Annotated in this window: 100 protein-coding genes and 1 pseudogene (1 of these 101 cut by a window edge); 59 read left to right on the plus strand and 42 right to left on the minus strand. The window is 65.1% G+C overall.

The genetic code is table 11. The annotated features are described in order from the left end of the window. Both htpG and LB569_RS18780 read right to left on the minus strand, forming a co-directional pair. Positions 1-1,398, minus strand: the 5' portion of a protein-coding gene (gene htpG, locus LB569_RS18775; RefSeq protein ID WP_224693617.1) for a molecular chaperone HtpG. It extends 495 nt beyond the left edge of the window; only the first 1,398 of its 1,893 coding nucleotides appear in the window; its start codon is at positions 1,396-1,398; its stop codon lies off the left edge, out of view. A gap of 204 nt (positions 1,399-1,602) precedes the next feature. Then, the gene (locus tag LB569_RS18780) at positions 1,603-2,481 is read right to left on the minus strand and encodes a hypothetical protein (protein WP_224693618.1); all 879 of its coding nucleotides are present in this window, start codon (positions 2,479-2,481) and stop codon (positions 1,603-1,605) included. Between the two features lie 126 nt (positions 2,482-2,607). Between LB569_RS18780 and LB569_RS18785 the strand changes: the two genes are divergently transcribed. After that, positions 2,608-4,656, plus strand: coding sequence for an ABC transporter ATP-binding protein/permease (locus LB569_RS18785; protein WP_263494768.1), 2,049 nt, complete (start codon positions 2,608-2,610; stop codon positions 4,654-4,656). Between the two features lie 22 nt (positions 4,657-4,678). On the opposite strand, the gene LB569_RS18790 is transcribed toward LB569_RS18785, so the two are convergent. Together LB569_RS18790 and LB569_RS18795 are read right to left on the minus strand one after the other, a co-directional pair. Next, positions 4,679-5,401 carry a haloacid dehalogenase type II gene (locus tag LB569_RS18790; protein ID WP_140708781.1) on the minus strand — a complete coding sequence of 241 codons (723 nt, stop codon included), beginning with the start codon at positions 5,399-5,401 and terminating at the stop codon, positions 4,679-4,681. A 41-nt stretch (positions 5,402-5,442) separates the two neighbouring features. Then, entirely contained in the window at positions 5,443-6,372 is a 930-nt protein-coding gene (locus LB569_RS18795) for a DMT family transporter (protein ID WP_224693619.1), read from the minus strand. A 205-nt stretch (positions 6,373-6,577) separates the two neighbouring features. Between LB569_RS18795 and LB569_RS18800 the strand changes: the two genes are divergently transcribed. Continuing rightward, complete coding sequence (locus LB569_RS18800; protein WP_224693620.1) at positions 6,578-7,468, plus strand: LysR family transcriptional regulator; 891 nt, start codon at positions 6,578-6,580, stop codon at positions 7,466-7,468. Between the two features lie 98 nt (positions 7,469-7,566). After that, complete coding sequence (locus tag LB569_RS18805) at positions 7,567-7,746, plus strand: hypothetical protein (RefSeq protein ID WP_224693621.1); 180 nt, start codon at positions 7,567-7,569, stop codon at positions 7,744-7,746. Here the strand turns inward: LB569_RS18805 and LB569_RS18810 are convergent. The 6 genes from LB569_RS18810 to LB569_RS18840 all read right to left on the minus strand — a co-directional run bounded on the left by LB569_RS18810 (position 7,743) and on the right by LB569_RS18840 (position 19,537). Beyond that, the gene (locus LB569_RS18810) at positions 7,743-9,491 is read right to left on the minus strand and encodes a hypothetical protein (protein WP_224693622.1); all 1,749 of its coding nucleotides are present in this window, start codon (positions 9,489-9,491) and stop codon (positions 7,743-7,745) included. The two genes, LB569_RS18805 and LB569_RS18810, sit on opposite strands and share 4 nt — an antisense overlap. A 185-nt stretch (positions 9,492-9,676) precedes the next feature. After that, the gene (locus tag LB569_RS18815) at positions 9,677-10,393 is read right to left on the minus strand and encodes an abortive infection family protein (RefSeq protein WP_224693623.1); all 717 of its coding nucleotides are present in this window, start codon (positions 10,391-10,393) and stop codon (positions 9,677-9,679) included. A 580-nt stretch (positions 10,394-10,973) separates the two neighbouring features. Further along, complete coding sequence (locus LB569_RS18820) at positions 10,974-11,279, minus strand: hypothetical protein (RefSeq protein WP_224693624.1); 306 nt, start codon at positions 11,277-11,279, stop codon at positions 10,974-10,976. Positions 11,280-11,511: 232 nt separating this feature from the next. After that, the gene (locus tag LB569_RS18825) at positions 11,512-16,458 is read right to left on the minus strand and encodes an autotransporter domain-containing protein (protein WP_263494771.1); all 4,947 of its coding nucleotides are present in this window, start codon (positions 16,456-16,458) and stop codon (positions 11,512-11,514) included. Between the two features lie 426 nt (positions 16,459-16,884). Then, entirely contained in the window at positions 16,885-18,543 is a 1,659-nt protein-coding gene (locus tag LB569_RS18835) for an acyl-CoA synthetase (RefSeq protein WP_224693625.1), read from the minus strand. A 100-nt stretch (positions 18,544-18,643) separates the two neighbouring features. Then, on the minus strand, positions 18,644-19,537 hold the full coding sequence (locus LB569_RS18840; RefSeq protein ID WP_224693626.1) for a LysR family transcriptional regulator: 894 nt from the start codon (positions 19,535-19,537) through the stop codon (positions 18,644-18,646). 103 nt (positions 19,538-19,640) lie between these two features. Between LB569_RS18840 and LB569_RS18845 the strand changes: the two genes are divergently transcribed. Together LB569_RS18845 and LB569_RS18850 are read left to right on the plus strand one after the other, a co-directional pair. Next, positions 19,641-20,396: an SDR family oxidoreductase gene (locus LB569_RS18845; RefSeq protein WP_224693627.1), complete on the plus strand. Its 756-nt coding sequence runs from the start codon at positions 19,641-19,643 to the stop codon at positions 20,394-20,396. A 92-nt stretch (positions 20,397-20,488) separates the two neighbouring features. After that, a complete protein-coding gene (locus tag LB569_RS18850) occupies positions 20,489-20,701 on the plus strand; it encodes a tautomerase family protein (RefSeq protein WP_224693628.1) in 213 nt (70 codons plus the stop codon). 226 nt (positions 20,702-20,927) lie between these two features. Here LB569_RS18850 and LB569_RS18855 read toward each other — a convergent pair whose 3' ends face one another. Then, on the minus strand, positions 20,928-21,854 hold the full coding sequence (locus LB569_RS18855; RefSeq protein ID WP_224693629.1) for a transcriptional regulator GcvA: 927 nt from the start codon (positions 21,852-21,854) through the stop codon (positions 20,928-20,930). Between the two features lie 212 nt (positions 21,855-22,066). Between LB569_RS18855 and LB569_RS18860 the strand changes: the two genes are divergently transcribed. The 3 genes from LB569_RS18860 (at position 22,067) to LB569_RS18870 (ending at position 24,404) form a co-directional block, all read left to right on the plus strand. Beyond that, positions 22,067-22,264 (plus strand): DUF1127 domain-containing protein, encoded by a 198-nt coding sequence (locus LB569_RS18860; RefSeq protein ID WP_224693630.1) that lies wholly within the window; start codon positions 22,067-22,069, stop codon positions 22,262-22,264. Beyond that, positions 22,261-23,157 (plus strand): NmrA family NAD(P)-binding protein, encoded by an 897-nt coding sequence (locus LB569_RS18865; RefSeq protein WP_224693631.1) that lies wholly within the window; start codon positions 22,261-22,263, stop codon positions 23,155-23,157. The genes LB569_RS18860 and LB569_RS18865 overlap by 4 nt, the downstream gene beginning before the upstream one ends. Positions 23,158-23,258: 101 nt before the next feature. Continuing rightward, complete coding sequence (locus tag LB569_RS18870) at positions 23,259-24,404, plus strand: KamA family radical SAM protein (protein WP_224693632.1); 1,146 nt, start codon at positions 23,259-23,261, stop codon at positions 24,402-24,404. 284 nt (positions 24,405-24,688) lie between these two features. Here the strand turns inward: LB569_RS18870 and LB569_RS18875 are convergent, their stop codons facing one another. The 4 genes from LB569_RS18875 to LB569_RS18890 form a co-directional block, all read right to left on the minus strand. Further along, positions 24,689-25,306, minus strand: a complete 618-nt coding sequence (locus tag LB569_RS18875) for a 4'-phosphopantetheinyl transferase (protein WP_224693633.1) — start codon at positions 25,304-25,306, stop codon at positions 24,689-24,691. 47 nt (positions 25,307-25,353) lie between these two features. Next, positions 25,354-25,830: a GNAT family N-acetyltransferase gene (locus tag LB569_RS18880; RefSeq protein WP_224693634.1), complete on the minus strand. Its 477-nt coding sequence runs from the start codon at positions 25,828-25,830 to the stop codon at positions 25,354-25,356. Next, the gene (locus LB569_RS18885) at positions 25,827-29,951 is read right to left on the minus strand and encodes a Pls/PosA family non-ribosomal peptide synthetase (RefSeq protein ID WP_224693635.1); all 4,125 of its coding nucleotides are present in this window, start codon (positions 29,949-29,951) and stop codon (positions 25,827-25,829) included. Before LB569_RS18885 ends, LB569_RS18880 begins: the two co-directional genes overlap by 4 nt. A gap of 539 nt (positions 29,952-30,490) precedes the next feature. After that, positions 30,491-32,644, minus strand: coding sequence for a hypothetical protein (locus LB569_RS18890; protein ID WP_224693707.1), 2,154 nt, complete (start codon positions 32,642-32,644; stop codon positions 30,491-30,493). Between LB569_RS18890 and LB569_RS18895 the strand changes: the two genes are divergently transcribed. The 13 genes from LB569_RS18895 to minE all read left to right on the plus strand — a co-directional run bounded on the left by LB569_RS18895 (position 32,552) and on the right by minE (position 47,285). Beyond that, complete coding sequence (locus tag LB569_RS18895; RefSeq protein ID WP_224693702.1) at positions 32,552-32,743, plus strand: DUF680 domain-containing protein; 192 nt, start codon at positions 32,552-32,554, stop codon at positions 32,741-32,743. The genes LB569_RS18890 and LB569_RS18895 overlap by 93 nt on opposite strands. A 115-nt stretch (positions 32,744-32,858) precedes the next feature. Continuing rightward, positions 32,859-33,830: an MBL fold metallo-hydrolase gene (locus LB569_RS18900; RefSeq protein ID WP_224693636.1), complete on the plus strand. Its 972-nt coding sequence runs from the start codon at positions 32,859-32,861 to the stop codon at positions 33,828-33,830. A gap of 35 nt (positions 33,831-33,865) precedes the next feature. Further along, positions 33,866-34,345 (plus strand): tetratricopeptide repeat protein, encoded by a 480-nt coding sequence (locus LB569_RS18905; RefSeq protein ID WP_224693637.1) that lies wholly within the window; start codon positions 33,866-33,868, stop codon positions 34,343-34,345. 341 nt (positions 34,346-34,686) lie between these two features. Further along, positions 34,687-35,202 carry a DoxX family protein gene (locus LB569_RS18910; protein WP_224693638.1) on the plus strand — a complete coding sequence of 172 codons (516 nt, stop codon included), beginning with the start codon at positions 34,687-34,689 and terminating at the stop codon, positions 35,200-35,202. 93 nt (positions 35,203-35,295) lie between these two features. Further along, positions 35,296-35,922: a BA14K family protein gene (locus tag LB569_RS18915; protein ID WP_224693639.1), complete on the plus strand. Its 627-nt coding sequence runs from the start codon at positions 35,296-35,298 to the stop codon at positions 35,920-35,922. Positions 35,923-36,029: 107 nt separating this feature from the next. Beyond that, positions 36,030-36,368: a DUF2934 domain-containing protein gene (locus LB569_RS18920; RefSeq protein WP_140708737.1), complete on the plus strand. Its 339-nt coding sequence runs from the start codon at positions 36,030-36,032 to the stop codon at positions 36,366-36,368. A gap of 198 nt (positions 36,369-36,566) precedes the next feature. Continuing rightward, positions 36,567-36,851 carry a PRC-barrel domain containing protein gene (locus LB569_RS18925; RefSeq protein WP_140708735.1) on the plus strand — a complete coding sequence of 95 codons (285 nt, stop codon included), beginning with the start codon at positions 36,567-36,569 and terminating at the stop codon, positions 36,849-36,851. Between the two features lie 49 nt (positions 36,852-36,900). Next, on the plus strand, positions 36,901-37,050 hold the full coding sequence (locus LB569_RS18930) for a hypothetical protein (protein ID WP_140708733.1): 150 nt from the start codon (positions 36,901-36,903) through the stop codon (positions 37,048-37,050). A gap of 190 nt (positions 37,051-37,240) precedes the next feature. Further along, positions 37,241-42,979, plus strand: a complete 5,739-nt coding sequence (locus tag LB569_RS18935; RefSeq protein WP_224542706.1) for a HAMP domain-containing protein — start codon at positions 37,241-37,243, stop codon at positions 42,977-42,979. A gap of 3 nt (positions 42,980-42,982) precedes the next feature. Further along, a complete protein-coding gene (locus LB569_RS18940; protein WP_140708729.1) occupies positions 42,983-45,040 on the plus strand; it encodes a response regulator in 2,058 nt (685 codons plus the stop codon). 149 nt (positions 45,041-45,189) lie between these two features. After that, a complete protein-coding gene (gene minC / locus LB569_RS18945; RefSeq protein ID WP_224693640.1) occupies positions 45,190-46,035 on the plus strand; it encodes a septum site-determining protein MinC in 846 nt (281 codons plus the stop codon). A gap of 165 nt (positions 46,036-46,200) precedes the next feature. After that, positions 46,201-47,016: a septum site-determining protein MinD gene (minD, locus tag LB569_RS18950; RefSeq protein ID WP_140708725.1), complete on the plus strand. Its 816-nt coding sequence runs from the start codon at positions 46,201-46,203 to the stop codon at positions 47,014-47,016. Then, positions 47,013-47,285 (plus strand): cell division topological specificity factor MinE, encoded by a 273-nt coding sequence (gene minE, locus LB569_RS18955; protein ID WP_140708723.1) that lies wholly within the window; start codon positions 47,013-47,015, stop codon positions 47,283-47,285. The genes minD and minE overlap by 4 nt, the downstream gene beginning before the upstream one ends. A 355-nt stretch (positions 47,286-47,640) precedes the next feature. On the opposite strand, the gene LB569_RS18960 is transcribed toward minE, so the two are convergent. Both LB569_RS18960 and LB569_RS18965 read right to left on the minus strand, forming a co-directional pair. Beyond that, a complete protein-coding gene (locus tag LB569_RS18960) occupies positions 47,641-48,882 on the minus strand; it encodes an ATP-binding protein (RefSeq protein WP_224693641.1) in 1,242 nt (413 codons plus the stop codon). Further along, positions 48,879-49,607, minus strand: coding sequence for a response regulator (locus LB569_RS18965; protein ID WP_224693642.1), 729 nt, complete (start codon positions 49,605-49,607; stop codon positions 48,879-48,881). The genes LB569_RS18960 and LB569_RS18965 overlap by 4 nt, the downstream gene beginning before the upstream one ends. 210 nt (positions 49,608-49,817) lie before the next feature. On the opposite strand from LB569_RS18965, the gene LB569_RS18970 reads away from it, so the two are divergent. From LB569_RS18970 to LB569_RS19015, 10 genes are all read left to right on the plus strand, one after another. Further along, positions 49,818-50,531: a hypothetical protein gene (locus LB569_RS18970; protein ID WP_224693643.1), complete on the plus strand. Its 714-nt coding sequence runs from the start codon at positions 49,818-49,820 to the stop codon at positions 50,529-50,531. Between the two features lie 128 nt (positions 50,532-50,659). Then, a complete protein-coding gene (locus LB569_RS18975; protein ID WP_224693644.1) occupies positions 50,660-50,878 on the plus strand; it encodes a hypothetical protein in 219 nt (72 codons plus the stop codon). Further along, entirely contained in the window at positions 50,859-52,013 is a 1,155-nt protein-coding gene (locus LB569_RS18980) for an efflux RND transporter periplasmic adaptor subunit (RefSeq protein WP_224693645.1), read from the plus strand. The genes LB569_RS18975 and LB569_RS18980 overlap by 20 nt, the downstream gene beginning before the upstream one ends. Further along, entirely contained in the window at positions 52,010-55,156 is a 3,147-nt protein-coding gene (locus tag LB569_RS18985) for an efflux RND transporter permease subunit (RefSeq protein WP_224693646.1), read from the plus strand. The genes LB569_RS18980 and LB569_RS18985 overlap by 4 nt, the downstream gene beginning before the upstream one ends. Beyond that, complete coding sequence (locus LB569_RS18990; protein WP_224693647.1) at positions 55,140-56,420, plus strand: efflux RND transporter periplasmic adaptor subunit; 1,281 nt, start codon at positions 55,140-55,142, stop codon at positions 56,418-56,420. Before LB569_RS18985 ends, LB569_RS18990 begins: the two co-directional genes overlap by 17 nt. A 4-nt stretch (positions 56,421-56,424) precedes the next feature. Then, positions 56,425-59,580 (plus strand): efflux RND transporter permease subunit, encoded by a 3,156-nt coding sequence (locus tag LB569_RS18995; protein ID WP_224693648.1) that lies wholly within the window; start codon positions 56,425-56,427, stop codon positions 59,578-59,580. 11 nt (positions 59,581-59,591) lie between these two features. Next, positions 59,592-61,085 carry an efflux transporter outer membrane subunit gene (locus tag LB569_RS19000; RefSeq protein WP_224693649.1) on the plus strand — a complete coding sequence of 498 codons (1,494 nt, stop codon included), beginning with the start codon at positions 59,592-59,594 and terminating at the stop codon, positions 61,083-61,085. 85 nt (positions 61,086-61,170) lie between these two features. Continuing rightward, positions 61,171-62,661, plus strand: coding sequence for an ATPase domain-containing protein (locus tag LB569_RS19005; RefSeq protein ID WP_224693650.1), 1,491 nt, complete (start codon positions 61,171-61,173; stop codon positions 62,659-62,661). Next, positions 62,658-63,701 carry a sensor histidine kinase gene (locus tag LB569_RS19010; RefSeq protein WP_224542719.1) on the plus strand — a complete coding sequence of 348 codons (1,044 nt, stop codon included), beginning with the start codon at positions 62,658-62,660 and terminating at the stop codon, positions 63,699-63,701. Before LB569_RS19005 ends, LB569_RS19010 begins: the two co-directional genes overlap by 4 nt. Positions 63,702-63,786: 85 nt before the next feature. Further along, on the plus strand, positions 63,787-64,869 hold the full coding sequence (locus LB569_RS19015; RefSeq protein WP_224693651.1) for a sensor histidine kinase: 1,083 nt from the start codon (positions 63,787-63,789) through the stop codon (positions 64,867-64,869). A gap of 141 nt (positions 64,870-65,010) precedes the next feature. Here LB569_RS19015 and LB569_RS19020 read toward each other — a convergent pair whose 3' ends face one another. Continuing rightward, complete coding sequence (locus LB569_RS19020; protein ID WP_224693652.1) at positions 65,011-65,547, minus strand: DUF6428 family protein; 537 nt, start codon at positions 65,545-65,547, stop codon at positions 65,011-65,013. A gap of 42 nt (positions 65,548-65,589) precedes the next feature. On the opposite strand from LB569_RS19020, the gene LB569_RS19025 reads away from it, so the two are divergent. From LB569_RS19025 to LB569_RS19045, 5 genes are all read left to right on the plus strand, one after another. Next, entirely contained in the window at positions 65,590-65,943 is a 354-nt protein-coding gene (locus LB569_RS19025) for an ArsR/SmtB family transcription factor (RefSeq protein WP_140708696.1), read from the plus strand. Continuing rightward, entirely contained in the window at positions 65,940-66,647 is a 708-nt protein-coding gene (locus tag LB569_RS19030) for an aquaporin (RefSeq protein ID WP_224693653.1), read from the plus strand. The genes LB569_RS19025 and LB569_RS19030 overlap by 4 nt, the downstream gene beginning before the upstream one ends. Then, positions 66,644-67,057, plus strand: coding sequence for an arsenate reductase (glutaredoxin) (gene arsC, locus LB569_RS19035; RefSeq protein ID WP_224693654.1), 414 nt, complete (start codon positions 66,644-66,646; stop codon positions 67,055-67,057). The genes LB569_RS19030 and arsC overlap by 4 nt, the downstream gene beginning before the upstream one ends. Further along, on the plus strand, positions 67,038-68,276 hold the full coding sequence (gene arsK / locus LB569_RS19040; protein WP_224693655.1) for an arsenite efflux MFS transporter ArsK: 1,239 nt from the start codon (positions 67,038-67,040) through the stop codon (positions 68,274-68,276). Before arsC ends, arsK begins: the two co-directional genes overlap by 20 nt. Before the next feature lie 138 nt (positions 68,277-68,414). Beyond that, entirely contained in the window at positions 68,415-69,296 is an 882-nt protein-coding gene (locus LB569_RS19045) for an EamA family transporter (protein WP_224693656.1), read from the plus strand. Between the two features lie 45 nt (positions 69,297-69,341). On the opposite strand, the gene LB569_RS19050 is transcribed toward LB569_RS19045, so the two are convergent. Further along, positions 69,342-70,271, minus strand: a complete 930-nt coding sequence (locus LB569_RS19050) for a LysR family transcriptional regulator (RefSeq protein WP_224693703.1) — start codon at positions 70,269-70,271, stop codon at positions 69,342-69,344. Between the two features lie 96 nt (positions 70,272-70,367). Here LB569_RS19050 and LB569_RS19055 point away from each other — a divergent pair, with 96 nt between their 5' ends. Next, a complete protein-coding gene (locus LB569_RS19055; RefSeq protein ID WP_224693657.1) occupies positions 70,368-71,378 on the plus strand; it encodes a zinc-dependent alcohol dehydrogenase family protein in 1,011 nt (336 codons plus the stop codon). A 189-nt stretch (positions 71,379-71,567) separates the two neighbouring features. On the opposite strand, the gene LB569_RS19060 is transcribed toward LB569_RS19055, so the two are convergent. From LB569_RS19060 to LB569_RS19085, 6 genes are all read right to left on the minus strand, one after another. Then, complete coding sequence (locus LB569_RS19060) at positions 71,568-73,880, minus strand: xanthine dehydrogenase family protein molybdopterin-binding subunit (protein ID WP_224693658.1); 2,313 nt, start codon at positions 73,878-73,880, stop codon at positions 71,568-71,570. Next, positions 73,877-74,860, minus strand: coding sequence for an FAD binding domain-containing protein (locus LB569_RS19065; RefSeq protein ID WP_224693659.1), 984 nt, complete (start codon positions 74,858-74,860; stop codon positions 73,877-73,879). The genes LB569_RS19060 and LB569_RS19065 overlap by 4 nt, the downstream gene beginning before the upstream one ends. Continuing rightward, entirely contained in the window at positions 74,857-75,330 is a 474-nt protein-coding gene (locus LB569_RS19070) for a (2Fe-2S)-binding protein (RefSeq protein ID WP_224693704.1), read from the minus strand. The genes LB569_RS19065 and LB569_RS19070 overlap by 4 nt, the downstream gene beginning before the upstream one ends. A gap of 167 nt (positions 75,331-75,497) precedes the next feature. Further along, complete coding sequence (locus LB569_RS19075; protein ID WP_140708682.1) at positions 75,498-77,756, minus strand: xanthine dehydrogenase family protein molybdopterin-binding subunit; 2,259 nt, start codon at positions 77,754-77,756, stop codon at positions 75,498-75,500. Continuing rightward, positions 77,746-78,804, minus strand: a complete 1,059-nt coding sequence (locus tag LB569_RS19080) for an FAD binding domain-containing protein (RefSeq protein WP_224693660.1) — start codon at positions 78,802-78,804, stop codon at positions 77,746-77,748. The genes LB569_RS19075 and LB569_RS19080 overlap by 11 nt, the downstream gene beginning before the upstream one ends. Continuing rightward, positions 78,801-79,298 (minus strand): (2Fe-2S)-binding protein, encoded by a 498-nt coding sequence (locus LB569_RS19085; RefSeq protein ID WP_140708678.1) that lies wholly within the window; start codon positions 79,296-79,298, stop codon positions 78,801-78,803. The genes LB569_RS19080 and LB569_RS19085 overlap by 4 nt, the downstream gene beginning before the upstream one ends. A 252-nt stretch (positions 79,299-79,550) precedes the next feature. Here LB569_RS19085 and LB569_RS19090 point away from each other — a divergent pair, with 252 nt between their 5' ends. The 5 genes from LB569_RS19090 (at position 79,551) to LB569_RS19110 (ending at position 84,979) form a co-directional block, all read left to right on the plus strand. After that, complete coding sequence (locus LB569_RS19090; RefSeq protein ID WP_224693661.1) at positions 79,551-80,174, plus strand: TetR/AcrR family transcriptional regulator; 624 nt, start codon at positions 79,551-79,553, stop codon at positions 80,172-80,174. Between the two features lie 147 nt (positions 80,175-80,321). Then, positions 80,322-81,053, plus strand: a complete 732-nt coding sequence (locus tag LB569_RS19095) for a DeoR/GlpR family DNA-binding transcription regulator (protein ID WP_224693662.1) — start codon at positions 80,322-80,324, stop codon at positions 81,051-81,053. Positions 81,054-81,181: 128 nt separating this feature from the next. Beyond that, the gene (locus tag LB569_RS19100) at positions 81,182-82,747 is read left to right on the plus strand and encodes a sugar ABC transporter ATP-binding protein (protein ID WP_224693663.1); all 1,566 of its coding nucleotides are present in this window, start codon (positions 81,182-81,184) and stop codon (positions 82,745-82,747) included. Continuing rightward, on the plus strand, positions 82,744-83,748 hold the full coding sequence (locus tag LB569_RS19105) for an ABC transporter permease (protein WP_224693664.1): 1,005 nt from the start codon (positions 82,744-82,746) through the stop codon (positions 83,746-83,748). Before LB569_RS19100 ends, LB569_RS19105 begins: the two co-directional genes overlap by 4 nt. A gap of 79 nt (positions 83,749-83,827) precedes the next feature. Continuing rightward, complete coding sequence (locus LB569_RS19110) at positions 83,828-84,979, plus strand: substrate-binding domain-containing protein (protein ID WP_224693665.1); 1,152 nt, start codon at positions 83,828-83,830, stop codon at positions 84,977-84,979. A gap of 201 nt (positions 84,980-85,180) precedes the next feature. Here LB569_RS19110 and LB569_RS19115 read toward each other — a convergent pair whose 3' ends face one another. Together LB569_RS19115 and LB569_RS19120 are read right to left on the minus strand one after the other, a co-directional pair. After that, entirely contained in the window at positions 85,181-85,453 is a 273-nt protein-coding gene (locus tag LB569_RS19115) for a hypothetical protein (RefSeq protein ID WP_224693666.1), read from the minus strand. Between the two features lie 83 nt (positions 85,454-85,536). Next, on the minus strand, positions 85,537-86,283 hold the full coding sequence (locus LB569_RS19120) for a DUF899 domain-containing protein (protein WP_224693667.1): 747 nt from the start codon (positions 86,281-86,283) through the stop codon (positions 85,537-85,539). Positions 86,284-86,575: 292 nt separating this feature from the next. Here LB569_RS19120 and LB569_RS19125 point away from each other — a divergent pair, with 292 nt between their 5' ends. Both LB569_RS19125 and LB569_RS19130 read left to right on the plus strand, forming a co-directional pair. Continuing rightward, on the plus strand, positions 86,576-87,796 hold the full coding sequence (locus LB569_RS19125) for a helix-turn-helix domain-containing protein (protein WP_224693668.1): 1,221 nt from the start codon (positions 86,576-86,578) through the stop codon (positions 87,794-87,796). Between the two features lie 31 nt (positions 87,797-87,827). Next, entirely contained in the window at positions 87,828-88,460 is a 633-nt protein-coding gene (locus tag LB569_RS19130) for a DUF5074 domain-containing protein (RefSeq protein ID WP_224693669.1), read from the plus strand. Between the two features lie 104 nt (positions 88,461-88,564). Here LB569_RS19130 and LB569_RS19135 read toward each other — a convergent pair whose 3' ends face one another. Continuing rightward, positions 88,565-88,963 (minus strand): GNAT family N-acetyltransferase, encoded by a 399-nt coding sequence (locus tag LB569_RS19135; protein ID WP_224693670.1) that lies wholly within the window; start codon positions 88,961-88,963, stop codon positions 88,565-88,567. Positions 88,964-89,054: 91 nt separating this feature from the next. Here LB569_RS19135 and LB569_RS19140 point away from each other — a divergent pair, with 91 nt between their 5' ends. Both LB569_RS19140 and LB569_RS19145 read left to right on the plus strand, forming a co-directional pair. After that, positions 89,055-89,465, plus strand: a complete 411-nt coding sequence (locus LB569_RS19140; protein ID WP_224693671.1) for a gamma-glutamylcyclotransferase family protein — start codon at positions 89,055-89,057, stop codon at positions 89,463-89,465. A gap of 131 nt (positions 89,466-89,596) precedes the next feature. Next, positions 89,597-90,427, plus strand: coding sequence for an aldo/keto reductase (locus LB569_RS19145; RefSeq protein ID WP_224693705.1), 831 nt, complete (start codon positions 89,597-89,599; stop codon positions 90,425-90,427). A gap of 82 nt (positions 90,428-90,509) precedes the next feature. Here LB569_RS19145 and LB569_RS19150 read toward each other — a convergent pair whose 3' ends face one another. After that, complete coding sequence (locus LB569_RS19150; RefSeq protein WP_224693672.1) at positions 90,510-90,884, minus strand: endonuclease domain-containing protein; 375 nt, start codon at positions 90,882-90,884, stop codon at positions 90,510-90,512. 104 nt (positions 90,885-90,988) lie between these two features. Beyond that, entirely contained in the window at positions 90,989-91,297 is a 309-nt protein-coding gene (locus LB569_RS19155; protein WP_224542742.1) for a hypothetical protein, read from the minus strand. Between the two features lie 196 nt (positions 91,298-91,493). Between LB569_RS19155 and LB569_RS19160 the strand changes: the two genes are divergently transcribed. The 3 genes from LB569_RS19160 (at position 91,494) to LB569_RS19170 (ending at position 94,854) form a co-directional block, all read left to right on the plus strand. Further along, positions 91,494-92,192, plus strand: a complete 699-nt coding sequence (locus tag LB569_RS19160; protein ID WP_224693673.1) for a glutathione S-transferase family protein — start codon at positions 91,494-91,496, stop codon at positions 92,190-92,192. 340 nt (positions 92,193-92,532) lie between these two features. After that, positions 92,533-94,035 (plus strand): ATP-binding protein, encoded by a 1,503-nt coding sequence (locus LB569_RS19165; RefSeq protein ID WP_224693674.1) that lies wholly within the window; start codon positions 92,533-92,535, stop codon positions 94,033-94,035. 6 nt (positions 94,036-94,041) lie between these two features. Continuing rightward, on the plus strand, positions 94,042-94,854 hold the full coding sequence (locus LB569_RS19170; protein ID WP_224693675.1) for a sulfotransferase domain-containing protein: 813 nt from the start codon (positions 94,042-94,044) through the stop codon (positions 94,852-94,854). A gap of 25 nt (positions 94,855-94,879) precedes the next feature. Here the strand turns inward: LB569_RS19170 and LB569_RS19175 are convergent, their stop codons facing one another. Next, positions 94,880-95,158: an usg protein gene (locus LB569_RS19175; protein WP_140708644.1), complete on the minus strand. Its 279-nt coding sequence runs from the start codon at positions 95,156-95,158 to the stop codon at positions 94,880-94,882. Between the two features lie 341 nt (positions 95,159-95,499). On the opposite strand from LB569_RS19175, the gene groES reads away from it, so the two are divergent. The 7 genes and pseudogenes from groES to LB569_RS19210 all read left to right on the plus strand — a co-directional run bounded on the left by groES (position 95,500) and on the right by LB569_RS19210 (position 100,216). Beyond that, complete coding sequence (gene groES / locus LB569_RS19180) at positions 95,500-95,814, plus strand: co-chaperone GroES (protein ID WP_140709084.1); 315 nt, start codon at positions 95,500-95,502, stop codon at positions 95,812-95,814. Positions 95,815-95,871: 57 nt separating this feature from the next. Further along, positions 95,872-97,503 carry a chaperonin GroEL gene (gene groL / locus LB569_RS19185; RefSeq protein WP_224542747.1) on the plus strand — a complete coding sequence of 544 codons (1,632 nt, stop codon included), beginning with the start codon at positions 95,872-95,874 and terminating at the stop codon, positions 97,501-97,503. A 70-nt stretch (positions 97,504-97,573) separates the two neighbouring features. Beyond that, complete coding sequence (locus LB569_RS19190) at positions 97,574-97,798, plus strand: hypothetical protein (RefSeq protein ID WP_224693676.1); 225 nt, start codon at positions 97,574-97,576, stop codon at positions 97,796-97,798. A 50-nt stretch (positions 97,799-97,848) separates the two neighbouring features. After that, positions 97,849-98,187: a DUF982 domain-containing protein gene (locus LB569_RS19195; RefSeq protein ID WP_318013127.1), complete on the plus strand. Its 339-nt coding sequence runs from the start codon at positions 97,849-97,851 to the stop codon at positions 98,185-98,187. 123 nt (positions 98,188-98,310) lie between these two features. Further along, complete coding sequence (locus LB569_RS19200) at positions 98,311-98,913, plus strand: cupin domain-containing protein (RefSeq protein ID WP_224693677.1); 603 nt, start codon at positions 98,311-98,313, stop codon at positions 98,911-98,913. A 706-nt stretch (positions 98,914-99,619) separates the two neighbouring features. Next, positions 99,620-99,841 carry a hypothetical protein gene (locus tag LB569_RS19205; protein WP_224542751.1) on the plus strand — a complete coding sequence of 74 codons (222 nt, stop codon included), beginning with the start codon at positions 99,620-99,622 and terminating at the stop codon, positions 99,839-99,841. A 66-nt stretch (positions 99,842-99,907) separates the two neighbouring features. Continuing rightward, positions 99,908-100,216 (plus strand): annotated as a pseudogene (locus LB569_RS19210) (DUF1236 domain-containing protein). Positions 100,217-100,390: 174 nt separating this feature from the next. Here LB569_RS19210 and LB569_RS19215 read toward each other — a convergent pair. From LB569_RS19215 to LB569_RS19255, 9 genes are all read right to left on the minus strand, one after another. Continuing rightward, positions 100,391-101,365, minus strand: coding sequence for a nucleoside hydrolase (locus LB569_RS19215; protein WP_224693678.1), 975 nt, complete (start codon positions 101,363-101,365; stop codon positions 100,391-100,393). A gap of 41 nt (positions 101,366-101,406) precedes the next feature. Further along, positions 101,407-102,405 carry an ABC transporter permease gene (locus tag LB569_RS19220; RefSeq protein WP_224693679.1) on the minus strand — a complete coding sequence of 333 codons (999 nt, stop codon included), beginning with the start codon at positions 102,403-102,405 and terminating at the stop codon, positions 101,407-101,409. 220 nt (positions 102,406-102,625) lie between these two features. Continuing rightward, positions 102,626-103,597, minus strand: coding sequence for an ABC transporter permease (locus tag LB569_RS19225; RefSeq protein WP_224693680.1), 972 nt, complete (start codon positions 103,595-103,597; stop codon positions 102,626-102,628). Then, a complete protein-coding gene (locus tag LB569_RS19230; RefSeq protein WP_224693681.1) occupies positions 103,594-105,132 on the minus strand; it encodes a sugar ABC transporter ATP-binding protein in 1,539 nt (512 codons plus the stop codon). Before LB569_RS19230 ends, LB569_RS19225 begins: the two co-directional genes overlap by 4 nt. Before the next feature lie 214 nt (positions 105,133-105,346). Then, complete coding sequence (locus LB569_RS19235) at positions 105,347-106,381, minus strand: ABC transporter substrate-binding protein (RefSeq protein WP_224693682.1); 1,035 nt, start codon at positions 106,379-106,381, stop codon at positions 105,347-105,349. A gap of 89 nt (positions 106,382-106,470) precedes the next feature. After that, complete coding sequence (locus tag LB569_RS19240; RefSeq protein ID WP_224693683.1) at positions 106,471-107,388, minus strand: sugar phosphate isomerase/epimerase family protein; 918 nt, start codon at positions 107,386-107,388, stop codon at positions 106,471-106,473. A gap of 20 nt (positions 107,389-107,408) precedes the next feature. Further along, complete coding sequence (locus LB569_RS19245) at positions 107,409-108,941, minus strand: mannitol dehydrogenase family protein (RefSeq protein ID WP_224693684.1); 1,533 nt, start codon at positions 108,939-108,941, stop codon at positions 107,409-107,411. Beyond that, positions 108,938-109,720, minus strand: a complete 783-nt coding sequence (locus LB569_RS19250) for an SDR family oxidoreductase (RefSeq protein ID WP_224693685.1) — start codon at positions 109,718-109,720, stop codon at positions 108,938-108,940. The genes LB569_RS19245 and LB569_RS19250 overlap by 4 nt, the downstream gene beginning before the upstream one ends. 304 nt (positions 109,721-110,024) lie before the next feature. After that, the gene (locus LB569_RS19255; RefSeq protein WP_224542759.1) at positions 110,025-110,918 is read right to left on the minus strand and encodes a MurR/RpiR family transcriptional regulator; all 894 of its coding nucleotides are present in this window, start codon (positions 110,916-110,918) and stop codon (positions 110,025-110,027) included. A gap of 170 nt (positions 110,919-111,088) precedes the next feature. Between LB569_RS19255 and LB569_RS19260 the strand changes: the two genes are divergently transcribed. Further along, positions 111,089-112,273, plus strand: a complete 1,185-nt coding sequence (locus LB569_RS19260; RefSeq protein ID WP_224693686.1) for a Gfo/Idh/MocA family protein — start codon at positions 111,089-111,091, stop codon at positions 112,271-112,273. Positions 112,274-112,344: 71 nt separating this feature from the next. Continuing rightward, positions 112,345-112,680, plus strand: a complete 336-nt coding sequence (locus LB569_RS19265) for an excalibur calcium-binding domain-containing protein (protein WP_140708615.1) — start codon at positions 112,345-112,347, stop codon at positions 112,678-112,680. 13 nt (positions 112,681-112,693) lie between these two features. Here LB569_RS19265 and LB569_RS19270 read toward each other — a convergent pair whose 3' ends face one another. Further along, positions 112,694-113,170: an NUDIX domain-containing protein gene (locus tag LB569_RS19270; RefSeq protein ID WP_224693687.1), complete on the minus strand. Its 477-nt coding sequence runs from the start codon at positions 113,168-113,170 to the stop codon at positions 112,694-112,696. A 173-nt stretch (positions 113,171-113,343) separates the two neighbouring features. Here LB569_RS19270 and LB569_RS19275 point away from each other — a divergent pair, with 173 nt between their 5' ends. Next, positions 113,344-113,877, plus strand: a complete 534-nt coding sequence (locus LB569_RS19275; RefSeq protein WP_224693688.1) for a sterol desaturase family protein — start codon at positions 113,344-113,346, stop codon at positions 113,875-113,877. 76 nt (positions 113,878-113,953) lie between these two features. Here LB569_RS19275 and LB569_RS19280 read toward each other — a convergent pair whose 3' ends face one another. Then, positions 113,954-114,337, minus strand: a complete 384-nt coding sequence (locus LB569_RS19280) for a YkvA family protein (protein ID WP_224693706.1) — start codon at positions 114,335-114,337, stop codon at positions 113,954-113,956. Between the last annotated feature and the right edge of the window lie 281 nt (positions 114,338-114,618).

Raw genomic sequence — 114,618 nt, forward strand, 5'->3', positions numbered from 1 at the left:
CGTCCAAAAACTGTCGACCGGGTCGGTGAGCAGCAGCACTTCGATGCCTCGCGCCTTGAACCCTTCGAGCTGCGGCGAGGCTTCGAGCCGGGCGCGGTCGTCGCCGGCCATGAAGAAGATCGCCTTCTGCCCTTCCTTCATCGCGGCGACATAGTCGGCAAGGCCGCGCCAGCCTTCGCCCGAGGCCGTCGAGCGGAAGCGGGCTAGCTTCAAGAGCTGCTCGCGGCGCTCATGGTCCTCGTAGAGGCCTTCCTTCAGGACGACGCCGAAATTGTCCCAGATTTTCGCATAGGTCTCGGCCTCGTTCTCCGCCAGCTTGGCGAGATCGCCGAGCACGCGGTTGGTCAGGCCCTTGCGGATCGCGGCCAGCAGCGGGCTTTCCTGGATCATCTCGCGCGAGACGTTGAGCGGCAGGTCGGCGGAATCGACCAGCCCGCGCATGAAGCGCAGGTAGCGCGGCAGAAGCTCGGCCTCGTCGGTGATGAAGACGCGGCGCACATAGAGCTTGATGCGGCCGTTGCGGTCCTGGTCGAAGAGATCGAACGGACGCGAGCCGGGCACGAAGGCCAGCACCGAGTATTCCTGCCTGCCTTCGGCGCGGAAATGGATGGTGGCGACCGGCTCGTCATACTGGCCGGCGAGGCCGCGATAGAAATCGGTGTATTCCTCGGGCTTGATCTCGCTCTTCGGCCTGACCCAGAGGGCCGTGCCATCGGCGATGTCGCGCGCCTCGGCGCCGGGTTTCTCGATGAGCGTGATCGGCACCGGCACGTGGCCCGACTGCGACTTGGCCAGCTGCTCGAGCCGGTAGGAGCCGGTGTAGGACACGGCGTCGTCCATCAGATGCAGCACGACGCGGGAGCCGCGCTTCGGAGCGGCTTCGAGCGGCGCCGGCGCGATCTCGTAGGAACCCTTGCCGTCGGACGACCAGCGCCAGGCCTCGTCGCTTCCCGCCAGGCGGCTGATGACGTCGACGCGGTCCGCGACCATGAAGGCCGAGTAGAAGCCGACGCCGAACTGGCCGATAAGCTGCGTGTCTTCCCCGGCATTGCCGGCGCCGACGCGCTCGATGAAGGCGCGCGTGCCCGAGCGCGCGATCGTGCCCAGCGCCTCGGTCATGTCGTCGCGGCTCATGCCGATGCCGTTGTCCTCGACGGTGATCTGCTTGTTGTCCGCGTCGGCGGAAATCGAAATGCGCGGCTTCGGATCGTCGGCCAGCAATTCGGGGCGGCTGACGGCTTCGAAGCGCAGCTTTTCGCAGGCGTCGGCGGCGTTGGAAATCAGTTCGCGCAGGAAGACGTCCTTGTCGGAATAGACCGAGTGCACCATCATGTGCAGCAGCCGCGAAACATCCGCCTCGAATGCCTTGGTTTCCGTCGCTTTTGTGTCTGTCGTCATTCCAGGTTTCCCACGCTTTTCACCCGCCCGCCGCGCCGTGGCGCGTCCAGGACTTCCTTCAACCATTTTCAATTGCGTCGGCAACTCGGCGGGTGCCGGCGCGACGACAATATCGTGATGGAGTGCGGAGGCCGCAAGGGCGGAATCGGCGAAACAGCCAATCTCCCCCACGAGGGGGGAGATCGGCAGCGTCTGCGTCGCGCCCTACTTTCCCGCCATCTTGTCGGCGAGCGCCTGCGCCTGGGCGAGCAGGGTGGGGAAGACCGGGGTATCGGGCAGGGTCTTGGCCATGCAGGCGCGGAAGTCGCTGTCGCCTTTTGCCCAGGCGGCGTCGGCGGCATCGGATGTGTTGTCTTCGCTGTCCTCGGTGGCCTGCTTGACCAGTTTCTGGGCGGCGGCGTCGGCGGCGGTCCAGACCGCGTCGCAGGCGGTGATCTTGGGGACGGTCGCGGGCGCCTCGGCGATCATGACGCTGTCGCCCTTGACCAGGGTGACGACGATTTCCTGGTCGTAATTCGGGCCGACATCCTGTGCCCAGCCGCCGAGGCGGGCGATCCTCATGTCGGCGCCGTCGGGCGTCTTCAGCTTGAAGTCTAGCGTGCCGGTGAACGCGGCGTCGCTGCCGATGGCCTGGGTGTAGAAGGCGTCGAGCTTCAGCGCTGCGTCAAAGCTGGTCGGCAGTTTGAGATCGGCGTCGGTCTCGGCGGCGCGCGATTGCAGCCAGCGTTCGACCAGCCCGCGTGTCGAGGCCACGATGCTGGGGCCGTCCTCGGTGCCGTGACGCAGCCCGTCCAGCATGCCGAAGCCGACATCGGAGGAACTGAGGCTTTCGATGTTGATCGTGCCGGCCGCCGGAAAACCCTTGACCGTGAAAGGCCCCAGAAGCGCCGAAAGGCGCTGTTCGAGATCGGCGCGGGCCTTTTCATTGGCCGCATCGAGCGTTTCGACGGGAGCGTTGGCGCTTTCCATCGCGGCTATGGCTGATATCGCCTTGTCGCGCGCGGCGATGTAGTCGTCCTCCGGTGAAGCGGCACAGGCCGCACCGCTCGCCAGCGCGAACGCCAAAGTCCAGACCAGACGCATCGTCGAACCTCCGTTTTTACAAGCTCTTCGCGTGGCTTGGTGGCGATTGTGCGGCGGTGAAGGCGGGCCGAGGCGGTCGGATATCGAGGCACCAGGACAGCTTTGGCACGGTGGCGAGCCGTCACAATGAAACCTTCCGATATCCAGGCCGTTATGGCGGTTGTGGCAGACATCAAATCCAAACCGAAGCCGGTCGGCGGCGCCAAACCAAACGGTGCCAGGAAGCCCCGCCGGGAGAAGGCACCTGATGTCGAGGCCGCGTCAGAGGTCGTCGGCGAGGACGCGCCCCCGCCGGAGGCCGTCGAACCCGATCCGCAGCTGAGCCCCGAACAGGCCGAGCAGGCGCGCAAGAAATACCTCTTGAAGCGGTTCTGGATCAGCGCGCGCGGCTATTGGAGCCGGCGCGGCGACAAGCTCGCCTGGCCGTGCACGATCGCGCTCCTGATCCTGATCTGTGTCAATGTCGGCTTCCAGTACGGGATCAATGTCTGGAACCGCTCGATCTTCGACGCCATCGAGCAACGCAATGCGCCGAACGTCTATTTCCTGAGCGCCGTGTTCGTGCCGCTGGTGCTCGGCAGCGCCAGTCTGGTCGTTGCGCAGGTCTATCTGCGCATGACGATCCAACGCCGCTGGCGCTCCTGGCTCACCACGTCCGTCATCGGCCGCTGGCTCACCAACGGCCGCTATTACCAGCTCAATCTCGTCGGCGGCGATCACCAGAATCCCGAAGCCCGCATCGCCGAAGATCTGCGGATCGCCACCGAATCGCCGGTCGATTTTGTCTCCGGCGTCCTCAACGCCTTCCTGGCGGCCTCGACCTTCATCGTCGTGCTGTGGACGATCGGCGGCGCGCTGACGCTGACGATCGGCGGCTCGACCATCACCATTCCAGGTTTCCTCGTCATCACCGCGGTCATCTATGCCGCCATCACCTCCACCTCGATGGTGGTCATCGGCCGGCATTTCGTCGAACTCTCCGAGCAGAAGAACCAGGCGGAAGCGGAATTCCGCTACACGCTGACACGCGTGCGCGAAAACGGCGAGAGCATCGCCTTGCTCGGCGGCGAGGAGGAAGAGCGCAGCGGCATCGACAGGACCTTCGCCGGCGTGCTGGGGCGGTGGGCGAAGCTCGCCGGCCAGCACATGCGCACGGCGCTGGTGTCGCAGGGGTCGAGCCTGTTCGCGCCCGTCGTGCCGGTGCTGTTGTGTGCGCCGAAATTCCTCGACGGCTCGATGTCGCTGGGCCAGGTCATGCAGGCGGCGTCCGCCTTTGCCATAGTGCAGGGGGCGTTCGGATGGCTGGTCGACAATTATCCGCGGCTCGCCGACTGGAACGCCTCGGCACGGCGCATCGCCTCGCTGATGATGTCGCTCGACGGACTCGAACGCGCCGAAGAGAGCGACGCGCTCGGCCGCATCAATCGCGGCGAGACCAGGGACAATACGATGTTGAGCCTCAACAACCTCTCGGTGTCGCTCGATGACGGCACCGCCGTGGTCAAGGAGACAGAGGTCGTGATCCAGCCGGGCGAGCGGCTGCTGGTGGCGGGCGAATCCGGCTCGGGCAAGAGCACGCTGGTGCGGGCGATAGCGGGCCTGTGGCCGTGGGGCGGCGGCAGCGTCGATTTCCACCCGGGAAAGCGCATGTTCATGCTGCCGCAGCGTCCCTACATCCCCGCGGGCACGCTGCGCCGGGCGGCGGCCTATCCGGGTGCCGCCGACGACTGGACGGTTGCGCAGATCAGGGCCGCCCTCGACAAGGTCGGGCTCGGTCATCTCGGCGACAGGATCGACGAAGACGCGCCATGGGACCAGACCCTGTCGGGCGGCGAGAAGCAGCGGCTGGCCTTCGCGCGGCTCCTCCTGCACGCGCCCGACATCATCGTGCTGGATGAGGCGACGGCGGCGCTCGACGAGAAGAGCCAGGAAAAGATGATGGAGACCATCATCCATGAATTGCCCGATGTCACCATCGTCAGCGTGGCGCACCGGGCCGAGCTGGAGGCTTTTCACAGCCGCAAGATCACGCTCGAGCGGCGCAAGGGCGGCGCCAAGCTGGTCAGCGATATCGATCTCGCCCCGCGCAAACGCAGGGGCTTGCTCGGCCGCGCCTTGTGGGGTTCCGGCACCTCGGCCGGAAAGCCGCTCGATCGCGCCCACAAAAAGAACTGACGTCCCCGCTGCGGATGGTCAATCAGGCGCGCACCTCTGCCCTGTGCGCCTCCACCAGGTCGGCCATGCTGTCGAAGCGGAAGTCCACCTTCGGCATGTCGCCGGGATGCATGGTGGCGCCAAAACCCTGATCGGCGTGCCGGCGCTGGATCCAGCATGATTTAAGGCCGAGGCCATTGGTGACGGCATGATCGTGGAACAGGCTTTCGGCCGTGTGCAGGACCTCCTTGCCGCTGATTCCGAGCGTCGCCAGCTTTTCCAGCATATAGTCGAAATTCCGGGGCGACGGCTTGTAGGAGCCGATATCCTCGGCCGTGTAGACCGCGTCGAAATCGACGCCGAGCTTCCTGTTGCTGAAGGAGAAGCTCGTATTGTCGACATTGGAGAGGATGGCGAGCTTGTAGTGCTGCTTCAGATATTGCAGGGCGGCGGCGGTATCGGCAAAGGCCGGCCAGTCCTTCACGCTCTGGCCATAGGCGATGCACTCTTCCGGCGTGGCCACGACGCCCCATTCCTCGGCCAGCCGCTTGTAGACGACAGCCAGAAGGTCGCTGTAGCGTTTTTGCGGCGTCCAGTTCTGCTGGCTCGATTCATGCCTTGCATGCGCCTGCAGGACCTCGTCGCGGCTCAAGGCGCCGCCAACCCGCTGGGTCAGCGGCTTCAGGGCTTCGATCATGCCGGATTCCCAATCGATCAGCGTGCCGTAGCAGTCGAAGGTCAGGGCCTTGAAATCAGTCAGCTTCATCGGGGGTCACTCCCTTGGGTTGGCGTTTGCGTGGATCTCGATCAATCGGCCGGTTGCCCGACCGGCCGCAAACCTGCCTCGCCCCTGGATGCAGTGCTGCGCGAGGACGTCAGCCAGACGCCGAACAGCGTCACCGCGAGGCCGAGGACCATGGCCCATGAAAGCGGCTCGCCAAACAGCAGCCAGGCCCACAGCATCGTCACCGGCGGGCTGAGATAGATGACGCTGCTGACCTGCGCTGCGCTATGGAGGCGCAGGCTGACATAGTAGACGCCGTAGCAGAAGAAGGTCGAAAACAGCACCAGCCAGGCGATGCCGAACTCAAAACGGCCATCGAGCGGCGGCATCAGCCCGCCATTCCACCCGGCGCAGGCGGCAAAGAAGATCGACGCCGTCAGGCACTGGATGCACAGGCTCTGGTGGATGGGCATGTCGATCGTCCCCATCCGCTTCTGCAGCACGGTCGCCAGCGCGAAAACCATCATCGAAGCGATGGTCACCACGTAGGCCCAGGCGGGCGCGCTGCCGAGGCTGAGGCTGTTCAGCGAGACGATCAGCACGCCGGCCACCCCGAGCGCCGTTCCGGTCCATTGCCTCGATGTCAGTCGGTGGCCGAGAACGGGCTGCGACAGTGCCGCAATGGCGAGCGGGACGAGGTCGGAGATCAGTGCGACGAGGCCGGTCGGCACGCGCTGGCCGATGGCAAGCGCGAAGCCGCCGAGATAGAGGAACATCATCGCCACGCCGAAGGCCATTTGTTGCACCAGGGCGCGTGCGCCGATGCGCGGCCCGACCATGAGCGCGAAGGGCAGCAGGACCAGTCCCGACATCAAGGTCCGCCAGAACAGCACCAGCATGACGTCGGCGTTCTCGCTGGCGTAGCGGATGCCGACGAAGCCGGAACTCCAGCTGATGACCAGGGCGGCCGCCAGCAGCGGCCAGACCAGGCGATGGGGCAGAGGGAACGTCATGCGGTCTCTTCGTTGCAGCGGCGCCGATGCGCCAGGCGGATCACGGCCGATCGGATGGCGACTTATGGCGGCGTGCCTGCGCCATTGCACATGACAAATTTCGATGCATCCATGAAATAGCCACGAAATCTGGCATATCCATTTGCCTGAGAACCGGTTCCGCGCCAGGACGCGGAGTATTACTTCGTTTCGAACGAGGATTGTCATGGCTGGAGTGATGAACCGCCGCCTGGATGTCGATGCCTTGCGGGCGATGGTGGCGATCGACAAGCATGGCGGCGTCACCCGCGCGGCCGAGATGCTGGGCCTGTCGCAGTCGGCCGTCAGCCACAAGATCAGGCGGCTGGAAGCGAGCCTCGACTGCGAAATCCTCAGCCGCAAGGCCAATGCGCCGATGTTCACCAGCTCAGGGCAGGATCTGCTGGGCTATGCAAGGCGCATCCTGGGCATCCATGACGAGGCGATCCTGAGCCTGTCGAAAAGCACGCTGCAGGGCAAGATCGCGCTGGGGATGACCGAGGACACGACCTGCACCGACCTGTCGCGCATTCTTGGCCGGTTTCGCCGGCTCTACCCCGAGGTCAGCGTGCGCACGCAGGTGCGCATGAGCCTCGCCCTGCAGAAGTTGCTGGGCGAAGGCGCCCTCGACGCGGCCATCATCCAGGTCTTCCAGCACGAGGTCCGCCCGACCGACGTCCTGCTCTTTCGCGAGAGCCTGCATTGGGTGAAGTCGCCCGAGCTGACTTTGGTGAAAGGCGAGCCGGTGCCGTTCCTGTCCTTCGACGAGAACTGCTTCTATCGCCGCTGGGGCCTCGATCTCGGCCAGGACGAGGGAACGGTGTTCGAGATCGTGTTCGAATGTTCGAGTGCCGCCGGCATCATCGCCGGCGTGACCTCCGGCCTCGGCGTCGCGCTGCTCAGCCAGCGCCATCTGCAGCCCGGCATGGAGATCGCCGACAAGAATTTCCCCAAGCCGCCTGACCTAGCCTACGTCATCCGCCGCGCCCGCAACGCCCGCAACCCCGCGCTGGAGACGCTGGTGCGGGAGATCGAGGCCGAGGTGCGGCGGCATGGGACGCTGCAGATGGTGGGGTGAGGGGGGAACCATAACCGGGAAGCTTAGGGAATGTCAGCGCCCGCATCCCTGTTGAAGCGGCGGCAGTTACCGACTATGTTCCTCACGACGGAGTGACTATGGCTGACTTAAAGGAACGTTACGTTAAAGTTACGCGCGATGCGAAGGACGCAATCAAAGAGCGCAATTTACCCGCTCGTACGGCAGAAGAGCAGCGGGTTTTTAAAGCGTTCCGCACTCAGGCTAAAGCTGCTTACGGCACGCTGCGCCCTCGTTCGACCGCCAAGAACAAGTCTTAGCGTGCTTCGCCTGTGGGAATCCATTTTGGGCGTTTGTTGGGTACAGCCGTAATTCCAAAATAGTTTTCAAACACCCACCGGTGCGCGTATTCGCCATCAGAGCGTCCATCCAGAGTGTGCTCGGTCTTTGAGGCTGCTTTGAGCTGCAGGCAGATGGCGTCCGCGCTGCGTGGAAGCTCCAAGCGCTGTACACCATTTGCCTCGTCCTTCCACAGCCCTACAGAGCTTGAAAGCGGAAAGCGCTGCTGCGTGTTCGGCTTTTCGAGCTGCTGCGCGTTTTGTCTTTCGATAAGCCCAAGAGACGTGAAGGTCAGCACGGATGATCCCGGATCCTCTGCCAAAACCGTTGCATATCGACCAGGCCAGCGTCCCTCAAGTTGCGGGCCGTCCATGAGCAAAGCAATCACCAGATTTGGTCCAATGGATCGCAACACGACCTGACAAGGGTCTACACGGGCCAAATCTTCGCAAATGAGTGTTGTGAGAGAGGTGCCGCCTCGATAGACGAAAAGGTCGAGGTCGCGTTCTAGTAGGTCCAGATGTTCCCACCAGTTGCGGTCAGTCGATAGTGCATCTCCGATCCCGTATGCCTCAATCTGGTCTTTGGTGAGTTTCCAGCGGTGATGCTTTTCTCGAATTCGGAAGCTGAGGCCTGAGTCATCTGTTGCGCCCTCGAATTGGAAGAACGGAGCTATCGCCACAAAGTTGCCCTTGCGGCTTTCGCGATCGCTGATCCCTGCAATGAGAAAATCCACTTTACCCTCCTCACTCATGGCCTTCGCCAATTGAGCAAAAAGGGCGTAGTCGAGAGAAAGTTCGGGCAGCACGACGCCATCGACACGCTTCCCGGCGCGCCGAGCTGCTCGCGTGAGCTCGAGAACAAAATCGACAAATGCTTTGCGTCCGCTCTTGTCCGATTCTGCGGGTAACCACCTCTGCTCTACATCGAACCATCCCCAACGGCTTTTCACGTTACCGCCGGCCACGAACGCCTCTGGTTGTATCCGATATGGGAAGGGGATCAGCAGAAGACCGAGGGCCCCTGCATCTGCCGCAGGTTCTCCGAACACCGGGGTTTGCCAACGTGCACTTACTTCTCCCGATCTCGGAAGCAACGCAAGGTGATGGCTCATGGACCGCATGGTGCAGCCGACCGAGGGCGTGCGAGATTTTGGTTGGACGCACAGAACACTGGTATCAGCAGTAGAAAGCGTGATGGTGCCGCTTTGCACACGTCTGAATTCTCGGCCGCTGACAACATCTTCCTGCGTGAAAGCCTCCAGCACAGGGGCGTAAAAGACGTTATTTAAGACAAACCCGACGTCCTGGCTCGCCTCGTCGGCGATCATGAAAAGTTCGAGCAGCACAATCCACCATCTCGGCAACTCTTTACCTATTAAAGGACCTGAATGAACGTCCTGATGGGCATGGTCAGCTAGCTGACGCCACAATTCGGTCACGTGTTGTGGGACACTGGGAAGCTTACCCGGTTCCGTCGCATTCTCACGCCATTGCTTCCCGACCTTGATAGCACGGTCTCTCAACGTATCATCGACGGTAAGCTGATGCGATCCGATGGGCGGACCGTTATCGGGCGCAACATGATGGTATGCACTACTGCCATCAAGGATGTAGCCCGCGAATGCGAATATGTCAGCTGGCAGTGCCGGCGGCTCTGAAAAAGAGGACAGCGACCGCGGTGCGTCTGGAAACAACAGTTGAAAAGCACCTTCAAGCGTCTGCATATTATCTCCCTGCCCGCGTACGGTGGCGATGCTGCGGCTACAGAACTTGATGAGCTATCAGCAACGATCCAAGGATTAAAACCCTAGAGCAAAGCTTGAGAGGAAGTAGTTTGGCACGCTCGTCTAGATTGAACGTCGCCGCCGTATTTTTGCGTCACAACCAGACGGTCCGCTTCTGGCCCTCGTCAGTCTTCGAAAGACCGACCGTCCACAGCCTTGATGTACCGCAGAAGTGCAGCCACGCTATCGAAGATGAAGCGCGCTTCACCGGGTTGAATCAGATCAGAATTGTCATGCGCCAACGACTTGTTGTTCCGAATCGTATTGAATGACTCGAACACGCTGATTGAGCTTTTGATTATACGCTCCGACATCTCAGTCAGATTGCGCTGCGCGGTAAGCAGTTTAACATACCGACCGACTCTGGCGTGCAGCGCATCGTTCTCTCCGCACTCGCCGCCGCCATGCGTGCGCACGAGCGAAGCGAACCGCTTCATGCAGTACGTGTGCAGACGGTCAAGCCCTGCTTGGGGCTTCTTCGCATCGAGATCACGACGGATCGCCGCAATCAGCTCGTCCAGGGTTTGACTGGGTTCGAACGCTTCAAATGCTGATGTGTCGATGTGATCGCTTGCACCTTCAAATATCGCGACAACTGCAAAGTAGTTGTCTCTGACGCCGACGCTCGGCCACGACAAGGACTCGCGATACTCCCATAACTCGCGCAGCGCCTTCGCAACTACGTTCGCGGGCGCTCTTTCGATGAACGAGCGGAGCCGCTTCGCCTTAGACGTTCCTCTGCCGTCGAAAAGGTTCGAAACAGAGATGTCGATACTCAGCCCTTCGAAGAAGAAATCTGCAAAGGTTCGGTCGCTGAAATCGAGGACGTAACCAGTGTCCATAGCGAGCGCCTTTTCGAATGGATCGCGTAGGCGTCTAGGGATAAGCTGCTCATAGGTGCGTGACATCATTGGCAATGCTTAGGCGGGGTTGGGAACACTCGCAAGCCGGCATCGTCTGCTTCTGACGCCTTTCGTGGTCTAACTTAGGACTTTCCGTTGCGTCGGCGTTAGGATCAGCTATCCCCAGCCCTCTTTTCCGCCCCACTTAAGTCCTTCACATATCGTTGCCAAGCGTCTGCAATCGGCGCGCCACCGGCTCCGCCCCTTCTCCACCTCCGCCTTCCTAGCAGGAATCGCCGGTCTTCCTGCTCGGCGTCTTCGGCAGTTCGCTCGCGAACTCCGCCTCGCGCGGCCAAACGTGGGCCGAGAGGCGTTTTCTGACGTACTGGGCAGGCTCCGGATTGCCTTTGCAGGCGGGCGCCAGGATGGCAGGCCTTAACGATCCCGATCCGCTGTGGGGCGTCGTCAACGCGGCCGAGGAGGGCGCCGGCGTGAGCATTCGATGCGAAGTCGACCCCTAGCGATCCGCGTTGGTCGGCGTTCGCCCCATCCCGCCAGCCTCAAGGCCTGGTTCTGCCAACTACTGGGCGCCCGACGTCCATTCGGGCAGGGGCGCCAGGCTGCGGTTGAACTGCTTCCACCACATCGCCTCGTCTATCTCGCAGCAGGCGCGAAGCATGGCGTGCGCCTTTTCGAAAGCCTGGGTGGCGAGATCGTCGAACGTCATGCGTGCATCGTAGGGCACCGACACCACCAGTTCCTGCCCGGTCTGCGTGCCGCCTTCGTCGACCTGAAGGTAAAGCCAAACGACGAAATGCGCGCCCTGGCCGCTCGCGTCCGCATTGCCGATCTTGATGCGGTCGATGCCTGCTGCGGTGACTTTCATGCGGGACCTCATTCGAAGTGACGGTGCCCCCAGAAGTCCGCAGCGATCAGGAACGTTCCATGACCGTTGTCGCTATGGTGAAGTATCGATGAAGAGATGGTCAGGTCACTCTCGACCTTTCGCTTAGACTAGGCGCGGAGGGCCAAGAGACGGATCCGGTACGCCCCCCATCACCGCTGCCTCGCTGATCGCGAGACGTTCGATCCCGCGCTTTCCTCGCCGGTCGGCCCCCTCAGAATTTCAGATGGAAGCTCGCATCGAAGCCGTTTTGAGAGGCGCTCGATGCGAGTTGGCCCCGGTAGGCTAGGCCGAGCGTGGCGTTGGGCGAGAGCGCGAGGTCTAGCCCGGCTTCGATCAGGGCGGCGTCCCTGGCGATCGGGGCGGTGATGGTGAAGGGGTCGGAGCCGGCGAAGGCGAAAACCGACCGGGTTTCGTCCTCGAAGGCATGGCGCCAGCCGAGCGTGCCGCGTGCGGTTGCCGTCATCGACCCCAGGCCGATCTCGGTGGAGGCGCGCAGGCCGAGCGTGGTGAAGGTGGCGTCGGTGTTCGAGGATGGGGAGGTGAGGGCCGCCGCGCCGCCCTTCTCGGCGAAACCATCGGTGTGGAGATTGATATAGGCAAGGTTGGCAAAGGGCTCGAGCCCGACCGTTCCCGCCTTCATGCCGTAGGCGAGCTCGCCGAAAGCCTGTGCGGTGCCGGCATCGTAGTCGGCCGACAGATGGTCGCTGAAGCCCGGAAAGTCGACGCTGCGCGCGGTCGATATGTCGTGCCACGTATAGGCCGCGCCCGCCCGCAACCCCAGCGCTCCCCACTGGCCACCGCCATAAAGGCCCAGATGCCAGTTCTGGCTGTCGCCCGAGGCCATGTCGGTGTCGAAGCTGGTGTGGCTGTAGCCGGCGGTTATGCCGGCCCGCCAGCCGCTGCCGAACGCCGCGTCGATGCCGGTGAGGAAGCCGCCGGTGGTCGACGAAATCCCGCCGTCGAGATGTCCCCAGTCGCCGAAGGCCGTGCCCCAGGCGGCCGGCGCTAGCGTATCGGCCGGTGCCAGCGCGCCGTCGATCGCCGCCGTCGCGCGGCTGTCCTTGCCTTGTTCGCCATAGGCCATCACCGGCGCGGACTCCGCGGCGACCGCGCCGAAGGCGGCGCGCAGGCGGGCGTCGATGATATCACCGATGAGCTGGCTGTTGGTGATCAGCACGCTCCTGGCCGAGGCATGAAGGCCGCCCGACAATTGGTCGAAGGCGGCGCGCGCCACCTCCGCGCTCGGCACGCCGGCAACGGCGTCGAACAGCACATTGCCATCGCCGAGGCTTTCCACGGCATCGGCGACGGCGCATTCGTTGCCGGTCGTGGCCACGGCGCAAAAGTTCACATTGTTGCGCACGGCCCTGATATGGACCGATGTCGGATCGTAGGTGAGCTTGAGATCGACGAAGGGCGTGTTCTGGTCGAGCGCGTCATACTGCCCGCTCACCCCGTCGGTCGCCGTCAGGATCGTGTAGATGGTGCCGGGCGTGTAGCTGCCCGAGGTTTTCGAGGCATAGACGGTGCCGCCTTCGATGGTGGCCGTGCCCGTCACCGAAACCAGGTCCGAAGTGCCGTCCGGCGCAATCTCCGCCAGATAGGTCGAACCGGCCTGCTGCACGTATTCGCCGTCGATGGTCAGCGTGCCGATTGAGCTTCCCGGCGAGATTGTTGCGCCCGAGGCGATGGTGACCACGCTGCCGGCGCCGGAGCCGATCCTGCCATGGCCGGCAAGCGTTGCCGTGCCGTCGGCCTCCAGCGAACCGCCCAGCTTCGCGCTGCTGCCTGCGGTCGAGCCGACGACCAGCGTGCCGCCGGCGACCGTCGTCATGCCGGCGAAGGCCGAACCGTCGCCGTCATAGGTGAGCTTGCCGGCGCCGCTCTTGGTCAGTCCGCCGACGCCCGACAGCGTGCCGGCAAACGAACCGTCCACGCTCTGGTCGACGGTCAGCGTGCCGGCGCCGAGCTTCAGCGCGCCGCCGGCGCCGGAAAGGTTGTTGACGCTGGTGTCGCCGGCAAGGCCGGTGAGATCGAAGGCGCCGCCATCGATCGTCAGGCTGGAGCTCGTCGCGATCGATCCGGTGCCCGCCAGCGCAAGCGTGCCGTCGGTGAGCGTGCTGGCGCCGGTATAAGTGTTGGCTTTGCCAAGCACGAGCGTGCCGGCGCCCTGCTTGGTCAATCCGCCCGCGCCGTCGATGACCTGATCCAGCGCAAACCGGTTGCCAGCATCGTCGACGTCGATCACGCCATCGCCGGTCAGCGTCGTCGCACGGGTCGTCCCGGTATAGGCCGTGCCCGTGACCCTGAGCGTGCCGCCGTTGAAGATCAGCCCGCCGGCGGCATCGCCCAAATTGGCCTCCGAGGAGACCGACAGCACGCCGGCCTCCAGGGTCGTGCCGCCGGAATAGAGGTTGGCGCCGTTCAGCACCAGCGTGCCGGCGCCGGTCTTTTTCAGCCCGGCGCCGCCGTCGATCGCATTGTCGATGACCGCCGTCCAGGCCGAAGAGCCGGCACTGCCGTCGCCGACCCTGATCTCCACCGGAGCGGGATGATCGGCATCGGCCACCAGCGTCAGGGCATCGCCGGTCAGGCGATATCCGTCGGACGCGAATTGCATGCCGGTCGCGGCGACGTCGCCGTTCGAATCATCCACCGTCACGGTTCCGGCCGCGCCGCCGAAGATGGCGAAGCCCGGTTGTGGCTGCATCGCCCCCGTCACTGTGCCACCCTCGTTCGTCCAAACTGGCGAGGTGTTTGACCAGGTTCCATCGCCGCCGCCCATCTGCGAAGCACTCGCCAGGCCATTGGCGTTCCAGAAATTGAGAACCAGGCCAGTCGAGTTGACCAGGTTGATCTGCTTGTTGGCCGCCAGGATCTGGATAGTGTAGCCGACTGGCGGAACGATGCCGCCATTGCTCATGGTGAGCGAGCCGCCGTAATCGGCGAGCATGTAAAGCCCAGGGCCAAATCCGCCGGAGTCGGTGACAGCAAGCGTAGTGCCGTTCATGGTCAGGTCGCCCGTCACATGAAGACTGTCCGAAATGCCCGGCGTGGAAAAATTCGCCCCCGGCGCGCCAAATTCATAGGCAAGGATGCTGCCCTGGGCGAGCGTCAGGTCGCCATTGACCGTGAGCGTGCCGATCGAAGCGCCAGGCGCCAGCTTGCCGCCCGAATTGATCACCGTGGAGCCAACGGTTCCGTGGCCGCCGAGCGTCGCGCCGTTCCCGACCGAAACATTGCCGGCGATGGCGGCGCTCGAATGGCCGTCGCCGCCGACGATCAGCGTTCCGCCCGAGACCGTCGTTAGCCCGGTGTAGGTGTTCACGCCATTGAGCGTCAGCGTGCCGGCGCCGGCCTTGGTCAGCGTCAGCGGGCCGGTTCCGTCCTGGATGATGCCGCTGAAATCGCCGGAACCGTCGACCGTCAGCCTCCCAGTGCCAGCCGCCGAGTTGGTGATGAAGCTGCCCGCCAGCCCATTGAGCGCCGACAGGGTCCGGGAAAGACCGCCAAGATCGAATGTGCCGGCATTGGTCGTGTCGAGGCCGCCGGTGCCGATGCCTCCGCCGCCGGCAAGCTTGATCGTGCCCGCCTCGATCCTGGTGCCGCCTCCGTAAGTGTTGGCCCCCGACAGGGTCAGGATGCCGGTGCCGGATTTCACCAGCTTGCCGGAACCGCCGATCGTCCCGCCGTAGCCGGTGTTGAGATTGAGACCGCCCACGGTAAGCGTCTTGCTTCCGAGACTTAACGTGGTTCCCGCGACACCGGTGAGCGAGCCGATGGTCTGATCGGCCGCGGACATATCGAAACCGGCTCCCGGATTGGCGAGCTTGACAGCAATAGACTGCGAAAGGCTGCCGGCCGCACCCATGGCCACCGTTCCAGCCTCGATGTCGAGCGCGCCGGCGAAGGAACTGGCGCCGCTGAGGGCCAGCGTCGAAGCGCCGGTCTTGATCAGATCGCCGGCGCCGGTGACGCTCGACTGGATGTCGAGCGATGCCGATGACAGATTGAGCGTCAGTTGCGCGCCGCCACCATCAAGCTTGGCGCCGTCGATGGTGCTGGTGGCGGTGGGAGTGATGGTTGCCGATGCGCCGGCAGCCAGCTCGACGGCACCAGTGAGCGACGATCCGGATTGCAAGGTAAGCGTACTGCCCAAGCCGTTGAACAGCACCGACGATGCGCGGCCGTTCGTGTCCAGGCCGCCGGCGAGCACGCCGTTGTTGACGATGGAAGCGCCGCCCTGGGTGATGATGCCGACGCCGCCCGCGCCGCTGCCCCTGCCTTCGCCACCCTGAATCGTGCCATTGTTGGTCACGGAGAGGCCGGTGCCCATGGCCCGGATGCCCGAACCCGAGTTGCCATCGATGCCGTTGCCAGAACTGCCCGCGCCGCCCACGCCACCCGTGCCGCCTGTAATCGAGGTGGCGGCATCGATACCGATCACGGCATTGGTGCCAAGCGCCAGCACACCGTCGCCGCCACCACCGCCGCCACCGCCCCACGTCGCGTCCGGGATTACGGCTTCGCCGCCATTGCCGCCTTCACCGCCAGTCGAAGCGCCGTTCGCTATAGCCGCTTGGACGCCGTCGGACGGGCCTAGAAGAATACCGGCGCCGCCGCCACCGCCGCCACTACCCCCGCCGCCCATGTCAGGTGCGCCACCGTTGCCACCCGCTCCTCCGACGAACGTTACTCCGCCGGACGCCATGCCAGCGGCGACATAGACAGCCACGCCACCACCGCCACCGCCGCCAGGTGCAGTCCCGGAACCACCGTCGCCGCCGCGACCGCCGACCGTGGTCACGGTCACCAACGTCGGCGGGCTGCCGCCCGCGCCGCCTGCGCCGCCGGGGGAGCCGTCGGCGTTGACCCCCGAGGCGCCGTCGCCACCCGTGCCGTTCGAAGCAGGCATGCCTGGCAGGAGCGCGCCGCCATTTTGGAGGTCGATCGCGGCTCCGCCTTGCCCGTTGCCCTGGCCGCCAGGAGCTGCATGGCCCGTGGATGCCGCGCCGCCCGAGGCGCCGCAGGCGGTGCCCGCCACGGGAGAGCAGACCATCTGGGCCATGGCCGGCGACGCGAAGCCGAACAGGCCGGCCATCAGCATGGCGTGCCAAAGCCGGTGCAGGCGCAGGGCTGATGTGTCCGCCTGCGGCAATTGCCGGTTCAAAGAAGATGCGAGGTCGGACCTGGGCCGATCGGACCTGGGCCGATCCGGACAAATCGGACCGACGGGCATTTTTGCCACCCCTAAAATATCACTTACGGCGGTCGAGCGCCGCAACAGGCAGGTTCCAGGCTTGCTGATTGAATGACGAACGGTGGACACCGGCAGTTGCCTCCATCATCGGAGCCGCCACTCCGAACCGCGCTTCGCAAATTCAGCAATGCGCGATGAGGATCGATTACCACCACCCCGCCCACCAAGTAAAAGATGGAGTAAATCCATCCATCGGCGATTGCAAGCTACCCCATCCCGAGGCTTGGCGGGACTGACCACAACGACTGTTTTCGACAGGCCAGACTTCAAAGTTGCTGTTCCGCGCGCGGTCCGCGCAACGGTTTTACATGTGGCCGCGAGATGTCACCCCTTCCGCTTCTCCACCTCCGCCTTGCGCAGCAGAAACCTCTGGATCTTGCCGCTCGGCGTCTTCGGCAGCTCGCTCACGAAGTCGATCTCGCGGGGATAGGCGTGGGCCGAGAGGCGCTTTCTGACATGCTGGGCGAGTTCCTCGGCGAGCTCCGGGCTGCCCTTGAAGGCCGGCGCCAGGATGACGAAGGCCTTGACGATTTCGGTGCGTTGCGGGTCGGGCACGCCGACCACGGCTGCCTCGGTGACGGCGGGGTGTTCGATCAGCGCGCTTTCGACGTCGAAGGGGCCGATGCGGTAGCCTGACGAGGTGATGACGTCGTCGGCGCGGCCGATGAAGGAGACCGAGCCGTCGGGCTCGTATTCCACCGTGTCGCCGGTGCGGTAGTAGCCGCCTGAAATGGCCGAGGTTTCGGCCTGGTGGTAGCCGCCGAACCAGCGCAGCGGCGAGTTGGCGATGTCGACGGCAAGGATGCCGGGCTGGTTGGGGCCGAGCTCGTTGCCGGCTTCATCCAGCACCACCATCCGGTAGCCCGGCATGGCAAATCCGGCCGAGCCCGCGCGGACAGGATGCGAAAGCCCGTGATGGTTGTTGACCATCATGCCGTTCTCGGTCTGACCGTAATGGTCGTGGATCGGCGCATCGAGATGGGCGTCGAACCAGCGGATCACTTCGGGGTTGAGTGGCTCGCCGGCGCTGCTCACCACGCGCAGCCGGCCTTTTGCGCGCGCGGCGGCGTCCGGCCCCTCGGCGAGCAGCAGGCGGAAGGCGGTGGGCGAGCCGGCAAGGCTGGTGACGCCGAGCCGCTCGATGACGTCATAGGTGCTCTTGGCGGTGAAGGCGCCCTCGTTGAAGGTGGTGGCGATGCCGAGCAGCAGGGGGCCCGTGATGGCGTAGTAGAGACCGTAGGCCCAACCGGGATCGGCGATGTTCCAGAAGACATCGTCGGGGCGCAGCCCGATCGCATCGCGCATGTAGGCTCCGAAGGCGAGCAGAGCGCTGAGCGGCACCGGCACGCCCTTGGGCAGGCCTGTGGTGCCCGAGGTCGACATCATCATGAACAGGTCCTCGCCCCGGCGCATCACCGGTTCGCAGGCCGGCGAAGCAGCGGCAAGGGCGGCGCGGAAATCGATGTCGCCCGCAGGCAGCGTCTCGCCCGCGCCGAGGATGGTGGCGATTCGCGCAGGGTTGGCGACCTCGTCGAGCTTGGCGCGATTGGCCGGATTGGTCACCACCAGTTTTGCACCGCTATAGCCGAGGCGATGCTCGATGGCCTTCGGGCCGAAGGCGGTGAACAGCGGCTGGTAGACGGCGCCGATGCGCCAGGCGCCGAGGATCAGCGCCACCAACTCTGGGATGCGCGGCAGCATGGCGGCCACGACATCGCCCGGACCGACGCCCAACTCCTTCAGCAGATTGCCGACGCGGCCGGACATGGCGTCGAGATCCTCGAAGCTGAATTCGTTGAGCTCGCCACTCGCGGAGATCGCCCGTAGCGCCAACCGGTTCTGGCCGGCGTGGCGGCCGCAGCATTCGACATAGGCGTTGATGCCGGTCGCCGGGTCGCCGTCGAGCCTGGCGATCTCATCCTCGATGCGGAAGCCCGAAACAGCGTCCTCATAGCGCGGCAAGCCGCCTTGTGTCGTGGTCATGAAAATCCTCCCTGGCGGCGCCCCATCTCCCCATGGCGCGCTGTCGCGGCGACAATGCCATCAGATCGCGCCGATGGGCAACGATCGACGCCTCCGGTTTTTACAGGTTCGCCTCGGCGAAGATGCGCGCCGCCCAGTCGAGGAAGACGCGCAGGCGCGGCGAAAGCTGCCGGTTCTGCGGATAGAGCGCCGACAGCGGTGTCGGCGATGGCGGGTAGTCGGCCAGCACCTCGACCAGCGTGCCCTCGGCCAAATCCTTCTCGAAGCGATAGCGCGGCGCCTGGATGAGGCCGAGGCCAAGCCGCGCCAGGTCGGCGGCGGTGTCGGAATTGTTGGCGGCGACGCGGCCGGGCAGCCTCACCTCGCGGGTCCTGCCGGCGACGGTGAATTCGAAGGGCAGCACCTCGCCGGTGCGCGAGGAGACGAAGCCGATCGCCTGATGGCCGTCCAGCGCGTCGGGGGAGGCTGGCGTGCTGTGGCGCGCCAGATAGGCGGGGCTGGCGCAAGTCATCTCGCGGATCATGCCAAGGCGGCGCATGATCATGCCGCTGTCGGGCGGTTCGCCGACGCGGATGACGCAGTCGACGCCCTCGCGCACGAGATCGACCAGCCGGTCGCCCTGGCCGATCTGCAGGTCGATGCGGGGATAATTTTCGAGAAATTCCGGCAGGCGCGGCAGCAGGAAGGTGCGGGTGAGCAGCGTGCTGGCATCGATGCGCAGCAGGCCGAACGGTTCGGCGTCTCGGAAGGCGGCCTCGGCATCCTCGATCTCGGCCAGGATCGACAGGCAGCGCTGATAATAGGCCTCGCCGTCCTGGGTGGCGTTGACCTGCCGCGTCGTGCGCTCCAGCAGCCTTGCCCCGAGATGCACCTCCAGCCGCCGGATCGCTTCCGTCGCGGTCGAGCGCGGCAGGCCGAGATCGGCGGCGGCGGCGGTGAAGCTGCGCCGCTCCAGCACGCGGACGAAGAGCCGCATCGTGTCGAGCCGATCCATGCGGTTTGTTCGCATTTTCCGAATGGTGATGTCAATTGAGGGCCGATTATCCGGAAAGTGCACTGGCCTATATCCGTCTCGCCAACGATAAGGAGAGACTTCCATGACTTCAGGCCAAAGAAATACGGATCAAGCCAGAACGGCGATCGTGACCGGCGCCTCCAAGGGCATCGGCGCGGCGATCGCGCGGCGGCTTGCGCGTGACGGCATCGCCGTCGTCGTCAACTATGCGCGGGGACAGGCGGAGGCCGAGGACGTGGCGCGCGCCATCGAAGCCGATGGCGGCAAGGCGATCCCCGTGCGGGCCGACATCGCCGATCCGGCCGGGATCGCCAGCCTTTTCGACGCCGGCGAAAAGGCCTTCGGCGGCATCGATATCCTCGTCAACAATGCCGGCATCATGAAGCTTTCGCCGATCGCGCAGGCCGACGACGCCTTCTTCGACACCCAAATCGCGATCAATCTCGGCGGGGTCTTCCGTGGCATGCGCGAAGGCGCAAAGCGGCTGCGCGACGGCGGCCGCATCGTCAATTTTTCGAGCAGCGTCGTCGGCCTCTACCAGCCGGGTTACGGCGTCTATGCCGCCACCAAGGCGGCGGTCGAGGCGATGACGCACATCCTGGCCAAGGAGCTTGGCGCGCGCGGGATCACCGTCAACGCCGTGGCGCCCGGGCCGGTCGAGACGGCGCTGTTCACGGATGGCAAGAGCGCGGCGCAGATCGAGGCCATCGGAAAAATGGTCCCGCTCGGCAGGCTCGGCCAGCCCGACGACATTGCCGGCGTGGTCTCGTTCCTGGCCGGGCCGGACAGTGGCTGGGTCAACGGGCAAATCATCCGCGCCAATGGCGGCGTGATCTGAGGAGGCGGGCCGCCGCCGTCCGCCGATCCGTTTCATCCCCAAAACCTGAAACCAACCTCCAGAAATCCAACCTCCAGAAACAGGAAAAGACCATGCCATTCGCCAATTTCAAGATGCCGCGGGCCGCTCTCTCCAAGGCGCAGAAGGAAGACCTCATCCACCGCACGACAGCCATGTTCGTCGACTTTTTCGGCGAAGGCGTGCGGCCCACCACAATGGTGCTGGTGGAGGAAATCGCCGACGGCGGCTATGGCCGCGCCGACGAGGTCTTCATCGTGCCGGAGGCTTTCCGCGCCAGGGAGTAGGCCGAAGCCGGCCTCGTGAAGCGCGACACCGTCATATGACGACTGGTCGCCGCGAGCGCCAGCGTTCACTCTGGGCCGTCAATGCATGGCGGCTCCCGAAAATACCGATGCCCCCTTTTGGGGCGACATGCATGAGCGGCGGGGGCCGGGTGGGCAGCTTTGGGCTGTCCACCTGTCTCGTTTGGTCCGTCGCCGACGCCTGTTCAATCGATGGAACCGGATGCGCTCAGGTGGCTTCGGGCGCCTGGCTCTTGGGCACGCCAACCCAATCGGTAGCGATCTCGGCGAACAACCAGTCGCGGAATGCCTTGATTTTTTTCTGGCGCAACGCGCCTTCCGGATAGACGACATAGTAGCTGGCGGCTGATTTCAGCGCGAGGTCGAAGGGCCGCACCAGCCGCCCGGAAGCGAGGTCGGCCGAGACCAGCGCGCTGCGGCCGAGCAGCACGCCTTCGCCATGCACGGCCGCCTCGACGGCGAAGGTGGCGGAATCGAAACGCACGCCACGTTTGGGGTCGATGCCTTCGACGCCGGCCCGTTCGAGCCATGTCGCCCAGTCGATGCGGAAGGCATCGTGGATCAGCTTGTGATGCCGCAAATCCTCCGGCAGCCGCAGCGGGTGCTCGCCTTGCAGCAGTTCCGGGCTGCAGACGGGGAAGACCTCCTCGTCGGCGAGGAATTCCGCCGTCACCCCGGTATAGCCGCCGCGGCCGTAGCGGATGGATATGTCGATGCCGTCGCTGACGAAATCGGCCAGCACGCCCGAAGTCGCCAGCCGCACGTCGATGTCGGGATTGGCGCGATGGAAGCGATGCAGTCTCGGCACCAGCCAGCGGCCGGCGAAACCGTCCGACGTGCTGACGTTCAGGATGCGGGTCGAGCGGTCGGGTGTGGCGGCGATGGTGGCGGCGGCGATCTGGTCGAGCGCCTTGCCGACCTCGACCGCATAGGCCGCGCCGACAGCGGTCAGGCGCACGGAGCGTGTGCCGCGATCGAAGAGCTGGATACCCAGCCTGTCCTCGATGTTGCGGATGGCGCGGCTGACCGCGCCATGGGTGAGGTTGAGTTCTTCGGCGGCCTTGGAGAAGCTCAAATGCCTGGCGGCCGCGTCGAAGGCGGGCAGAGCGGTGAGGGGCGGCAATCTGCGCGGCATGGGTTCGACCTGTGAGCGTTGCTCACAAATTCTGCACAAAGAGTCGTTTGTCGTCCAGCCCGAAATCACCCAATATCCAGGCGTACCAGGCATCCATACCGGACTTCCGGTTTGTCGATGCGCTGAACTGACCAGAGAAGTGTGAGCAATCGTCATGCTCGCCCGGTGGGCGATGTCGGCAGGCTTGCGCCCAATGAAATAGGAGACGGACAATGACCTTGACCCTTCGACCCATCGGCAGCGCGATGAGCGGCCTTGCCATGAGGAGCGCGGCAGCCTTCGTGCGCCGCCGCACACTGCGCCAGGTTTCCAGGCTCTCCGACCGCCGTTTGCATGACATCGGCCTCGAACGCGACTGGGACGGTTCCATTCTTGCCAACGGAATTTTGGGCAATGGGAGGGCGATATGACCAGCACCCTGATCATCGGCGCGACGGGACTTCTGGGCAGCGAGATGGCGAAGGCCAGCGCTCGCAATGGCGACAGCCTGCATGTGCTAATGCGGCCGGCAACGGCGGCCAATGAGGAGCGGGTGCGCCCGCTCAAGGAATTGGACGCCACCATCCATCTTGGCGATCTCGACGACTATGCCAGCCTTGTGCGCGCGCTCGGCTCGGTCGACCGCGTCATCAGTTCGGTGCATGTCGGTTCGGCCAGCGAGATGACGCTGGTGCGCGCGGTCAGGGATGCCGGCGTCTCGCGCTATGTGCCGTCCGCCGGTTTCGGCCTCGACTTTGCCGCCGCCGCACCCGGCTCGATCGAACCGCTCGACATCAAGCGGGCCGTCTTCGACGCCGTCAGGCAGGCCGATCTGTCCTATACGGTGATCTACACCAACGGCTTCTTCTCGACCTGGGTGGCGACGCTTGGCGACCTGACGCGTTTCGGCTCGTCGCCACTGCCGCCCGACGAGGTGACGCTCTATGGCGAAGGCAATGTGCCGGCGACGTTTGTCAGCGAGAAGGATATCGCGGCTGTCACGATGCGCGCGCTAGAGGACCCCAATGCGGTGCGCAGCGAAATCCGTATTGCGCGAAACAGGATCACGCAAAGCGCGATGATCGAACTTTGGCGCCGGGTGAGCGGCCGCTCGCCGCGCGTCAAGCAGATGAGCGCCGAGGAGTTGGAGGCGCTGATCGCGGCGGTTCCGGGGCTCGGACTGCTGCGGGCATTCTGGATCCGTGGCGAGACCGCGCTGGAAACGGCCACCCCGGAGGCGGGGGCGCTTTATCCGGAGCTGAGGTTTGAGACGATCGAAAGCGCTTTTGTGGCGATGTCGGGGAAGGGTGGGCGGAGGGTGTGAAGGCAAAGGGCGGCGAGTGCGGCGGGCGTGATTGGCTTGCCCAGTGGTTGACCCGACAGCCCATCCGGCCGATAGGTCCGCGGCAAAAACCCGAGACCCCGATGACCGATCTCAAAGACGCCACCCGCGCGACCGCCCCCGACACCGCCTGGCAGGACGATGTCCGCGCCGGCGTGCGCCATGTGCGCGACCTCGCTTGCCTGCCGCTGTCGCCGGCCGAACGCGAAGCCGCGCAAGCCGCCGCCACGCTGCACAAGGTGCGCGCGCCAAAAACCTATCTCGACCTGATCGACTGGAACGATCCCGCCGATCCGATCCGGGCGCAGGTGATCCCGTCGCCGCAAGAACTGGAAGAGGCCGATGGCGAGCTTGGCGATCCGATCGCCGACCATGAATTCAGCCCGGTGCCGCGATTGACGCATCGCCATGGGGACCGAGTGCTGTTGTTCCCGACCTATCAATGCGCGGTCTATTGCCGGTTCTGTTTCCGCAAGGAATCGCTGACCTCGATCGGCCGTGGCTATACGCGCAAGGCGCTGGAGCCGGCGCTGGCCTATATAGCGGGCCACCCCGAAATCCGCGAGGTGATCCTGACCGGCGGCGATCCGCTGTCGCTGCCTGATAACGCACTCGCCGAAATCCGCGCCCGCATAGAGACTATTGCCCATGTCCGGCTGTTGCGCATCCACACCCGCGTGCCGGTGGCGCTGCCTTCGCGCATCACGCCAGGGCTGGTGGAAGCCCTGCAGGGCCGGCTGATGGTGACGGTGGTCACCCACTTCAACCACGCCCGCGAGATCACCGATGCCACGGAAGCGGCGTGCCGCACCTTGCGACAAGCCGGCTTCGTACTGCTCAACCAGAGCGTTCTGCTGAAGGGCGTCAACGATACGGTCGAGGTGCTGGAGGAGCTCTGCCGCGAGCTGATGTACCGGCTCGGGATAAAACCCTATTACCTGCACCATGGCGATCTCGCGCGCGGCATGGCCCACCGGCGCACCACGATCGCCGAAGGCCAGGCGCTGGTGGAAGCGTTGCGCGCGCGCCTGTCGGGGATCTGCAATCCGGTCTACGTCATCGACCTGCCGGAGGGGGGAGGGAAGGTGCCGCTCGGACCATGTCCTATCGAGGCGCGGGACGGGGAGAGGTGGCTGATACGCGGGCTGGATGGGGAGGTGCGGGACTACCGGGAGATCGTGGACGTTCGGGAAGAACAGCCCTCGAAGAATCCAGCTGCCGGCTCGTGAGGCTGGGATATTACCTCTGCTAGCGTCATGGCAACTGTTCATAATGGCGCAGCGTCCGCGCCGCCCCTCACCTGCCTGCCGGCATCCTCCTCCCGTATAGTGACGGGGAGAGGGCGCTGCCGTCGGCGATTTCGCCAATTTCCAGCGTTGCAAGAAGACGCCGGCGTTGCGGCCAGCCCTCTCGCCCCGTTTACGGGGAGAGATGTCCGGCAGGACAGTGAGGGGCGGCGCCAACGCCGGAGATTGCTGGCTTCAGGCGTGGAGCAGGGATAGTCGAGCCGACCCTAAACCCCGTCATCGTCGACAAACGCCAACACGACCACACGCGGGGCGACGCAGTAGATGAGGCTGACTTCGCGGCCCGTGCTCGTCGTCGCGTGGCCGGTCTCGAGGTTTACCGCGATGTCTTCATAGCCCAGCACCTGGCGGTCCAGCGGATAGGCGGCCTTGTAGACCGCTTCCTTGGCGGCGAAGAGGATGCGGCCGGCAAGCTGCCGGTCGGCGGTACCCGTCCGGTCGGCGGGCATGGCAACAAGGGCGGAAATCTCGTCGGGCAGGGGCAGCGCCGGCTCGACATCGATGCCGAGGGAGACGATCTGGCCGACAGGCGCGACCGCCGCCACGGCCATGTCGTCGTCATGCGCGAGCGAGCCGGTTATCCCGTCCGGCCAGGCAGGTGCGCCAGAGGCCGTGCGCAGCAGGGCGAAACCGTCGAAGCCGGCATCCGCCAGCAGCCGGTGCGCGAGCAACCGCGCCGCGCCGCTGGCCCGGCGCATGGCCGGCTGGCGGGCGGGGATGGAGCCCGCCTCCGCCGGCAACAGATAGGCCTCGTCCCCTTCGCGGATGAGCCGGCATCCCGTGCGCACTCCGGCTGGAGCCATGGCAGCGATGGCGCGCGCCAAGGCGATTTCCTCCGGCAGATCCGGGAAAGATGGACCGGCTGATGGCGTCATCGAGCGGCGGCCGCAAGGATGAGATCGGCGATCATTTCGCCGTCCTCGTCGAGCCCTTCCTCGACGAAACCGGCGCCGCGATAGAGCTGCCGTGCCGCCTCGTTCCGCGGCTCGTAGCAGATCGACACGTGCCTGACGTGGCCGAGCCCCTGGATTTCCTCCAGCACCGCCCGCAGCGCGGCCTTGCCATAGCCCCGGCCTTGCCAGGCGCGGTCGATCATGAAGCGGTAGATGCGCGCCTCGTCATCATCCTTCGGCGCGTCGTACATGAGGAACCCGACGATCTGGTCTCCGGCCATCATGGCGCGGGGCCGCGCGTCCCGGTCGGATCGGGCTTCGCGCAGCGAGTCCGCATTGCCGGCGACGAAATCCACCTGCTCCGGAGCCAGTCGCAGGGCCGTGACCAAAGCGCGATTGGCCTTGGTCACCGGGACGATACGGATGTCCACGCTGCCGGGCGCGCGGTCCGTCAAGACGCCGTTGCCCCGGCGGCCTCGCTGACCGGCTCGACAAAACGATGCAACTTGGCCGGGTTGCCGCGCCAGATGGAGTTGGGCTCCAGCTCCTCGCCCTTCATCACGAAGGAATCGGCATCGACCATCGATCCCTTGCCCATCACGACGCCGTAATGGACGAAGGCTGAAGGCCCGAGCGTGCAGCCATCGCCGATGCGGATGAAGTCGGACTTGAACGCGCCTTCCTCCAGCGAATGGGCCTGGATGACGCAGCCCTCGTTGAGCGTGACGTCGTCGCCGATCTCGACCAGCGAACGCTCGGTCAGATTGGCGCCGCCGTCATAGACCCTGCTGCCCACCTTGACGCCCAGCATGCGCAGGATCATCGGCCGGAACGGCGTGCCGGCGAACAGGCGCACGATGGGCGAGTCCGCGAGCTTCCAGTGGCGTTCGTGGCGCCAGAAGGTGACGTCGTAGATTGTCGTCATCCGCGGCTTCAGCTTGCGGAAGCCGAGGCTTGCCCGCTCGACGAAGATGTAGAACGGAATGGTGATCGCCGAAGTCAAAAGGACCGCCACGAAGAGCGCGATCTCGGCCCATTCGGTGTAGTAGTTCAGCGCCCGGTCCCAGATCGCCAGCGTGGCGAACAGCATGACCCATTGCGTCGCCACGAACAGCAGGATCGTCACCAGATTGTGCCGGTTCTTGGCCGAGATGCGCTTTTGCCGGTCGTCCTCGTTGATGCCGGCGATGAGTTCCTTGTCGCGGGCCACCATGCGCGGGATCTCGAAGGACGGCGAGCCGAGAAGGCCGACATTCTCGCGCAAGGGCCCGTCGATCGGGACCATCACCTTGGTGCCGAGCAGGACGTTGTCGCCCGTGCGCCCATCCGGCGGATAGTAGATGTTGTTGCCGAGATAGTTGCGCTCGCCGATCCGGGTCGGTTCCAGTCGGAATGCGGAAGCGGATTTGTGCATGTTGATCATGAACAGCCCGTCCGACACCATGGTCTCGGTGCCGATTTCGCACAGAAGCGGGTTTTCATGCTGCTGGTTGGAGCCGAAATTGGAGCCGGTCTGCACCACCTTGTTGAGGTTCCAGCCGATCGCGCTCATATAATGGACGATGGCCGAGCTGTCGCCGAACAGCAGCCCCAGCACGCGCGAATTGCTCGAGAACTCGGCAACCGTCTGTAGCCAGTAGCGGAAGCCGTAAAGCGTGTAGGTGCGGCCGGGCTTCAGGATCAGGTTGAACAGGCGCGGCACCACCGTGGCGGCGAGGAAGGCCAGGGCGATATAGCCGAGAAGCGTCACCGTCGTGCCGATCGCCACAATGCCGATCGTCTCCTGATAGTCGTCGCCGACATTCTCCCAATAGCTGTGGAACAGAAGCGGCAGCGGGGTGACGATGGCAAACAGCCCGATCAGCTGCACGGCCTCGTAGAGGAAGCGCCTGATACGGGGAGGGTTGACATTGCGCACCTTGCAATAGTCCGCCGTGGTCGGCACCGCCGGCGATCCATGCCAGTGTTCGCCGTCCGGGATGCTTTGTCCGCGCTGCAGCGAGGAGGAATGGCCGAGCTGGCCGCCATCGCCGATCGCGGTGTCGATGTCGAGCGTGGAGCCGACGCCGACGAAGGCATCGCTGCCGATGGTCAACGGCCCGGTGTGGATATAGCCGGCCTGGGCGCGATAGCCGAGGATCAGCGATTCCTTGCGCAGTATGGTTCGGTCGCCGATCGAAATCAGATCCGTGCACACGGGCACGGCGCGGGATTCGATGACCACGTTCTTGCCGATCCTGGTGCCAAGCAGCTGCAGGTACAGGCTGTAGAGCGGGCTGCCCCGGAACAGGACGACCGGCGCGGAGCGGATCAAGGTCTTGACCACCCAGAAGCGATAGTAGCGCAGCCCCCAGATCGGGAACGCTTCCGCCTTCCAGCGGCCGACAAGCACCCATTTGGCGACGACGGCAAAGCCCGACATGCCGAAGAACACGCCGCCCGAGAGCACCACGCACCTGATATAGAGCTGCAGCGGCTCGTCGAGCGCGTCATAGACCCAGTTGAGGCCGCCATTGATCGCCCACAGCGCCACATAACTGTAGAGCGCGTAGAACAAGAGCTGCGCCGCGCCGCAGGTCCAGTAGACGAGGTTGGAGGCCCGGCGGGTGAGAACGGGCTCATTGATCGCCGTCGTCATCTCTTCCGATACGCTGAGGTGCTTGGCCAGGCGCGCCACGGTGGGATAGAGATAGATGTCGCGCATGGACGTCGTCGCCCATTCCTTGCGGGTGCGCACGCGGGCGCAGAAATGCGCCATCAGCAGCGAGTTGGCGCCGAGATCGTCGAAGAAATTGTCCTCGACCGACACGTCGTCGAACTTCAGCACGGCGCATAGCGCCTCGGCCAGGAAACGCTCGTCGTCGTTGGCGGGCGCAACCATGGCGCGGTCGGCCGAGAGCCGGACGCTGGTCGGCTTGGGCAGCTGGCGAAGGTCGACCTTGTTGGAGACCGTCATCGGGATGACAGGCAGTTCCTCCAGATAGGAGGGCACCATGTAGTCCGGCAGCCGCCGCTTCATCGTCTGGGCAAGGTCGGCGCGCGAGAGCGCCGGCTGGCCGGCCTTGGGCGCGTAATAGGCAACGAGCTCGACGCGGCCGGGCTCGATCTCCCAGGTGGTGACGGCGGCCTGCGCGATCTCCGGCTGGTCGAGCAGCACGGCCTCGATCTCGCCCAGTTCAATGCGATAGCCGCGGATCTTCACCTGTGTGTCGATGCGACCGGCATATTCGATCTCGCCGGCATCGTTGATCCGGCCAAGGTCGCCGGTGCGATAGATGCGCTTGGACGGGTTGTTCGGCAGGCCGAGGAAATCGGCGATGAATTTCTGTTCGGTGAGGTCCGGCCGGTTGAGATAGCCGACGGCGAGGCCGATGCCGGCGATGCCGATCTCGCCCAGTTCACCGGGGTCGGCCAGTTGTGGCAACACGGGATCGAGAATGGCGATCGAATAGGTGGGCAGCGGCGCGCCGATCGTCACCGGCCGGTCGGGCGTCAGCGCACCCATGGTTGCCGTGACGGTCGCCTCGGTCGGGCCATAGGTGTTGAGGATCTGCCGGCCGGGCTTCGACCAGCGTACCACCAGATTGTGCGGACAGGCTTCGCCGCCGACCAGCAGCGTGCGCAGGCTGGGCACATCTGAAGTGATGGACGACAGAAGCGTCGGGCTGCAGGCCATGCAGTTGATGTCGTGATGGCGCAGGAAATCGGCGAGCTCCTCGCCGACCAGCGGCATCTGGCCAGGTGCCGGCACGACGGTGGCGCCGGCGATGAACGGCACCCAGATCTCCTCGGAGGAAAAGTCGAAGGCGATGGTCATGCCCTGGTAGACGCGGTCGCCCGGCTTGTAGCCGTAGGACGCGGCGGCGACGCGAATGAAGTTGACGAAGCTCTGGTGGCGGATAGCCACGCCCTTGGGCCTGCCTGTCGTGCCCGATGTATAGAGGATGTAGCAGATGTCGTCGCTCGCAGCGGCGGCCGGCGCCTTGTGCGGCCTCAGCGGCGCCCCGGACTGGGCCGATATTTCGCCCGCCGCGCTGTCGATCAACAGATGCGGAACCGGCAGCTCCCCGGCCCGCGATGCATAGGTGGCGATGGTGACGACCAGGCTGACGCCGGCGTCCTCGATGATGAGCGCCATGCGCTCCTGCGGGAAGGCGGTGGCCAGCGGCACGAAGGCGGCGCCCGCCTTCGCCACGGCGAGCAGGGCGACATAGGTTTCCGCCGAGCGGTCGAGGATGAGCCCGACGCGGTCGCCCGGCCGCACGCCGCGCTTCACCAGCAGGCGGGCGAACTGGTTGGCGCGGCTGTCCAGCTCCCGATAGCTCCAGACGCGGCCCTCGGAGATCACCGCCGGCAAGGTGGCGAATGTTTCGGCGAGCTGCTCGAACACTTTGTCGAGCCGCTCGTCGGGCTGGCCCGCCCGCGCGAAGTCGGCGCCGGTCAGGACTTGGCTGCGCGCCGTCGTCGTGGAGGCAATTCTTGCAAGCGAACCGACGATGTCGGCGCGCGCCTCGGGCTCGCCGCCCGATCGTGCCGTTTCCCTGTCCAGTTCGGCAATATCGATACCGTGATCCATTTTCAAAACTTTCTCGTCCTAATGAAATCGCCGATCATGCCGCCGCGGGCAGGCATCGTCGGCTGTGGCGCCGCTGCAATTTGATCCGTGTTGATGGAGGTGGAATGACCGAAGCTTCCAAAACGGAAGCTTCCGCGATCCGGACCGGCGATAACCGACCGCTCTTTGGCCGCGCGGTTATCACGGAACAGGCCGCTCCGTCTTCACATGTTCGGGAGCATGGCGCGGGGCGGGCGCATCGCCTCGGCACGACCGGCGGCGAGCGCCGTGCCGGGCACCCGTCCATCTGTTCGAACCTCGTTGCATTGCCCATACCCGTGCGCCTGTGCGACGGCCGATTCCCGGCCGTTGAGGGAGGGTTATGCCATCCGATCTTTTCAGCAGTTTTTCCGAACTGTTGAATTATGTTTCTGGATTGTGTCTGGGCATGGCCGTAACTGGCCTTTTTCGCCGAAGCGGGGCGGCAAGTTTGCGGCTATCTCATGTAACAGTGGCGGGCATCGCGGCCCGCGATGAAGGGCTGTTCGAAGCCAGCCTGGTCAGTGACAGACATTATACTGGATGCCCGGGTCGCATTTGCGACCAGCGTCGTAGTATTCGAAATTATCCGGGCGAGGCCTGAACCAAAGCAGTTCCAGCGGTTTGCTTTGCCGCTCGCTTCCATCCGCGAATGTGGCCTTAACTCGGAACTTGTGGATGGACGAGCGATCGGCGTGAAACTTGAACCGGGCGACAAGGCGCGAAATGTCACGATTGCCCCGCATCGGCACGCTGATGCTGTAATTCTTTCTGTTGAGCGGCAGATGGATATCCTGATACTGCGCCGCCTCGGGTGAGCCACTCATGCCGGAGCCGCATTCAGCGACGGATTCCGGCACTTCCAGCGCGGCGAGGGATACCGGAACGGTGAAGGGCTGTTCTTCGGTATGAATTTTGTTTGCCGGGTCTTTCCACTTGTATTTCATCTTGCCGACCAGATTGGTCAGCATCACGCCTTCGTTCCTGTATATCGACTTTCCGATCACGCCGAGGTCGGTTGCGGCCAGGAACTGCTGCGAACACGCTTCCAGCCCTTCGATCGATGCGCATTTGAAATGCCGCGTCGCCAGGGCATTCACGTCGGCCCCGGCCTGCCGGATCGAGTTCAGCACGTCGATATTTCCCGATGAATCGAAATCATCGATGCCTTCTATGTCCAACGGCGTGGAGGTGTTGCCCTTATCGTCGGAAAATACGAAATGAAATTCCGGTTCCAGGACCTTGCCCCAGCCCTGGTTTATGATGGCGAATTGCGGACTGAACCCAAGGCAGCCGACGTCGGGGTAGAGGGAGAGCATCGGCTTGTTGAAGGCCTGGCTCTCGGAAAAATCCAGCGACATGCTGGCAATCTTGCCTTTCCGGCTGTTTTCCGAAGACAGGTCCACTTTGACGAAGGCAAAGACCTGGTCCCAGGACGTCATGCTGAGGACATGGTCTTGAACGTCTATATTGGTTCCACTCTTCCAGAATTTCATCAGGTAGTTTGATCTGGGGTAGAACTGTGTGTTGTCGCCTGACGCGGCTGTTTCGTACTGAAGCGCCTCCTCTGACTCCAAATTGATGCGTTCGTCGATCGCCGCCGAGATGGAGAACCCGGCCGCCTGGCCCGCTTTGGTTCCGGCTTTCAGCAGGCCGCCCATCCTTGCATCGGCGAAGAGATCCGGGCGTTTGCCGCCGACCTCGCGGCCGCCTTGCCAGACCGATTGGTAGGTCGTGCCGCCGGGCAGTTGTGTCGTTGCCGTGCCGTCGCGGACACCATCGCGAAACGTGCCGGTGAAGATTTCGCCATTGGTCGAGACATAGCGGGCCGGGCCGTCGGCAACGCCATGCCGCATCAGGCCCTCATAGCGGTTGCCGGCTTCGTCCACCCACAGGACGGTGCCGTCGGGGGCGCCATCCAGCCAGTCGCCGTCGAGATATTCGCCCGTGCGCAGTTCCAGCCGGCCATGTCCCGACGGTTTGCCCCGAGAGAGCGAGCCGACATAGGTGGCGAAGACAGCGGACGGATCGTAGGAAGGCGAGCCGCCGATGCGCCATTGCAGCCGTCCGGATCCGGAGGGCAGTCCTTCGGCGGAGAGGCCGCCATCGGCCAGTTTCGGGTCCGGTTCCCAGACGAAGTCGAGGCCTTTTTCCGGGCTCGGGTCCCAGACGCTTACCGTCTTTCGCGAAACCGACCGGGTCGCGGCGTCATAAATCGTCTGGACGCGGCTGTCCCATTCGGGATGCGGTGAGGGGTGCAGATAGTCGCCGCCGGCGGCATCGATCGTGGCCGCCACAAGCGCGAGCGCGGCCAATGAAGCTGCTCTTGCAATCATTCGAGAAATCCCAACCCGGTGCCGATTGCTAGGCAATCGCCCTGGCGAGTCAAGAGCGCGGGCAGTTCTGGTGGCGAGTAACGCCGCCGCCGCCCTGGTTTTCTTTTTCAAAAATTCTTCGAGTGCCCGGGAATAAAGCACGCCCCTGCCGGGTCTTGTCATCAGCGGGGCCAATCCGGCCCGCGACGCGAAGAAACAAAACAAGGATTTACTGAAATGACCAAGCTCGCTCTCAGCGTGGCCGCGATGGTGCTTGCCTCGAGTTCCGCCTTTGCCGGTAGCGACCATTTTGGCGACCGCACCGTCAACCCGGCGGCCGCCCCCATCGACAACACCCATACCGCCTCGACCGCCAAGCCGGACATGGTCCGGCACGGTGTGCGGGCAACGACGAAATCTGATGCGGATGAACCCGGCCAGGGCATCTGGGGCCGCTGAGTTCAGGGTCCGGACCACCCTCGAGATCTGGACCCCACCCGCAATCAGGACGGGGAGCCATGTGGCGTGGCTCTCCGTCACCTCTCCGCCACGCAACCTCACAGGGAGAATACCCATGTTCAGCATGACACGCCGCACACTGCTCGGAACCGCCACTGCCGCCGCCGCCTTCGGCCTGGCCGGCAAGCTCGAATTCACCCGTCCCGCTTTCGCGCAGACGCCGGTGGAACCCGCCGTCGGCTTCTACAAATACACGGTCGGCGACATCGAGGTAACCGCCATCTATGACGGCATCTGGAAGAAGCCGCACGACCCGGCCTTCATCAAGGACGTTTCCGTCGACGACACCAAGGCCGCGCTCGCCAAGGCGGGCCTGACCACCGACTTCATGCCCATTCCGCTCACCGTCGTGGTGCTCAGGATGGGCGGCAGGCTGATCATGATGGATGCGGGCTCGGGCGTCGGCCAGTGGCAGGCCAACGCCACGCATCTGCCGGCCAACATGGCCGCCGCCGGAATCGACTACAAGGCGATCGACACCATCCTGATCTCGCATTTCCACCCCGACCATGTCTGGGGCCTGATGGAAAAGGGCACCAACACGCCGGTGTTCCCCAATGCCGAGCTGATCGTCAACGCCACGGAATACAATTGGTGGACCGATCCGAGCCGGCTGGCGAAGCTGCCCGAAGGCCGCAAGCCGGCGGGCAAGCGCATCGCCGAGAATTTTCCGAAATGGAAGAACTGGAAGCTGGTCGAGGACGGCGCCGAGGTCGCGCCCGGCATCCAGATCATCGCCGCACCCGGCCACACGCCGGGCCATTCGGTGTATCTCGCCAACTCCGGCAAGGAGCAACTGATGATCTCGGCCGACACCATGTATGTGCCGGCTTTGCTGGCGCCGCATCCGGAGTGGCAGGGCAGCTACGACCAGGATGGGCCGACGGCCATCGCCACGCGCCACAGGATCATCGACCGGGTGATCGCCGACAACATCCGCATTTCCGGTTCGCACTTCCCGTTCCCGGGCACTGGCGTCTTCGTCAAGGACGGCAATGCCTATGGCTTCACCCCAGTCGAAATCTGAGCGTCGGCTCCCAATCGAGACAAGCGAGACAGACAATGAAACAATTTTTCTTGGGCAGAAATGCCCTGTTCGGCCTGCTCGGCGCCGTCGCCGTGCTGACCGTGGTTCCCGTCGCCACGGTCATGCCGGCCTATGCGGTCGACGACATAGAGGGTGCCGACGCGCCCGACCTCAGCGCCGTCAAGGCCAAGATCGACGCCAAGGATTATCAGGGCGCGCTGGCGGATTTGCGTGATCTCGCGCAGGACAACCAGCAGGCCGACGTCTACAATCTGCTCGGCTTCACGCTGCGCAAGACCGGCGATTTCGCTACCGCGCTGACCTACTACAACAAGGCGCTGGAGCTGAAACCCGACCACAAGGCCGCCCGCGAATATCTGGGCGAGCTCTATGTCGAGACCGGCGACATGGCCAAGGCGCGGGAGCAACTGGCATCGCTGCAAAAAATGTGCCCCGCAGGCTGCGACGAGCTTGCCGATTTGCAGAAGGCCATCGATACCAAGGTGACGCAGTAGGGCGGGGCGCGAGTTCCCCCTCACCCGGATTGCCAAGGCCGAATTGCAAAGAGCAATTCGGGGCAATCCGACCTCTCCCCGAGGGGAGAGGAGGGCACCGAGTCTGCCTCTGCCTCTTCTCCCCGGCGGGGAGAAGGTGGCCGCGAAGCGGTCGGATGAGGGGGCCTTGGCGCCAACCTCAACCCCGTCACCCAAAGTTCGGGCGCTCGTGGCTGGCGCCCATTGCCGGAGCCGGCGCTCTCCCTCGAGCCAGCTCCGGCCTTTTCAGACATCACAGCCGGGAAGCGCCGCGCGTCCCACGGTGAGTGCGGCTTGATTGCGACCAAAATTGGAGCCCGACCATGATACCGACCGAAATCATCGAGAAGCTGCACGCCCTCGCCACCAAGCCCTATGTCAGGGACGCGGCCCTGCTCGCCGGACGGCTGCTGCTTGCCCTCATCTTCCTGCATGAAGGCGTCACGCTCGCCGCCCATTTCGCCGCCGCGGCCAAGGCGATGGCGGCTCTTGGCGTCGGCATGCCGCTGTTCATCGCCACCGTGGCACTGCAATTGGGGGCAGGGCTTTCCATCGCGACAGGCCTGCTGACGCGACCCGGCGCCGTCGGGCTCGGCCTGTTCTGCCTGGCGACGGCCATGCTGTTTCACACCAACTTCGCCAGCCAGAACGAATTGCTGCATTTCGAAAAGGATTTCGCCATTGCCGGCGGCATGTTCGTGCTGGCTGCCGCGGGTGCGGGCAGGTTCTCGCTGGACTGGCTGTTGGCCGGCTATTTGCTGCAGCGCCGGCGCGACAAGGAGATGGTGGCGGCGCTGCTGGCGGTCGAGAACCAGTTTGCCGTGAGGCTGCCGGTTTGAAGCGGCCGCGACCTTGCCTCCGGTTAGCGCTCGCTCGCCTGGAACCAGCCTTGATGCTCCGCATTCTATTAGTGGGGACTCAAGGAGCGTGACATGAAAGCGGTATTGGGACTGGTCGGCGGTTTCGTGCTGACCCTTGCGGTCTTCGCCAGCGGGCTGGTCTTCGCGGCCTGGCTGATAGCCGCCAAGCCCGCGCATGAAATCAGGCCCACGGCCAGCGTCGCGGAATTGTGGACCAGGAGCGCCCGGCCGGTGGACAAGGCGGCGCAGACGCTGGAACGCGTACCGGCATTGCAGACTGCGGCACCCGATGCCGCCGCCAGGGCGCAAGGAGCCCCGGACCCGACCGTGACCGGCGCGGTGCCGCCCTCGGCCGGTGACGAGCAGGCCGGGCTGCCGTCTGCCGAATTGCCGGCTTCCCACGTCAAATGGTGCGCGAACCGCTACCGCTCCTACAATCCGGACGACAACAGCTACATGTCCTATAGCGGCCAGCAGCGCCCATGCGTCTCGCCCTATCTCGACGCCGGTGCCACCGACCAGGCCGCGCCGCCTTCGACCGAGGTCAGCTATGTCCAAGGCGGCGATGCGCCGCTGGTCGCCGCGACGGGGCTCTCCGCCGACCATGTCGAGTCCTGCTTCAGCCGCTATCGCTCCTACCGGCCTGAAGACAACAGCTACCAGCCCTATTCCGGCGGACCCAGGCGCCAGTGCGAGTAGCGCCGTGGCGCGTCTGAGGGCGCATCTCGTGCTCCCGACGATCACGCAGATTTTTTGGATCGTTCGCACCGGCGCGGCGTTCCTCCCTCACAAAAGGGAGAACTGACATGAACGACGACCGCGACGACAAGATCCGCGACCGCGCCTACGAGATCTGGCAGCGCGAGGGCGGCGGCCATGGCGACCATGACCGGCACTGGCACCAGGCTGAGATGGAGATCGACCGGGAGGCCGCCCTGCCGCTGACGGCGGACGACGCGCTGCCGCAAACAAGGCTCTCCCCGACAGGCGAGATCGCCAGCACCGACGTGCTGACGGTCGAGGATATTGCCATGCGCACCGGCATATCGGGCGACGAGGCGCAGCAGCTGATCGACCGCCTGGGCACCGACCGCGCCGCGATCGAGGACGCCGCGCGCGGGCTCAAGGCGAAGCGCGGGCGCTGATCGCGTAAGCCTTTCGGAACATGCGTTGGCGCAGCTCGATGAGAAGATGATTCATCGAGCTGGCCAGCCCGGACGTATGCCTGCCGCCGTAGAGCGCTATCCCTGGTCATCTGCCCCCGTGATCCCAGACAATGTCGGAACCCTTGCCCCGCTCGCAGGTTCCTCCTTCCCCAACCACAGGACAGGAGATGCGGAACCATGGACCACAGCAATCACGTCAGGCTGACCGACGCCGAACTGACCCAGGACGAGCTCGAAGGCGCCACCATCTACGGCCCCGATGACGAGAAGATCGGCTCGGTCGACCATGTGCACGGCAGCCAGGTCGTCATCGATGTCGGCGGCTTCCTGGGCATCGGCGCCAAGCCGGTGGCCGTGCTGGCCAGCGAACTCGATTTCATGCGCGACGAGGACGGCGACATCCACGCCGTGACCAGCTGGACCAAGGACCAGCTGAAACAAATGCCCGAGCATCAGGACTGAAAGCGAGAAGGGCCCGACCGGGCCCTTCGTCCTTCCAAGGGAGCGAAAAATGATCAGGAAATTGAAGGACGGAAAATACCGGCTTTATTCGCGCAAGAAGGACGAGAAGACGGGCAAGCGCCGGAATTTGGGCACGTTCGATAACCGCGAGGCCGCGGAGAAGCATGAACGGGAGGTGCAGTATTTCAAGCGGCATTGAGGGGTCGCTGTTGCATAGCGGTACACAGAGCCGGGACCGCCATGGGCCAACCGGCCTCCTTCGTGCTCTTAGGGATGGCAGCAAAGCGCGTCGTCATCTTCAGCGCTCGCAAGCTATATGGAACAAAATAAATGGCCACGCGTTAGGGGCTTCGGCTTGATCTGGGCTTGGGGTTCGCGTGGAGGGGTTTTTGGCCGTATCTCGGTTACCAAAGGAACAACTGGACTCTCGGCAAATCCTCAACGCTCTCAAAGCCTTTCGAAACGGCGATTTCTCCGTTCGCATCGAAAACGTCTATGACGGGTTGAGTGGCGAGATCGCGGACACGTTCAATCAAATTGTCGAACTCAATGACCAGGTGACGCGCGAGTTCGCGCGGCTGAGCCGGGTGGTTGGCAAAGATGGGCGCATCAGCGAGCGCGGCCATGTCAGGAACGCCAAAGGCAGCTGGGAATCCAGTGTCCGTTCGGTCAACGACCTGATCGAGGACATGGTGCAGCCGACCGCCGAGGTCGCCAGGGTCATCGGCGCCGTCGCCAAGGGGGATCTGTCCCAGACCATGATGGTGGAGATCGACGGCAGGCCGCTGCGTGGCGAATTCCTGCGGATCGGCAAGATCGTCAACACAATGGTCGAGCAACTCGCCTCGTTCACCTCGGAAGTGACTCGCGTGGCGCGCGAGGTCGGCACCGAGGGCAAGCTTGGCGGCCAGGCGCGGGTCAAGGGTGTGGCGGGCACCTGGAAAGACCTGACCGACAATGTGAACGCGATGGCGACCAACCTGACGAGCCAGGTGCGCAACATCGCGGAGGTGACCACGGCCGTCGCTTCGGGAGACTTGTCAAAGAAGATCACCGTCGACGTCAAGGGCGAGATCCTGGAGCTGAAATCGACCATCAACACCATGGTCGACCAGCTCAATTCCTTTGCCGGCGAGGTGACGCGCGTCGCGCGCGAAGTCGGGACCGAGGGGAAGCTCGGCGGCCAAGCCCGCGTCGAGGGCGTCGGTGGCACCTGGAAGGATTTGACGGACAGCGTGAACCTGATGGCCGCCAATTTGACCGGCCAGGTCCGCAATATCGCCGATGTGACCACCGCCGTGGCGCTCGGCGACCTGTCGAAGAAGATCACCGTCGACGTGAAGGGGGAGATTCTGGAGCTGAAATCGACCATCAACACGATGGTCGACCAGCTCAACTCCTTTGCCGGCGAAGTGACGCGCGTGGCGCGCGAGGTCGGCACGGAGGGAAAGCTCGGTGGCCAGGCGCAGGTGCGGGGTGTCGCCGGAACCTGGAAGGACTTGACCGACAACGTCAATTCAATGGCGGCCAACCTGACCGGCCAGGTGCGCAACATCGCCGAAGTCACCACCGCGGTGGCTCTGGGCGATCTGTCCAAGAAGATCACGGTCGACGTGAAAGGCGAGATTCTGGAGCTCAAGAACACCATCAACACGATGGTGGATCAGCTGAATTCCTTCGCCTCGGAGGTGACGCGCGTCGCGCGCGAAGTCGGCACCGAGGGCAAGCTCGGCGGCCAGGCAGAAGTCCGTGGCGTTGGCGGCACCTGGAAGGACCTGACGGACAACGTCAATCTGATGGCGGCCAATCTCACCGGCCAGGTGCGCAACATTGCAGATGTGACGACGGCCGTTGCGCGCGGTGATCTCTCCAAGAAGATCACGGTCGACGTCAAGGGCGAAATCCTGGAGCTCAAGAACACCGTCAACACGATGGTGGACCAGCTCAACTCCTTCGCCTCCGAGGTCACGCGCGTTGCCCGCGAAGTGGGTTCCGAGGGAAAACTCGGCGGCCAGGCCCATGTCGAGGGGGTCGGCGGCACCTGGAAGGATCTGACCGACAACGTCAATGCCATGGCCGGCAACCTGACCGTGCAGCTGCGCGACGTCTCCAAGGTCGCGACCGCGATCGCGACCGGCGATCTCACGCAGAAAATCACCGTCGATGCGCTGGGAGAGATTCTGCAGATCAAGGACGTCATCAACACGATGGTGGACCAACTGAACTCCTTCGCTTCCGAGGTGACGCGCGTCGCCCGCGAAGTGGGGTCGGACGGCAAGCTTGGCGGCCAGGCACAGGTCCGCGGTGTCGCGGGCACCTGGAAGGACCTGACGGACAACGTCAACGCCATGGCCGCCAATTTGACGGGCCAGGTCCGCAACATCGCCGAAGTGACGACCGCCGTTGCGCTGGGCGACCTGTCGAAAAAGATCACCGTCGACGTTCGCGGCGAAATCCTCGAACTCAAGGACACCATCAACACGATGGTGGACCAGCTCAACTCCTTCGCCTCGGAAGTGACGCGTGTGGCGCGCGAAGTCGGGACCGAGGGGAAGCTTGGCGGCCAGGCACAGGTGCGTGGTGTCGCCGGCACCTGGAAGGACTTGACCGACAACGTCAACTCGATGGCCGAGAATCTTACCGGCCAGGTCCGCAACATCGCCGATGTGACGACGGCGGTGGCGCGAGGCGATCTGTCGAAAAAGATCACCGTCGACGTCAAGGGCGAGATCCTTGAGTTGAAGTCCACCATCAACACCATGGTCGACCAGCTCAACTCCTTTGCCGGCGAGGTGACGCGTGTGGCGCGCGAGGTCGGCACCGAGGGCAAGCTCGGCGGCCAGGCACAGGTCGAGGGCGTGGCCGGCACCTGGAAGGACCTGACCGACAACGTCAACCTCATGGCGACCAACCTGACCAACCAGGTGCGGGGCATCGCCGATGTCGTCACCGCCGTGGCACAGGGAAATCTCAAGCGCAAACTCGCCGTGGATGCCAAGGGCGAGATCGCGTCCCTGGCGGACACCATCAACGGCATGATCGAGACGCTGGCGACCTTCGCCGATCAGGTGACCAACGTCGCACGCGAGGTCGGTATCGAAGGCAAGCTCGGCGGCCAGGCCAGGGTGCCGGGCGCAGCCGGTCTTTGGCGCGACCTGACCGACAACGTCAATCAGCTGGCGGCGAACCTGACCACCCAGGTGCGGGCCATCGCCGAGGTGTCGACCGCGGTCACCAAGGGCGATCTTACCCGTTCCATCAGCGTCCAGGCTTCCGGGGAGGTCGCGGCGCTCAAGGACAACATCAACGAAATGATCCGCAACCTGAAGGATCAGACGCTCAAGAATGCGGAGCAGGATTGGCTGAAAACCAACCTCGCGCGGTTCTCGCGCATGCTGCAAGGCGAGCGCGATCTGGCCACGGTGTCGCGCATGATCATCTCGGAGCTCGCGCCGCTGGTGAACGCGCAGTATGGCGTTTTCTACGTGACCAATCGCGACGAGGAAGAATCCTATCTGGAACTGGCCGCGTCCTACGCCGCCGAGGGCAAAGCCAAGATCCGCCAACGTGTGGACTTCCGCGAAGGCCTGATCGGTCAAAGCGCGGCCGACAAACGGGCGATCATGCTCGACGAAGTTCCTTCGAGCTTCCTGCGCATCACCTCGGGCCTTGGCGAAGCGCCGCCGGCCAGCGCCATCGTTCTGCCCGCATTGTTCGAGGAAGAGGTCAAGGCGGTTATCGAACTCGCTTCGTTCAGCCGCTTCAGCGACACGCATCGCCTGTTCCTCGAGCAACTGATGGAGTCGGTCGGCATCGTGCTCAATACGATCGCGGCGACCATGCGCACCGAAGGGCTTCTCAAGCAGTCACAGCTTCTGACGTCCGAACTGCAGTCGCGCCAGACCGAGCTCACCAAGAAACAGGAAGAGCTTCACGCCACCAACGAGGAATTGCAGGAGAAGGCGCAGCTCCTCGAGAACGAGAAAAAACAGGTCGAGAACAAGAATCTCGAGATCGAAATGGCCAGACGGGCCCTCGAGGAGAAGGCGGAACAGCTGGCGCTGACGTCCAAGTACAAATCCGAATTCCTGGCGAATATGAGCCACGAGCTGAGGACGCCGCTGAACTCGCTGCTGATCCTGTCCAATTTGCTCGCCACCAACCAGCAGGGCAATTTGAACGACAAGCAGATCGAGTTCGCTCGCACGATCAACTCGGCGGGCACGGATCTGCTCAGCCTCATCAATGACATACTGGATCTTTCGAAAATCGAATCCGGCACGGTTTCGATCGAGCTCAACGACATGCCGCTTGCGCATCTGCGCCAGCATATGGAGCGAACCTTCCGGCAGCTCGCGGCCGACAAGGGCCTTGGGTTTACGATCAAGATCGATCAGATCCTGCCCGAGACGATCCGTACGGACGAAAAACGGCTGCAGCAGATCGTCCTCAATCTTTTGTCCAACGCTTTCAAGTTCACCTCCCAAGGCGACGTGACGCTCAGCATCCATGCAGAGCGGACCGGCCGCGCAAACGGCGCGGCGGCACCGCCGCAGGCGCTGGCAATCGCTGTCACCGACACGGGCATCGGCATTCCGGAAGACAAGCAAAAGCTGATCTTCGAGGCGTTTCAACAGGCCGACGGCACGACCAGCCGCAAATATGGCGGCACAGGGCTCGGCCTCTCGATCAGCCGGGAGATCGCCCGCCTGCTCGGCGGCGAGTTGCGCGTCGAAAGCCAGCCTGGGACGGGATCGACCTTCACGCTTGTCATTCCCTTCGACGGTCCGCGCAGCAGCAGTCTTGCACCGCAAATCGAGCATTCGCCGGCCGCCGGGTCCGTTACGGCCGCTGCCACGACAGGAACGCCGGAACTCGCCGACGATCGTGACGCGATCGATCCGTCGGACAGGGTGGTGCTGATCGTGGAGGACGACCCGACTTTTGGCGGGCTGCTGCTTGGTCTTGCGCGATCGGCCGGTTTGAAAGGCGTGCTTTCCACTGCGGGCTCGGGAACGCTTGCGCTTACACGCAAGCTCATGCCCGATGCGATCACGCTGGATCTCGGCCTCTCGGACATTGATGGCTGGGTTCTTTTCGACCTTTTACGTCACGATGCGAAGACCAGGAATATACCCATCCACGTTATCTCCGGCGCCGAAGACATCGAGCTTCTGATGCGCCGAGGCGCCGCAAGCGTTTCCAGCAAGCCGGTGTCCGCCGGCGAACTTTCGCGTGTCTTCGACGACATTCAGTCAAGGACGCTCAGGACACAACGCAATGTCCTGGTCGCCGATCCGGATCCCGAGCGTCGCCTGGCGCTGGTCGAAGCCATTCGCGACGGCGTCACGTCGGTCACCGCCATCGGCCGCGTCGCGGCCAATGCGGACGGGGGTGGTATCGCAGGTTATGACGCCGTCGTGTTCGGATTCGGCCGTTCGGCCAAGGATAACTCCCAGATGCTCGACGAGATCATGTCCCAGTTCGGTGATTTCGTCCCGCGCCTGCTCTTCTTCACGCCCCATCCGGACGCCTTTCAACAGCAGGTCGCCTTGCATCCGCCGCTCAGCGATGTTCCGCGCGCCGACAACTTTGCCCAGCTTGGGCTGTTGATGTCCGCGGCCCTTCCAGGCGACAGGCCCGACAAGGGCCCCCTTGCTTCCGAGCAACTCGACAACGCCGATCTGGCCGGGGCCAAGGTTCTGATCGTAGACGATGACATTCGCAACATCTATTCGCTGACCAGCGTGCTGGAGACCTACGGCATAGAGGTGCGGCATGCCGAGCGGGGGCGGGACGGCATAGCCATGCTTGAAGAGGCGCCGGATGTCGATGTCGCCCTGATCGATATCATGATGCCCGAGATGGACGGGTACGAGACAATGCGCCGGATCCGCTCGCAGCCGGAGATCGCGCACATTCCGCTGATTTCCGTCACGGCCAAAGCGATGAAAGGAGATCGCCAGAAATGCCTGGACGCCGGCGCGTCCGACTACATCGCCAAGCCCGTCGACCTCGACCTGCTCCTCGCCCTGCTGCGGGTATGGGTCGGCCGCTCGCGCTCGCGCTCGGGAACATCGCGGGCAGACGGCGACGACCGCAATCTGATCGCGCCTCGGCGGATTTAGTCTATGGCCGCGATGGAAGCAGAAAGCAGCGAACCGTTCGAAAACCTTGGGCCGGTTCGCGTTCTGGCCGTCGACGACGACGCGCGAAATCTCCTTGCCATAGAGGAGGCGCTTGACGGAGTGGGGCAGGTGATTTGCGCCCAGTCGGGCGACGAGGCGCTGCGTTTTCTGCTCAAGGACGACTTCGCCGTCATTCTGCTGGATGTGCTGATGCCTGGTCTCGACGGTTACGAAACCGCCTCGCTGATCCGGAGGCGCGAACGGTCGAACGCCACACCGATCATCTTCCTGACCGCCATCAACAAGGAAGAGGCGCATATGTTGCGCGGCTATGACGCCGGCGCGGTGGATTATCTGTTCAAGCCATTCGACCCGGCGATGCTGCGGTCCAAGGTCATGGTCTTCGTCGATCTCTATGAAAAGACGAGGGAAATCGAACGGAATGCGGCCAGGGAGCAACTGCTGCTCGAGCGGGCGCTGAAGGCGACCTCCGACAAACTCGATGCCGAGCGGGCGCTGCGGCATTCCGAGGCCCGGCAGGAGACGATCCTCGCCTCGCTGCCGATTTGTTTTCACGCCCGAGCGGCCGAGGCGCCATTCGCCGCAAGCTACGTTTCCAAAGGGGTCGAGCGGCTAACGGGATTTTCTCCGGACCGGTTTATGGCTGATCCCGATTTCGGCATCAGCCGGGTCCATCCCGCCGATCGCGACGCGGTGACAAGATCGCTTTCGGCCGCCCACGACACCGGCTCTTATGCGTGCGAGTTCCGCTGGCGATGCGCCAATGAGGAATACCGGATATTCCTCGACCAGGGTGTGGTCGCCAGGGATGGCGCCGGGCTCGAACTGCTGGGCACCATGCAGGACATCACCGAGCAGCGCCATCTGGAAAGCCAATTGCTGCAATCGCAGCGGCTCGATGCAATCGGCAAGCTGACCGGCGGACTTGCTCACGATTTCAACAATCTGCTTGCGGCGATCCTGTCCGGGCTGAGCCTGCTCGAAAGGCAAGTGGCCCTCGACGCCAAGGCGGCCCAGGTTCTCGAGATGACGCGCCGCTCCGCTTCGCAGGGCAAGGATCTCATCCAGCGCATGCTTGCCTTTTCAAGGCGCCAGGAACTGAAACCGGTTGCCGTGCGGATGTCGAGCTTGGGAGACACGATGACCGGCCTGGTGGCGCCGATTCTGGGCGGCTTGGTGCGCTTCGACTGGCATATCGGTGAGGATATATGGCCGGTTCATGCGGACCCGGCGCAGCTCGAGCTTGCCTTGATGAACCTAGTCTTCAATGCCCGCGACGCGATGCCTTCGGGCGGGACAATCTGCGTCAGGGCTCACAATCGCAGCATCGGCCACACCGGGCAGGGGCTGGCCGCGGGCGACTATGTCAGGCTTGCGGTCGAGGACACCGGGACAGGTATCGCCGCGGATGTCATCAGCAAGGTGATCGAACCGTTCTTCACGACAAAGCCGATCGGGAAGGGCACGGGCCTTGGCCTCAGCACTGTCTATGGTTTCGCCAAGCAGTCCGGTGGCACGCTCAGGATAGACAGCGAGCTTGGCCACGGCACCACCATGGAGCTTTGGCTGCCCCGCTCACGCGAGATGCAGGACGTCGCTGCCAGGGATGAACCCGTTTTCGAAGTCAGCGCCGCCAAAAATGCCGGCACGGATCTCCCGGCTACGGCCGAGGAACAGTTGCCGACCGTTCTGCTCGTCGACGACAGTCAGTCGCTGCGGGAGTTGACGGCGATGTCGCTGCGGCAATCGGGTTTCGACGTGACGGCGTTTTCCGGCGGCGCCCAGGCCCTGGCCGCCATCGAAAAGGAACCGGAGCGCTTCGATGTCATCGTGACAGACTTTGCCATGCCGCTCATTTCGGGCATCGACGTCATCCGCTTCGCCCGTAGCCTGCGCGCGGACTGGCCGGCGCTCATCGTCACGGGCTACGCCGATGCCGAGAAGATCTCGGATCGCCCTCACGACGTGGCGTTGATAAGCAAACCTTTCGAAGATGCCCATTTGGTCGCAGCCATTCGATCAGCTTCGCGTCGCCGCTGAAGGCCGCGGTTGGGGGAACCGCTTGTTCGTCGATCTTGGGAGGGCGCTTAGCCGACCTCCCAATTTCTCGCGCCAGCGTCGCGCCCCCGTTAACCATTCGTTAACCATTAACCCCCTAGCGTTTACCTCTCAGTAAGGATTCGCCAGCCGTGACCTTTGCCGCCCCCCTGGACACCAAATCCATTCGTTTTCGCGCCCGCTCCTTCGTCGCCTTCACGCTGGCGCCGGAGGCGCCGATTTCGGCTTGGCTGGAGGGACTGGATCATTGGATCGGCAATTCGCCGGGCTATTTTGCCGGGCGGCCGGTGGTTCTCGATTTGAACGTGCTGAAGCCCGATGTCGCCGACATCGGGCTGCTGGTCGCTTCGCTCGGCGCGCGCGGCATCCGGGTCTATGCGATCGAGCTCGAAGGCGCTTCGCTCGGGCTCGACCTGCCGCCGCTTCTGACCGGCGCCAAGGAGGCGACCTCGGACGGGCTGCTTTCGGGCCGCAAGGGCAAGGCGGAGGCGGCTGACGAGACCGGCAAACTGGAGACGGTGTTTTCCGAACCCGGCAAGGATGCCGGCAAGTCCGACGAGGGCAAGCCCGCCGAAGTCAAAATCGAGGCCGGCAAGGGCAGGGCGGCGAAGGTCGGCCAGGACATCGGCGCGGCCGAGGCGGTGCAGGCCGGCACGCTGATGGTCAAGTCGCCGATCCGCTCGGGCCAGTCGATCTTCCATCCGCATGGCGATGTCATCGTGCTGGGCTCGGTCGCGTCCGGCTCCGAGATCATCGCGGCGGGCTCGATCCATGTCTATGGCACGCTGCGCGGCCGCGCCATCGCCGGCTCGCAAGGCAACAGGTCGGCGCGCATCTTCTGCCGCCGCAACGAGGCGGAGCTGATTTCGGTCGATGGCTGGTACACGACGGCCGAGGAGATGGAAGGCGTCTCGCGCGGCAAGGCGGTGCAGGCTTTCCTCGAAGGCGACATGCTCGCCGTCGTGCCGCTGAACTAGGGGCGGCCCGATGGTGGCGACCGGCTTCACGGTTCAGGCCCTGACAGGCGCCGGGGCACCGCGCGCAAGCCTCGGACCGGTTTGGGATGGCATGATGACAGGCTCTGACAACAGCCGCGCGGCGCGCGGCACAACAAACGAAAACAGGCAACGGAGGCTTTTTCCATGGGCAAGGTAGTGGTCGTCACATCGGGCAAGGGGGGCGTCGGCAAGACCACCTCGACGGCCGCGCTGGGTGCCGCGGTGGCCAAGACCGGCAAGAAGGTGGCGCTGGTCGATTTCGACGTCGGCCTCAGGAATCTCGACCTGATCATGGGCGCCGAGCGGCGCGTCGTGTTCGACCTCGTCAACGTCATCCAGGGCACGGCCAAGCTGTCGCAGGCGCTGATCCGCGACAAGCGCGTCGACACGCTGTTCCTGCTGCCAGCCTCGCAGACGCGCGACAAGGACGCGCTGACCGAAGATGGCGTCGGCGAGGTGATCGACAAGCTGCGCTCGGTGTTCGACTATGTCTTCTGCGACAGCCCGGCCGGCATCGAGCGCGGCGCGCAGCTCGCCATGCGCTTTGCCGACGAGGCGGTCATCGTCACCAATCCGGAAGTGTCGTCGGTGCGCGATTCCGACCGTATCATAGGCCTGCTCGACGCCCGCACCATGCGCGCCGAACAGGGCGAGCAGATCGCCAAGCACGTGCTCGTCACCCGCTACGACGCGGCGCGGGCCGCGCGCGGCGAAATGCTGTCGATCGACGATGTCCTGGAAATCCTGTCGGTGCCGCTGCTCGGCATCATCCCGGAAAGCCAGGATGTGCTGCGCGCCTCCAACCTCGGCTCGCCGGTGACGCTGACGGATCCGCTCAACAGCGCCGCCAAGGCCTATCTCGAAGCGGCACGGCGGCTGGAAGGCGAGGACCTGCCGGTGGTGGTGCCCTTCGAACGCAAGGGTTTCCTCGACCGTCTGCTCGGAAGGAGGGCGGCATGAACGTTTTCGACCTCTTCAGGCGGCGCTCCAGCGCCCCGGTGGCGCGCGAGCGGCTGCAGGTGCTGCTCGCCTATGAGCGCGCCAGCCGCGGCCAGCCCGACCTCGTCTCCATCCTGCGCGAGGAGATCATGGCCGTCATCGCCAAGCACGTGCAGATCGACCAGGATTATCTCCAGGTCTCGATGGACCGCGGCGAGACCATGTCGACGCTGGAAATCGACATCCAGATCCCCAACAAGAGCGCGGTGCCGCTGGCGATAGCGGGGTAAAAGAGACGGTCGCGAAGCTTTCCCAGCCAGCCCGTTCCTCTCCCTCCGGAGGGGGGAGAGGAACGGGCGCGAATCTATCGCGGCCAACGCTCTTCGAGCCAGCTTTCGTCTTCCGCCTGAGTACATTCGTGGGCGAGGATCAGGTTCTGCCAGGCTGGCGCCAGGCGCCCCCCTCTGTCCTGCCGGACATCTCCCCCTCAAGGGGGGAGATCGGCGGCTTGGGCGCGCCTTGCCCATTCCTGCAACGTTGGTGGTTGGCGAAAGCCGAGATGACAGCCAATCTCCCCCCAAGAGGGGGAGATGGCCGGCAGGCCAGAGGGGGGCGTGCCCCGCTGACATTGTTTTTTACACCTCCTCACACCGCCGCAAACACCACCGTCTGCGCCAGTCCGCCGTTCCTGCGGTTCTCCAGCGTCACGGTGCCGCCATAGCGCTCGATGATCTCCTTGGCGATAGCGAGGCCCAGGCCGGCGCCGGGAATGAATTGCTGGCGGCCGGGGTCGACGCGGAAGAAGGGCTCGAAGGCCTTGTTGATGAGGTCGGGCGGAATGCCGGGACCGGTATCGGCAATGGTCATCACGGCGCGCCCGTCGGCGAGGTCGAGCGCGATGGTGCAGGCCTTGCCGTGGGTGGCGGCGTTGACGATCAGGTTGCGCAGCGCGCGGCGCAGGCCGAGCGCGCCGGCGCGTACCGAAACCTTGTCGAGATGGCCGAGCGAGACGGAATGGCCGAGCGTGGCCATTTCTGCCTCGATATCGCGCACCATCCTTTCCAGGTCCAGCGGCTCGACGGCGTCCTGGTTGACCTCCTCGCGGACCAGGCGGATGGCGCTGTCGGCGATGCGGTCGAGTTCGTCGAGGTCGTGCAGCCACTTGTCGCGGTCCTCGTCGAGGAATTCGGCGCGCAGCCGCATGCGCGTCATCGGCGTGCGCAGGTCGTGGCCGGCGGCGGCGACCAGCCGCATGCGGCTTTCCATGGCGGTTTTCAGCCTGGACGAGAGCTGGTTCAGCGCATGCGCGGTGGCCTTGACCTCGGCGGAGCCGACTTCCGGCACCGCCGCCAGCACGCCGTCCGAGCCGATCTTGGAGACGGCGGCCTCCAGCATTTCGACCGGCCTGATCAGCACCGAGGTGAAATAGACCGAGACGGCGGTGGCGCCGGCCACGATCAGCGAGATCCAGCCGGCCAGGACCAGCCATTCGCGCCTGGGCGGATCGATATGGGCGATTTCCAGGATTGCCCAGCGGCTGTCGGGCAGGCGCATGGAGGCACGCTGGCCGGGTTCATCCGGCTTGTCACTGACGACGGCCAGGACGTCGAAGCCACGGCGGCGCAGCAGATCGTTGAGCATCGCCGTCTCCGGCCGGTCGACCTTGCCATCGGCCGGTCGGTCGCTGAATTGCACCTGCAGCACGTCGGGGATCGGGCCGGGCAGCAGCCGCACCACCAGCTCCATCTGCTGGGCAACCCAGGGCACGACGAGTTCCGGCGGCGGCCCGCCGCCGCGCACGCTGATGACGGCGGCGGTCGCCAGGCCGACGACGCCGACGATCGAGGCGACCAGCAGCATGATGAGGCGACGGCGCAGCGAGTTCACGCCTGCGCCTCCACCGTCTCGACGCGCGCGGTGAACTGGTAGCCGCCATTGCGCACCGTCTTGAACAGCGGGCCGTCGCCGGTGTCGGCGAATTTACGGCGCAGCCGGCTCATCAGCACGTCGACCGAGCGTTCGAGCGGGTCGCGCTCGCGGCCTTGGGTCAGATCGAGCAACTGGTCGCGCGACAAAAGCCGGCCGGGGCGGTCGAGGAAGACCTGCAACAGGTCGAACTCGGCGCCGGTGAGGTCGACGGCCTCGCCTTGCGCATCCGTCACCTTGCGGGTGTCCGGCTCCAGCCTGTAGCTGGCGAAGCGGTAGGCGCGGGGCGGGGGCGCCGTGGCGGCTTCCTCGGGTGCCGAGCGCCTGAGCACGGCACGGATGCGGGCTGTGAGTTCGCGCGGGTTGAACGGCTTGCCGAGATAGTCGTCGGCGCCGAGTTCCAGCCCGATGATGCGGTCGACATCCTCCTTCAGCGCCGTCAGCAGGATGACGGGAATATGCGGCTTGCGGTCGCGCAGGCCGCGGCAGATGTCGAGCCCCGAACCGTCCGGCAGCATGACGTCGAGCACGGTGAGGTCGAACTGGCCCGAGGCGAGCTTCTGCTCGCATTCGCGCCGGTCGGCCGCCACCGAGACGCGAAAACCCTGGCCGTCGAGATAGCGCCCGAGCAGCGTGCGGATCTCGCGGTCGTCGTCGACGACGAGGATATGGGGTTGTGACTGCATGTACCGTGCCCTTTGCTTGACGCCGATTATAGGGAGAGCCGCGCGCAAGCGGCACGGAAAATTGCAACGCAATGTTTCTCACGCGGATCGGGAAACATTGGGAAACAAATTGCCCTTTTGCGGAAACCTTTGGCAACACGCCGACGCGAAGCAGACAAACACGCTTCCTATCCTGCCGGCATCCAAAACATGGATGAAAGGGATACCGTCATGCGAAGCAGACTTCTTGCGCTCGGCCTGTTTTCCGCCGCCGCCGTCCACCCCGCGCTGGCGGCGCAGCCCGGTCCGGACGCCGCGCCCGGCGAGCCGCCGGTCATGGCCATGCAGGATGGACCGGATCACGGCCCGATGCGGTATCCGCCGCAAGGATGGGGCCCGCAGGGTTTCGGCCCGCATGGGCCGATGCGGCCCGGCCCGGAAGGCTTTGGGCCGCAAGGTTTTGGCCCGCGCCGCATGGGGCCGCCGCCACCGGAATTCATGCTGGCCGCCCGGCTCGCCGCGCTCGAAACCCGCGTCGGCATCCGCAGCGAACAGCTCGACGCCTGGCGCGACTATACCAGCGCGCTGCAGGCGGTGCTTTCGCCGCCACGGCACGATCGAGGCCCCGGCGGGACCGGCAGTCCGGAAGCGAAAGGTCCTGATGCGGGTCCGGCCAGCAACGCCGATCCCTTCGCCTTCCAGGAAAGGCTGGCCGACGATGTCACGGCGCGCGCGGGCTCTGCGGCCAAGCTGAAGGACGCGATCGCCGAGCTGCGCGCCAAGCTCTCGCCCGAACAACTCGAAATCCTCGCTTCGGCGGATCGACCGCACGGACCACCCCCCGGTCCCTGGGGCGGTCCGCCGAATGATGCAGCCGGTCCAGCAGGCCCGCCCAATGATGGCCTGATGCCGCCGCCCCAGCCCGGGAACGGCGCGCAACTCTGACCCGCTGCGCCGGCCGGCCCGGTATCCAACCCGTTCCCGGGCCGGCCGGTCTCCTTGCCCGGGATGGCGGATCGCGCCATCCCGGATTCACCCTATGCTGTGAAGGCACGACAATGTGGGAAGCCCTGATGCTGCTGCGGCTCATCGCATCGGCCAGCCCGAGATTTTCGCTCGGCCCGGCCAGGCGCGCCGGCCGCGCCGCGCTGCCCAGGCGCGCCGTCGTTACGGTGCTACCGGCCGATATGCTGAAGGGCGCGATCCGGCTGGACTTCGCCGCCTGGCGCCTGTCGCTCCCGCTTTCGCAACGGCCCGATGGCCACGAAAATCATGACCGCAAGATCGCGTAGGACATATCTCGCCCTGACGGCCCTGCTGCTCGCGCTCGCCACCATGGCGGCGCTCAGGGCCTATGGCCGCGGCAACGCCGAACCTGCCGCGCCGGCGGTGGCGGCGCCGCGCGCCAGCCTGACGGTTGCGGTCGAGGCGGTGCGCTCCGAGGCGATCGCTTCGTCGATCAGCGCCACCGGCACCGTTGCCGCCTGGCAGGAGGCGACGATCGGCGCTGAAGAGAGCGGCCTGCGCCTAACCGACGTCCTGGTCGCCGAAGGCGATCACGTGAAAGCGGGCGATGTCGTCGCCCGGCTCGATGCCGCGTTGCTGAAGGCCGAACTGGCCGAGCAGAAGGCCGCCGTCGTCCAGGCCCAGGCGACGCTCGACTCCGCGATTTCGGCCGCCGCCCGCGCCGACAAGCTGCTCGCCAGCAACGCCATCAGCGCCGAGACGGCGGAGGAAAAGACGACCGCCGTCAAGACCGGCCAGGCCGGGGTCGAGCAGGCGCAGGCGGCCGCCGACAAGTTGCAGGCCGAACTCGACCGGACCACCATCCGCGCGCCCTTCGACGGCGTCGTCTCCAGCAAGCCGGCCGTCGCCGGCTCGATCGTCCAGGCCGGCACCGAACTGATGAAGATCATCCGCGACGGCAGGCTGGAGGTCGGCGTGCTGGTTCCCGAAAAGGATCTGCCGGCGGTGTCGGTCGGGCAGGCGGCCGATGTCGTCGACGCGGCCGGCCGCCGCTTTGCGGGCAGCGTCTCCTCGATTGCCCAAACCGTCAATTCGACGACGCGGCTGGCCACCGTCCATGTCGCGCTCGGCGAAGGTTCGGGGCTGAGGCCCGGCATGTTCGCCCGCGTCTCGATCACGGGTCCGGCTTCGCGGCGGCTCAGCGTCGCCGAGGCCGCCCTTGTCTGGCAGGACGGCAAGCCGGTGGTCTTCGTGGTCGATGCCGCCGGCAAGGCAGCCGCGCGCATGGTGACCGCGGGCGCCCACCAGAACGGCCGCGTCGCCATAGAAAGCGGGCTTTCGGAAGGCGATCATGTGGTCGTCGCCGGCGCCGGTTTCCTCTCGGACGGCAATCTGGTGCGCGTCGCCGATGCACAAGCCGGCGCCGATGTCGCCGGCCATGCGCCGGAGGCGGCGCGATGAACGCCATTTCCTCCTGGTCTATCCGCAACCCGGTGCCGACCATCGTCTTGTTCCTGTCGCTGACCATCGCCGGCCTCTACGGGTTCATGCAACTGCGCACCAACAACATGCCCGACATCGACCTGCCGACGGTCACCGTCACCGTCTCGCAGCCGGGGGCGGCGCCCAGCGAAATGGAGGTGCAGGTCGCGCGCGTGATCGAGAACACCGTCGCGACGCTCGAAGGCGTCGACGACGTCTCGACCTCGATCAGCGAAGGCTCTTCCGTCACCACGGTCGAGTTCACGCTTGGCACCGACCCCGAGACGGCCGCCAACGACGTGCGCAACGCCGTTTCGGAAGTGCAGTCCAGCCTGCCGGCGGCGGCCGAGTCGCCTGTCGTGGCCAAGGTCAATGCGACGGGCAATTCGGTGCTGACCTATGTCGTCGAGGCCCCCGCAATGTCGCCCGACGCGCTGAGCTGGTACATCGACAATGATGTCGCCAAGGCGCTGCTCGGCGTCGACGGCGTTTCCAAGATCACCCGTTCGGGCGGCGTTGACCGGGTCATCCGCGTCGAGCTCGACCCCGACCGTCTCGCCGCGCTCGGCATCAGCGCCGGCGATGTCAGCCAGACGCTCGCCTCCAACAACGTCAACCAGCCGGGCGGCCGCACCACGGTCGGTGGCCAGGAGCAGTCGGTCCGTACGCTGGCCAGTGCCGGAACCGTCGAGGCGCTGGCCGACACGCGCATCGCGCTGTCGGGCGCCGGCGACGTCAAGCTCTCCGATCTCGGCCGGGTCGTCGACAGTTGGGAAAAACCGCGCCAGGCGGCCTATCTCGACGGCCGGCAGGTGGTGGCCTTCAACGTCTACCGCTCCGTCGGATCGAGCGAGATCGACGTGGTCAAGGCCGCGCGCGCCGCCATCGCCCGGATGGGCGCCAGGACCAGCGCGGCGAAATTCACCGAAGTCACGTCCTCGTCCGGTTTCGTGCAGGAGAGCTACGACGCCGCGCTCGAGGCGCTGTGGCTCGGCGCATTGCTGGCGGTCGGCGTCGTCTGGCTGTTCCTGCGCGACATCAGGGCGACGCTGGTGTCCGCCGTCGCCATGCCCTTGTCGCTGATCCCGACCTTCGCGGTCATGGCGGCGTTCAACATCTCGCTCAACAACATCACCTTGCTGGCCCTGTCGCTGGTGGTCGGCATCCTGGTCGACGACGCCATCGTCGAGATCGAGAACATCGTGCGCCACATGCGCCAGACCGGCGCCAGCGCCTACCGGGCGGCGATCGAGGCGGCCGACGAGATCGGGCTTGCCGTGGTGGCGACCACGGCGACGATCGTGGCGGTGTTCCTGCCGGTCGCCTTCATGCCCGGCATCCCCGGAAAATTCTTCTTCTCCTTCGCCGTCGCGGTCTGCGTGTCGGTGCTGTTCTCGCTGCTGGTGGCGCGCATGCTCACGCCCCTGATGGGCGCCTATCTGGTGCGCGCCGGCGGCCACAGCGAGGACGACATGCCGGCCTGGGTGCCGACCTATCTCAAGCTGCTGCGCAAGGCGCTCGACCACCGCTGGATCACGCTTGCCGCCGGCATAGCCTTCTTCGCCTTCTCTATGTTCCTGGCGACGAAGCTGCCAACCGAATTCATGGCGGCGACCGATCGCGGCCGCTCGATGATCTCGGTCGAGCTGCAGCCGGGATCGACCATCGAACAGACCAGCGCCGTCGTGCTGGACATCACGAAACGCCTGAAGGGCGAGCCGGCCGTCGACAGCGTATTCGCCACCATCGGCACGGCGGCTTCGTCCGGAGGCGGCCCGAACCGCGGTTCGACCTCGGCCGAAGTGCGCAGAGCCAACGTCACCGTCAATTTGAAGCCGCGCGGCGAACGCTCGATCAGCCAGCAGCAGTTCGAGGCGCAAGCATCGCCAAAGCTCAACGACATTCCCAGCGCGCGCATCCAGTTCGGCGCCGACGGATTTGCCGGCGCCAAGGTGGCGATCACTCTGGTCGGCGACGATGGCAGGGCGCTGGAGAAGGCCAGCGATGCGCTGATCGAGCAAATGAAATCGGTCCCCGGCCTCATCAACCCGACCTCGACGGCGGCGACGACCAAGCCGGAACTCATCGTGCGGCCCGACAGCGCCAGGGCGGCCGCGCTCGGCGTGACGCCGACCGAAATCGCCTCGACGGTGAAGATCGCCACCATCGGCGACACCGACACCAGCCTTGCCAAGTTCAATCTCGGCGACCGCCAGGTGTCTGTTGTCGTGACCTTGCCCGACGGTGCGATCGACGAGCCGGCCAAGCTGGCCGTCCTGCCGCTGGTCGGCGGCAAGGGCACGGTGCCGCTCGGCGCCGTCGCCGATATCGGCTTCAATGCCGGACCCAACAGCATCACCCGGGTCGAACGCAGCCGCAGCGCGACGATAGAGGCCGATCTCTCCGGCCTGACACTCGGGCAGGCGACATCGGCGATCCGCGCCTTGCCGGTCATGCGGGACCTGCCCGCCGGCGTGCAGGAGCTGTCGCGCGGCGACGCGGCCCGCATGCAGGAGCTGTTCTCGGGCTTCGCCACCGCGATCGCCGCCGGCATATTGCTGATGTACCTGACGCTGGTGCTCTTGTTCCGCGGCTTCGTGCAGCCGGTGACCATCCTGGTGGCGCTGCCGCTCTCGATCGGCGGCGCGCTCGGCTTCATGCTGATCGCGGGCAAGGCGCTTGGCATATCGCCGCTGATCGGGATATTGATGCTGATGGGCATCGCGGCCAAGAACTCGATCTTGCTTGTCGAGTACGCCCTGGTCGCGCAGAAGGAGCGTGGCATGAGCCGCTTCGAGGCACTGCTCGATGCTGCCCGCAAGCGGGCACGGCCCATCGTCATGACATCGATAGCCATGGGTGTCGGCATGCTGCCGATCGCGCTCGGCATCGGCGCCGATGCCGAGACCCGCGCGCCGATGGCGATCGCCGTGATCGGCGGGCTCATCTCCTCGACCGTGCTCAGCCTCGTCTACGTGCCCGTCGTCTACACTTTCATGGACGACATGCAGCGCTTCCTTGGCCGCCATCTTGGCCGGCTGCTCGTGGAGCGATCCGATGCCGACCGCCAGGCGGCGACAGCAACCCCAGCGAAAGATCCAGACCATGCTTATCCAGTCTAATCATTTTGCGCTGCCGGCGCGCCGTCTGTCGCCCTGGGCAGGCATGGTGTGCGCCGCCGCGCTTTTGCTGGCGGCCTGCTCGCAGGAGGGCGGCAAGGCGCCCGCCGGCATGGGCGGTGTCGGTAAGCCGGAAGTCGGCGTCGTCACGCTGCATCCGCAATCGGTCGCGATCACGGCCGAACTGTCGGGGCGCACGGCGGCATCGCTGGTTGCCGAGGTGCGCCCGCAGGTGAACGGCATCATCCAGCAACGCCTGTTCAAGGAAGGCGCCGAGGTGGTGGTCGGGCAGCCGCTCTACCTCATCGATCCCGCCAGCTACCAGGCCGCCTATGACAGCGCTCTGGCCGCGCAGCAAAAGGCCGAGGCAGCGGTGCCGACGGCGCAGGCCAAGTTCGACCGATATGCCGGCCTGTTGAAGCAGAACGTTGTTTCCAAACAGGATTATGACGACGCCGCCGCCACGCTCGCGCAGGCGCAGGCGGATGTGGCTTCCGCCAAGGCCAGTGTCGAGACCGCGCGCATCAGCCTCGACCGCACCTCGATCACCGCACCGATCGCCGGCCGCATCGACAAGTCGACGCTGACGCCGGGCGCGCTGGTGACCGCCAATCAGGAGACGGTGCTGACCACGATCCGTTCGCTCGACCCGATCAATGTCGACGTCACGCAGTCGAGCACCAATCTGCTCAACCTGCGCCAGGCGATCTCGGAAGGGCGGCTGAAGTTCAGCGGCCCCAATGTCTCGGTCAAGCTCAAGCTCGAGAACGGCACCATCTACACGCAGACCGGCAAGCTGGAATTCGCCGGCGCCAATGTCGACCAGACCACCGGCACATTCGCCCTCAGAGCCGAGTTCCCCAATCCCGACCGCCTGCTTCTGCCCGGCATGTATGTGCGGGCGCTGGTCGAGGAGGGCGTCGCGCAGAACAGTTTTCTCGTGCCGCAGCGCGGCGTCACCCGCAACACCAAGGGCGAGGCGACGGCCATGGTCATCAACGCGCAGGGCAAGGTCGAGACGCGCGTGCTCGCAGTGCGCAACACCGTCGGCAACAACTGGCTGGTCGATAGCGGCGTCGGCGATGGCGACCGCGTCATCGTCGAGGGGCTGCAACTCGTGCGCCCCGGCGGCGATGCGACCGGCGTCGAAGTGACGATCGACGAGGCGACCGGCGAGATCAAGGACCGTGGTCAGACCTCGGCCTTGCCGGCCCCATCCAAGATGGCCGCCACCGGCCAGCAACCCGCCGCCTCGACCGGGAACTGAGACGATGTCAGCATTTTTCATCAACCGGCCGATCTTCGCCTGGGTGATCGCAATCGTGATCATGCTGGGCGGCCTGCTCGCGCTCACCACGCTGCCGATCTCGCAATATCCGCAGATCGCGCCGACCACGGTCAACATTTCCGCCACCTATCCCGGCGCCGACGCGCAGACGGTCGAGAATTCGGTGACCAAGGTCATCGAGCAAGGCATGACGGGCATCGACAATCTCGACTACATGACGGCGACGTCGACCTCGACCGGCTCGGCCTCGATCACGCTGACCTTCACCAGTACGGCCGATCCCGACACCGCCCAAGTGCAGACGCAGAACAAGCTGCAGCTGGTGCAGTCGCAGCTGCCGCAGGTGGTGCAGAGCAACGGCATCACGGTTTCAAAGTCCTCGACCGGCTTCCTGATGGTCATCGGCTTCGTCTCCAGCGACGGCAAGATGAACTCGACCGACCTCGCCGACTATGTCGACGCCACCGTCAACGACACGCTGAAGCGCGTCGAAGGCGTCGGTTCGACGCAGCTTTTCGGCTCGGGCTACGCCATGCGCATCTGGCTCGACCCCGACAAGCTCGCCAAATACGCGCTGATGCCGAATGACGTGGCGAGCGCGATCGAGGCGCAGAACACGCAGGTTTCGGCCGGCCAGCTCGGCGGCCTGCCGGCGCGCAAGGGCCAGCAGCTCAACGCCACCGTGACCGCCAAGAGCCGGCTGCAGACCGCCGAACAGTTCCGCAACATCATCCTGAAGAGCCAGACGGACGGTTCGCTGGTCCGCCTCAACGACGTCGCCACCGTCGAACTCGGTGCCGAGAGCTATACGACGCAGGCCAACTATAACGGCAAGCCGGCGGCGGGCGTCGCCGTCAGCCTGGCGACCGGCGCCAACGCCATTAGCACCGCCGAGGCGGTGCGCTCGACGATCAACCGGCTGAGCTCGACCTTCCCGCAAGGGGTCGAGGTCGTCTACCCCTACGACACTTCGCCCTTCGTGCGGCTGTCGATCGAGGAGGTGGTCAAGACGCTGGCCGAGGCGATCGTGCTGGTGTTCCTGGTGATGTTCATCTTCCTGCAGAATCTGCGGGCCACCATCATCCCGACCATCGCGGTGCCGGTGGTGCTGCTCGGCACGTTCGGCGTGCTGGCGCTGTTCGGTTATTCGGTCAACACGCTGACCATGTTCGCCATGGTGCTGGCCATCGGCCTGCTCGTCGACGACGCCATCGTGGTCGCCGAAAATGTCGAGCGCGTCATGCAGGAGGAAGATTTGTCGCCGAAGGAGGCGACGCGAAAATCGATGAACGAGATAACCGGCGCGCTGGTCGGCATCGCCACCGTGCTGTCGGCGGTGTTCGTGCCGATGGCCTTCTTCGGCGGCTCGACCGGTATCATCTACCGGCAGTTCTCGGTGACCATCGTCTCGGCCATGGTGTTGTCCGTGCTGGTGGCGCTTGTGCTGACGCCGGCCCTTTGCGCCACGATCCTGCGCCGGCCGAAGGACCATGCCACGCAGACAGGCCCGTTCGGCTGGTTCAACCGCATGTTCGATCGCGGCACCACGGCCTATCGCGACGGCTCGCACGGCATCATCAACCGGTCCTGGCGCTTCCTCGCCGTGTTCCTGGCCATCGTCATCGCCATGGGCTGGATGTTTGCCCGGCTGCCGAGTTCGTTCCTGCCGGAAGAGGACCAGGGCATCCTGATCACCAGCGTGCAATTGCCGGTCGGCGCCACGCAGGACCGCACCGAACGCGTGCTGAAGCAAGTCACCGACCATTATCTCAAGGACGAAAAAGACGCCGTCGATGGGGTCTTCACCGCCTCGGGCTTCGGCTTCGGCGGCGCCGGGCAGAATGTCGGCATCGGCTTCGTGCGGCTGAAGGATTTCGCCCAGCGCAAGTCGCCCGCGATGGCCGCGCAGGCGATTGCCGGCCGCGCCATGGGCGCCTTCCGAGAGATCAGGGACGCGCAGGTCTTCGCGCTGGCGCCGCCCGCCATCCAGGGCTTTGGTAATACCAACGGCTTCGATTTCTACCTGCAGGACGTCAATGGCGCCGGCCATGACGCGCTGATCCAGACGCGCAACCAGCTTCTGGCTCTTGCCGCGGGGAGCAAGGTGCTCGCCAACACGCGTCCCAATGGCCAGGAGGATCAGCCGCAATTCTCGGTCGACATCGACCAGGAGAAGGCCAGTGCGCTGGGTGTCAGCCTTGCCGACATCAACAACACGCTGTCCAGCGCCTGGGGCAGCGACTATGTCAACGACTTCATCGATCGCGGGCGGGTGAAGCCGGTCTACATGCAGTCGGACGCGAATTTCCGCATGCAGCCGGAGGATCTCGACAAATGGCAGGTGCGCAATGCCAGCGGCGCCATGGTGCCGTTCTCGGCCTTCGCCTCCAGCCACTGGACATTCGGCTCGCCCCGGCTCGAACGCTACAATGGTTCGGCCGCGGTCGAGATCCAGGGCGCGGCGGCGGCGGGCGTGAGCTCGGGCGCGGCGATGGACGAGATCGACAAACTCGTCGCGCAACTGCCTCCCGGATATTCGCATGAATGGACGGGGCTGTCGCATCAGGAGCGGCTTTCGGGCAACCAGGCGCTGTCGCTCTACGCGATCTCGGCGCTGGTCGTGTTCCTGTGCCTGGCCGCGCTTTACGAGAGCTGGTCGATCCCGTTCGCGGTCATGCTGTCGGTGCCGATCGGCATCTTCGGCGCGCTGGCGGCGGCAACGCTGTTCGGCCAGACCAACGACGTTTATTTCAAGGTCGGCCTGCTGACCACGATCGGCCTTGCCGCCAAGAACGCCATCCTGATCGTCGAGTTCGCCATCGAGCGGCAGGCGGCCGGGATGGGGCTGGTCGAGGCGACGCTGGAAGCGGCGCGACAACGATTGCGGCCGATCCTGATGACATCGCTGGCCTTCATCCTGGGCGTCACGCCGCTCGCGATCGCCAGCGGCGCGGGCTCGGGCGCGCAGAACTCCGTCGGCATCGGCGTGATGGGCGGCATGATCGCGGCGACCGTGATCGGCGTGTTCATGGTGCCGCTGCTGTTCGTCACGGTACGGCGCATCTTCAAGGGCAGGGTGGCCAAACCAGATCCTGGGCAGGATACGGGCGAAACGCCGGTGACGGCCAACCAGCAATAAGGGTTCTTCACATGACAGGTCTTGAACGTGGCTCGGTGGCCGCGAAGCGGTTCCTTGCGCCCATCCTCAGCGCGGCCATGCTCGCCGGATGCGTCGTCGGCCCCGACTATCGGACGCCCATCCTGCCGATGCCGGCAAACTGGAGCGGCCAGAAGCCGCCGAAATCCGTCCAGCCGGCGCGGCTGTCGCAATGGTGGCGGCGCCTGCGCGACCCGCAGCTCGACACGCTTGTCGAGGAGGCGGTCGCCGGCAATCTCGATGTCGCGACCGCCAGGGCCAAGATCCGCGAGGCGCGCGCCAGCTACCGGCAGTCCGCCGGCACGTTGCTGCCTTCGGCGGATGGCTCCGGGTCGGTCACCCGCAACAAGTCGGCCGCGACCACATCGGGGACCGATTCCATCTACAGCCAGTACCAGTCCGGCTTCGACGCCAGCTGGGAACTCGACCTGTTCGGCGCCAACCGCAGGGGCGTCGAGGCGGCGCGCTACGACGTGGACGCGTCCGAGCAGGAACTGCGCTCGACGCTGCTGACGCTGGTTGGCGACGTGGCGTCCTATTATGCCCAGGCGCGCGGCTACCAGGCGCGCATCGCGCTCGCCCGGCGCTCGGCCGCATCGCAACGGCAGACCGCCGAACTCACGCGCACCATGGCGCAGGCGGGTACCGCGACCGCCGCCGATGTCGCCAAGGCGATGGGGCAGGCCAGCAGTACCGAGGCCTCGGTGCCGACACTGGAAGCAAGCTATGCCGAGGCCGTGCACCGGCTTTCGGTGCTCACCGGCCGGCCGCCGGCCGCGCTCAGCGAGCGGCTGAAGCGAAGCGCCCCGATCCCGGCGCCACGGCTGCCGATCCCGACCGGCATCCCCGCCGACATCCTGCTGTCGCGCCCGGATGTGCTCATGGCCGAGCGGCAATACGCGCAATACACCGCCAAGGTCGGCCAGGCGGAAGCCGCGCGCTATCCCACGGTCAGCCTGACCGGGGACATCAGCACCACGGCCTACAAGCTCGGCGATCTCGGCAAGAATTCCTCTATCGGCTGGTCCTTCGGGCCGACCCTCAGCGTGCCGCTGTTCAATGCCGGGCAGCTCAAGGCGGCCGTTGAGGTGGCTCAGGCGCAGCGCGACCAGTATTTCATCGCCTACCGGTCTTCGGTGCTGACCGCGCTCGAGGATGTCGAGAACGCGCTCGTCTCGCTGGCGCAGGAGCGTATCCGGATCGGCAAGCTAGCCTCGTCGGCGAAATCCTATGGCGATGCGGCGCGGCTGGAAGGCACGCTCTACAAGGCCGGCGAGACCAGCCTGCTCGACGTGCTCGACGCCCAGCGCTCGCTCTACTCTGCCGAGGATTCGCTGCTACAGAGCCGCGTCCTGCTGGCGACCAACTACATCGCCCTCAACAAGGCGCTCGGCGGCGGCTGGGACGGCGCGGTCGATACCGCCAGGCCCGAGATCGTCGACGTCAAGACCGGTCCGCGGCTGGCTAAGGCGGCGGGCCAGGGCTGACCGGTTTGTGTTTAGGAGCGCTCCCGGCTGGGGAACCATCGCAACCCACGTCCGTTACGGTGTTCACGAAACACGAGGGGATAATGTGGACAAAGAAGACGATGCCTCACCAGTCGCTTCCGGCGTTGAAGGCCTCGACTATGTGCTGCGAGGGGGCTACGCCAAATTCCGCTCGCATCTCGTCGAGGGCAGGCCCGGATCCGGCAAGACGACCGTCGGCCTGCAGTTCCTGATCGAGGGCGCCCGCAAGGGCGAGACATGCCTTTACATCACACTGTCGGAGAGCAGGCGCGAACTGCTGTCGGTCGCGGGTCGCCATGGCTGGGATCTGAATGGCATCGAGATCCTCGAACTGGTGCCGCCCGAGCTCAGTCTCGATCCCTCCCAGTTGCAGACGCTGGTGCATTCGTCAGATCTGGAGCTTGGCGAAACCGTGCAGTCGGCGCTTGCCGAGATAGAGCGCATAAAGCCCGACCGGGTGGTGTTCGATTCGTTGTCGGAGATCCGGCTGCTGTCGCAAGGGTCCTTGCGCTATCGCCGGCAGGTGCTGGCGCTGAAAAGCTTTTTTCTGCTCAACAACGCCACCGTGCTGCTGCTCGACGACCTTACCGCCGAGCATGACGATCTCAACCTGCATTCGATCAGCCACGGCGTTATTCGAATGGAGCAGCTGTCGCCGGCCTATGGCGGCGAAAGGCGGCGCCTGCGCGTCATCAAGATGCGCGGTGTGCAGATCCGTGGTGGCTTCCACGATTTCGCCATCCGTCCGGGCGGCGTCGTGGTGTTTCCCCGGCTTGTCGCCTCCGAGCATGAGCTGGGCGAGCACGGCACGCCGGCAGTGAGCACGAGCTCCCTCGACGCACTGATCGGTGGCGGCCTCGATCGCGGTACCAGCACGTTGCTGATGGGGCCTTCCGGCATCGGCAAGTCGAGCATTGCCTGCACCTACGCCCATGCAGCGCTTGCGCGCGGCGAGCGGGTGCTGGTGCTGCTGTTCGACGAAACCAAGCGCATCTTCCTCGCCAGGGCGGCTAGCCTAGGCATGGATTTCGCCAGTTACGTCAATGACGGCTCCCTGTTGCTCGAGCAGGTCGATCCGGCCGAGCTTTCACCTGGTGAGCTGTCGACGCGCATCCAGTCGGGGGTGGAGCAATCGGACGCGAGAATCGTCGTCATCGACAGCCTTACCGGCTATCTCAATGCGCTGTCCGAGGAGCAGCACCTGCTGCTGCAGATGCACGAGATCCTGACTTACCTCAACCAGAGGGGCGTGGTCACCATCCTGCTTCTGGCCAATCACGGGCTCATCGGCCAGATGGCCGCTCCCGTCGACATGACGTATCTATGCGATGCCATAATGCTGCTGCGCTTCTTCGAAAGTGGCGGGCGCCTGCGCCGTGCCATCTCGGTGGTCAAGAAGCGCGTCGGTCCGCACGAGGATACGATCCGCGAGTTCAAGATCAGCGGCACCGGGGTTGCCGTGGGCGTGCCGCTGGAGGAGTTTCGCGGCATCCTGACCGGCGTGCCGTTTTTCGAGGGCAAGCAGTCCGACCTTCTCAAGGACAAGCCGTCGTGACGGCAGCGGAAACCTCCGTGCTCGTGCTGACTCCGGTCGGACGCGACGCCCGGATCGCCGTCTCTATTCTGGCGGCGAGCAAGATAGACGCGCACATCTGCTCTTCCCTCGAGGACACCTTGCCGCTGCTGGAGCAGGCTCAGTGCCTGGTGGTTGCCGAGGAAGCCCTTATCAACGTGGATCGAGGCCGTCTTGCGGCGTGGCTCGAAAGGCAGCCGGCATGGTCGGATTTTCCGATCGTGCTCCTGGTGATGCGCGGGACCGATTTCGACAAGCGACTGGCCTTTCTCGATCGCTACCTCATCGTGCTGGAGAGGCCCTTCCTGGCGTCGAGCCTGACCAATTCCGTGCGCTCGGCGCTGCGCGCACGCGCTCGCCAGCTTGAGGTCAAATCCTATATCGAACAGAAGCAGGAGGTCGCCGACCGGCAGAAGCTTCTCATCCGCGAGTTGCATCATCGCGTCAAGAACACACTGGCCAATGTGCGGGCGATGATGGGAGCAACCGCCAGGTCGAGCGGCAGCATCGAGGATTTCATGAAGGACTTCTCGGCCCGGATCGTCTCCCTGGCCGACACGCACTCGATGCTGACCGATGATTATTGGCAAACGGCCTCTTTGCACAAGCTGCTGGAGCGGGAGCTTCGTCATTACGAGACGCGCGACACGCCTCGCATCGTGATCGAAGGCCCCGATGTCGCGCTGATTGCCGATATCGCGATCCCGGTCGGCATGGCGTTCCATGAACTTGCCTCCAACTCTTCCAAGTTCGGCGCGCTCTCGCGCCCGCTCGGCCGGCTCGACGTGCGCTGGTCGGTCGGCAGGGCCGGCGACGCGCGGATCGTCAATCTCGACTGGAAGGAACTGGACGGCCCCAGGGTCGAGCCGCCAACGCGGCGCGGTTTCGGCACGACGCTCCTGGAAAAGGTGGTGGCCGTGCAATGCGATGCCAGCATCAGGCTGAACTATCTTCGCGACGGCCTGCATTTCACCATGGCGCTGCCGTTGCGCGAGACCAGGCTGGTGCCGGCCTATTCATGATGCCGTTGGAACTGCCGCTTTGGCGATAGCTCGCCCGTCACTTCGCTGATATTAGTGCCATCCAGAAATGTCCTGGATGCACAATATGACGTCGAATTCAGACAAGGCGGAGACGGTCGAGCAGTTGCTCGAAACGCCGGATCTAGCCAGCGCGCTGGAAAGCGAACAGTTTAAGAAATTCCTCGACCAGGTGCCGATTGCAATCGCGGTTTCGGATCTCGGCGGGCAGGAACGTGTTGTCTATGCCAATCCGGAGTTCGAGAAACTGTCCGGCTTGAAGGCGGCCAGGCTCGCCCAGATGGACTGGGCGGCACTTTCCGGCGTCGGCCTGCACCAGAACAAAGATCGCGCGCTGTCCGACGCGGTGGTAGACGATACCGATTTCATCGGTACGTTCCGGCTGGAGCGGGTCGAGGACAAACCTACCATCGTGGACGTCTATTCCAACGTCATCGAGGATGACAATGGCAGGGCCTGCTTCCGTCTGGTGGCACTGGTCGACGTCTCGGCGCATGGCGAGACCGAAGATGCACGTTCGATCGAGGAGCGGGTCCGCGAGAAGGACACTTTGCTGCGCGAATTGCAGCACCGGGTGAAGAACAATCTGCAAATGATCACCGCCTTGATCCGGCTCGAAACGCGCAATGCGACCGAGCCGGACCAGAAGCGATTCGAAAGACTGGCCGGCCGCGTCGATGCTCTGGCGATCCTCTATCAGACGCTTTCGGGCGAGGAGCACAAGGAAGAGGTCGATCTCGGCGTTTATCTCAGCCAGATCGCTTCGGCCGTAATGGCCTCGCATGCTGTCGAGGGCATTCGCCTCGACATGAAGGTGGACACCTATCCGGTCTCCATCAACGTTGCCATGCCCACTGGCCTGGTGGTCAACGAACTGCTGACCAACGCGCTCAAACATGCATTTCGCGGGCGTGACAGCGGGACGATCACGCTGCATAGCGTCGTGAACGGTGATGGCTGCCGCGTCGTCGTCGCCGATGATGGGATCGGCTTGCCGGAAGGCGAGAGCTGGCCCAAGCAAGGCAAGCTCGGCGCCCTCATCGCCCAGTCGCTGACGGAGAACGCCAAGGCCGAGTTCGACGTGGCTTCCAGCGCCGATGCGGGCACCCGGGTCACGATCGTGTTCAAGCGCTCCGCCGCCGCGGCCTAAGGCCGTTCCTGAAGTGTGCCTAGCGTTTTCCCTTGGTAATTGGGTGAAACAGCGAGTTGGATGGTGCATCACACCGGGACTGTCGCCCGATGCCAACCCTGAACTGAGGGACGAAGCCTTCCTTGCTTGGAGGCGAGCGATTTATCCGCAACACGGTTGCGAGCCGACGGGAGGCTCGCAGCAGGCCTTGGGTTTTCGACCCTCCTCCTGCCAACGGTCGCGCGGCTTGCAGCTTGCCGGCCGGGGCGAAAGGTCGACATGCACGGCGCCGTCGGCGAGCTGGGGAAGGGCGGCCCGATAAAGCGCGATCGGACGCACACCGTCGCTGACCTCGAAGGTCAGCCGGGCGGAAGGGTCGAGATCGACATGCTCGGTCACCTTGCGGATGATCGCAGAGAATTTCCCGGCCGGCATATGCATCCGGTCGCCCTCGTCGACGTCCCAGAGCTGGATGAAGATCTCGGCCCAGGCTTCCGGGTTGGCGCCGCAGTCCAGCGCGGCGAATGTGCCGGCCTTCACCTCGGTGACGTGGTAGCCGGGCTTCACCGACCGGCCATCATGGAAAAACACCAGCTGCCTGTCCTCGTGGCCGGCCAGAAAGCCCAGGAGACCAGCGATGGTGATGTCCTCGGGGTCACCAGTGGCGGGTTCAAATTCCCGATTGTCAGAGGCGAGCATGTGCGGTAATCCTTGTTTCAACATTTCTAGGATTGTTGAAATATGGATGAACGTCAAGCCCTGTCGGCCTTCGCGGCCCTTTCGCAGGAAACGCGGCTGCGCATCCTGCGGCATCTGGTGATCGCGGGTCCGGATGGTATTGCCGCGGGCGCCATCGCCGAGAAGGTCGAGGTCTCGGCCTCGAATGTGAGCTTCCACCTGAAGGAACTCGAACGGGCAGGGCTGGTAAGCGTGCGCCGCGATTCCCGCTCGATGGTCTACAGCGCCGAGTATGAAGCGCTGAGCGGGCTGATCCGGTTCCTGATGGAGGATTGCTGCTCCGGACGGCCGGAAATCTGCGCGCCGGCGCTGACGCCAAGCTGCTGTGCGGCCGATGCGCGGGAGACGGCGCGATGACAGTCGAGCGGCAGTTCGACCTGCCGCGTCGTCTGGTCGCGGAAAGCCTCGGCACGACGCTGCTGGTGGCCACGGTCGTCGGTTCGGGGATCATGGCACAGTCGCTGACGAGCGACGGCGCGCTGGCACTTCTCTGCAACACGCTGCCAACCGGTGCGAGCCTCGTCGTGCTGATCACGATCCTCGGCCCGATATCCGGTGCCCATTTTAATCCGGCCGTGTCGCTCGCCCTGACGTTTTCGCGCCGGCTGTCGGCCGGCGACTGCGCCCTGTATATGCTGGCCCAGCTTACCGGCGGCATTGCCGGCACGGCGATCGCGCATCTGATGTTCGACCTGGCGCCGCTGGCGCTGTCGACGCATGGCCGCACCGGTGCCGGGCAATGGCTTTCGGAAGGCGTCGCGACCTTCGGCTTGCTTGCCGTCATCCTCGCCGGCCTGCGCTTCGAACGCGTGGCCGTGCCCTGGCTGGTTGGCCTCTATATCACCGCTGCCTATTGGTTCACCGCCTCGACCTCCTTCGCCAATCCCGCGGTCGCGGTGGCGAGGGCGCTCACGGACACGTATTCCGGAATCAGCCCGGCAAGTCTTCCCGGCTTCATCGCCGCCGAGTTCGCAGGCGCCGGCTTCGCGCTGGTGTTGATGACGTGGCTGCTGCAGCCGAAATCCGAAATCCAATCTCTTGCCGTCGAGGCCGCGCCATGACCGTAACGATCTACCACAATCCCGACTGCGGCACCTCGCGCAACACGCTTGCCATGATCAGGGCGAGTGGCGAGGAGCCTGTCGTCATCGAGTATCTGAAACATCCGCCCAGCCGGGACCGCCTGCGCCAGTTGATCGCCGCCATGGGAATTCCGGTGCGCGCTGTACTGCGCGAAAAGGGCACGCCCTATGCCGAGCTTGGCCTTGCCGATCCCAAATGCAGCGACGAGCAGCTGCTCGATGTCATGCTGAGGCATCCGATCCTGATCAACCGGCCGATCGTCGAGACGTCCAAAGGGACGCGGCTGTGCCGGCCGTCCGAGCTTGTGCTCGACCTGCTTGACCATCCGGTGAACCATTTCACCAAGGAAGACGGCGAGGTGGTCACCGGTGACCGTGGCAGCAAGTGATCGGGGCCTATCCGACCTCGATGCCTCGGAACGCGCGCCGATAGCCGCGATTGCCGCCCTGGGGATCACCCAGATCATCGGCTATGGCACGCTCTATTACAGCTTCAGCATCCTTGCCGCCGACATGGCGAGGGATTTGGGGTGGCCGACCGAATGGATTTTCGGCGCGCTTTCGGCCGCCTTGCTGGTTGGCGGCCTGACGGCGCCCTGGCTGGGACGCTGGATAGACCGCTTCGGCGCCGGGAAAGTCATGACCGCCGGCTCGGTGCTGGCAGCGGCGGCACTCGCCGCCTGCGCGAGCGCTCCCACGGCCGTGGCTTTCGTGGCGGCGCTGATCGTCCTCGAAGTGGCATCGAACCTGGTGCAGTACGGCGCCGCCTTCGCGCTGCTGGTGCAGATCAGGCCGCATGCCGCGCAACGCGGCATTACCTACCTCACCCTCATTGCCGGCTTCGCCTCGACCGTGTTCTGGCCGATCACCTCGGCCTTGCACGCGCACATGTCGTGGCAAAGCGTCTATCTTGTCTTCGCGGGGCTGAACCTGCTTGTCTGCCTGCCGCTGCACGCCTGGCTCTCGCATGGGCTTGCCAAGGGCAGGCGGGCGGCAAGCGCGCCGCCACGGCATATCAAGGGATCGCTTCCCGCCTCGTCGCGGCCGCTCGGCCTGGCGCTGATGGTCATTGCCTTCTCGCTGCAGAACCTGATCGCCGCCGCCGTGCTGGTGCATATGGTGCCGCTGCTTTCCGGACTTGGCCTCGGCGCGACCGCCGCCATCGTCGGAACGCTGTTCGGGCCGTCACAGGTGTTGAGCCGTTTCGTCAACATGGTCTTCGGCGGCCAGCTGTCGCCGCTGATGCTTGCCATCATCTCGGCCAGCCTGATGACGGCCGGTGTGGTCGTGTTGGATAGTACCGCGCCCTCCATCGCCGGTGCGATGGCGTTCGCCGTCATCTTCGGCATGGGCAACGGGCTTTTCAGCATCGTCACCGGCTCGTTGCCGCTGACGCTGTTCGGCAGCGAGGGCTACGGCCGGCTGCAGGGGCGGGTGATGTCGGCCCGGCTGATCGTGTCGGCCGTCGCGCCTTTTGCCTTGTCGGTCGCCATCGTGCATGTCGGCATTGCCTGGTCGCTCGGCGCGATGGCGCTTTTGGGCGCCGCAGCGCTGCTGGTCCTGGCAGCGATCACGAGACTGCCGGACGGGCGCAGCGACCTGATGTGACGTTCGACGGCGATGCTCGCCGCCATTTAGCCGTGCCCTCATCGAGGCATCCGCACTGCATCACGACAGCCAGGCCGGTTCACCCTATTGCGTTGCTGCCGGCAGGTTTCCGCCTGCCGGCATGGAGGATGGACCAACGTGACATCAATGCCGGTTGCCAGCCGCGAAGCAGCACCCTTGCCGGTCGCGGCGCTGATGGGCGCGATGGTGTCGATCCAGATCGGCGCCACCTTCGCCAAGACGCTGTTCCCGGTGATCGGCGCGCAAGGCACGACGACGCTGAGGCTGGTCATCGGCGCGCTGATGCTGATCGCCGTGCTGCGGCCCTGGCAGATGCGGCCCTCGCGCGCCACTCTGCCGTGGCTGGTCGCCTATGGGGTGACGCTCTGTGCGCTCAACCTTCTGTTCTACGCCGCCCTTGCCAGGATCCCGCTCGGCGTCGCGGTGGCGCTCGAATTTTCCGGGCCGCTGCTGGTGGCGACGCTGACCTCGCGGCGCGCCAGTGACTTTGCCTGGATCGCGCTTGCCGTCGCCGGCATCGTGCTGTTGTCGCCCTTTATCCACTCGCTAAAGCCGCTCGATCCGATCGGGGTGATGCTGGCGCTGGCGGCCGGCGGTTTCTGGGCGCTCTATATCGTGCTGGCGCAGAAGGCGGGCGCCGAACTCGGCACCCGCACCACCGCCTATGGCATGGCCATCGCCGCCGTTCTGGTGCTGCCCTTCGGCATTGCCGAGGCGGGCAGCGGCCTGGTAGCACCCTCGATCCTGGTCAGCGCGCTGCTCGTCGGCCTGTTCTCCAGCGCGCTGCCATTCTTCCTGGAAATGGTGGCGCTGACCCGCATGCCTGCCCGCATCTACGGCACGCTGACCTGCCTGGAGCCGGGCCTCGGCGCGCTCGCCGGGTTCCTGTTCCTGCGCGAAAGCCTGACCATGCCGCAACTGGCCGGCATCGCGGCGGTCATTGTCGCCGCTGCCGGCACCGCGCTAACATCGAAGCCGCCGGTGCCGTCGCCGGAGTAGGGGCGGCGACCGGGCGTCACGCCTGGGATAGACGCTCCAGCATACTCACCCCCTCCACGGCGGCTCCGGCGCGAAGCGCTTGCCGATCCAGTCGGCGAAGGCGCGGGTCTTGGCGGCCTTTCCCTTGGCCGAGGGCGTGACGACATAGACCGCGCCTTCGTCCGCCAGCGTCCATTCCTCCAGCACGGGCACCAGCCGTCCGTCGGCGAGCTCGCGGCCGACCAGCCAGTCGGTGCTCATCATCAGGCCGGCGCCTTGCACGGCGGCCTGGACCAGCACCTCGGCATCGTCGCTGACCAGGGGCCCCGAAACCTCGACGCGCGCGCGCCGGCCCTCGCGGTCGGTCATCTCCCAGGCCGGAAAGGTCTGGAAGCCCGAGAAGCCCAGGCAAGAATGGTCGAGCAGCGCTTGCGGTGTTTCCGGGCTGCCCCTGCGGGCGAGATAGGAGGGAGCCGCGCAGAGCAGCCGGCGCCGCGTCGCCACCTTGCGCGCCACCAGGCGCGAATCCTCCAGGCTGCCCAGCCGCACGGCGACGTCGAAATTCTCGGCGACCAGGTCGGTGAAGCGGTTGGAGAATTCGGCCTCGATGCGGACATCGGGAAATTCGGCAAGGAATTGAGGCAGTAGCGGCCCGATCCACATGCGCCCGAACGTGCCGGGCAGCGCCAGCCTGAGCACGCCGCGCGGGCGCCCGCCCGTATGCGCGGACGCGACGGCCTCGGCCTCGTCGACGGAAGCGAGAATGGCGCGCACGCGCACCAGGAACTCGGCCCCCGCTTCGGTCAGCGACACGCTGCGCGTCGTGCGCGAGAGCAACCTTACCCCCAGCCGCGCCTCCAGCGATTGCAGGCGCCGCGACAGGATGGTCGCGTCACGCCCGACACGGGCCGCCGCCCTGGTGAAGGACCGCGCCTCGGCGATGGCGGCGAAGGCAGCCATTTCGGCAAGGGTCGCGGGCTCGTGAGATTGCTGCATCATTCACAGTTCTCAATTGCAGAAAACAAGGATTATCCAGAGATAGCGCAGCAAATAGGTTCACTCAATCCATCAATCGTCCACCGGAGTGAAACCATGAAAGCCATCGAACTCAGCCAGCCCAAGCTGGGCGCCTTCCGCGCCGCCACTGTCGCGGACCCCGAACCGCAGCGCGGCGAGGTGCTGATCCGCCAGCGTGCGGCGAGCCTCAATTTCGTCGATGTGGCGGTGGCGAGCGGCAATTATCCCGGACCGAGTTTCCCGCTCATTCCCGTCGCCGACGGCGCCGGCGAGATCGTCGCGCTGGGCGAGGGCGTGACGAGGTTCGCCATCGGCGATCGCGTCGTCGCCCATGCCAAGCCGCGCTGGATCGGCGGCCCGCCGCGGCCTTACGAGATGACGCAGATGCGCGGCGTCTCGCTGCCGGGATCATTGGCCGAATATGTCGTGTTGCCGGCCAATTCGCTGGTGCCGGTGCCGGCGCACCTCTCCTTCGAGGCGGCCTCGACGCTGCCGATCGCCGGCACCACCGCCTGGAACGCCATCCGCGCCGCCAATGTCGGTCCGGGCTCGGTCGTCGTCCTGCTTGGCACTGGCGGCGTCTCGATTTTTACCCTGCAACTCGCGAAAGCCGCCGGCGCCACCGTCATCATCACCTCGTCGTCGGACGAAAAGCTGGAACGGGCGAAGACCCTGGGCGCCGATCATCTCATCAACTACCGCGCGACATCAGACTGGGAGGGCAAGGTGCTGGAGCTGACCGACGGCCTCGGCGCCGACCTCGTGGTCGAGACCGGCGGCAGCGCCACCTTCGCCCGCGCCGTCAACGCCACCGCGCCCGGCGGCACGCTGTTCACCATAGGCTTCGTCACCGGCGCCGAGGCCACGATCAACCTGCTGCCGATCATCATCAAGGCGCTGAAGGTGGTCGGCAACAACACCGGATCTGTGTCCGATCTCATCGACGCCGCCCGGGCCATCGGCGCGGCGGGGATCGAGCCGGTCGTCGACAAGGTGTTTTCACCTGGTGAGGCGACCGAAGCCTACGCCCACATGGCCGCCGGCGGCCTGCATTTCGGCAAGCTGGTTTTCGCATTGGAATGGTGAGGTTTGCGCTTGGCCGCCCCCCTCTGGCCTGCCGGCCATCTCCCCCTCAAGGAGGGAGATCATTCGCTTCATCGTCTTCGCCAATGATCAAGGCTGTCGAGCTGGCGGAGCGCCAAAGCTGCCAATCTCCCCCCTTGAGGGGGAGATGCCCGGCAGGGCAGAGGGGGGCGCCTCGCACCACGCCTCTGTCTAAATCAGCTTCTCCAGGGTGATCGGCAGATCCCTGATCCGCTTTCCCGTCGCGTGGAAGACCGCATTGGCGATGGCCGGCGCGATGCCGACGATCGCCAGTTCGCCGACGCCCTTGCCGCCGAGCACCGAGGAGTGGGGGTCGGGGATGCCGACCGAGATCGTCTCGATGTCGGGGATGTCGGCATTGGTCGGCACGAGATAGTCGGCGAGGTTGTTGTTGACGATGCGGCCGTGGCGGCGGTCGACGATGCCTTCTTCGAGCAGCGCCTGGCCGATGCCCATGATGATGCCGCCCTTCCATTGGCTTTCGGCCAGCTTCGGATTGTAGAGCCGGCCCGAATCCAGCGCCGAAACCACGCGCGACACGCGCACCGTGCCGAAATCCTCGTCGACGCGCACCTCGACGAAATGCGCGCACCAGGAGTGACGGGAATAGTCGCCCTCGGTGTGCGGCAGCGCCATGGCGATGGTGGTGTAGTTCTTGTAACGGTCTTCGGCGCTCGAGTTGACCGGCATGGTGTCGCCCGTCGCCTCGATATGCTCCCGGCCGACGCTTTTGAGCAGTTCGGAGATCGAGACATCGGGGCCATCGCCGCGTGGCGCGGTGATGCGGCCCTTGGCGACGACCAAAGTATTGGCCTGCAGCGCGTGGAAGGGCGAGCGCGGATCGCTGATGGCGAGCCCCACCAGTTGGTCGAGCGCCGAGGTCGCCGCCTTGTGGACCGCGCCGGTCATCACGCCGGCCAGCCGCGAGCCGCCGGAGACACCGGCACGGGGAAAGCGGGAGTCGCCCAGTTTCACCACGACGTCGTCGGCGCTCACGCCGACCGTCTCGGCGGCGGTCTGCGCCAGGATGGTGTAGGTGCCCTGGCCCATGTCGATGGAGGAGCTTTCGACCTCGACCGAGCCGTCGGCCAGGATGCGCACGATGGCCTCGCCATAGGCGCGCCGCACCGGATAGGTGCCGGCGGCGACGCCCCAGCCGATCAGATGGTTGCCGTCGCGCATCGAGCGTGGCTCAGGCGAGCGCCTGGCCCAGCCGAAGCGTTCGGCGCCCGCCGCGAAGGCCTCGCGCAACTGCCTGGTCGACCAAGCTTTTTTCGCATGCGGATCCTGCTCGGCATAGTTCCTCAGCCGGATTTCCAGCGGATCGATGCCGACCTCGTAAGCGAGCTCGTCGATGGCGCTCTCGATGCCGAAGGCCGAGGGGTTTTCGCCCGGCGCGCGCATGGCGCCCGGCACCACCGAATTCACCCGCACGACGTTCTGTTTCGATGAGAAATTCGGCGTCGCGTACATGATCGAGGTGACCGAGCCCAGCGGCTCGACCCACATGCCCTCGATCGAGGTTTCGTTGACGCCGCGATGCACGATCGACTGGATTTTTCCGTCATGGTCGGCGCCGATCGTCACTGTCTGGCGGGTCGCGGCGCGGCCGCCATAGCCGGTGAAGGTCTGCGCCCGCGTCATCACCAGCCGCACCGGCCGGCCGAGCATTTTGGCGGCACTCGCGGCAATCGCGCCATGGCCGAGCGCCAGCGCCTTGGAGCCGAAGCCGCCGCCGACATAGGGCGACACCAGCCGCACATTCTCGAAGGGTACGCCGAACCATTCGGCATAGGTGCGGGCCATGCCGTCCAGCCACTGGCTCGGTTCCCACACGGTGAGGTGGTCGCCCTCCCAGCGCGCGATCAGGCCATGCGGCTCCATCGGCGCCTGGTATTCGCGCGGCGTGTTGTAGGCGGCGCAGATCCTGACCGGGGCGGAGGCGAAGGCGGCGGCCGCGTCGCCCCATTCCTTGGTCATGGCATCGACCGGGATGCCGTCGCCGGCCTTGCCGTCGCTGAGGTCGACGATGGCAGGCGTCTCGTCATAGCTGACCTTGACCATCGCCGCGGCGGCCACGGCCTGCTCGAAGGTCTCGGCGACGACGGCCGCGACATGCTGGCCCGAGAAGGTGATGTCGCGCGCCAGGGGGCAATAGGGCTTGTCGGGCGGCGGCGTGCCGAACCAGTCCGCCGCGGTTCTCAGGCTGATGATGGTGTCTGGCGTCAGCACCTCGAGCACGCCCGGTGCCGCCTCGGCCGCCTTGCTGTCGATGGCGCGCACCTTGCCGGATGCGATGGTGCTTTCGACCAGCACGGCATAAGCGAGCCCTTCGAGCTGCTGCTCGACCGCGTATCTGGCCGCACCCGTGATCTTGGCCGGGCCGTCGACGCGCGACAGCCGGCCGCCGACGGCCTCCACCAGTGCGCCGTCGGCGGCGTCGCCCCGTTTTGTTTCACCAACTCTGATGTTGTGAACGGTCATGCCGCTTCTCCCAATTTGAGGATGGCGCGTGCGACGACGCGCGGCGCGAGTTCGATCTTGTAGTGGTTGGCGCCATGATCGACGGCGCCTTCGACGGCGAGCAGGCTGGCCGCGCGGACAGTTTCCGGCTCCAATGCCTTGCCCTTCAAGGCGTCTTCCACGGCCCTTGCTCGCCAGGGCTTGGTGGCAACGCCACCGAGCGCCACGCGCAGATCGCGGATGGTGCGTCCGTCGGATTCCAGTTCTAGCCCGACGGCGGCACTGGCCGCGGCGAATTCATAGGACTGCCGGTCGCGGACTTTCAGGTAGGTCGAGCGCCGCGCGGCCGCGGAGGCGGGGATTTCGATGGCGGTGATCGTCTCGCCCGGTTCGATCGCGTGTTCCTTGTCGGGCGTCGTGCCCGGCAGCAGGAAAAAGTCGTCGACCGGGATGCGCCGATCGCCGAGATGGACGACCGCATCGAAAGCGACAAGTGCTGCGGCGAGGTCGCCGGGATACAGGGCGATGCAGGCCTCGCTGGTGCCGAGCACGGCATGGCCCCTGGTGACGCCGCCTATCGCCGAACAACCGCTTCCGGGTTCGCGCTTGTTGCAGGCGGCGAAGTTCGAGGGATCGCGGAAATAGGGGCAGCGCGTGCGCTGCATCAGATTGCCGCCGATGGTCGCCATGTTGCGGATCTGCGCCGATGCCGCCTGCCACAGCGCCTCGGATATGGCGGGGAAGCGGCTCTTGATGTCCGCGTGGTCGGCGACATGGCCCATTCTGGCGAGCGCCCCGATGACGGCGCCGCGCTCGTCGATCTCGATCCGGTCGAGCCCCTCGAGATGCGTTATGTCGACCAGCGTGTCGGGCTCGGCGACGCCGCATTTGGCGAGGTCGATCAGCGTCGTGCCGCCGGCGAGCAGCATCGCGCCGGGGAGTGCCGCCGCCTGGCGGGCGGCGTCGGCCGAGGTGGCGCGAAGATAGGAAAAATCCCTCATGACGCGACCTCCAGCGCCGCCTGGCGCACGGCGGCGACGATGTGCGGATAGGCGCCGCAGCGGCAGAGATTGCCGGCCATATATTCGCGGATTTCTTCGTCCGAGCCGGCATGGCCCTCGCGGATGCAGGCCACCGCCGACATGATCTGGCCCGATGTGCAATAGCCGCACTGGAAGGCGTCCTGTTCGAGGAAGGCAGCCTGCACGGGATGCAGTTCGCCCTCCCGTGCAAGCCCCTCTATGGTGGTGATCGTGCGGCCCTCGGCTTGCGCTGCCAGCGTCAGGCAGGCCAGCACGCGCTCGCCGTCGACATGGACCGTGCAGGCGCCGCACTGGCCATGGTCGCAGCCCTTCTTGGTGCCGGTCAGGCCGAGGCGATCGCGCAAGGCGTCGAGCAGCGTGACACGCGGTTCGAGTTGCAACTCGTGATGCTGGCCGTTGATATCGAGATGAACGGGAATTTTGGTCATTTTCGTCATGGGCGTCTGGCTCCAGTTGCTTGACGCGAAGTCGGTTGATCACGTTGCGCGGCCGGGCTGCCGGCTGGTTAAAACTGCCCGGCCTTTGCTGTCGCTTCAGGCGGTCGTCGTCCGGGAAGCCGGGCAATTGGCTTCCCGTCCGCCACGCGGACCACTCCTCACCCCAGCAGGTCCTCGATGCGGATCGGAAAGCGGCGAGGCCTCACGCCGGTCGCATGCCAGACGGCATTGGCAACCGCGCCGGCCGTGCCGGTGACGCCGATTTCGCCGACGCCCTTGATGCCGAGCGCGTTGACGTAAGGGTCGTCCTCATGGACCAGGATCGCCTCGACCGACGGCACGTCGGCATTCACCGGGACATGGTATTCGGCGAGGTTGGCATTCTGGATGCGGCCAGAGCGCCGGTCGGTGATGGCTTCCTCGTGCAGCGCGAAGGAGACGCCCCAGATCATGCCGCCATAATACTGGCTGCGCACCAGCCTGGGATTGATGACCCGCCCGGCGGCGAACGCGCCGACCAGCCTTGTGACGCGGATCTGCCCGAAATCGGGATCGACCTTCACTTCGGCGAATACCGCGCCATGCGCGTGCTTGGCATAGGCTTCCTGGAACGCCGGATCCGGGGCGCCCGTGCCGTGGCCTTCGATCTCGATGAGGCCCGCGCGGGTCAGGATCTCCCCATAGCTTTCGCTCCGGTTCTCGTCGTCGCGGCGATACAGCCGGCCGCCGCGCGCCACAACGCCCTCATTGCCGGCGCCGAACAAGGGCGAGGCCTCGTTGCCGGTGGCGAGATCGGCGAGCCTGGCGATGACGGCGGCACCCGCATTGTGGATCGCCATGCCGGCCGTCGCCGTGTGGCCGGAGCCGCCAGCAATGCCTGCATTGGGCAGGTCGGAGCTGCCGGCCCTGAAATCGACCTGGTCGATGTCGAGCCCCAGCCCGTCGGCGGCGATCTGGGCGAAAGCGGTCCAGGCGCCTTGCCCCATGTCCTGGGCGCCGGTCTCCATCAAGCCGCTGCCGTCGGCCCGCAGCACCGCGCGTGCCTCGGCCTGGAACATGAGTGCGGGGAAAGTCGCCGTGCCCAAGCCCCAGCCGGTGAGGAAACCGTCGGCGTCGCGCATCAGTCGCGGCTGAAGCGGGCGGCTCGCCCAGCCGAATGCCTTCGCGGCTTGGCTATAGCATTCGCGCAACGCCTTGGAGGAAAACGGCTTGCCGGTCATCGGCTCGACTTCGGCATAGTTCTTCAGGCGGAATTCCAGCGGGTCCATGCCGCAGGCATGCGCCGCCTCATCGATGGCGCTCTCAAGCGCGATCGAGCCGGTGGCTTCGCCGGGCGCCCGCATGAACAGCGGCGTACCGGTGTCGAGCCGCACGGCCTCGTGCGATGTGGCGATGGCCGGGCTGGCATAGAGCGTGTGCGAAGCGTCCGCCGCCGGTTCGAAGAAATCGTCGAACGTGCTTGACGCGGTCTTGGCGCGGTGGTCGATCGCCGTCAGCCGCCCTTCGCCATCCATGCCCATGCGCAATGTCTGGCGAGTCGGGGCGCGATGGCCGACCGGGCCGAACATCTGCTCGCGCCGGAGCACCAGTTTGACCGGGCGGCCGACAAGCCTGGCCGCCAGAATGCCCAGCACTTGCGGCCCCGAAATCATGCCCTTGGAGCCGAAGCCGCCGCCCAGGAAAGGGCTGCGAATATGGACGTTTTGCGGCGGGATGCCAAACAGACCGGCGATGCGGCCCTGCGCCATGGCAAGGCCCTGGCTCGGCGTGTCGATCGACAGCCTGTCGCCATCCCAGGCGGCGACGATTGCATGCGGCTCCATGGCGTTGTGGTACTGGGCCGGCGTCTCGTAGGAGGCCTCGATCCGCGTCTTCGCCGATTTGAGGCCGGCCTCGACATCGCCCTTCTCCTGGACCGCCGGGTTGCCGACGCCGACACCACGCGGCACGAAGCTTTTGGCGCCGTCGAGACCGACGCGCGCCGGCAATGCTTCATAGCGCGGTGACAGCAGTGCCGCCCCTTCGGTCGCCGCCTCCAGCGTTTCTGCGATCACCACGGCGATGCTCTGGTTGGGGTAGCGGACTTGGTCGTTCTGCAGCAGGTCGAGCCGGAACATGAACGGATGGTCCTTGGCATCCGGGTCGGTGGCGAGCGCCGGCCGGTTCCTGGGTGTCATCACCTCGACCACGCCCGAATGCGCCTTGGCCGCCTCGACATCCAGCGAGGCAACGCGGCCGCGCGCGATGCTCGCGACAGCGAGCACGGCGTAGAGCGTGCCCGGCGGATGGTTGTCGGCCGCGTAGCGCGCGGCACCGGTGACCTTGAGAAAGCCATCGCGGCGGGTCAGCGGCTGGCCAATGCTGGAGCCTTGCCTGAGATGGCCGGGTTGCTGGTTGAAGCTGAGTTCAAGCGTCATGGCGCGCTCCGGGAATAGAGGAAAAGGGGGAGGCAGGCAGGGCCGGCAGCCGCTCGGGCGTTCCCGCCTGCGCTGACATCAGCGCCCTGACCACGATGCGGCGGGCAAGCTCGATCTTGAAGGCATTGTCACCGGAAGGGCTGGCATCGGCCAATGCGGCATTGGCCGCGCTGGCAAAGGTCGCTTCATTGGCGTCCGCGCCAAGCAGCACGGCTTCCGCCGCGCGCGCGCGCCACGGCTTGGCCGCGACGCCGCCGAGCGCCAGCCTTGCTGCGCGGATCTTGCCGCCGTCGACGACGAGTGCCGCCGCGGCCGAGACAACGGCGAAAGCATAGGAGGTGCGCTCACGGACTTTCAGGTAGCGGGCATTGGCGGCGAAGGAGGCAGCCTCCGCCGGCAGGCGCACGGCGACGATCAGGTCGCCGGGCTCCAGCGCATTCTCCCGCTGCGGCGCTGCGCCGGGAAGTCGGTGGAATTCCTCCAGCGTGACATGACGCCGGCCCCTTGTGCCTTCGATCTCGACAACGGCGTCAAGCGCCACCAGCGGCACGCAGAAGTCCGATGGATGGGTGGCGATGCAGGCATCGCTCCAGCCAAGCACGGCGTGCAGGCGGTTTTCGCCACCAAGTGCCGCGCAGCCCGCGCCTGATACACGCTTGTTGCAGGCGCTGGCGGTGTCGTAGAAATAGCTGCAGCGCGTGCGTTGCAGGAGATTGCCGCCGACAGTGGCGGCGTTGCGAAGCTGCGCGGAGGCGCCTGACAGCAGCGCTTCCGCCACCGCCGGATAGTCCTTGGCGAACGCCGGGTCATGGGCAAGGTCGGCATTGCGGACCAGCGCGCCGATGCGCAGGCCGCCATCGTCCAGCCTTTCGGTGCGGTTGAGTTCCGGCAGCCGCGAGATGTCAATGATGCGCTCGGGGCTGGTGACACCGCCCTTCATCAAGTCAAGCAAATTGGTGCCGCCGGCCAGGTAGGCCGAACCCGGCTCGGCCGCCGCCGCGATGGCATCGGGGATGGAGGTGGGCCTGATATAATCGAAGTCTCTCATGCCGCTGTCCTCCGGTTGGCCTTGGCAAGTTGCTCCTGGGCTTCCAGGACCGCCTCGACGATGCCGCCATAGGCCGCGCAGCGGCATATGTTGCCGCTCAGCCCCTCGCGGATGCGTTCGGGATCGTTGCCGGCCTGGCCCTCGGCGATCAGGCCGAGCGTGCTCATGATCTGGCCGGGCGTGCAGAAACCGCACTGGAAACCGTCATGGCTGATGAAGGCGGCCTGCACCGGATGCAGTTCTTCGCCGTGAGCGACACCTTCGATGGTCAGCACCTCGGCGCCGTCATGGCTGAGCGCCAGCGCCAGGCAGGAGTTTATACGTTTGCCGTCGACCAGCACCGTGCAGGCGCCGCACTGGCCGCGGTCGCAGCCCTTCTTGGTGCCGGTGAGGTCAAGCCGCTCGCGCAGCAGGTCTAGCAAGGTGACGCGGGGGTCGACCTCAAGTTCGTGTCGGTGTCCGTTGACGGTGAGCGAGATGGGAAGGCTGGTCATGGGCGTCTGGCTCCAGTTGCTTGACGCTGAGGGGAATGAATTGGGGTAGAGGCGGGGAAGGGCAAGGTCAGGCGACAGCCAATCTCCACCGGGTTGGGAAAGTGGCGGCTTGCGGCTTCGAGAGACGTGACATACCGGTTCCCCTGATTATATGATAAGGCTTCTCCACTAAAAGCGGAGGTGCCTCCGTTTATTTACGTGGGGGCTGGCCAGGCATGGTTCAAGCCCCCATATCCCAGGTGGAGAAAAAAATTGGCTTTTGAGCCGCCCGCATCTGTCGAACCAAAGCCCGAGACGGCGCAAAAACCGCTGCGCGCCGATGCGCGGCGCAACCGCGACCGATTGGTCGAGGTGGCGGCTTCAATCTTCGCCGAGCGCGGCATCGACGCTTCGCTCGAGAAGATCGCGCGCCAGGCCGGCGTCGGGATCGGCACGCTCTACCGGCATTTCCCAACGCGCGAGCATCTGGTCGAAGTGGTTTACCGCCGCGAGGTGGAGGCGCTGTGCGCGGCGGCGAGCGAGCTTGCGGGAAAACATGCCTCCGATGTCGCGCTGGAAGAATGGATGCGCCGCTTCGTCGACTATATCGCCACCAAGCGGGGACTCTCGACCAGCCTGCGCATCCTGTTCACCACCAATTCAACGCTGTTTTCCGACACGTCGGGCAGGGTGTCGCAGGCGCTGCGGCAACTGGTCGAGGCGGCGGTGGCCGACGGCACGATCCGCGGCGACGTCGATGCCTCCGACGTGCTGCACGCGCTCGGCGGCATCTACTCGGCACCCGACACGCCCGAGTGGCGCGACCGCTCGCGCCGGCTGGTCAAGCTGTTGATGGACGGGCTGCGGTTCGGGGCGGGGAAATCCACCAGCGCCTGATGGTCGGCACCATCGGTTCAGGCAGGCAACAGCCTTGTAAACAGGCATGTTCGTGGCTCACGGCGGGCGGTCCGCACGCGTCGCTTGCATCCGAGCGTGAGCAGTTGTTAAATTCCTCACATTTCAGGTGACCGACAGGCCTCACGCATGACTGCTCGCAAAGCGCAAAGGACAGCCCGGCTGATCCATCTCTTGTCGGAACGGCGGGTTATCCATCTCAGCGAAGCGGCCACGCTGCTCGGCGTCTCCGAAATGACGGTGCGGCGCGACATCGCCAACAACCAGGGGCAGATCGCCTATCTCGGTGGGCACATATTGGCGGCGGCCGAGATCGAAGCCGATATTCCCTACGAACTGGCGACCGCGGCCGACAGCCACGCGGCGGCGAAGCGCGAAGCCTGTGTGCACGCGGTGCGCAAGATACGGCCCGACGAGACGATCTTCGTCGACTGCGGCACGACGCTGATCCATCTGATCGATCTCATCCCCGACAATTACCAAATAACGGCAATATGTTATGCCATGAATATCGCGGAGCGGCTGAGCCGCAAGGCCAATGTCACGATCATCATGCTGGGCGGCGTCTATCATCCGGCCTCGGCGTCATTCTCGGGCACGCATGATTTCGACATCCTGAAGAGCGTCGGCATCAACGCCGCCTTCCTATCGGCTGCCGGCGTCGACGCCAAGCGCGGCGCCACTTGCGAGCATTTCCACGAGGCGGTGGTGAAGCAGAAGGTGATGAGCCTGGCGCGGGAAAACTACCTGGTCATCGATTCGAGCAAGATCGGCAAGCTCAAGCGCGCCTTCTTCTCCGGCATGGATGGTTTCGATGCGGTGATCACCGAACATGGCGAGGCCGGGTCGGGCTCGTTTTGATTTCACCAAGCTTCGTTTGACATTTCGCATCGCTGATGGAAAAGTCACAAAAAAAGTAAGGGAAGTCTCAAAAGAGACTCTCGACGATCCGGGTAGGGGACGCGTCAAAGGGAGGAAGTGCTGGCGCCATGATCGAACAGGGTTCGATTGCGCTGATGTCCGAAACCCCCTTGCTGCGCGTCGAGGGCGTCAGGAAGCGGTTCGGCGGCGTCAATGCGCTGCGCGGCGTCAGTCTCGAAATCCAGTCCGGCGAAGTCCATGCGCTGCTTGGTGAGAACGGCGCCGGCAAATCGACGCTGATCAAGATCCTGAGTGGCGTGCATGTGCATGATGGCGGCTCGATCGAGATCGACGGCAAGCCTGTCTCCTTCGCGTCGCCCGCCCAGTCGCGCGACGCCGGCGTGGCGGTCGTCTACCAGGATCTGAGCCTGGTAGAGTCGCTCTCGGTCGCAGACAACCTTTTGCTGGGGCGGGAGCCGAAGACACGGCTTGGCTTCCTTAGGAAGCGCCAGCTGGTGGCGCAGGCCGAAGCTTTCCTGAAATCGCAGAACATTCCGCTCGATGCCCGTGCCATGGTGGGCTCGCTGCCCTTCGCCTACCGCCAGATGACCGAGATCGCCAAGGCGCTGATGGGCGATGTCCGCCTGCTCATCCTCGACGAGCCGACGTCGGCGCTGACCGACGACGAGGAGAAGATCCTGTTCGAGGCGATCCGGGCGGTCGCCGCGCGGGGCGTAGGCGTCATCTACGTCACGCATCGCCTCAACGAAGTGTTCCGGATCTCGAACCGGGTGACCGTGTTTCGCGACGGGCAGAACGCCGGGACGTTCGTTACGCAGGAAACCAGCATGCGGCAGCTGGTGGCCGCGATCGTCGGGCCGGATCATGCCGTCCTGAAGAATGAAGCCCAGGCCGGGCAGGGGGCGCTGTCGTTCGCCGCGACCGGAAAGCCGGTGCTCGAACTGGTCGATGTCGGCAACGACCGGCTTGATCGGGTGAACCTGCAGCTGCGCGGCGGCGAGATCCACGGCCTTGCCGGGCTGATCGGCAGCGGCCGCACGGAAATCCTGCAGACCATCTTTGGCCTCAGGCCCGTTCAGTCGGGCGCGGCAAGCCTGGATGGCGTCTCGCTGAAAGGCATCGGTCCCGCGGCTGCGATCCGCCAGGGGATTGCCCTGGTGCCGGAGGACCGGCACGTGCAGGGGCTGGTGCTCGAGCATTCGATCGAGCGCAATCTGGTGCTGCCAAGGCTGCGAGAGTTTTCCCGCTTCGGCTGGCTGCGGCGTGGTGCCTCGAGCGAGCGGGCCGATACCGCCATGCGGCGGCTGGCGGTCAAGGCGCCGAGCGCCGCGACCACCGTGAAGAACCTGTCCGGCGGCAACCAGCAAAAGGTGGTCTTCGGCAAATGGAATGAGCCAAGGCCGCGCGTGCTCCTCCTCGACGAGCCGACCGTCGGTGTCGATGTCGGCGCGCGCGAGGAGATTTACGGCGTCATCCGTGGCGCGGCGGCGGCCGGAAGCGGTGTGCTTCTGGTGTCGTCGGACCTGTCGGAACTGCTGCAACTGTGCGACCGCATCTCGATCGTCGTCGACGGCCGCATCATCAAGACGGTGTCCAGGCAAGTGTTCGGCAGCGCCGAAGACCTTCATCATCTCATTCAGATTTCGCAGCCATCGGAAGAGCACGCGGCATGACGGACACCGAAGGTCGGGCAAAGGCATCAACGGCGGCGGCAATGGCCGTCAATCAGCCCGGCGGTCGCCTGGCGCTGTTGAACCTGCTGCAGGGCGAGCGCCCCTACATGCTCTATATCGCCTTCGCCATCATGCTGATCGTCTTCAGCCTGGCGTCGCCCTGGTTCCTGTCGATCGACAATTTCCTCAACATCGGCCGCCAGACCACGCTGGTCTCGATCATTGCCGTCGGCATGACGTTCGTCATCATCTCCAGGCAGATCGACCTGTCGGTCGCCTCGACGCTGGCGCTGTCGGGCATGAGCGCGTCGCTGGCCATGGCCTTCGTCGCCAACAATTGGGTGGTCGGCGCGGCTGCCGGACTGGGCACCGGGGCGCTGATCGGGCTGATCAACGGCGTGCTCACCACCCGGCTGGAAATCCCGTCCTTCCTGGTGACGCTGGGCACGCTGAGCGGTGCGCGCGGCCTGGCGCTGATGGTCACCAACACCAAGCCGGTCATCATCACCAACGAGTATTACTTCAATATCTTCGGCGAGGGCTCGGTGCTCGGCATTCCGGCGCCCATACTGTGGACGCTTGGCGTCACCGTCGCCGGCATTTTGCTGCTGCATTACAGCGTCTACGGGCGGCGCGTTTACGCGGCCGGCGGCAATCCGACGGCTGCACTTTATTCCGGCGTCGATATCAAGCGGGTCACCACGCTGGCCTTCGTCCTGACCGGGACGCTTGCCGGGTTGGCGTCGCTTATCCTGTCAGCGCGCTCGCACGCGGCGCGGCCCGACGTGGTGCAAGGCATGGAACTCGATGTCATCGCCTCGGTGATCCTCGGCGGCTGCAGCCTGTTCGGCGGCCGCGGCTTCGTGCTCGGCACGCTGCTCGGCAGTCTCATCATCGGCACGCTCAACAACGGGCTGGTGCTGCTTGGCGTCAGCTCGTCGCTGCAACTCGTCATCAAGGGAGCAATCATCGTCGCCGCGGTCGCGTTCACGAGGAGGTAAGGCGCGCATCCGCGGATCACAGCAGAAAATCGCCGGCTCCAAACGGCAAACCAGACATCAACAATCAACGGAGGAAGTCATGAAGCATTCGGCAAGAATCCTATTGGGCACATTGAGCCTCGCCGTCAGCGCGGTCGCCCTGTCGACGTCCATCGGCCTGGCACAGACGCCCGACACCTGTGTTACCGGCGTCGACATGGCCACGCTCGGCCCCAAAGGCATTGTCGGCCAGGGTCCGCATGGCGAAAAGGCGGCCTCGCCAGACGAGCTGAAACTGACCGACGACGAGGCCGCCAAGGTCAAGGCCGGCAAGTTCAAGGTCGGCATTTCGATGCAGACTGTGAACCTCGACTGGTCGCAGCTCCAGGTGCAAGGCATCAGCGAAACGCTGGCCAAATATGGCGTCACCGTCACCGGCGTGGCCTCGGCCGAATATCAGGTCGACAAGCAGATCGCCGATATCGAGAACACCATCCAGCAGCATCCGGACGGCATCATTTCCATCCCCGTCGATTTCACCGCGACGGCGCCGACCTACAAGAAGGTCGGCGAGGCCGGCATCAAGCTGGTGTTCATGGACAGCATTCCGGTTGGCCTCTCGTCTCCCAAGGATTTTGCCACGATGGTTTCGGCCGACAGCCAGGGCAATGGCCAGATCGCCGCAACGATCCTCGCCTCCTGCATGCCCAAGGGCGGCACGATCGGCCTGGTGAATTTCGGCGTCGACTATTTCAGCACCAATGAACGCACCAAGGGCGTCTCGGAGTGGATGAAGAAAAACCGTCCCGATATCATCATGAAGCAGGTCGATTTCACCGATCCGTCGAAGGTCTCGCAGATCGCAGGCGATTTCCTGACCGGCAATCCGGATGTGAAGGGCCTGTACGCGGTATGGGACCAGCCGGCGCTCGACACGCTGTCGTCGATGCGCGCGCAAGGCATCGACATTCCGATCACCACCGTCGATCTCGGCCTGCAATCGGCAATCGAAATCGCCAAGGGCGGCCCGCTCAAGGCAACTGGCTCGCAGCGTCCCTATGACCAGGGCGTCGCAGAGGCTCTTGCCATGATGAAGGCGCTTATCGGTCAACCGACGCCCGCCTGGGTCGGTGTCCAGTCCTTGCCGGTGGTGCAGTCCAATGTGCTGGAATCGTTCAAGACGGTGTTCCACAAGGATCCGCCGGCCGAGCTGGTCGACGCCTGCAACAGCGCCAAGCCGAAGTGCAATTGAGCTAGGGCTAAGCGAGATGGGCGCGGGAGATGTTCCGCGCCCATCGCCGGCATCCAGGTCGGCGAGACATGCCGTTCTCGCGGATCTGCCGCGACGTCGAGATCGAGATGCGCGCCGGGCTTGGCGAGAGGGACCTGCCCAAGCCCTTGCTGCCGGTCAACGACATCGCGATGTGAGGTGGTGAGGGCCGGCCGCGCTCCCTCAGGTCCGGCTCGCCTTTATCGCGCGGCCGGAAATCACCCGCAGCCACGGCGCCAGATGGAAGGCGCTCATCAGCAGGTACATGGCAGGCATTCCCGCGATTGGCGAAGGCGCGCCCATGCATTGCATGGCCGCATCGCCGCCGAGACCGTGGGAAAGCAGAGCCATCAAGGCGAAGGTCGGGGCGGCCGCGAGGCACAGCCAGTCGGCGATGCCTGGCGTGGCGATGTTTTCGGGGGACGGGCCGCCGATGCCGGAATGGATATCGCTCATGATCTTCTTCCCTTGATGGTTGCGAGGCCGGTTCCTCGCCCGCGCCGGAGACGGGGCGAGGAACCCGGACAGGCTTGCGGCAGCTACTTCTCGCCCTTGTCGCGGAAGGCGGCCTCGCCGGCGGCGGATACTTCGGCCCATTTCTTGTCGGCCCCGGCGTCGTAATTGTCGTGCCAGTTCCACCAGCTGTAGAGCGGCGTCTGCGGATAGCCCTCGGGCGAGTCTTCCCAGATCTCCTGGCGGCCGAGCGGCGTGATGTCGAGATAACTCCAGACCGTGCCCAAAGCCTCGTCGCCGCGGTTGTTGGTGAAATAGGTGCGGAAGATGCGGTTCCCGTCACGGATGAACACGTTGTGGCCGTGCCATTCGTCGACGCCGAAGTCTTTGTCGAAGCTGTCGGTGATGGTGTACCAGGGCATTTCCCAGCCCATCCGCTGCTTCAGCCGCGCAATGTCGGCCTGCGGCGCGCGCGAGGCGTAGGCGAGCGTGGTGTCGCGGGTGTTGAGATGGGCGAGGTGACCGACCTGGTCGGCTCCGAGCGAGCAGCCGCGGCAAGCGTGATCTGGCCAGCCATAGACGCCGGGCTCGAAGAAGGCGCGGTAGACGATCAGCTGGCGGCGGCCCTCGAACAGGTCGAGCAGGCTGACCTTGCCGTCGGGGCCCTCGAACACGTAGGTCTTGTCCACTTCCGTCCATGGCATGCGCCGGCGTTCGGCCGACAGCGCATCCCTGGCGCGCATCGTCGCCTTCTCCTTCACCAGCATCTCCTTGTAAGCGGCTTCCCAGTCCTGCCGTGAAACGATCGGCGGGGTGTTCATGGTCATGGTCATTGGTCTTCTCCTTTGCCAGTCGTGGCGTCGTTGCGGTGTGTCGTTGCCTGGGGATGTCGGGGCGTTGCGGGCGCGGGGGGATCAAAGAGATCCGGGCCGGCGCAACAGGGGTGGCGTCCGGCGTGCTTGGCCGTATCATTCGCCACGGCGAGGTCGAGTTCGGTGGAGGCGGGCATTTTCTGGTTCTCCCTTGCATGCCGTCATGGCCGGCACGACTTGCTGGTTGACGGTACTGACCTAAGGTAGGGCGGCGGCGCGCCGGGGTGGGAGTTACAAGTGTGACGGGATTTGAATGGACTCGCTGATCAACGCGGCGGCGCTGGCGCTGGCTTCGGGCGACGCGCTCGGCGCGCTCGACCGCGTCGCTCTGCGTGATGATGCGCCGGCGCTGGCGTTGCGCGGCATCGCCATGGCGCAGCTCGGCGACTTCGATCGTGCCAAGCTCCTGTTGCGGCGCGCGGTGCGCGCTTTCAGCCCGAAAGAGGCCGTCGCGCGCGCCCGCTGCGTCGTCGCCGAGGCCGAGATCGCGCTGGTCTCGCGTGATCTCGGCTGGCCGGCCAAGGCGCTCGACGCGGCCCGCACGGCACTGGAAAAGCATGGCGACCGGTTGAACGCGGCGCATGCCGGCCACCTCAAGGTCCGGCGCCTGCTCTTGATTGGCCGCCTCGACGAGGCCGAGCATGTGCTAGCCGGGCTCGACCCGGCGCCGCTTCCGCCGGCGGCCAGGGCCGCGCACGAGCTCGCCGTCGCTGGCATCGCCATGCGGCGGCTCAGGACCCGGCCGGCGCGCGCGGCACTGGAATGGGCGCGCCATGCCGCCCGCATAGCCGGCATTCCAGGCCTCGTCGCGGAGGTCGAGAGCGCAAGCCAGGCGCTGGAGACGCCGGCGGCGCGGCTGATCGTGCAAGGGACGGAGCGGCCGCTGCTGCTCGAAGAGGTCGAGGCGTTGCAGGGATCGCCCGGTCTGGTCGTCGATGCCTTCCGCTACGCCGTGCGCGCTGACAGGACCACGGTTTCGCTGGCGAGCCGGCCTGTGCTGTTCGCCCTGGCGCGGACGCTCGCCGAAGCCTGGCCAGGCGACGTGTCGCGGGGGGAACTCGTGGCGCGGGCCTTCGGCGGCAAGCATGCCGATGAATCCCATCGCGCGCGCCTGCGCGTCGAGATCGGCCGGCTGCGCGCCGAGCTTGGCGCGCTGGCCGGCATCAGCGCAACCAAGCAGGGCTTCAGGCTGGCGCCGCGCCATGCACGGGCGGTGCTGGTGCTGGCGCGGCCGATTGAGGAGCGGCACGCGGCCGTGCTGGCCTTGCTGGCCGACGGCGAGGCCTGGTCGAGCTCGGCGCTGGCGCTGGCGCTCGGAACCGGCCAACGCAGCGTGCAGCGGGCGCTCGAGCCGCTTGCCGGGGCCGGCAAGGTACAGTCCTTCGGCCATGGCCGGGCGCGCCGCTGGATGACGCCGCCGGTGGCTGGATTCACGACCACCTTGTTACTCCCCGCGCCGCTGCCGAGCGATTAGGAAGGGAGCAGCAACGATTGAGGATCGAGACATGAAACATGCAGCTGCTGAAATCCTGAGGGAATACGGACCCTTTCCCGGCGCCAAGACGGTGGCCGGAGTGAGCTTTGACGGCAAGAATGTCTGGTTCGCCTCGGGCGACAGGCTGAACGCCTTCGATCCGGAGAGCGGACAGGCGTTGCGTTCGATCGATGTCGCGGCGCATGCCGGCACCGCCTATGATGGCCGGCATTTCTTCCAGCTCGCCAATGATCGCATCCAGAAGATCGATCCCGATACGGGCGAGGTGATCTCCACCATTCCGGCACCCGGCAATGGCGGCGATTCCGGGCTGACGTGGGCCGAAGGCACGCTGTGGGTGGGGCAGCACCGGGATCGCAAGATCCACCAGATCGATCCCGAGACCGGAAGAATCCTGCGCACCATCGAATCCAACCGTTTCGTCACCGGGGTGACCTGGGTCGACGGCGAATTGTGGCACGCCACCTGGGAAGGCGACGAGAGCGATCTGCGCCGCGTCGACCCACAAACGGGCAAGGTTCTGGAGACGCTCGACATGCCGGCCGGCATGGGAATCTCCGGGCTGGAATCCGATGCCGGCGACCGTCTCTTCTGCGGCAGCGGAAACGCCGGCGTGGTGCGGGCGGTGCGCCGGCCTCGCTAACGCAATTCCAGCAAGTGTAGGCGCTTCGCTTGCAGAATTGCGGTGAAACAAATGGCCGCCAGGATCGCGCCGAGCGCCACGGCCCGCATCTTGGGACCGAGCGCTCACTCGAGATGCTTGCGCAGGAAAATGCGGGCGTGTCCGCCAATGCCGAATTCGACCCTGCCGAATTCCTCGTAATCATGTCTGGCATAAAACCTGGGTGCCTGGAAACTGCTCGTCTCCACCACGGCCCGGCTGCAGCCACGGCGTCTTGCTTCCGCCTCGACCAGAGCGAGAAGCCGCGTGCCATAGGATTTCCCACGCAAATGCCCGGGCACGAAGAACATATCGAGGAAGAGCAGGCCCAGCTCGGTCCGCCCCCACAGGCCGCCCAGCACGTTTCCGGCGGCATCGCAAAGTTGGGCCCCGATCGCGATGCGATCGTCGACGGCCGTTGCCGCAACATTGTAGCGGTAGAGCGCACCGGCTGCTCGGGCCTTTGCATTCGCGTCGACCGACAATCTGATGCCTAGCTCTTGAATGGAACTGCTCCCCGCACGGCGATAAGCCCCTCACTCCATGAACTTTGACGTGGCACGAGCGTTCCCGTACATGGACGAAAACCTGTTTGTCTTCGGTACACTGAAAAGGGGATTTCCGCTGCACGCCCGGGGGCTGTCCGGTGCGCGCTTTCTCGGTGCATACAAGACGCGCCAGCGCCTGCCGATGCTTGTCGCCGGCCCGCGTTTCGCTCCGATGATGTTCAATGAGCCCGGCACCGGGTTTCAGGTGCTTGGCGAACTTTACAGGGTGGATGCAAAGCGGTTGGCGAAACTCGACCGACTGGAGTCCATTGGAAAGCCCGGAAATCTGCGCGAATGCATCAGCGTGGAACCGATTGAAGGCGGACAACCGCTTCTTGCCTTGGCGTATTTCAAGGCCCGTCACTTGGCCGAGCCGGTCCATACCGGATATCTGGATTGCTATGTCGACCGCCGCTTCATCCCGTTCGAGACCGAGTAGCCTTCCCGGCGAATTCGCCATTTGTCGCAGCCGACTGGCCGATCGTTCGAGCCAGGCCTAGATATGCACCGCACGTTCGCTCGCCTGACACTCTTTGCCAATTTGCCGAGGACCCAACCATGCCAGAAACCATGCCCGAACAGATCACCTTGAACGACGGCGCCGCCATTCCCCAGCTTGGCCTTGGCGTGTGGCAGGTCGATCACGATATCACCGCGCAAGTGGTGGGCTGGGCGATCGAGGCCGGCTACCGGCTGATCGATACCGCCGAGGGTTATCAGAACGAGGAGGGCGTCGGCGAGGCGATCCGCGCCGCCGGCGTGCCGGCGGAAGAGCTGTTCATCACCTCCAAGCTGCGCAACGGCGCCCACCAGCGCGATGCGGCGCTGCGCGCCTTCGACGACACGATGAGGAAGCTCGGCGTCGAGCAGCTCGATCTGTTCCTGATCCACTGGCCGGTGCCCAGCCAGGACAAATATGTCGAGGCCTGGAAGACGCTCGTCGAGCTGAAGCAGGCCGGCCGCATCAAGTCGATCGGCGTCTCGAATTTCAATCCCGATCATCTGGAGCGCATCATCGGCGAGACGGGCGTGGTGCCAAGCGTCAACCAGGTGGAACTGCACCCCCGTTTCCAGCAGCGCGCGCTCAGGGAATTCCATGCCAAGCACGACATTCATACGGAAAGCTGGAGCCCGCTGGGCAGCGGCAAGCTGCTCGGCGACCCGACCATCGCGGGCATTGCCAGAAAGCATGGCAAGTCAGCCGCGCAGACCATGATCCGCTGGCATCTCCAGCAAGGGCTGATCGTCATTCCAAAATCGATCCAGCAGGACCGCATCGCGGCCAATTTCGATGTCTTCGATTTCGAGTTGGATGCGCAGGACCTGGAGACCATCCGAGGCATGGATTCGGCTGACGGCCGAGGCGGCCCAAACCCGGCCACGGCTTCGTTTTTGTTTTAAAGGAACCGACGGCAAAGCTGCCAATCTCCCCCCATGTGGGGGAGATGCCCGGCAGGGCAGAGGGGGGCGCTGTCCCGCCGGCCTATAAGTCGACACCGCTCAAACCTGCCGCGATGACAATATGTTGGCAGACGTTGTCGGTGTCGTGAATCACATCGTCATTCCAGAACCGCAACAGGGTCCAGCCGTCCTGTTCCAAGTACATCGTCCTGACAGTGTCATCCACTGCAACACTTTTATCGCCATGCTGCGATCCGTCGACTTCGACGACAAGCCTCTTCTGCGGGCATGCGAAGTCGACGATATAAGCGGCAATTGGAAACTGTCTGCAAAATCCCAGCCCCATAAACCGATGTGCACGAAGTTCATTCCAGAGCTTCAGCTCGGCATCCGTCATAGCCTTCCGCATCGATTTGGCGTTCGCGCGGTTTCGCGGAGGCAATGGCGTATGAGGCATAGCAGTTTCGACTACGATTGATGCCGGCGCTCTACGGCGCCCCCCTCTGTCCTGCCGGACATCTCCCCCACGAGGGGGGAGATTGGCAGCTTCGCCCCCCGGCGCTAAATTCCGGAGCCGTCCAATTGTTGCGCGTCGTCGCCTTCCCAGGGCGCCGGCATCGAGGCGCCCCGGCTGAGATTGGCCGAGGGCATCGGCATCCAGCATTTCAGCTCGGGCTCGGCATATTCGACGACGCGGCCAGGCGAGGAATCGGAAGCGCGCCAGCCTTCCTCACCGAATTGATCGGTGCGTGACCAGTAGGCAAGGTCGACTTCCGCCGGCCCCTGTTCGGATGGGCGGACCGTAACGAGGATCCGGCTGCCGTCTTTCGGCGCGCTGGACATGTGGCGCCAGCGGTCGGGTTCATCCATCGTTCTTCCTCCTGCCTTGCTGTGGGATGAAGTGTCGCCTCGCCATCGGACACGGTCAACCCAAACTTTGCGCGACCATCCCGTTTCGATGGACTGCTCGTTCCACCCCTACCATGGGGTGTATGATTTGTCGGATCGTGCCAGTCGCATCCGTCCTTGATCCGACGATGGTCGCCGGGGACAAGGAGAGGCAGACATGAGTGACAGGGTCGAGGCGATGCCGGCTGGGACGGAAACAAAACTGTATTTCAGCCGCAACCCTAATCCTCGCCTGGCGGTCGCGGTGGCGCGTCACCTCGAGGCGCAAGTGACCTTCGAATTTGCGTCGCCTTTCGCGCCGGGCCAAGCGGAGCGATTCCGGCCGCTCAATCCCAATCTTTCCCTGCCCATACTGGCGTGGCCGGGCGGTAGCCTGTGGGAGGCCGACGCCATAGCCTGTCGGCTGTCGCGCGATGCGCGCTCGAACTTCTGGCGGAGCGATGATGACGAACCCGACATGATCCGCTGGCTGAGCTGGGGCAAGGACAATTTCGCACGGGCCTGCGACATGGTGCATTTCGAGCGTGGCACCAAGCAGCGCTATCAAATCGGGCCGATCGACGCGGAAAAGGTCGGGGAGGGGCTGGACGCGTTCGGCAATGCCGCCGCGATCCTCGAGATCGAACTTGCCGAGCGGCAATGGCTGGTCGGGACGTCGGTTTCCTATGCGGACTTTCGCATGGCGACGTTCTTGCCGTTCAACGATGTCGCGGGCTTGCCGCTCGGCGATTATCCGCGGGTCAACAGCTGGTATCGGCGGCTTGAAGCCATCGACGCCTGGCGCGATCCCTTCAGGGGGCTGGATGCGCCGCGGTTGCCGCCAGTCCCGGGACAGGTCGAGCCGCATGAGCTGTAACCGAAAGGGGTGGCGACCGGCGTATACGTTGGAGAGAAACTTGAAAACGCCGGCCGCCATTTGGGGGCGTTGGGGCGCATCACGTTGGGGCGCGATGCAGGGTCAGGCTAGGCGGATGCCCGGTGTCCGCAATCGGAACGCCGTCTCATGGTGAACAGGTGGTTACTATCCACAGGCCTGGGGCGATAACCGGCAGGCGGCCAGCCTGTTTCCGGCCGTCCATTGCGGGCCACGGCAACGTTCTCTGATCTGTGCGCAACGCGAATCGCCTGGCCCGCGCGGCTCGACGGGCCGCGCTCGGGTTGATAAGCCCGTCCGTGAAGGAGCCGCTGAGTCTGACATGACCGTTGCGATCGAGATGGGACAGACGACGGCGGGCGCCCCGGCGAAGCTCGATCTCGAGGAGCTGCTGGCGACCCGCCTTCTGGTGCAGGGCAATTCCGGCTCCGGCAAGTCGCATCTGCTGCGGCGGCTGCTCGAACAGAGCGCGCCCTGGGTGCAGCAGACCATCATCGACCCCGAAGGCGACTTCGTTTCGCTGGGCGAGCGCTACGGCCATCTGGTGATCGATGCCGAGGAGCATACCGAGCGCGGCCTGCAGGCGGCTGGCGAGCGGGCGCGCATCCACCGCGTCTCCACAGTGCTCAACCTCGAAGGGCTCGATGCCGAAAACCAGATGCGGCGCGCTGCCGCCTTCCTCGGCGGGCTGTTCGAGGTCGCGCGCGACCATTGGTATCCGATGCTGGTGGTGGTGGACGAGGCGCAGCTTTTCGCGCCGGCGGTGGCCGGCGAGGTGTCCGACGAAGCACGCAAGCTCTCGCTCGGCGCCATGACCAATCTGATGTGCCGTGGCCGCAAGCGGGGGCTGGCCGGCATCATCGCCACGCAGCGGCTGGCCAAGCTCGCCAAGAACGTCGCGGCGGAAGCCTCCAACTTCCTCATGGGCCGCACCTTCCTCGACATCGACATGGCGCGCGCCGCCGATCTGCTCGGCATGGAGCGGCGGCAAGCGGAAGCGTTTCGCGATCTGGAGCGCGGTCAGTTCATGGCGCTGGGGCCGGCGCTGTCGCGGCGGCCGCTCGGCCTGCGCATCGGCCCGACCGACACCAGTCCGCGCAACGGCACGCCCAGGCTGATGGCGATGCCGGAATCAGCGCTCGAGGATGCCCGCGCCATCATCCTGGCCGCGCCGCCGCCGGAGACGATGCGCGCGCCGCGCCGGGTGGCGTCGCCGGACCTGCTGGAGCAGCTGATGGCGGCGAAAGCAGCGCCGCTCGACATCCGTCCCGAACCGGCCGGGCCGGCGCCCAGCGCCGAGGACCTGGCCGAACGGCGCGCGCGGATGGACCGCGTCCTGCGCGCCATCCTGGCCGAACCGGACGCTGGATTTCGCGTCATCGGCGTCCTCTACCAGGAATTCGTCGTGCGCTGCCGCATCGAGGGGCTGGCTTCGGTCATACCCGATCTCCAGGAATTCCGCCGCATGCTGACGCGTGCCCGTGCCGGAGTGGGGTCCGACATGGCCGAGGACGACGCATGGCGCGATGTTTCGGTGCGCGCCTCGCTGCTGCCGGAGGACATGCAAGGCGTGTTCATGATGATCGCGCGCGCGGCCAAGGAGGGCTGGCCGTGCCCGAGCGATGGCGCGATCGCGCGCGCCTATGGTTCGCACTCCATGCGCCGGGCCCGGCGCCTGCTGACCTATATCGAGGAGCAGGGCCTCATCGTCTGCCAGCTCGACGGTACGGGAAAGCGCACGGTGACGCTGGTCGAACTCGCCTGGGCCACCGCGCCGGGCGACCCCAACGCCGAGGCGGCGGAGCAGGGTAGCCTGGCGCTATGAGGGCCGATGACTAGCCCCGGGGAAACGCGGATTGAGCCCGGCGGCAATGCGGCCCGGGTCCGCATCATGGGCACGCCGCGATCCGGCACGAATCTGGCCAAGCATCTGGTCGAAACGCATCTCGGCATGCCTGTCGTCTTCGACCAGGGTTTTTGGAAGCATGGGGTCTTTCCGGCCTTGATGGACGGACGCACGCTGCAATATGGAGACCTTCCCATCATCGTGATGAGCAAGGACCCCATTACCCAGCTTCTGTCATGGTTTCGTTTCTCCCGGAACGACAGCATCTTCAGGCCAGCCAAATATCTCGGTCCCTTCCTGAACCAGCCGTTCGAAATCAGGCAGGATTTCACCCAGCCCGGGCAGATGGAGTATCGGTTCCGCTCACCTGCCGACTACTGGAACCAGTTCTACTTCGCCATGGACGCGCTTCGCCGCACCGGCGCGCCGGTGCATTTCGTCTGCTACGAGCAGCTCGTTTCTGCGCCGGCCGCTTGCCTGGCTTCCATCTCCCGATTCCTCGATCTTTCTCCGCCTTTCGACGCCGGCACCACGGTGACCATCCCGCGCCACACGATCGGCGCAAGCAACGACATCGATCGGCCCGCCGATCCGGCCGCCAAGCAGGGTCCGTTCGATCCTGCCCGAGCGGATCTGGCGGCCGCGCTCGCCAGGATCGGCTGGCGCAATGCGCGCCTCATCCTGCGCGACATCGACGAGGATGTGCTGGGTGCGACGGGCAGGCCAGGATTTCGCGAGCAATGCCGGGAAGCGGCGGGCGCGAAGGCGATGCTGCGGTCGCTGGTCGGGTTCTGGTGAGTCCCGCATGCGTGACGGCGCCGCCTTACTGGACGGTGATGACCCCGTCGACGGCCCGCCACTCCGATGGGGTTATGAGCCGGTGGTGGGCGACCTGGACGGAGTGGAGCGGCCCGTCGAGTTCGCGCGCCCAATAGGAGAGAAATTCCTTGAGTTCGGGGAATTCCGGCGCCAGGTCGTAGTCTTGCCAGACATAGAGTTGCAACAGGCTGCGATGGTCAGGCAGATGGTAATGGATTTGTGCGGTGGTCAGGCCATAGCCTTCCATCTGGAGGCGGAACTCCTTGCTGACATTTTCAACCATTCATGTCTCCTTTCGGCGGTCGTCTGAACCCAACTCTCCAAGAGGGTGAGCGGTTCCAGCGCCCACGATTGCGCCGGCTGCGGATATTTTGCTGGATCGCGGCGGAATTCAAGCGGCCGTACCCGATCCCACGAAGAATAACCTTGCGATAACAGTGTGTTGGCACTCCATCCGTGCGAGTGCTAATTTTTTTTGGCCAACCCCTTGAAACCGAAAAATGGCAAAACTAGTTCGATATGCGCGCGCGATGCCTGAACGGGTCGCCGCACCCCGCTCCGGTCCGAATTGCCGGTCCGGCGCGGAGGAACCTCAAAACCTGTTTGTCCAAAGAGGAGAACGACATGGCGTTCCGTCCATTGCATGACCGGATCCTGGTCCGCCGCATCGAGGCCGAAGAAAAGACCGCCGGCGGCATCATCATTCCCGACACTGCCAAGGAAAAACCGCAGGAAGGCGAAGTCATCGCCGTCGGCCCCGGCGCGCGCGACGACAGCGGCAAGCTGAGCGAACTGGATGTAAGGGTCGGTGACCGCATCCTGTTCGGTAAATGGTCCGGCACCGAGATCAAGCTCGACGGCGAGGACCTGCTCATCATGAAGGAAAGCGACGTGATGGGCGTGATCGAGCAGGCCGTGCAAGTGAAGAAGGCCGCATGACGGCTTCTTCGAAAATCCACCAGTCAACGAATGCTGCCTAGATAGAGGAGTAATCCAATGGCTGCCAAAGAGGTAAAATTCCACACCGAGGCTCGCGAGAAGATGTTGCGCGGCGTCGATATCCTGGCCAACGCGGTGAAGGTGACGCTCGGCCCGAAGGGGCGCAACGTCGTCATCGACAAGTCGTTCGGCGCGCCGCGCATCACCAAGGACGGCGTCACCGTCGCCAAGGAAATCGAGCTGGAGGACAAGTTCGAGAACATGGGCGCGCAGATGGTGCGCGAAGTCGCCTCCAAGACCAACGACCTTGCCGGCGACGGCACCACGACCGCGACGGTTCTCGCGCAGGCGATCGTCAAGGAGGGCGCCAAGGCTGTTGCCTCCGGCATGAACCCGATGGACCTGAAGCGCGGCATCGACAAGGCGGTGGAGGCGGTCGTCGCCGAGCTGAAGGCCAACGCCCGCAAGGTGACCCGCAATGATGAGATCGCGCAGGTCGGCACCATCTCCGCCAATGGCGACGCCGAGATCGGCCGCTTCCTCGCCGAAGCGATGGAGAAGGTCGGCAATGAAGGCGTCATCACGGTCGAGGAAGCCAAGACCGCCGAGACCGAGCTCGAAGTCGTCGAGGGCATGCAGTTCGACCGCGGCTATCTCTCGCCCTATTTCGTCACCAACCAGGACAAGATGCGCGTCGAACTCGACGAGCCCTACGTGCTGATCCATGAAAAGAAGCTCTCCAACCTGCAGGCGCTGCTTCCGGTGCTGGAAGCGGTGGTCCAGTCGGGCAAGCCGCTGCTGATCATCGCCGAGGATGTCGAGGGCGAGGCGCTGGCGACACTGGTCGTCAACAAGCTGCGCGGCGGCCTCAAGGTCGCGGCCGTCAAGGCGCCGGGCTTCGGCGACCGCCGCAAGGCCATGCTGGAGGATATCGCCATCCTCACCGGCGGCACCGCGATTTCGGAAGATCTCGGCATCAAGCTCGAGAATGTGACACTGGAGATGCTGGGCCGCGCCAAGAAGGTGGTGATCGAGAAGGAAAACACCACCATTGTCGACGGCGTCGGGCGCAAGGAAGAAATCCAGGGCCGCGTCGCGCAGATCAAGGCGCAGATCGAGGAGACCACCTCCGACTATGACCGCGAGAAGCTGCAGGAGCGGCTGGCCAAGCTCGCCGGCGGTGTCGCTGTGATCCGTGTCGGCGGCTCGACCGAGGTCGAGGTCAAGGAGCGCAAGGACCGCGTCGACGATGCGCTGCACGCGACGCGCGCGGCTGTCGAGGAGGGCGTGCTGCCGGGCGGCGGCGTCGCGCTGCTTCGGGCAAGCAAGGCGCTCGATGCGGTCCAGACGGACAATGCCGACCAGAAGACCGGTGTCGAGATCGTGCGCCGCGCCATCGAGACGCCGGTTCGCCAGATCGCGGAAAATGCCGGCGCGGAAGGCTCGATCATCGTCGGCAAGCTGCGCGAGAAGAGCGAATTCGGCTGGGGCTGGAATGCCCAGACCAATGAGTTCGGCGATCTCTATGGCCAAGGCGTGATCGACCCGGCGAAAGTGGTGCGCACGGCGTTGCAGGATGCCGCGTCGGTCGCCGGCCTGCTGGTGACCACCGAGGCGATGGTGGCCGAGAAGCCGAAGAAGGAAGCCGCCAGCCCGGCAATGCCGGCCGGCGCCGGCATGGACTTCTGAGGTCCGACCAGTCCGCCCGCTCCCTCCCTTCCGGAGAGGGAGCGGTCTTCAGTTCAAGGGAGAGAGATATATGGATGCGATGATCGAGCCTGGATCCGTGCCCGCGCCGACGCATCAGGCAAAGGAGTTCCTGGCCTATGAAACCGAATGCCGCGGTGCGCTGAAGCCGCTGCTGGCGGAATTGCTCGACAGGGCCGAAGCGGCCGGCTGGAAGCGGCGGACCGTGGCCGCGACGCTGATGTTCCTGGCGGCGCAACAGGTGTCGGAGGCGTCCGAGGCATCGACCGGCGGCTGAGCGCAGACATCCAGTCCCATTCACCCTTACGCGGCCGGCCGCGCTTTCAGATGTTCGGTTCGCCGCTGGTCCTGCACAATCGAGAGGAGGCACAAGCCATGAATCGCGGACAATTTGAAGAACCGGTGACCATTCTGGTTGGAATGGGCTTTCCGAGGAAGATCGAAAGCGTGATGGAAGCCTACGTGCTGTTGCAGGACTGGCCGGCCGCCAGCCGCAACAGCGCTCATGCCGTAGCCCTCAATGCCTGCAAGGCGGGCATCGCCGGTGAGATCGACCCCGAGACGGTGCGCGCGACGCTGGTCACCTTCGCACGCCGCAACGACATATTGCTGCCGGATATGGTTTCGCCGGCCGCCGCGCTCGGCAATGCGCTGCATGCGGGGTGAGGCGGCAGGTCCATCCAATCTTCAGCGGTCCGCCCGGCGGCCGTTGCGGGCGCGGAGCCCGCTGGAACCAAGCGATGGCCATCGGGTTCAATCTGCGTTGGTTCCCCAAGGCGAGGCGACGTCATGAGCATCCTGCAAGGCATCAAGAAAGCAGCCGAACGCGTCACCGGCGTCGCGAGACCGGACAGTCGGCAGGTGGCTGATCTTGCCAGCCCACGAAAACCGAACGAGTTCAGGTTTGGCGATGACGGCCTGGTGCCCAACCATCCGTCTTGGCCGCTTGTCGTCTATCGCGGCGCCGTGAGGTTACCGGAAGACTTCGATCCCGCGGCTGTCCTGGAGGCTCTTTTTGAGGCCAATGGTTGGGGGGACAGCTGGCGCGACGGCATCTACGACTATGTCCACTACCATTCGCGCATTCACGAGGTGCTCGGCGTGGCGCGCGGCACGGCGAAAGTCCAATTCGGCGGCAAGAAGGGCCGGACGCTGGCCCTAAAGGCCGGCGATGTCGCGGTTCTTCCGGCCGGCACCGGGCACCAGCGCCTCTCCGCCTCCGACGACTTTCTCGTCGTTGGCGGCTATCCGCCGTCCGGTACCTATGACGAATGCACGACCACCGCCGATCACGCCAAAGCGGTGGCGACGATCCCCAAAGTCGGCCGGCCGCGCAAGGACCCGGTCTATGGAAGCAAAGGCCCGCTGCTTTCGCTGTGGAAAAAAGATTGAGTTCGCCGGAGCGAAAGCCTCCCTAAGATCGAAGCCGCGGCAGGCCAAGGTGGCCGGCTAACGAATGACACCGCTCCGGTGGAACACGCTCGGCTGTTGGAAGTTAGGGTCCTGTCGAGTGCTTTATCAACGGACTGGTAAACGGCGAGAGCCCGCCTTCGGTTAACGCCGGGGCGGGTTCTTTCTTTCGGGCTGAGCCTGTCGGGATTGAACCGTGGCGCGCGGGGAACCTGCGGACAGACGACTGATACCTTCTACATTCCGTGGATCAGGGCAACATAGATTGCCGGGGCAAGTGTCAGGCAGATCGCCATTCCCACGACAACCGCGATGGCCAGGCGCTCGGTTCGCCTGACAAGATCGGCAATGTCGGCGTCCTCGGTCAAACAGGCGGACCAGACGGAGGGAATCTCCGAGGCCCGAGCATCATTATCATTCGCGGGGCGATTGTCGTCGCGGGTGCTCGGTCTCTGGGCTGATGTCACTGCTTGCCTCGCTCTCAAAATATCCGGCAATCAAGCTGGATCCGTGAGGATCGATGATTGACTGTGCTCTGGCGAGCAAACGTAACGTGTGGGCCAGGCGTGAGTTGCGCGCATAAGACTTCAGTCCGGTCAGCTCCTGGACCTAAGGCTCACCCGGGAACGCAATGCAGCGAAAGCCGTTGCTGACCAGTGGTAACTCAAGAATAGGAGAGGATAAAACCATGGCTGAAGGCCCAACTGTTGTTAACTCTGGTGGTGGTGGCGGTACCGCGGTCGCAATTGTTCTTGCAATCATCGCTATCGTGGTCCTGCTGATATTTACAGGCGTCATCAATATCGGTGGCAGCGGGAAGAACATCGACGTTAAAGTTGAAGCGCCAAAGGTTGAGGCTCCGGCCACTTCAGCGCCAGCGAAGCCGGCCGCACCTGCCAATGGCGGCTGATTGGCGGCAGCAGAGGCCGGAATTGTTCTGGTCTTGGAAAACGTTCTTGATTCACAAAGGACCGTCATGAAAGGACATCTTGTCGGCGCCGTAGCGGCTGTCGCGCTTGTGGCTGGAATTGGTGCTTCCTTCGCGGGCGACGTCGTAGTTCTCAAACCTGAGTAGCAGACGGTCGTCCGCAAATACATCCACAAGCAAAAACTCGCATCGGTGAGCCTGCTCGGCGTCGACTTCAATGTTGGCACCGCTCTGCCTGATGCTGTCGAGCTTCACACAATCGACGTCCCCGACGGCAGATACAACTACACCCTTGTCGGGGACCATGTGGTTCTGGTGGACCCCGATACACGCAGGGTCGTGCAGATCATCGAGTGATGCTGGTAGCTCGCCCCTGGTCAACGGGGGTAGTCCGCCGTGCCTCAAATGGCGCGGCGGGCTTTCTATACGGCGCCACGTAGTCCTGCGAAAATCGCCGAACCACCACACGGTGATGTGACCTTCAACTGAACCGTTGCCACCACCCGGCTCGTGCGAGCAACGGGCCGTCCATCAGGCCTTGGCGCGGGTCAACCGCTCCAGCGCATCCACAATCAGGTCGCAGAATTTCGGATGGTCGAGCTCCATCGCCACGGTGTGGCGGAAGTCGACCTGCTCGCTCGCCGTGCCGCCGAAATGGTGCATGCCGCCCATCTTCTCGAAATTGCAGACCGTCATGCCCTTGGTCCAGCGGCCGGCGATCTCGACGCGGATATCGGCCTTCTCGGTGGTGAAGACGCTCCCGTCGATCATGGCCGCGACGCAGCATGCGTCATGGACGGCGGGATACTCGATCTGCAGCAGGCCGCCATGCGTGGTCGCTATGAACTCCCAGATGTCGAGGATGAACTTGGCGATCGGGCCGCCGACGGCGCGCACCCGGTCCTGCAGCGCCTTGGTGGCCAAGGCCTGGTGCGTGAGGTCGAGCCCCACCATGGTGACGTCCCAACCGGCGCGGAACACCACATCGGCGGCCTCCGGGTCGGCATAGACGTTGAACTCGGCCGCCGGCGTGATGTTGCCCCTGTTATAGGCTCCGCCCATCGCGACCACCCGCTTCACCCGCTCGACGATGCGCGGATCCTTGCGAATGGCGAGCGCGATGTTGGTGTAGGGACCCACCGGCACCAGCGTGACAGTTTTCGGCTCATGCGCCATGACGGTGTCGATGATGAAGTCGACGGCATGCCGCGTGTCGAGTTCGAACGAGGCGGGCGGCAGGACGGGACCGTCGAGCCCGGTATCGCCATGGATTTCGACGGCCAGGACCTGGCCGCCGATGAGCGGGCCGGGAGAGCCCTTCGCCACCGGCACCTTGATGCCATAGGCGGTGCACACGGCCAGCGCATTGCGCGTGGTGTTCTCGACATTGTGGTTGCCGGACACCGTGGTGATGCCGAGAAGATCGATATTCGGATTGCCGGCCGCGAGCAGGATGGCGATGGCGTCGTCGTGCCCGGGATCGCAATCCAGGATGATCTTTTCCATGGTGTCGTCTCCCTTGTCGGCCGCCCGTCAACAGTCCCGGCCTATTTGTCCTCGACAATGCGCAGATACGCCGCCGTGACGAACAGCACGATCAACCCGAACAAGATCCTTCTCGCGCCTTCCGGCATTTGCAGGATGGTCAGCAGCGTCGTCAGCACGGTCAGGATCAGCGCGCCGATGATGGTGCCGGTGTAGCCGCCGCGGCCGCCGAAGATGGAGGTGCCGCCGATGACGGCCGCCGCCACCGAGGGCAGGACCAGGGGCTCGGCGAGCGACAGCGACGGCGCCTTGATCAGTCCGATATAGAGCAGGCCGGTGATGCCGGCGAGCAGGCTGGAGGTGACGTAGAGCGCCGTGATGACCTGCCAGTATTGCACGCCCGACAGGCGGGTGGCGCGCTCATTGTCGCCGACGGCGTAGAGCAGGCGGCCGAAGCCGGTGCGGGCGAGCGTGAAGACGATCAGCGCCGCCAGCGGCACGAACAACAGCAAGGCGTTGGGCAAGGCAAAGCCAAGTATGGGGGTGACACCCGTGCCCAGCCAGGCGAGGAAATCGGGGATCTTGGCGCCCGACGCGATCACCGTGCGCTGGTAGACCTGCAGGCATCCGGTGCCGATCAGGCTGGTGCCCAGCGTCATGATCAGCGGATGGACGCGGAAGACGCCGACGCCGATGCCGTTGACGAGGCCGATCAGCACCGCCGGCATCATCGCCAACAGGAACGCCACGGCCGGGTCCTGGTTGACGATCTGCGTCGCCATGATGAAGGCGCTCATCGTCGCCACCGTGCCGACCGACAGGTCGATGCCGCCGGTCAGCATGGTCATGGTCTGGCAGCCGGCGAGGATCGCCAGCGGAATGGCGAATTTGATGGTGTTGGCGATCCAGCGCTCGTTGACGATGCCGGGGCGCAGGATCTGCAGGATGACCACCAGGATGACCAGCAGGATGATCAGCGGGATGAGTGGCCGGTCGGCCATGAAGCGCTTTATGCGGCGGCCGAAGGGGAGGGGCGAGGGGGTGATCGCGGTGCTGCTCATGGGGTTTGCCCGATGTTCTGGGAGGGTAGCGCTCTACGGCGCCCCCCTCTGGCCTGCCGGCCATCTCCCCCTCTAGTGGGGAGATTGGCTGTTGTCGCGGCTTTCGCCAATCTCCGCCGTCGCAAGAATGAGCGCGGCGCCAAAGCTGCCAATCTCCCCCCTAGAGGGGGAGATGTCCGGCAGGACAGAGGGGGGCGCCGTAGAGCACTACTCTCCCTCATCATTGCCGCCCCCGCATGGTAATAAACGCCCCAAACATCACGACCGCCACCATGATGGCGCCTTCGATAATGGCGGTGACGTTGGGGTCGATGGCGAGCAAGGTGAGATCGGTGCGCACCAGGCGCAGCACGAAGACGGCGACGATGGGGCCGAGGAGGCCGCCCTTGCCGCCGCCGAGCGCCACGCCGCCCAGCACCACGGCGGCGACGCTGGCCAAGAGATAGGGGCCGGGGATGGGCGCGCCGATGCCGGTGCTCATGGTCAGCGCCAGCCCGCCCATGGCCGCGAACAGCCCGGACAGCGCGTAGGCGATGACCCTCGTGCGGGCGACAGGCACGCCTGAGCGGAACGCCGCCAACTCGCTGGAGCCAATGGCATAGATGGAGAGGCCGAGGCGCGAGCGCCTGAGCGGGATCCAGATCACGCAGAGGCAGACGATCAGCACCAGCAGCGCCTTGGGCAGCCAGGCGTCGATGGCGTCGGGCAGGCCGGGGATCGGTACGGTGCCCGAGATCAGCGCCTTCAGCCATTCGGCGGCACCGCCGCCAGGCGCGCCGAGCACCAGCAGGGCCGCCCCTTGAAGCACGAACAGCATGGCGAGCGTGACGACAATGTCGGGCACGCGGGTGACGACGATGAGCAGGCCGTTGAGCGCGCCCAGGATAAAACCCATGGCCAGCACGAAAGGCACCACGAACAGCGCGTATTGCTCCGAGGCGCCGGCCATCATCGAGGCGGCGGTGACGCTGGTCAGCGCCATCATGGCGGCGACCGAAAGGTCGATGCCGCCGGCGATGACCACCACGGTCTGCGCGGCGACGGCGAAGGCGTAGGGCAGGACGGCCCGCGCCAGCGAGCCGAAATCGCCGCTGCCATAGCCAGGCTGGATGATCTTGGTGGCGATGAACAGGACGATGAGCAGGGCGAACAGGCCTGTTACCCAGCCCTGGCGGCGCAGGAAATGGTTCATGGCGTCGTCCCCGAAGACGGCGATTGGGGATCGGCCAATATGCCGATATCGGCCTTGGCGCCGCGCGGCAGGCCGTAGGCGGCGCGCATCAGCGCCGGCTCGTCGGCCTCCTCGACCGGAAAGATGTCGACGAGACGGCCGCCGAAGATGACGATGACGCGGTCGCAGACGCGCTGCACCTCTTCGAGCTCCGAGGTGTAGAACAGGACCGACTTGCCGTTGCCGGCGAGCTCGCGCATCAGATGATAGATCTCCTGCTTGGTGCCGACATCGATGCCGCGCGTCGGGTCGAAGCACAGGATGGTGCGGGCGTCCGCCGCGATCCAGCGGGCGATGGTCACCTTCTGCTGGTTGCCGCCGGACAGGCGCTGCACCTCGCCTTGCGCGCGGGTGTCGATCTGCAGGCGCTGGATGGCGCTTGCCACCGTGGCGCGCTCCTTGCGCATATGGATAGGCCCCCAGTTGCGCAGGGCGGCGCTGAAGGGGAGCGCGATGTTCTCGCGCACCGAGCGCTGCATGGCGAGCGCCTCGGACCGGTCGCCCGGCACATAGGCGATGCCTGAGCGGATGGCGTCGATCGGGTGGGTGAATTTCACTGGGCTGCCGTCGACCTCGATCGTGCCGCCCGATGGCTTGATCGAGCCGGCAAGGGCGGCGAACAATTCATCCTGGCCCTGGCCTTCGAGCGCCACGACGCCAGCGACCTCGCCGTCGGCGAGATCGAAGGAGACATCGCTGAGCTTGGTGCCGACGCGCAGGTTTTTCACGGTGATGCGCGGTCGGGCAGCGGGGCGGGCCTTGTCCGCGGCGCTGCGGGCGGCGACATGGGTCTTGACGATGCGGGTGCCGAGCATCAGCTCGACGATCTTTTCCTCGACACCGGGTTCGATGTCGACGACGCCCACGGTCGCGCCGTCGCGCAGCACGGTGGCGCGGTCGCAGAGCGCCGCTATCTCGACGAAGCGGTGCGAGATGAAGATCACGGCGCGGCCGGCGTCACCCTGGCGGCGCACCACTTCCAGCACCTTTTCGGCAAGGTTGGCTGGCAGCGCCGCCGTCATCTCGTCGAGCAGCAGCACGTCGGGCTCGACGGCGAGCGCGCGGGCAAGGTCAAGCACGCGCAATACGGCGAGCGGAATGTCGCGCGCGGTGTCGCGCAGGTCGAGGTCTGATATGCCGAGCTCGCGCACCCAGGCGCGGAACGGCTCGACCGGCGTGCCGGTGAGCCTGAGATTGGACAGCACGTCGAGATCCGGGATCAGCGACGGCTCCTGGTAGACCGGCAGCAGCCCGGCGCGGCGGGCGGCGGCGGGCGAGCGGATGTCGCGGGCTTCGCCCCGGATCAGGATGTGGCCGGCGTTGGCTGATATGGCCCCGGTCAGGATCTTCACCAGCGTCGACTTGCCGGCGCCATTAGCGCCCATCAGCGCATGCACCTCGCCCGGCAGAACGGAGAGCGAGGCGTCCCGCAGGGCGGCGACCGCGCCGTAGTTCTTGGCAACGCCGGAGGCGTCGAGGAGGGGGCTGGTGGTCAAATTGTTCGGTTCTCGATTTATGAGGTCGAATAATTAGAAATGTCGGCGCCGCCCCTCACCTGCCTGCCGGCATCCTCTCCCCGTATAGAGACGGGGAGAGGGGGGCTTGTCGCCGGCGTTGCGGCCAGCTTCTCTCTCCCCGTTCACGGGGAGAGATGTCCGGCAGGACAGTGAGGGGCAGCGCCGACGGATGATGGTCAGCGGGAGCCCAGCCTTACTCCCCCGGCCCCTTGCAGGCGACGATCTGCTCCTTGGTGTAGGTCGTCCAGTCCGGGATCGAGATCGAGACCGGCCATTCGGGGCTGAGCGACGGATCGGCGGCGGCCTTCAGCTTGGCCTTGCCTTCGTCGGTGGCGTTGTCCCAGAGTTGCGGGTCGACCAGCACGGTCTGCTGGGCCGGCTTCTTGCCGTCGAGGATCTGCAGCGCCAGCGTCACACCGGCACCGCCGATCGAGCCGGGGTTGGTCACCGCAGCACCCACAAGGCCCTTGACCGAGCCCAACTGGCCGACGAAGCCGGCATTGTCGGCGCCGACCACCGGCACCAGCGGCGCCTGCGATTCGACCAGCGCGTCGACGATGACGTTGTCGATGCCCGAGGTCCAGACGCCGTTGAACGGCGTGCCGGTGGCCAGGAACGACAGCATCTGCTGCTTGGCCTGGTCCTGCTGCCAGCCGGTGAAGACTTCCTGCGCGACCTTGACGTCCGGGAATTCGGCCAGCGCCTTCTTGAAGCCTTTGTCGCGATCGCTGTCGGCCGACGCGCCGGCGGCACCGCGCATGTAGAACACCTCGCCCTTGCCGCCCATCTGCTGGAACAGCCATTTGGCGCCGAGATAGGCGTATTGTTCCTGGTTGTTGGAGATGATGTAGGCCGATGGCTCGGTGACCGCCTGGTCGACGGCGACGACGACAATGCCGGCCTTGGTGGCTTCTTCCAGGCCCGCCTTGATGCCGGCCGGATCGGCCGGGTTGACGACGATGGCGTTGACCTTGGCGCTGATCAGGTTGCGGATGTCCTCGAGCTGGCCGGCCGCATCTGTGTTGCGGTGGGCGATGTTGAGCTTGGTGACTTCGCCCGACGCCAGCGCCTGCGCCTTCATGGCGCAGACCATTTCCTCGCGCCAGCCATTGCCCTGCACGGTGTTGGAAATGCCGATCGTGTATTTGCCTTCGGCCAATGACACGCCCATCGAGGCCAGCAGGGCGGCGCCCGCAAGCAGCGGAACCATGGTCAGTATCTTCTTCATGTCAGACTTCCTCCACATTGTTTTTCAGTTCAGTTCCAACCCGTTAAGCCGCGCCACTCAAAAACAGAGTCAAGTGGCCCGGCTTGCCGTCATTTGACGAAAGGACGCAGCACGTCGCGGGCGAGCAGAAACCCCCGCTTCACCTGCTCGTCGCTGCCTTCAAATCGTCTGTCTTCGTGTTCGATAATGACGGAGCCGTCATAGCCGGCGCGGTAGAGGCCGGAGAAGAAGCCGCTCCAGTCGACATCGCCCAGCCCCGGCATGCGCGGCACTTGCCAGCCTATGCCGGCCGAAAGGATTCCGCGCTCGTACAAACCATCATGATCAATCATCAGGTCCTTGGCATGGACATGCAGCATATAGGGGCCGAATTCCCGGATGAATCGGCCCTGGTCGATCATCTGCCAGACCAGGTGCGAGGGGTCGAAATTCATGCCGACATCGCCGCCCCAGCTCTCCAGGATGCGGCGCCATACCTGCGGTGAATAGGCGATGTTGTGCCCGCCCGGCCATTCGTCATAACTGAAGATCATCGGGCAGTTCTCGAAGGCGAGTTTGACGCCATGGCCGCGCGCATGGGCGACGATCTCGGGCCAGATCTTCAGCGCGTCCTGCCAGTTGACGTCGACGGTTTTCGAGGCATCGCCGCCGCAGAAGGTGTTGACGACCGGCACGCCCATATTGGCGGCGAGCACGATCACCTTCTTCAGGTGGCCGATGACCGCCTCGCGGTGCGCGGCATCGGGATGCAGCGGGTTGGGGTAGTAGCCGAGGCCGGAAATGGAGATGTTCTTTTCCGACAGCGAGGCGACTATCTCCTTCGCCTGCGAGGCCGAGGTGCCATCTGCATCGATATGGCTGGTGCCGGCATAGCGGCGGGTGGCGCCGGAGGTTTTGGGCCAGCAGGCGATCTCCAGCGCCTCGAAGCCGACAGAGCTTGCCCAGCCGGCGACATCGCCAAGCGGCGTGTCCGCGAATGGTGCCGTGAGCACACCAAGTTTCATCATGCCTCCCCTAAAGCCAGTGCCTATAATGCCGATTGTTTGGATCGCTTCAACCTCGCGACCTCATCTTGTTGAAGACTGCGACGGACGGCCGCCATCGGATCGCCCGAAAGCAGCTCTCCAAGTGCCGAAGTCACCGCCTCGCGAAACGTCTCGTCAGCGGCAAGGCCGGGATCGAAAATCGTGTCTATGGCCAGGACGGCGGAAGCCAGCATCGGCGCATCACGGCCCGCCGCGTCGGCGATCGCGGCGACCTTGCCGGCATAGGGGTCGGATACCGTCCAGCGTTTGCCGAAGCGCGCCGAGGCCAGGATGAGATAGGCCATCCAGCCGGCCGCCGGCACCGACAGAAGGCCGATGCCGGCGCCTTGCTTCAGCCGGTCGCGGATCGGGTTGAGCAGGCGCTGGACGATCTTCTGCGATCCATCGGTGGCGATCTGGTGGTTGCGGTGGCGGATCGCGGTGTTCTTCAACCGGCCAAGGCTCTGCTCGATATAGGCATGCGGCTCCACGCCCGGCACCGGCGTCAGCGTCGGCAGTGTCTCCTCGACCAGCATGCGCCTGACGAAGACCGAAAGCAGCGGATCGGCGATGGCGTCCGATGTGTGTTCGAGCCCCGCCAGCACGCCCAGCGTGGCGAGTGTCGTCTGGGCGCCGTTCAGGACCCGCATCTTGAGATGCTCGAACGGCGTGACGTCGTCGACGAAGGTCGCGCCGGCCAGGTCCCAGCGCGGCACGCGGCCGGCGAATTTCCGTTCGATCACCCATTGCCGGAAGGGTTCGCCGACGGCGACGGCGCCATCGCGATAGCCATAGCGCTGTTCGACGCTGTCGAGGTCCTGCCGGGTCACCGCCGGCGCGATGCGATCGACCATGGCCGAGGGGAAGGCGGCATTGGCCGCGATCCAGTCGGCCAGGCCATCGCCGCGCTTTTCGGCAAAGCTCCGCACGACATTTTCCAGGATGACGCCATTGGCCGGGATGTTGTCGCAGGAGAGCAGCGTCAGCTTTCGGCCATGCGTTGACCGGCGCAGTTCAAGCGTCCGAACGAGAATGCCGGGCACGCTGCGCGGCGCCTGCGGGTTGGCGAGGTCGTGGACGATGTCGGGATGATCGAGATCGAGCGCGCCGGTCGACGGGATGTGGCAATAGCCTTTTTCCGTCACCGTCATCGTCACCAGGTCGATGTCGGGCGAGGCGAGCACGGCGAGCGCCGGATCGGGGCTTTCCAGGCTGTCGGCCACTTTCACGATGGAGCCGATGACGCGCGCCTCGACATGGTCGTTGTCGCGGATCAGCCTTGTGTAGAGCCCGCTCTGGCGGCCAAGCGTATCGGCGAGCGCGGGCGGGCGGATGTTGATGCCGACGATGCCCCAGCGATCGAATTTCAGCGAGAGCAGGTCGTCGGTGTATTCGGCCTGGTGGCAGCGGTGGAAGGCGCCGACGCCGAGATGGGCCATGCCGGGTGACAGTGATGCGCGGTCATAGGTCGGCTTTTGCACGGCGGCGGGAAGCCGCTCCAGCAGGCCAGGCCCAAGCGTTTCGATGGCGCTCACCGGTTCGCCCCGATCACCGCCTGCTCCTGGTCGATCACCGCGCCGGTCATCGGCCCGGCCGCGTCGGAAAGCAGGAAGACGGCGAGGTTGGCGATATCGTCCGGTCTGAGCAGCCGGCCAAAGGGCTGCGCGGCGTTGGCGGCATCCAGCCAGCCCGGGCCGTTGCCCAGCGTGTCGGCCTGCATCACCCGTTCGGCCGGCGTGTCGGTCCAGCCGACATTGATGCCGTTGACGCGGATGCGGTCGAAGCGGTGGGCGTTGGCGGCATTCTTGGTCAGCGTCGCCAGCGCGCCCTTGGTGGCGGAATAGACGGCGAGTTCCGGCGAGCCGCAATGAGCGTTGATCGACAGGATGTTGACGATGGCACCGCCCTGGCCGCGTTTCTTCATGTCGGCGATCGCGGCCTGCATCAGGAAAAACGGTGCGCGCGCGTTGACGGCGAACAGCGCCGCCCAGTCGTCCAGCGTCGCGTCGAGGAAGGAGGCGCGGTCGGTCAGGCCGGCGGCGTTGACCAGGCCGTCGATACGGCCGAAGCGGTCTATGCAGGCCCGCGCCAACAAGGCTGGGGTTTGCGGGTCTCCAAGGTCGGCGGCGACGAAGATTGTCGGCGTGCCCAATTGCGAAAGCTCCGCCGCCACTGCATCGCCGCGCTTGCTGTCGCGGCCGGTGATCAGCAGGCCACCGGCGCCGGCACGCGCCAGCGCCTCGGCGGTCGCCCGGCCGATGCCTTGCGTCGAGCCGGTGACCAGCACGATCTTGCCTTGGAGATGAAGCTCCATTCCTCCTCCCGGAACAAAGTTTCTATTTTTTGAAATATGGAACAGGATTTCCCGGCAGTCAATTGTGCCTGTGGCGACAATTGCCATGGTTGGCGCTGCCCCTCATCGCCCTGCCGGGCACTTCTCCCCGTATAGTGACGGGGAGAAGGGGCTGGTCGCAACGCCGGCGCCTTTCTTGCAGCGTGAAAAAATGGCGAAATCGCCTGACACAGCGTCCCTCTCCCCGTCACTATACGGGGAGAGGATGCCGGCAGGCAGGTGAGGGGCAGCGCTGACTTTCCGGAGTAACCCGCCCCATTCCCCCTCATTTCGCGCGCTTTGCCGCCACCCCTTGGACCAGTGCCATGCCGACGGCCAGCGAGGCGGCCAGCGAGCGGAAACCGGCGAAGTCGGATTCCACCACTTCCAGCCAGCTGTCCGACAGCCGGATCAGCGGCGAAAAGGTCGAGTCGGTGATGGTGACGATGCGGGCCTTGCGCTCATGCGCCACCGCGACCAGATCGGGCGTGATCGAATTGTAGGGGCTGAAGGACACTGCCAGCACGGCGTCGCGCGCGCCGATGCAGCCGACCTGGTCGAGCGCGGTCGAGCCGACATTGTCGACCAGCACGTTGCGCACGCCCTGCTGCGAAAGCGTCAGCGAGAGATAGGTGGTGACGGGGAAGGCGCGCTTGGAGCCGATGACATAGATCAGGTCCGCTCCGGCCAGCAGCGTCACCATCTTCTCGAAGCTTTCGACATCGAAGCCGGCCTCGATGCGGCCGAGCGAGGCCTGCGAGGCGCCGACCATGCCGTGCAGGAAATGCAAGGCGGCGTTGGGCTCGGCCTCGGCGCGCGGCTCGCCACGGCCTTCCGGCCAGGATCCCTTGACGTGGTCCTTGAACAGGCCCTGAAAATCGGAAAAGCCGGAATAGCCGAAGATCTGCGCGAAGCGCACCAGCGTCGAGGGCTGCACGCCGGCCTGCGACGCCACCTGGGCGATGGTGCCGAGCGCGACTTCGCTCGGATGCTGCCACAGGAAGATCGCCACCTGGCGCAGGCGCTTGGGGAAATGCACCGTGCCGGACGACAGCACCGCACGCAGTTCCTCATAGGTCTGCGGTTGTATATAGCCCAGGGCCGCCAGCGAACGCCCGCGCTTGCGCGTCGCCGCCTCGTCGGCACTGGATCGTCCGGATGGTTTTCTCGCCCCGCTCATGAATTCAGGCTAGCGCGATACGATCGTTTTACAATATGGATTTTGGAAATCCTGTTCGAAGGTGGGGAGGCGAGGGCTCGGCGGTTTCGTCATCCCAGGGGTCTTCGCCGCGTCGCTCCTTGCTTCGCCATGGGATGACGACGCGATAGGGACAGTCAGGAGGAGAAACCATGGTCTACGCAACATCGGATGGAGCAGCCGGCAGGCGCTTGCGGGTCGGTATGGTCGGCGGCGGGCGCAACGCTTTCATCGGCGCGGTGCATCGGCTGGCCATGCGGCTCGACGACCAGATCGCGCTGGTCGCCGGCGCGCTGTCGTCCGATCCAGACAATGCCGCCGCCTCGGCCGCCGAAATCGGCATCGCGCCCGAGCGCAGCTATGCCGATTATCGCGCCATGGCCAAGGCGGAGGCTGCTAGGCTCGACGGCATCGAGGCGGTCGTCATCGTCACGCCCAACCATCTGCACGCGCCGATCGCCACCGCTTTTCTCGAAGCCGGCATCGACGTGATCTGCGACAAGCCGCTGTCGACGACGCTGGCCGACGCGCAAGCGCTGGTGACGCTGGCGCGCGCGAAAAACCGCCGCTTCGTCGTCACGCTCAACAACACCGGCTACGCCATGGTGCGCCAGGCGCGCGAGATGGTGATGGCGGGCGAGCTTGGGCGGATCGTGTCGGTGCATGGCGCCTATATCCAGGACTGGCTGACCAGGCCGATCGACGCCGACGGCCAGAAGCAGGCGGAGTGGCGCACCGATCCGGCGCGGGCGGGGCAGTCGGCGGTGCTGGCCGATATCGGCGTGCATGCCTTCAACCTGGCAAGCTTCATTTCCGGCCGCGAGGCCGAGTCGGTCTCGGCCGATTTGTTCACCGCCGTGCCCGGACGGCGGCTCGACGACAATGCCCATGTGCTGGTGCGCTGGACCGACGGCGCGCGCGGCACCATCCTCGCCAGCCAGACTTCGCCCGGCCACTACAACGATCTCTCCGTGCGCATCTATGGCGACAAGGCCGGGCTCGAATGGTCGGGCGCGCGGCCGGAGGAATTGCGTTTTTCCGTCTATGGCGAGGAAACCCGCACGCTGGTGCGCGGCGGCCATGGTTCGACGGCGGAAGCCCGCCGCGTCTCGCGCATGCCGGCGGCGCATCCGGAGGGCTATATCGAGGCCTTCGCCAATTTCTACCGCGACGCCGCCGACATCATCCGCGCCCATCGCTCTGGCGGCACGGTCGATCCCGCGCGAGCGGCGCAGGTGCCCGACGTGGTCGACGGCGCGCGCGGCGTGAAGTTCGTGGCGGCGGCGGTCGAGTCGAACGCGGCCGGCGGGGCGTGGACGGCGGCGCGGTTTGGGTGAGGTGGACGCCATTGTCACGGCGCTGGGGCGACGTTAGGTTGATTCGGGCACTTTAACCGGAGCTGGCGGGGATGCTCCTGCCGTTGTTACGCTGGCCGTCACCTCGTCGCCGTCTTGGCAGGCTGAGATGGGTGGCTCTGTTTGCGCCGTTCATTCTGCTTTCGGGTTACATCGTTTATGGCTTCGTCGGCATCCGGTTCGACACACCTTTTTCGGTGCTAAGGCACCTTGCCGCGTTTCCGAACTGCACCGCCGCCCGATTGGTCGGCCTCGCCCCCGCTCGAAGGGGCGAACCCGGCTATTGGCCGACCCACGATGCCGACCATGACGGTATTGCCTGCGAGCCCTGGCATGGTGGCAGCCCTAGCGGCGTCAGGGTTCATCGTTACTGGTCCACCAGCCGCTAAAGCGCCTTGCCGGTTACTTCGTTGTCCTGTCCAGTCGCTCCACCAAATCCGATAGCATCGGGCGTTGCCCCTGCAAAATCTTCACCTCGGCCTCGGCCAAGCTGAACCAGCCGGCTCTGTCGACTTCCGGAAATTCTTTCATCGACCCGGAGCGCGGCGGCCATTCCATCGTAAAAGTGTTGCTCTTGATCGCGGCCGCATCGATCTCGATGTCGGCCTCGACGGACCAGGCGATGACGATCTTGCCGCCCGGCTGCTTGTAGTCACCAAGGCGCGTGAAGGGGCCGTCCATGGTGATGCCAATCTCCTCGCTTGTCTCGCGCCGTGCCGCCGCCAGCTCGTCCTCGTCATCGTCGACGAGGCCCTTGGGGATCGACCAGGCGCCATCGTCCTTCTTCGCCCAGAACGGGCCGCCGGGATGCACCAGCAGCACCTGGATGTCACCGCCGCCGCGGCGATAGATCAGCAGGCCCGCGCTGCGTTTTGCCATGTTTGCATGTCCGTTCGCGGTTGTGGTGCGAAGTCGACCGATTCCGCATCCGGTCTTGCACCTGGGAATTGCGACGCTATGTCAGGCGCATGCGCATTGCACCTCATGCGCGAGTCCGGCAATCTGATAGCACCGTTTTTGGGGCGGCGTCGAAAGTCAGGTGAGGCGTCCGAATGCAGCTGGGTCTGATCGGCTACTATAGCGACTTCGTGGTCTATCCCCTGGTGATCGCCGTGTTGGGGGTGGCCGGGCTGATAGAGGCCGGAGAAGAGGGCGCGCCGGACTGGATCGGCACCGTTCTGATCTGTCTCGGCCTGTGGACGCTGATCGAATACGTCCTGCACAGGTTCGTGCTGCACCACATTCCCTGGATACGGGACCTGCACGACCGTCACCATGTCGAGGAGCGCAGTCCGGTGGGCACGCCCACCTGGCTCAGTCTCGGCGTGCATGCGCTGGTGGCGTTCCTGCCTGTCTGGATGGTGTCCGGCTTCGTGACCGCGAGCGCGGTGAGCTGCGGGCTGATGCTGGGCTATCTCTGGTACATCAGCGTCCACCACATGATCCATCACTGGCATCCGGCGCATCCGAGCTATCTCTATACGCTGAAGCGTCGTCACGCGGTGCACCATCATGTCGACGAGAGCGCCAATTTCGGCGTGACGTCGATATTCTGGGACCGGATTTTCGGTACCGCGCGGCCTTGACGTGGGCAGGGGCTTTTCGACAGCCACAAACATGATTTGTGGTCTGCTCGGCGATGATAAACGCCGGGCCTGAAATCTAGGCCGAGCAATCTGGCCAGAATAACCAGATGAACGCGGCGGCCATCAGAATCCAAATTCCAACGATGAATACGAGACCGCCACGGCTGGTCGGTTTGGATCGGCGAATGGCGTCCGCGCGAAACTCGGCCATCAGATCGGCGGGGATCAGCTTCACCGCAAGCAGGACGCCGAGCGGTACGATGATCAGGTCGTCCAGATATCCGAGTACAGGGATGAAATCGGGTATCAGATCGATAGGACTGAGCGCGTAGGCGGCGACCATGCCGGCGGCAACCTTGGCGTACCACGGAACGCGCGGATCGCGGGCGGCCAGCCACAAGGCCATCACATCGCGCTTGATGGCCCTTGCCCATTGCCTTGCCTTGTCAAGGATGGTCACACGGCAACTCTCTTTTGTAAGATCTCGGACCGTCGGCGTCTCCGCTCCCTTCGCCTCTATCATTGCAACCATGTTCGCGATCTGCAAACTGACCCGCTACCTAATTTCGCCTCTTCTTGATAAGCCTTGCCTGCCGGATGTTGGTTGCCGCCAGACGCTTGGGCGTGGGGAATTGCGGTGAGGAAGACCTATCAAAAGCCGGAGCTGGTGAAGCGCGAGCCACTGTCCGCCGTGACCGCGGCGCCGCCTGGTCCGGGACGTTGATCCGCAAGGCGTGAGCG

Origin of the sequence: Mesorhizobium sp. BH1-1-4 (genome assembly GCF_020165665.1) — a bacterium.
In the GTDB taxonomy this organism is placed as follows: domain Bacteria; phylum Pseudomonadota; class Alphaproteobacteria; order Rhizobiales; family Rhizobiaceae; genus Mesorhizobium.

Excerpts from the sequence above, each read along its gene's own strand:
- LB569_RS19225 (WP_224693680.1), bottom strand. The coding sequence starts at position 103,597 with ATGAACCATTTCCTGCGCCGCCAGGGCTGGGTAACAGGCCTGTTCGCC.
- LB569_RS19110 (WP_224693665.1), top strand. The coding sequence starts at position 83,828 with ATGAAGCATTCGGCAAGAATCCTATTGGGCACATTGAGCCTCGCCGTC.
- LB569_RS18930 (WP_140708733.1), top strand. The coding sequence starts at position 36,901 with ATGATCAGGAAATTGAAGGACGGAAAATACCGGCTTTATTCGCGCAAG.
- LB569_RS18895 (WP_224693702.1), top strand. The coding sequence starts at position 32,552 with ATGGTGCTTGCCTCGAGTTCCGCCTTTGCCGGTAGCGACCATTTTGGC.
- LB569_RS18980 (WP_224693645.1), top strand. The coding sequence starts at position 50,859 with ATGACCGCAAGATCGCGTAGGACATATCTCGCCCTGACGGCCCTGCTG.
- LB569_RS19085 (WP_140708678.1), bottom strand. The coding sequence starts at position 79,298 with ATGACCAGCCTTCCCATCTCGCTCACCGTCAACGGACACCGACACGAA.
- LB569_RS19100 (WP_224693663.1), top strand. The coding sequence starts at position 81,182 with ATGATCGAACAGGGTTCGATTGCGCTGATGTCCGAAACCCCCTTGCTG.
- LB569_RS19200 (WP_224693677.1), top strand. The coding sequence starts at position 98,311 with ATGAGCATCCTGCAAGGCATCAAGAAAGCAGCCGAACGCGTCACCGGC.
- LB569_RS19075 (WP_140708682.1), bottom strand. The coding sequence starts at position 77,756 with ATGACGCTTGAACTCAGCTTCAACCAGCAACCCGGCCATCTCAGGCAA.
- LB569_RS19060 (WP_224693658.1), bottom strand. The coding sequence starts at position 73,880 with ATGACCGTTCACAACATCAGAGTTGGTGAAACAAAACGGGGCGACGCC.
- LB569_RS18835 (WP_224693625.1), bottom strand. The coding sequence starts at position 18,543 with ATGACCACGACACAAGGCGGCTTGCCGCGCTATGAGGACGCTGTTTCG.
- LB569_RS18900 (WP_224693636.1), top strand. The coding sequence starts at position 32,859 with ATGTTCAGCATGACACGCCGCACACTGCTCGGAACCGCCACTGCCGCC.
- LB569_RS18870 (WP_224693632.1), top strand. The coding sequence starts at position 23,259 with ATGACCGATCTCAAAGACGCCACCCGCGCGACCGCCCCCGACACCGCC.
- LB569_RS18840 (WP_224693626.1), bottom strand. The coding sequence starts at position 19,537 with ATGGATCGGCTCGACACGATGCGGCTCTTCGTCCGCGTGCTGGAGCGG.
- LB569_RS18850 (WP_224693628.1), top strand. The coding sequence starts at position 20,489 with ATGCCATTCGCCAATTTCAAGATGCCGCGGGCCGCTCTCTCCAAGGCG.
- LB569_RS18800 (WP_224693620.1), top strand. The coding sequence starts at position 6,578 with ATGGCTGGAGTGATGAACCGCCGCCTGGATGTCGATGCCTTGCGGGCG.
- LB569_RS18785 (WP_263494768.1), top strand. The coding sequence starts at position 2,608 with ATGAAACCTTCCGATATCCAGGCCGTTATGGCGGTTGTGGCAGACATC.
- LB569_RS19130 (WP_224693669.1), top strand. The coding sequence starts at position 87,828 with ATGAAACATGCAGCTGCTGAAATCCTGAGGGAATACGGACCCTTTCCC.
- LB569_RS18845 (WP_224693627.1), top strand. The coding sequence starts at position 19,641 with ATGACTTCAGGCCAAAGAAATACGGATCAAGCCAGAACGGCGATCGTG.
- LB569_RS19125 (WP_224693668.1), top strand. The coding sequence starts at position 86,576 with ATGGACTCGCTGATCAACGCGGCGGCGCTGGCGCTGGCTTCGGGCGAC.
- LB569_RS19030 (WP_224693653.1), top strand. The coding sequence starts at position 65,940 with ATGACAGTCGAGCGGCAGTTCGACCTGCCGCGTCGTCTGGTCGCGGAA.
- LB569_RS18985 (WP_224693646.1), top strand. The coding sequence starts at position 52,010 with ATGAACGCCATTTCCTCCTGGTCTATCCGCAACCCGGTGCCGACCATC.
- LB569_RS19275 (WP_224693688.1), top strand. The coding sequence starts at position 113,344 with ATGCAGCTGGGTCTGATCGGCTACTATAGCGACTTCGTGGTCTATCCC.
- LB569_RS19190 (WP_224693676.1), top strand. The coding sequence starts at position 97,574 with ATGGATGCGATGATCGAGCCTGGATCCGTGCCCGCGCCGACGCATCAG.
- LB569_RS19250 (WP_224693685.1), bottom strand. The coding sequence starts at position 109,720 with ATGGAGCTTCATCTCCAAGGCAAGATCGTGCTGGTCACCGGCTCGACG.
- LB569_RS18890 (WP_224693707.1), bottom strand. The coding sequence starts at position 32,644 with ATGGGTGTTGTCGATGGGGGCGGCCGCCGGGTTGACGGTGCGGTCGCC.
- LB569_RS19260 (WP_224693686.1), top strand. The coding sequence starts at position 111,089 with ATGGTCTACGCAACATCGGATGGAGCAGCCGGCAGGCGCTTGCGGGTC.
- LB569_RS19165 (WP_224693674.1), top strand. The coding sequence starts at position 92,533 with ATGACCGTTGCGATCGAGATGGGACAGACGACGGCGGGCGCCCCGGCG.
- LB569_RS19080 (WP_224693660.1), bottom strand. The coding sequence starts at position 78,804 with ATGAGAGACTTCGATTATATCAGGCCCACCTCCATCCCCGATGCCATC.
- LB569_RS19215 (WP_224693678.1), bottom strand. The coding sequence starts at position 101,365 with ATGGAAAAGATCATCCTGGATTGCGATCCCGGGCACGACGACGCCATC.
- LB569_RS18975 (WP_224693644.1), top strand. The coding sequence starts at position 50,660 with ATGCTGCTGCGGCTCATCGCATCGGCCAGCCCGAGATTTTCGCTCGGC.
- LB569_RS18925 (WP_140708735.1), top strand. The coding sequence starts at position 36,567 with ATGGACCACAGCAATCACGTCAGGCTGACCGACGCCGAACTGACCCAG.
- LB569_RS19270 (WP_224693687.1), bottom strand. The coding sequence starts at position 113,170 with ATGGCAAAACGCAGCGCGGGCCTGCTGATCTATCGCCGCGGCGGCGGT.
- LB569_RS19160 (WP_224693673.1), top strand. The coding sequence starts at position 91,494 with ATGAGTGACAGGGTCGAGGCGATGCCGGCTGGGACGGAAACAAAACTG.
- LB569_RS19020 (WP_224693652.1), bottom strand. The coding sequence starts at position 65,547 with ATGCTCGCCTCTGACAATCGGGAATTTGAACCCGCCACTGGTGACCCC.
- LB569_RS18810 (WP_224693622.1), bottom strand. The coding sequence starts at position 9,491 with ATGCAGACGCTTGAAGGTGCTTTTCAACTGTTGTTTCCAGACGCACCG.
- LB569_RS18920 (WP_140708737.1), top strand. The coding sequence starts at position 36,030 with ATGAACGACGACCGCGACGACAAGATCCGCGACCGCGCCTACGAGATC.
- LB569_RS18815 (WP_224693623.1), bottom strand. The coding sequence starts at position 10,393 with ATGGACACTGGTTACGTCCTCGATTTCAGCGACCGAACCTTTGCAGAT.
- LB569_RS19140 (WP_224693671.1), top strand. The coding sequence starts at position 89,055 with ATGGACGAAAACCTGTTTGTCTTCGGTACACTGAAAAGGGGATTTCCG.
- LB569_RS18905 (WP_224693637.1), top strand. The coding sequence starts at position 33,866 with ATGAAACAATTTTTCTTGGGCAGAAATGCCCTGTTCGGCCTGCTCGGC.
- minE (WP_140708723.1), top strand. The coding sequence starts at position 47,013 with ATGAACGTTTTCGACCTCTTCAGGCGGCGCTCCAGCGCCCCGGTGGCG.
- LB569_RS18990 (WP_224693647.1), top strand. The coding sequence starts at position 55,140 with ATGCTTATCCAGTCTAATCATTTTGCGCTGCCGGCGCGCCGTCTGTCG.
- LB569_RS19065 (WP_224693659.1), bottom strand. The coding sequence starts at position 74,860 with ATGAGGGATTTTTCCTATCTTCGCGCCACCTCGGCCGACGCCGCCCGC.
- LB569_RS19155 (WP_224542742.1), bottom strand. The coding sequence starts at position 91,297 with ATGGATGAACCCGACCGCTGGCGCCACATGTCCAGCGCGCCGAAAGAC.
- LB569_RS18790 (WP_140708781.1), bottom strand. The coding sequence starts at position 5,401 with ATGAAGCTGACTGATTTCAAGGCCCTGACCTTCGACTGCTACGGCACG.
- LB569_RS19095 (WP_224693662.1), top strand. The coding sequence starts at position 80,322 with ATGACTGCTCGCAAAGCGCAAAGGACAGCCCGGCTGATCCATCTCTTG.
- LB569_RS19105 (WP_224693664.1), top strand. The coding sequence starts at position 82,744 with ATGACGGACACCGAAGGTCGGGCAAAGGCATCAACGGCGGCGGCAATG.
- minD (WP_140708725.1), top strand. The coding sequence starts at position 46,201 with ATGGGCAAGGTAGTGGTCGTCACATCGGGCAAGGGGGGCGTCGGCAAG.
- groES (WP_140709084.1), top strand. The coding sequence starts at position 95,500 with ATGGCGTTCCGTCCATTGCATGACCGGATCCTGGTCCGCCGCATCGAG.
- LB569_RS18860 (WP_224693630.1), top strand. The coding sequence starts at position 22,067 with ATGACCTTGACCCTTCGACCCATCGGCAGCGCGATGAGCGGCCTTGCC.
- LB569_RS19235 (WP_224693682.1), bottom strand. The coding sequence starts at position 106,381 with ATGAAGAAGATACTGACCATGGTTCCGCTGCTTGCGGGCGCCGCCCTG.
- LB569_RS18965 (WP_224693642.1), bottom strand. The coding sequence starts at position 49,607 with ATGCAGTCACAACCCCATATCCTCGTCGTCGACGACGACCGCGAGATC.
- LB569_RS19000 (WP_224693649.1), top strand. The coding sequence starts at position 59,592 with ATGACAGGTCTTGAACGTGGCTCGGTGGCCGCGAAGCGGTTCCTTGCG.
- LB569_RS18910 (WP_224693638.1), top strand. The coding sequence starts at position 34,687 with ATGATACCGACCGAAATCATCGAGAAGCTGCACGCCCTCGCCACCAAG.
- groL (WP_224542747.1), top strand. The coding sequence starts at position 95,872 with ATGGCTGCCAAAGAGGTAAAATTCCACACCGAGGCTCGCGAGAAGATG.
- LB569_RS18940 (WP_140708729.1), top strand. The coding sequence starts at position 42,983 with ATGGCCGCGATGGAAGCAGAAAGCAGCGAACCGTTCGAAAACCTTGGG.
- arsC (WP_224693654.1), top strand. The coding sequence starts at position 66,644 with ATGACCGTAACGATCTACCACAATCCCGACTGCGGCACCTCGCGCAAC.
- LB569_RS19070 (WP_224693704.1), bottom strand. The coding sequence starts at position 75,330 with ATGACCAAAATTCCCGTTCATCTCGATATCAACGGCCAGCATCACGAG.
- LB569_RS19050 (WP_224693703.1), bottom strand. The coding sequence starts at position 70,271 with ATGCAGCAATCTCACGAGCCCGCGACCCTTGCCGAAATGGCTGCCTTC.
- LB569_RS18780 (WP_224693618.1), bottom strand. The coding sequence starts at position 2,481 with ATGCGTCTGGTCTGGACTTTGGCGTTCGCGCTGGCGAGCGGTGCGGCC.
- LB569_RS19120 (WP_224693667.1), bottom strand. The coding sequence starts at position 86,283 with ATGACCATGACCATGAACACCCCGCCGATCGTTTCACGGCAGGACTGG.
- LB569_RS19055 (WP_224693657.1), top strand. The coding sequence starts at position 70,368 with ATGAAAGCCATCGAACTCAGCCAGCCCAAGCTGGGCGCCTTCCGCGCC.
- LB569_RS19205 (WP_224542751.1), top strand. The coding sequence starts at position 99,620 with ATGGCTGAAGGCCCAACTGTTGTTAACTCTGGTGGTGGTGGCGGTACC.
- LB569_RS19145 (WP_224693705.1), top strand. The coding sequence starts at position 89,597 with ATGCCCGAACAGATCACCTTGAACGACGGCGCCGCCATTCCCCAGCTT.
- LB569_RS19025 (WP_140708696.1), top strand. The coding sequence starts at position 65,590 with ATGGATGAACGTCAAGCCCTGTCGGCCTTCGCGGCCCTTTCGCAGGAA.
- LB569_RS19170 (WP_224693675.1), top strand. The coding sequence starts at position 94,042 with ATGACTAGCCCCGGGGAAACGCGGATTGAGCCCGGCGGCAATGCGGCC.
- LB569_RS18820 (WP_224693624.1), bottom strand. The coding sequence starts at position 11,279 with ATGAAAGTCACCGCAGCAGGCATCGACCGCATCAAGATCGGCAATGCG.
- LB569_RS19255 (WP_224542759.1), bottom strand. The coding sequence starts at position 110,918 with ATGAGCGGGGCGAGAAAACCATCCGGACGATCCAGTGCCGACGAGGCG.
- LB569_RS18795 (WP_224693619.1), bottom strand. The coding sequence starts at position 6,372 with ATGACGTTCCCTCTGCCCCATCGCCTGGTCTGGCCGCTGCTGGCGGCC.
- LB569_RS19115 (WP_224693666.1), bottom strand. The coding sequence starts at position 85,453 with ATGAGCGATATCCATTCCGGCATCGGCGGCCCGTCCCCCGAAAACATC.
- LB569_RS19240 (WP_224693683.1), bottom strand. The coding sequence starts at position 107,388 with ATGATGAAACTTGGTGTGCTCACGGCACCATTCGCGGACACGCCGCTT.
- LB569_RS18805 (WP_224693621.1), top strand. The coding sequence starts at position 7,567 with ATGGCTGACTTAAAGGAACGTTACGTTAAAGTTACGCGCGATGCGAAG.
- LB569_RS18970 (WP_224693643.1), top strand. The coding sequence starts at position 49,818 with ATGCGAAGCAGACTTCTTGCGCTCGGCCTGTTTTCCGCCGCCGCCGTC.
- LB569_RS18865 (WP_224693631.1), top strand. The coding sequence starts at position 22,261 with ATGACCAGCACCCTGATCATCGGCGCGACGGGACTTCTGGGCAGCGAG.
- LB569_RS18915 (WP_224693639.1), top strand. The coding sequence starts at position 35,296 with ATGAAAGCGGTATTGGGACTGGTCGGCGGTTTCGTGCTGACCCTTGCG.
- LB569_RS18995 (WP_224693648.1), top strand. The coding sequence starts at position 56,425 with ATGTCAGCATTTTTCATCAACCGGCCGATCTTCGCCTGGGTGATCGCA.
- LB569_RS18855 (WP_224693629.1), bottom strand. The coding sequence starts at position 21,854 with ATGCCGCGCAGATTGCCGCCCCTCACCGCTCTGCCCGCCTTCGACGCG.
- LB569_RS19150 (WP_224693672.1), bottom strand. The coding sequence starts at position 90,884 with ATGCCTCATACGCCATTGCCTCCGCGAAACCGCGCGAACGCCAAATCG.
- LB569_RS19195 (WP_318013127.1), top strand. The coding sequence starts at position 97,849 with ATGTTCGGTTCGCCGCTGGTCCTGCACAATCGAGAGGAGGCACAAGCC.
- LB569_RS19175 (WP_140708644.1), bottom strand. The coding sequence starts at position 95,158 with ATGGTTGAAAATGTCAGCAAGGAGTTCCGCCTCCAGATGGAAGGCTAT.
- LB569_RS19015 (WP_224693651.1), top strand. The coding sequence starts at position 63,787 with ATGACGTCGAATTCAGACAAGGCGGAGACGGTCGAGCAGTTGCTCGAA.
- LB569_RS19220 (WP_224693679.1), bottom strand. The coding sequence starts at position 102,405 with ATGAGCAGCACCGCGATCACCCCCTCGCCCCTCCCCTTCGGCCGCCGC.
- LB569_RS18885 (WP_224693635.1), bottom strand. The coding sequence starts at position 29,951 with ATGGATCACGGTATCGATATTGCCGAACTGGACAGGGAAACGGCACGA.
- LB569_RS19265 (WP_140708615.1), top strand. The coding sequence starts at position 112,345 with ATGCTCCTGCCGTTGTTACGCTGGCCGTCACCTCGTCGCCGTCTTGGC.